The sequence below is a fragment of the Parabacteroides sp. PF5-9 genome (genome assembly GCF_029893105.1).
In the GTDB taxonomy this organism is placed as follows: Bacteria; Bacteroidota; Bacteroidia; order Bacteroidales; family Tannerellaceae; genus JARXWG01.
In genome coordinates, this window is the sequence record NZ_JARXWG010000002.1 from 115,344 (window position 1) to 230,686 (window position 115,343).

Annotated in this window: 95 protein-coding genes, 1 tRNA gene, 1 pseudogene and 2 riboswitches (2 of these 99 cut by a window edge); of the genes and pseudogenes, 32 read left to right on the plus strand and 65 right to left on the minus strand. The window is 39.8% G+C overall.

Translation table 11 applies throughout. The annotated features are described in order from the left end of the window. Positions 1 to 24 carry the 3' portion of a DUF4956 domain-containing protein gene (locus tag M2135_RS01815; RefSeq protein WP_348537097.1) on the plus strand. Its footprint begins 684 nt before the window's first position, so the window shows 24 of its 708 coding nt (coding positions 685-708); its start codon lies off the left edge, out of view; the stop codon is at positions 22 to 24. Next, positions 24 to 704 carry a DUF2490 domain-containing protein gene (locus M2135_RS01820; protein ID WP_280746865.1) on the plus strand — a complete coding sequence of 227 codons (681 nt, stop codon included), beginning with the start codon at positions 24 to 26 and terminating at the stop codon, positions 702 to 704. The genes M2135_RS01815 and M2135_RS01820 overlap by 1 nt, the downstream gene beginning before the upstream one ends. A 99-nt stretch (positions 705 to 803) precedes the next feature. Here M2135_RS01820 and clpB read toward each other — a convergent pair whose 3' ends face one another. Next, complete coding sequence (clpB, locus tag M2135_RS01825) at positions 804 to 3,392, minus strand: ATP-dependent chaperone ClpB (protein WP_280746866.1); 2,589 nt, start codon at positions 3,390 to 3,392, stop codon at positions 804 to 806. A gap of 198 nt (positions 3,393 to 3,590) precedes the next feature. Between clpB and M2135_RS01830 the strand changes: the two genes are divergently transcribed. Then, a complete protein-coding gene (locus M2135_RS01830; RefSeq protein WP_280746867.1) occupies positions 3,591 to 4,058 on the plus strand; it encodes a WbuC family cupin fold metalloprotein in 468 nt (155 codons plus the stop codon). Between the two features lie 51 nt (positions 4,059 to 4,109). On the opposite strand, the gene M2135_RS01835 is transcribed toward M2135_RS01830, so the two are convergent. After that, a complete protein-coding gene (locus M2135_RS01835; RefSeq protein WP_280746868.1) occupies positions 4,110 to 6,509 on the minus strand; it encodes a glycoside hydrolase family 9 protein in 2,400 nt (799 codons plus the stop codon). A 785-nt stretch (positions 6,510 to 7,294) separates the two neighbouring features. Beyond that, positions 7,295 to 8,026 (minus strand): lysophospholipid acyltransferase family protein, encoded by a 732-nt coding sequence (locus M2135_RS01840; protein ID WP_280746869.1) that lies wholly within the window; start codon positions 8,024 to 8,026, stop codon positions 7,295 to 7,297. A 115-nt stretch (positions 8,027 to 8,141) separates the two neighbouring features. Here M2135_RS01840 and M2135_RS01845 point away from each other — a divergent pair, with 115 nt between their 5' ends. The 6 genes from M2135_RS01845 to nrdG all read left to right on the plus strand — a co-directional run bounded on the left by M2135_RS01845 (position 8,142) and on the right by nrdG (position 16,064). Next, positions 8,142 to 8,819: a phosphatase PAP2 family protein gene (locus tag M2135_RS01845; RefSeq protein WP_280746870.1), complete on the plus strand. Its 678-nt coding sequence runs from the start codon at positions 8,142 to 8,144 to the stop codon at positions 8,817 to 8,819. Positions 8,820 to 8,895: 76 nt separating this feature from the next. After that, positions 8,896 to 9,840: a cation diffusion facilitator family transporter gene (locus tag M2135_RS01850; RefSeq protein WP_280746871.1), complete on the plus strand. Its 945-nt coding sequence runs from the start codon at positions 8,896 to 8,898 to the stop codon at positions 9,838 to 9,840. A gap of 165 nt (positions 9,841 to 10,005) precedes the next feature. Further along, positions 10,006 to 10,515 (plus strand): flavodoxin FldA, encoded by a 510-nt coding sequence (fldA, locus tag M2135_RS01855; protein ID WP_280746872.1) that lies wholly within the window; start codon positions 10,006 to 10,008, stop codon positions 10,513 to 10,515. Between the two features lie 235 nt (positions 10,516 to 10,750). Continuing rightward, entirely contained in the window at positions 10,751 to 12,724 is a 1,974-nt protein-coding gene (locus M2135_RS01860; RefSeq protein ID WP_280746873.1) for a glycoside hydrolase family 97 protein, read from the plus strand. Between the two features lie 447 nt (positions 12,725 to 13,171). After that, positions 13,172 to 13,382: riboswitch (cobalamin riboswitch) on the plus strand. A 122-nt stretch (positions 13,383 to 13,504) separates the two neighbouring features. Then, positions 13,505 to 15,598, plus strand: a complete 2,094-nt coding sequence (gene nrdD, locus M2135_RS01865; RefSeq protein ID WP_280746993.1) for an anaerobic ribonucleoside-triphosphate reductase — start codon at positions 13,505 to 13,507, stop codon at positions 15,596 to 15,598. Beyond that, the gene (nrdG, locus tag M2135_RS01870; protein WP_280746874.1) at positions 15,576 to 16,064 is read left to right on the plus strand and encodes an anaerobic ribonucleoside-triphosphate reductase activating protein; all 489 of its coding nucleotides are present in this window, start codon (positions 15,576 to 15,578) and stop codon (positions 16,062 to 16,064) included. The genes nrdD and nrdG overlap by 23 nt, the downstream gene beginning before the upstream one ends. Before the next feature lie 119 nt (positions 16,065 to 16,183). Here the strand turns inward: nrdG and M2135_RS01875 are convergent, their stop codons facing one another. From M2135_RS01875 to rarD, 3 genes are all read right to left on the minus strand, one after another. Next, the gene (locus M2135_RS01875) at positions 16,184 to 16,819 is read right to left on the minus strand and encodes a YiiX/YebB-like N1pC/P60 family cysteine hydrolase (protein ID WP_280746875.1); all 636 of its coding nucleotides are present in this window, start codon (positions 16,817 to 16,819) and stop codon (positions 16,184 to 16,186) included. An 8-nt stretch (positions 16,820 to 16,827) separates the two neighbouring features. Then, complete coding sequence (locus M2135_RS01880) at positions 16,828 to 18,861, minus strand: TonB-dependent receptor (RefSeq protein ID WP_280746876.1); 2,034 nt, start codon at positions 18,859 to 18,861, stop codon at positions 16,828 to 16,830. A 65-nt stretch (positions 18,862 to 18,926) separates the two neighbouring features. Next, complete coding sequence (gene rarD / locus M2135_RS01885; protein ID WP_280746877.1) at positions 18,927 to 19,835, minus strand: EamA family transporter RarD; 909 nt, start codon at positions 19,833 to 19,835, stop codon at positions 18,927 to 18,929. 367 nt (positions 19,836 to 20,202) lie between these two features. Between rarD and aldA the strand changes: the two genes are divergently transcribed. Genes aldA through M2135_RS01905 form a run of 4 tightly spaced genes read left to right on the plus strand, consistent with a single transcriptional unit; the run spans position 20,203 to position 24,354 of the window. Beyond that, positions 20,203 to 21,639, plus strand: a complete 1,437-nt coding sequence (gene aldA / locus M2135_RS01890; protein WP_280746878.1) for an aldehyde dehydrogenase — start codon at positions 20,203 to 20,205, stop codon at positions 21,637 to 21,639. Between the two features lie 23 nt (positions 21,640 to 21,662). After that, complete coding sequence (locus M2135_RS01895) at positions 21,663 to 22,403, plus strand: (Fe-S)-binding protein (protein WP_280746879.1); 741 nt, start codon at positions 21,663 to 21,665, stop codon at positions 22,401 to 22,403. After that, positions 22,400 to 23,782, plus strand: coding sequence for a lactate utilization protein B (locus tag M2135_RS01900; protein ID WP_280746880.1), 1,383 nt, complete (start codon positions 22,400 to 22,402; stop codon positions 23,780 to 23,782). Before M2135_RS01895 ends, M2135_RS01900 begins: the two co-directional genes overlap by 4 nt. Beyond that, positions 23,779 to 24,354, plus strand: a complete 576-nt coding sequence (locus tag M2135_RS01905) for an LUD domain-containing protein (RefSeq protein WP_280746881.1) — start codon at positions 23,779 to 23,781, stop codon at positions 24,352 to 24,354. The genes M2135_RS01900 and M2135_RS01905 overlap by 4 nt, the downstream gene beginning before the upstream one ends. Positions 24,355 to 24,782: 428 nt before the next feature. On the opposite strand, the gene M2135_RS01910 is transcribed toward M2135_RS01905, so the two are convergent. The 13 genes and pseudogenes from M2135_RS01910 to M2135_RS01970 all read right to left on the minus strand — a co-directional run bounded on the left by M2135_RS01910 (position 24,783) and on the right by M2135_RS01970 (position 34,095). Next, the gene (locus M2135_RS01910) at positions 24,783 to 25,079 is read right to left on the minus strand and encodes a helix-turn-helix domain-containing protein (RefSeq protein ID WP_280746882.1); all 297 of its coding nucleotides are present in this window, start codon (positions 25,077 to 25,079) and stop codon (positions 24,783 to 24,785) included. A gap of 12 nt (positions 25,080 to 25,091) precedes the next feature. Next, a pseudogene (locus M2135_RS01915) lies at positions 25,092 to 25,369 on the minus strand (DUF3876 domain-containing protein). Beyond that, positions 25,366 to 25,656 (minus strand): helix-turn-helix domain-containing protein, encoded by a 291-nt coding sequence (locus M2135_RS01920; protein WP_280746883.1) that lies wholly within the window; start codon positions 25,654 to 25,656, stop codon positions 25,366 to 25,368. The pseudogene M2135_RS01915 and the gene M2135_RS01920 overlap by 4 nt, the downstream one beginning before the upstream one ends. A 373-nt stretch (positions 25,657 to 26,029) precedes the next feature. Further along, complete coding sequence (locus M2135_RS01925) at positions 26,030 to 26,530, minus strand: hypothetical protein (protein ID WP_280746884.1); 501 nt, start codon at positions 26,528 to 26,530, stop codon at positions 26,030 to 26,032. Beyond that, complete coding sequence (locus M2135_RS01930; RefSeq protein WP_280746885.1) at positions 26,531 to 27,508, minus strand: hypothetical protein; 978 nt, start codon at positions 27,506 to 27,508, stop codon at positions 26,531 to 26,533. A gap of 80 nt (positions 27,509 to 27,588) precedes the next feature. Beyond that, positions 27,589 to 28,530 carry a DUF5712 family protein gene (locus M2135_RS01935; RefSeq protein WP_280746886.1) on the minus strand — a complete coding sequence of 314 codons (942 nt, stop codon included), beginning with the start codon at positions 28,528 to 28,530 and terminating at the stop codon, positions 27,589 to 27,591. Further along, positions 28,531 to 29,118 (minus strand): BfmA/BtgA family mobilization protein, encoded by a 588-nt coding sequence (locus M2135_RS01940; RefSeq protein WP_280746887.1) that lies wholly within the window; start codon positions 29,116 to 29,118, stop codon positions 28,531 to 28,533. A gap of 304 nt (positions 29,119 to 29,422) precedes the next feature. Next, the gene (locus M2135_RS01945) at positions 29,423 to 29,767 is read right to left on the minus strand and encodes a helix-turn-helix domain-containing protein (protein WP_280746888.1); all 345 of its coding nucleotides are present in this window, start codon (positions 29,765 to 29,767) and stop codon (positions 29,423 to 29,425) included. Positions 29,768 to 29,924: 157 nt separating this feature from the next. Next, a complete protein-coding gene (locus M2135_RS01950; protein ID WP_280746994.1) occupies positions 29,925 to 30,560 on the minus strand; it encodes an RteC domain-containing protein in 636 nt (211 codons plus the stop codon). 247 nt (positions 30,561 to 30,807) lie between these two features. Beyond that, on the minus strand, positions 30,808 to 32,139 hold the full coding sequence (locus M2135_RS01955; protein WP_280746889.1) for a serine hydrolase domain-containing protein: 1,332 nt from the start codon (positions 32,137 to 32,139) through the stop codon (positions 30,808 to 30,810). A 76-nt stretch (positions 32,140 to 32,215) separates the two neighbouring features. After that, the gene (locus tag M2135_RS01960; RefSeq protein ID WP_280746890.1) at positions 32,216 to 32,806 is read right to left on the minus strand and encodes a hypothetical protein; all 591 of its coding nucleotides are present in this window, start codon (positions 32,804 to 32,806) and stop codon (positions 32,216 to 32,218) included. Beyond that, complete coding sequence (locus M2135_RS01965) at positions 32,803 to 33,138, minus strand: PadR family transcriptional regulator (RefSeq protein ID WP_280746891.1); 336 nt, start codon at positions 33,136 to 33,138, stop codon at positions 32,803 to 32,805. Before M2135_RS01965 ends, M2135_RS01960 begins: the two co-directional genes overlap by 4 nt. A gap of 144 nt (positions 33,139 to 33,282) precedes the next feature. Continuing rightward, the gene (locus M2135_RS01970) at positions 33,283 to 34,095 is read right to left on the minus strand and encodes a hypothetical protein (protein ID WP_280746892.1); all 813 of its coding nucleotides are present in this window, start codon (positions 34,093 to 34,095) and stop codon (positions 33,283 to 33,285) included. A 166-nt stretch (positions 34,096 to 34,261) separates the two neighbouring features. Between M2135_RS01970 and M2135_RS01975 the strand changes: the two genes are divergently transcribed. Beyond that, positions 34,262 to 35,038, plus strand: coding sequence for a helix-turn-helix transcriptional regulator (locus tag M2135_RS01975; protein WP_280746893.1), 777 nt, complete (start codon positions 34,262 to 34,264; stop codon positions 35,036 to 35,038). Between the two features lie 217 nt (positions 35,039 to 35,255). Here the strand turns inward: M2135_RS01975 and M2135_RS01980 are convergent, their stop codons facing one another. The 4 genes from M2135_RS01980 to M2135_RS01995 form a co-directional block, all read right to left on the minus strand. Continuing rightward, positions 35,256 to 36,071, minus strand: coding sequence for a KilA-N domain-containing protein (locus M2135_RS01980; RefSeq protein ID WP_280746895.1), 816 nt, complete (start codon positions 36,069 to 36,071; stop codon positions 35,256 to 35,258). A gap of 53 nt (positions 36,072 to 36,124) precedes the next feature. After that, complete coding sequence (locus M2135_RS01985) at positions 36,125 to 36,496, minus strand: protein-tyrosine kinase (RefSeq protein WP_280746896.1); 372 nt, start codon at positions 36,494 to 36,496, stop codon at positions 36,125 to 36,127. Further along, positions 36,496 to 37,743, minus strand: a complete 1,248-nt coding sequence (locus tag M2135_RS01990) for a site-specific integrase (protein ID WP_280746897.1) — start codon at positions 37,741 to 37,743, stop codon at positions 36,496 to 36,498. The genes M2135_RS01985 and M2135_RS01990 overlap by 1 nt, the downstream gene beginning before the upstream one ends. Before the next feature lie 263 nt (positions 37,744 to 38,006). Next, positions 38,007 to 38,079 (minus strand) — tRNA-Lys (locus tag M2135_RS01995). Positions 38,080 to 38,249: 170 nt separating this feature from the next. On the opposite strand from M2135_RS01995, the gene ettA reads away from it, so the two are divergent. The 3 genes from ettA (at position 38,250) to M2135_RS02010 (ending at position 42,037) form a co-directional block, all read left to right on the plus strand. Further along, the gene (gene ettA, locus M2135_RS02000) at positions 38,250 to 39,938 is read left to right on the plus strand and encodes an energy-dependent translational throttle protein EttA (protein ID WP_280746898.1); all 1,689 of its coding nucleotides are present in this window, start codon (positions 38,250 to 38,252) and stop codon (positions 39,936 to 39,938) included. 17 nt (positions 39,939 to 39,955) lie between these two features. Then, positions 39,956 to 40,612 (plus strand): DUF1080 domain-containing protein, encoded by a 657-nt coding sequence (locus M2135_RS02005; RefSeq protein WP_280746900.1) that lies wholly within the window; start codon positions 39,956 to 39,958, stop codon positions 40,610 to 40,612. Positions 40,613 to 40,762: 150 nt separating this feature from the next. Beyond that, complete coding sequence (locus M2135_RS02010) at positions 40,763 to 42,037, plus strand: dicarboxylate/amino acid:cation symporter (protein ID WP_280746901.1); 1,275 nt, start codon at positions 40,763 to 40,765, stop codon at positions 42,035 to 42,037. Positions 42,038 to 42,073: 36 nt separating this feature from the next. On the opposite strand, the gene dapA is transcribed toward M2135_RS02010, so the two are convergent. The 17 genes from dapA to M2135_RS02095 form a co-directional block, all read right to left on the minus strand. After that, the gene (dapA, locus tag M2135_RS02015; protein WP_280746902.1) at positions 42,074 to 42,967 is read right to left on the minus strand and encodes a 4-hydroxy-tetrahydrodipicolinate synthase; all 894 of its coding nucleotides are present in this window, start codon (positions 42,965 to 42,967) and stop codon (positions 42,074 to 42,076) included. A 52-nt stretch (positions 42,968 to 43,019) separates the two neighbouring features. Then, complete coding sequence (locus M2135_RS02020; protein ID WP_280746903.1) at positions 43,020 to 43,541, minus strand: hypothetical protein; 522 nt, start codon at positions 43,539 to 43,541, stop codon at positions 43,020 to 43,022. Continuing rightward, complete coding sequence (ligA, locus tag M2135_RS02025; protein WP_280746904.1) at positions 43,538 to 45,541, minus strand: NAD-dependent DNA ligase LigA; 2,004 nt, start codon at positions 45,539 to 45,541, stop codon at positions 43,538 to 43,540. Before ligA ends, M2135_RS02020 begins: the two co-directional genes overlap by 4 nt. 66 nt (positions 45,542 to 45,607) lie before the next feature. Beyond that, complete coding sequence (locus M2135_RS02030) at positions 45,608 to 46,579, minus strand: PCMD domain-containing protein (RefSeq protein WP_280746906.1); 972 nt, start codon at positions 46,577 to 46,579, stop codon at positions 45,608 to 45,610. A gap of 38 nt (positions 46,580 to 46,617) precedes the next feature. Continuing rightward, entirely contained in the window at positions 46,618 to 47,712 is a 1,095-nt protein-coding gene (locus tag M2135_RS02035; protein WP_280746907.1) for a sulfotransferase, read from the minus strand. 46 nt (positions 47,713 to 47,758) lie between these two features. Beyond that, entirely contained in the window at positions 47,759 to 49,213 is a 1,455-nt protein-coding gene (gene cysN, locus M2135_RS02040) for a sulfate adenylyltransferase subunit CysN (protein WP_280746908.1), read from the minus strand. A 22-nt stretch (positions 49,214 to 49,235) separates the two neighbouring features. Next, complete coding sequence (gene cysD, locus M2135_RS02045; protein WP_280746909.1) at positions 49,236 to 50,144, minus strand: sulfate adenylyltransferase subunit CysD; 909 nt, start codon at positions 50,142 to 50,144, stop codon at positions 49,236 to 49,238. Positions 50,145 to 50,164: 20 nt separating this feature from the next. After that, on the minus strand, positions 50,165 to 50,773 hold the full coding sequence (gene cysC / locus M2135_RS02050) for an adenylyl-sulfate kinase (RefSeq protein WP_280746910.1): 609 nt from the start codon (positions 50,771 to 50,773) through the stop codon (positions 50,165 to 50,167). 18 nt (positions 50,774 to 50,791) lie between these two features. Next, positions 50,792 to 52,345, minus strand: a complete 1,554-nt coding sequence (locus M2135_RS02055; protein ID WP_280746911.1) for an SLC13 family permease — start codon at positions 52,343 to 52,345, stop codon at positions 50,792 to 50,794. A 131-nt stretch (positions 52,346 to 52,476) separates the two neighbouring features. Further along, a complete protein-coding gene (cysQ, locus tag M2135_RS02060) occupies positions 52,477 to 53,283 on the minus strand; it encodes a 3'(2'),5'-bisphosphate nucleotidase CysQ (RefSeq protein ID WP_280746912.1) in 807 nt (268 codons plus the stop codon). 297 nt (positions 53,284 to 53,580) lie between these two features. Then, entirely contained in the window at positions 53,581 to 53,967 is a 387-nt protein-coding gene (locus M2135_RS02065) for a hypothetical protein (protein WP_280746913.1), read from the minus strand. Positions 53,968 to 54,084: 117 nt separating this feature from the next. Continuing rightward, positions 54,085 to 54,828, minus strand: a complete 744-nt coding sequence (locus M2135_RS02070; RefSeq protein ID WP_280746914.1) for a LytTR family DNA-binding domain-containing protein — start codon at positions 54,826 to 54,828, stop codon at positions 54,085 to 54,087. A 1-nt stretch (position 54,829) separates the two neighbouring features. Continuing rightward, on the minus strand, positions 54,830 to 55,792 hold the full coding sequence (locus tag M2135_RS02075; protein WP_280746915.1) for a sensor histidine kinase: 963 nt from the start codon (positions 55,790 to 55,792) through the stop codon (positions 54,830 to 54,832). Positions 55,793 to 55,923: 131 nt separating this feature from the next. Continuing rightward, positions 55,924 to 58,341 (minus strand): outer membrane beta-barrel family protein, encoded by a 2,418-nt coding sequence (locus M2135_RS02080; protein WP_280746916.1) that lies wholly within the window; start codon positions 58,339 to 58,341, stop codon positions 55,924 to 55,926. A gap of 144 nt (positions 58,342 to 58,485) precedes the next feature. Then, positions 58,486 to 59,367 (minus strand): DUF3078 domain-containing protein, encoded by an 882-nt coding sequence (locus M2135_RS02085; protein ID WP_280746918.1) that lies wholly within the window; start codon positions 59,365 to 59,367, stop codon positions 58,486 to 58,488. 32 nt (positions 59,368 to 59,399) lie between these two features. After that, the gene (locus M2135_RS02090; RefSeq protein ID WP_280746919.1) at positions 59,400 to 61,673 is read right to left on the minus strand and encodes a GH92 family glycosyl hydrolase; all 2,274 of its coding nucleotides are present in this window, start codon (positions 61,671 to 61,673) and stop codon (positions 59,400 to 59,402) included. A 2-nt stretch (positions 61,674 to 61,675) separates the two neighbouring features. Further along, entirely contained in the window at positions 61,676 to 64,033 is a 2,358-nt protein-coding gene (locus M2135_RS02095; protein WP_280746920.1) for a GH92 family glycosyl hydrolase, read from the minus strand. 318 nt (positions 64,034 to 64,351) lie between these two features. On the opposite strand from M2135_RS02095, the gene M2135_RS02100 reads away from it, so the two are divergent. After that, positions 64,352 to 64,972: a hypothetical protein gene (locus M2135_RS02100; protein ID WP_280746921.1), complete on the plus strand. Its 621-nt coding sequence runs from the start codon at positions 64,352 to 64,354 to the stop codon at positions 64,970 to 64,972. On the opposite strand, the gene M2135_RS02105 is transcribed toward M2135_RS02100, so the two are convergent. Continuing rightward, positions 64,969 to 65,994: a hypothetical protein gene (locus M2135_RS02105; protein ID WP_280746922.1), complete on the minus strand. Its 1,026-nt coding sequence runs from the start codon at positions 65,992 to 65,994 to the stop codon at positions 64,969 to 64,971. The two genes, M2135_RS02100 and M2135_RS02105, sit on opposite strands and share 4 nt — an antisense overlap. Before the next feature lie 133 nt (positions 65,995 to 66,127). On the opposite strand from M2135_RS02105, the gene M2135_RS02110 reads away from it, so the two are divergent. Next, positions 66,128 to 66,544 carry a putative quinol monooxygenase gene (locus M2135_RS02110; RefSeq protein WP_280746923.1) on the plus strand — a complete coding sequence of 139 codons (417 nt, stop codon included), beginning with the start codon at positions 66,128 to 66,130 and terminating at the stop codon, positions 66,542 to 66,544. Here the strand turns inward: M2135_RS02110 and M2135_RS02115 are convergent. After that, the gene (locus tag M2135_RS02115) at positions 66,541 to 67,833 is read right to left on the minus strand and encodes an L-serine ammonia-lyase, iron-sulfur-dependent, subunit alpha (protein ID WP_280746995.1); all 1,293 of its coding nucleotides are present in this window, start codon (positions 67,831 to 67,833) and stop codon (positions 66,541 to 66,543) included. The genes M2135_RS02110 and M2135_RS02115 overlap by 4 nt on opposite strands. A 129-nt stretch (positions 67,834 to 67,962) precedes the next feature. Here M2135_RS02115 and M2135_RS02120 point away from each other — a divergent pair, with 129 nt between their 5' ends. Continuing rightward, on the plus strand, positions 67,963 to 69,021 hold the full coding sequence (locus M2135_RS02120) for a class I fructose-bisphosphate aldolase (RefSeq protein WP_280746924.1): 1,059 nt from the start codon (positions 67,963 to 67,965) through the stop codon (positions 69,019 to 69,021). Between the two features lie 16 nt (positions 69,022 to 69,037). On the opposite strand, the gene M2135_RS02125 is transcribed toward M2135_RS02120, so the two are convergent. From M2135_RS02125 to M2135_RS02135, 3 genes are all read right to left on the minus strand, one after another. Next, the gene (locus tag M2135_RS02125; protein ID WP_280746925.1) at positions 69,038 to 72,595 is read right to left on the minus strand and encodes a carboxypeptidase-like regulatory domain-containing protein; all 3,558 of its coding nucleotides are present in this window, start codon (positions 72,593 to 72,595) and stop codon (positions 69,038 to 69,040) included. A 559-nt stretch (positions 72,596 to 73,154) separates the two neighbouring features. After that, entirely contained in the window at positions 73,155 to 73,892 is a 738-nt protein-coding gene (locus M2135_RS02130; RefSeq protein WP_280746926.1) for a hypothetical protein, read from the minus strand. Positions 73,893 to 74,340: 448 nt separating this feature from the next. Beyond that, entirely contained in the window at positions 74,341 to 75,912 is a 1,572-nt protein-coding gene (locus M2135_RS02135) for a DUF362 domain-containing protein (protein WP_280746927.1), read from the minus strand. Positions 75,913 to 76,376: 464 nt separating this feature from the next. Here M2135_RS02135 and M2135_RS02140 point away from each other — a divergent pair, with 464 nt between their 5' ends. Further along, entirely contained in the window at positions 76,377 to 76,877 is a 501-nt protein-coding gene (locus tag M2135_RS02140) for a thioredoxin-like domain-containing protein (protein WP_280746928.1), read from the plus strand. Positions 76,878 to 77,002: 125 nt separating this feature from the next. Here M2135_RS02140 and M2135_RS02145 read toward each other — a convergent pair whose 3' ends face one another. Beyond that, on the minus strand, positions 77,003 to 77,509 hold the full coding sequence (locus M2135_RS02145; protein ID WP_280746929.1) for a hypothetical protein: 507 nt from the start codon (positions 77,507 to 77,509) through the stop codon (positions 77,003 to 77,005). Between the two features lie 61 nt (positions 77,510 to 77,570). On the opposite strand from M2135_RS02145, the gene M2135_RS02150 reads away from it, so the two are divergent. The 6 genes from M2135_RS02150 (at position 77,571) to M2135_RS02175 (ending at position 84,713) form a co-directional block, all read left to right on the plus strand. After that, complete coding sequence (locus tag M2135_RS02150; RefSeq protein ID WP_280746930.1) at positions 77,571 to 79,247, plus strand: hypothetical protein; 1,677 nt, start codon at positions 77,571 to 77,573, stop codon at positions 79,245 to 79,247. Between the two features lie 53 nt (positions 79,248 to 79,300). Then, positions 79,301 to 81,601 carry a TonB-dependent receptor gene (locus M2135_RS02155; protein ID WP_280746931.1) on the plus strand — a complete coding sequence of 767 codons (2,301 nt, stop codon included), beginning with the start codon at positions 79,301 to 79,303 and terminating at the stop codon, positions 81,599 to 81,601. Between the two features lie 5 nt (positions 81,602 to 81,606). After that, complete coding sequence (locus tag M2135_RS02160) at positions 81,607 to 82,464, plus strand: DUF4249 domain-containing protein (protein WP_280746932.1); 858 nt, start codon at positions 81,607 to 81,609, stop codon at positions 82,462 to 82,464. Between the two features lie 115 nt (positions 82,465 to 82,579). Beyond that, positions 82,580 to 83,812 (plus strand): phosphoserine phosphatase SerB, encoded by a 1,233-nt coding sequence (gene serB / locus M2135_RS02165; protein ID WP_280746933.1) that lies wholly within the window; start codon positions 82,580 to 82,582, stop codon positions 83,810 to 83,812. 88 nt (positions 83,813 to 83,900) lie between these two features. Then, a complete protein-coding gene (locus M2135_RS02170; protein WP_280746934.1) occupies positions 83,901 to 84,203 on the plus strand; it encodes a Dabb family protein in 303 nt (100 codons plus the stop codon). Between the two features lie 18 nt (positions 84,204 to 84,221). Continuing rightward, on the plus strand, positions 84,222 to 84,713 hold the full coding sequence (locus tag M2135_RS02175) for a C-GCAxxG-C-C family protein (protein ID WP_280746935.1): 492 nt from the start codon (positions 84,222 to 84,224) through the stop codon (positions 84,711 to 84,713). Here M2135_RS02175 and M2135_RS02180 read toward each other — a convergent pair. Then, a complete protein-coding gene (locus M2135_RS02180; protein WP_348537098.1) occupies positions 84,697 to 85,401 on the minus strand; it encodes an MgtC/SapB family protein in 705 nt (234 codons plus the stop codon). The genes M2135_RS02175 and M2135_RS02180 overlap by 17 nt on opposite strands. Positions 85,402 to 85,524: 123 nt before the next feature. Then, a riboswitch (TPP riboswitch) is annotated at positions 85,525 to 85,619 on the plus strand. Positions 85,620 to 85,666: 47 nt separating this feature from the next. Here M2135_RS02180 and M2135_RS02185 point away from each other — a divergent pair. Genes M2135_RS02185 through thiC form a run of 3 tightly spaced genes read left to right on the plus strand, consistent with a single transcriptional unit; the run spans position 85,667 to position 88,637 of the window. Continuing rightward, entirely contained in the window at positions 85,667 to 86,266 is a 600-nt protein-coding gene (locus M2135_RS02185; protein WP_280746937.1) for a thiamine phosphate synthase, read from the plus strand. Beyond that, complete coding sequence (locus tag M2135_RS02190) at positions 86,257 to 86,922, plus strand: thiamine phosphate synthase (protein WP_280746938.1); 666 nt, start codon at positions 86,257 to 86,259, stop codon at positions 86,920 to 86,922. The genes M2135_RS02185 and M2135_RS02190 overlap by 10 nt, the downstream gene beginning before the upstream one ends. Positions 86,923 to 86,927: 5 nt before the next feature. After that, entirely contained in the window at positions 86,928 to 88,637 is a 1,710-nt protein-coding gene (gene thiC / locus M2135_RS02195) for a phosphomethylpyrimidine synthase ThiC (RefSeq protein ID WP_280746939.1), read from the plus strand. 142 nt (positions 88,638 to 88,779) lie between these two features. Here thiC and M2135_RS02200 read toward each other — a convergent pair whose 3' ends face one another. From M2135_RS02200 to M2135_RS02280, 17 genes are all read right to left on the minus strand, one after another. Further along, complete coding sequence (locus tag M2135_RS02200; protein ID WP_280746940.1) at positions 88,780 to 89,631, minus strand: patatin family protein; 852 nt, start codon at positions 89,629 to 89,631, stop codon at positions 88,780 to 88,782. Between the two features lie 97 nt (positions 89,632 to 89,728). Further along, a complete protein-coding gene (locus tag M2135_RS02205) occupies positions 89,729 to 90,727 on the minus strand; it encodes a 2-hydroxyacid dehydrogenase (protein WP_280746941.1) in 999 nt (332 codons plus the stop codon). 609 nt (positions 90,728 to 91,336) lie between these two features. Further along, positions 91,337 to 92,809, minus strand: coding sequence for a hypothetical protein (locus tag M2135_RS02210; RefSeq protein WP_280746942.1), 1,473 nt, complete (start codon positions 92,807 to 92,809; stop codon positions 91,337 to 91,339). A 4-nt stretch (positions 92,810 to 92,813) separates the two neighbouring features. Further along, the gene (locus tag M2135_RS02215; RefSeq protein WP_280746943.1) at positions 92,814 to 94,595 is read right to left on the minus strand and encodes a DUF6057 family protein; all 1,782 of its coding nucleotides are present in this window, start codon (positions 94,593 to 94,595) and stop codon (positions 92,814 to 92,816) included. Between the two features lie 17 nt (positions 94,596 to 94,612). Next, positions 94,613 to 96,058 (minus strand): hypothetical protein, encoded by a 1,446-nt coding sequence (locus tag M2135_RS02220; RefSeq protein WP_280746944.1) that lies wholly within the window; start codon positions 96,056 to 96,058, stop codon positions 94,613 to 94,615. 22 nt (positions 96,059 to 96,080) lie between these two features. Beyond that, on the minus strand, positions 96,081 to 97,823 hold the full coding sequence (locus tag M2135_RS02225) for a DUF6057 family protein (protein WP_280746945.1): 1,743 nt from the start codon (positions 97,821 to 97,823) through the stop codon (positions 96,081 to 96,083). Further along, entirely contained in the window at positions 97,820 to 98,422 is a 603-nt protein-coding gene (locus tag M2135_RS02230) for a DUF4369 domain-containing protein (protein WP_280746946.1), read from the minus strand. Before M2135_RS02230 ends, M2135_RS02225 begins: the two co-directional genes overlap by 4 nt. A 92-nt stretch (positions 98,423 to 98,514) precedes the next feature. Beyond that, on the minus strand, positions 98,515 to 99,342 hold the full coding sequence (locus tag M2135_RS02235) for a hypothetical protein (protein ID WP_280746947.1): 828 nt from the start codon (positions 99,340 to 99,342) through the stop codon (positions 98,515 to 98,517). Between the two features lie 37 nt (positions 99,343 to 99,379). Continuing rightward, complete coding sequence (locus tag M2135_RS02240) at positions 99,380 to 101,095, minus strand: RagB/SusD family nutrient uptake outer membrane protein (RefSeq protein WP_280746949.1); 1,716 nt, start codon at positions 101,093 to 101,095, stop codon at positions 99,380 to 99,382. A 12-nt stretch (positions 101,096 to 101,107) separates the two neighbouring features. After that, positions 101,108 to 104,341 (minus strand): TonB-dependent receptor, encoded by a 3,234-nt coding sequence (locus tag M2135_RS02245; protein ID WP_280746951.1) that lies wholly within the window; start codon positions 104,339 to 104,341, stop codon positions 101,108 to 101,110. Positions 104,342 to 105,017: 676 nt separating this feature from the next. Beyond that, positions 105,018 to 105,629, minus strand: coding sequence for an HAD family phosphatase (locus M2135_RS02250; protein ID WP_280746952.1), 612 nt, complete (start codon positions 105,627 to 105,629; stop codon positions 105,018 to 105,020). Position 105,630: 1 nt separating this feature from the next. Then, a complete protein-coding gene (locus M2135_RS02255; RefSeq protein ID WP_280746954.1) occupies positions 105,631 to 106,974 on the minus strand; it encodes an ABC transporter substrate-binding protein in 1,344 nt (447 codons plus the stop codon). 2 nt (positions 106,975 to 106,976) lie between these two features. Further along, positions 106,977 to 107,774, minus strand: a complete 798-nt coding sequence (locus tag M2135_RS02260; protein ID WP_280746955.1) for an ABC transporter permease — start codon at positions 107,772 to 107,774, stop codon at positions 106,977 to 106,979. Continuing rightward, entirely contained in the window at positions 107,774 to 108,505 is a 732-nt protein-coding gene (locus M2135_RS02265; protein ID WP_280746956.1) for an ABC transporter permease, read from the minus strand. Before M2135_RS02265 ends, M2135_RS02260 begins: the two co-directional genes overlap by 1 nt. An 83-nt stretch (positions 108,506 to 108,588) precedes the next feature. Further along, the gene (potA, locus tag M2135_RS02270; protein ID WP_280746957.1) at positions 108,589 to 109,965 is read right to left on the minus strand and encodes a polyamine ABC transporter ATP-binding protein; all 1,377 of its coding nucleotides are present in this window, start codon (positions 109,963 to 109,965) and stop codon (positions 108,589 to 108,591) included. 117 nt (positions 109,966 to 110,082) lie between these two features. Continuing rightward, positions 110,083 to 110,751 carry a flavin reductase gene (locus tag M2135_RS02275; RefSeq protein ID WP_280746958.1) on the minus strand — a complete coding sequence of 223 codons (669 nt, stop codon included), beginning with the start codon at positions 110,749 to 110,751 and terminating at the stop codon, positions 110,083 to 110,085. Positions 110,752 to 110,901: 150 nt separating this feature from the next. Continuing rightward, the gene (locus M2135_RS02280) at positions 110,902 to 111,129 is read right to left on the minus strand and encodes a winged helix-turn-helix domain-containing protein (RefSeq protein WP_348537099.1); all 228 of its coding nucleotides are present in this window, start codon (positions 111,127 to 111,129) and stop codon (positions 110,902 to 110,904) included. 386 nt (positions 111,130 to 111,515) lie between these two features. Between M2135_RS02280 and M2135_RS02285 the strand changes: the two genes are divergently transcribed. Further along, positions 111,516 to 112,484, plus strand: a complete 969-nt coding sequence (locus M2135_RS02285) for a hypothetical protein (RefSeq protein WP_280746959.1) — start codon at positions 111,516 to 111,518, stop codon at positions 112,482 to 112,484. A gap of 283 nt (positions 112,485 to 112,767) precedes the next feature. Continuing rightward, complete coding sequence (locus tag M2135_RS02290) at positions 112,768 to 113,454, plus strand: energy transducer TonB (protein WP_280746960.1); 687 nt, start codon at positions 112,768 to 112,770, stop codon at positions 113,452 to 113,454. Positions 113,455 to 113,563: 109 nt separating this feature from the next. On the opposite strand, the gene M2135_RS02295 is transcribed toward M2135_RS02290, so the two are convergent. After that, on the minus strand, positions 113,564 to 115,343 hold the 3' portion of the coding sequence (locus M2135_RS02295; RefSeq protein ID WP_280746961.1) for a TonB-dependent receptor. The gene runs 677 nt beyond the window's last position; only the last 1,780 of its 2,457 coding nucleotides appear in the window; its start codon lies off the right edge, out of view — the gene reads right to left on this strand; the stop codon is at positions 113,564 to 113,566.

The window sequence follows — 115,343 nt, forward strand, 5'->3', positions numbered from 1 at the left end:
GATAACATCACCCGATTCCCTTAATGATGATGAAATATGTATTGACGATATATTTTCTGTTCATTGCTTTTTTTGCTTTTTCACAGGTGGAAAGAGATACCGACGTCGGCCTCTCATTCACGATGGAAGTTCAAAAAGAGTTTATTAAAAATTTAAGCTGGTCGCTGGAAGAAGAAGTGCGTTTACAAAACAATGAGAAAGGGTTCGACCGAAGTGTCTCCTCATTGGGTATGGATTATTCATTTTGGGATAAACGGATTAAAATAGGAGGATATTATGCGTTTCTCTATCTCTATAATGAGGATCGTCTGTTTGAAGCCAGACATCGTTATTACCTCAATCTGATCGTGAAAGAATCGATCAACCGGTTTACTTTATCATGGCGTGGCAGAATACAAGGAACTCACCGGAACGAAAACCGCGGTGAATATAAAACCAATCCAAAGTATGTCATGAAAAATAAATTCGAAATAGAATATTCGGTATGGGGAAAACCATGGAAACCTTTTATTTCCTGCGATCTATCCTCCGATCTGAATAATCCGTCCGGTAATGAACTGACCCGTATCCGCTCGCAGATCGGAACAAATTGGCGTTTGAACAGAACAGACTATATCGATTTCTTCCTTCGTTACGACCACTACCTGTCGATTAAAGAAACAGGTGTTCTTCTGTTAGGAGTCGCTTATAAGATTAAATTGTAGCAACTTCTACCCATAAAATGAAACTGTCCAAAAAGTAAAGACATACACGTCTTATACACTCTTCAGACAGTTTCTCTAATATGCAAATAAACTTCTTTATCAGTTCTTAAAAACCAACCCCTCTCCTTCCCGATCGATCGTGATCGGTCTACTGCGGTCGATCTTCATCCCCAGGATCTCTTTGGAGAGTTCGTTCAACACATATTTCTGGATCACACGTTTGACCGGCCGTGCGCCAAATTGCGGATCAAATCCTTCATCAGAAATGAAGCGGATTGCTGTATCCGTAAACTCTAATGCGATACCATTTTGAGCCAGCATCTTTTTTACACCGTCTAACTGAAGTGTGACAATCTGCCGTATCTCCTCTTCATTGAGCGGGGTAAACATGATGATCTCGTCAATACGATTCAGGAATTCAGGACGAATATTCTTTTTAAGCAGCTCCAGTACCTGAAGTTTCGTTTCATCTACGACCTGTTCATGATTTTCCGGAGTCATCTTTTCAAAGTTCTCACGGATAAGTATTGATCCCATGTTACTGGTCATAATGATAATCGTATTCTTGAAATTCACAACACGCCCTTTATTATCCGTCAGACGGCCATCATCCAGGATCTGTAACAGGATATTAAAGACATCCGGATGCGCCTTTTCGATCTCATCAAAAAGTACGACCGAGTAGGGTTTACGACGAATCGCTTCCGTCAGTTGTCCCCCTTCATCATAACCCACATATCCCGGAGGCGCTCCGATCAGACGAGTCGCACTGAACTTTTCCTGATACTCACTCATATCGATACGCGTCATCATATTTTCATCGTCAAACAGATATTCCGCCAGCGCTTTGGCCAATTCGGTCTTACCCACACCTGTTGTACCCAAAAAGATAAAAGAACCGATCGGACGTTTCGGATCCTGGAGTCCCGCACGACTACGACGTACTGCGTCGGATATTGCACGAATCGCATCCTCCTGCCCAATGACACGTGTGTGCAGTTCAGCCTCTAAACTTAAGAGTTTATCTTTTTCACTTTGCATCATTTTATTCACAGGTATACCGGTCCAACGAGACACCACATCGGCAATATCTTCACTATCGACCTCCTCCTTTATCATAGCAGAAGATCCTTGCATTTCATGCAATTTCGACTGTATCTCCTCTATCTCTTCTTCTTTTGCCTTGATTTTACCATAACGAAGTTCGGCCACCTTTCCGTAGTCCCCTTCCCGTTCAGCTTTGTCGGCTTCAAACTTCATATGTTCAATATCGATCTTGTTTTGCTGGATCTTATTGATCTGGTCTTTCTCATTCTGCCATTGTGCTTTCTGCTTCTTCTCCTCTTCTTTCAGATTGGCGATCTCTTTATTCAACGATTCCAGCTTCGGTGTATCATTTTCCCGTCTGATCGCTTCCCGCTCGATCTCCAATTGTTTGATACGGCGGGAGACTTCATCCAACGACTCCGGTACGGAATCTACCTGGATACGCAAGCGTGCTGCTGCTTCATCCATCAGGTCGATGGCTTTATCCGGCAAAAAACGATCGGTGATATAGCGCGACGATAATTGAACAGCCGCTATGATCGCATCATCTTTGATGCGTACCTTATGATGATTTTCATATTTTTCTTTCAAGCCCCGCAAAATAGATACGGTATCCACTTCGTCCGGTTCTTCTACCAATACCGTCTGGAAACGGCGTTCCAACGCTTTATCCTTTTCAAAATATTTCTGATACTCATCCAATGTCGTCGCACCGATAGAACGCAATTCACCACGTGCCAAAGCCGGTTTCAGTATATTGGCGGCATCCATTGCCCCCTCGCTTTTACCTGCTCCTACCAAGGTATGGATCTCATCAATAAACAGAATAATCTCTCCATCAGATTTAACCACCTCATTGACGACCGATTTCAACCGTTCTTCAAACTCCCCTTTATATTTTGCACCGGCTATTAACGCACCCATATCCAAGGAGAATATTTGCTTAGATTTCAGATTCTCCGGAACATCTCCACGGATAATCCGATGTGCTAATCCTTCTGCTATCGCCGTTTTACCCACTCCGGGTTCGCCGATTAAGATCGGATTATTCTTCGTGCGACGGCTCAGGATCTGCAATACCCGGCGAATTTCATCATCACGTCCGATGACCGGATCCAGCTTGCCACTGCGTGCCCGTTCATTCAGATTAATCGCATATTTCCCTAAGGCATCATAGGTCTCTTCTGCCGACTGGCTGGTCACTTTATTCCCTTTGCGCAACTCCTCTATGGCCTGCCGCAACTCTTTTTCAGTAACTCCAGCGTCTTTTAATATCTGCGAAGCAGTACTTTTCTCCGTCAATAATGCCAAGATGATCGGTTCCAACGAAACATACTGATCACCCATCTTCGAAGAATAATCAATCGCTTTTTGTAAAACCGCATTTGTTTCACCCGAAAGGTAAGGTTCACCACCCGACACTTTCGGGTAGGATTCGATCTGACGATCCAACACCATATTCAGATTCTGGATATTTACCCCCAGCTTCTGAAACAGAAAATTGACTACGCTCTCACCAGTCATAATGACAGCTTTCAACAAATGAACCGGTTCGATAAGTTGTTGGTTATTTGTCGAAACCAACTGAACGGATTGTTGAACAGCTTCTTGAGATTTAATTGTAAAGTTATTAAAATTCATTGTTATATATCTTTCTAATCGTTTATACTTATGTTACCTTATACACCTATAATAGTGCAAAAGGAGTGCCAGATAAGAATCGTGTCATTTTGACATATTTTCAAAACGTATGGATTTAAACAAAAACAAACTCTCCCCATAAAATGTTTTTCCGCACTTCTTTTGTATTTTCGCAATCGCATACCAAATAGAATCAATATGAAAATCATCGATACACAGCTTCTGGATGATACGACCCTAAAGGCAAAATCATCCCCACGTCACCGTATAAACCACAACTTTCATGGCGATTTGAATGATCCGGTGAACCGTTTCCTGAATGCGATGGAACCGGAAACATACGTTCGTCCGCATCGCCATTCAAACCCGGCCAAACAGGAAATCCTCCTTCTGTTGCGTGGAAAGATCGCCCTTTTCATTTTTGATGATAAAGGAGAGGTGACTGATCTGTTGGTGTTGAATCCGGAAGAAGGGATATACGGGGCAGAGTTACCCGCCGGTACATGGCACTCGATAGTTGTATTGGAAACAGGTTCGGTTATTTATGAAATCAAACATGGTCCTTTCGTTCCGCTGTCTCCCGACGATATGGCTCCATGGAGTCCGCCGGCTGAAGAGATAGAAAACGTAAAGGCATATATGGATAAACTCAAAGGATATGTATAAATCCAGTTTGTTGCACAACCATAAAGCGGTGCAACAAACTGAATAATATCTTTAATCTTTAAACAATTCAGCCACAGTCCAGATCATTCGCGCAGTCGTATGCGTCCAGATCTCCTTATAGGTACAGTTGTTCTGCATGGGGAAATAAGGCTTATCATCATTCTCGAACGTCTCGACACCAACAGGTACCGCCCCTACTACATCGCCGGCATACGCACCGTACAACGGATGATAGTCGTACCCGTCACCATAAACCGTACTGATCGCAAAAGGATTATAGCCAATCAGGTATTCCAGTTGGCGGGTCGCTATATGTTTCAGGTTTTCGTCGTTAAAGTACCGTGCAAGGATAAAAGCTATTTTTGCTTTTCCCATATGGATGGCATGAAATCCCCGGAACTGATAAGCTACCGGGAAACGACGCAGGTAATGCGTTTTCGATAAAGCGATACCATTCTTCACCTGAGCGTTATACTCTTCCAACGAAGGTAGTCCGACCCGCTCCCCTTCATGATAAAGACTGGAATAATCGGTGTTGTTCACTTCATAGACATAGCTGGGCAACAGATCATACGTCCCAGCATGCTTCGACAGGTCATACAGGTAATCGGAATAAGCTTGTAATGATTCTTTCCACAACGAAGCCTCCCGGTGGTTGGGCGCTTCCGTCACCAGCATCACCAAACCTTGTATCATCAGATGTTCCATGCAACGGTGCGAATACGCCAGGATACGTTTCTTTTCCTGTGATTCATAGAAAAAGCCACGTAATGGAGTCGACCAATCCTTGCGTCTTTCCAATTGTTGACAATTCATAACGATCCGGGCATAATGAGCGCCCCAGTCCAGATACTCCTGATTCTTTGTCAACTGATACATATCCATCGCCGTCACCATGGCACGAGCCGCTGTTTCCGCTTCATTATTTTTATTCTTATTCATGCCCATCAGCTCCATGGCAAACTGAAAATCCTCTATCGCACTATTCCGGCACCAACGGGCAAACACCGGGTCGAACTCCTCAAAATGAGGAACCGCCATTGCACAATACGAAGCAGCCACCAAATTCCCCGAAGGCGAATTGCTGGCTGTGGCTTGCATATCATCTTTATCTCCGCGAATATTCTTGGTCCAGATACTGACAATCAATCCTCCGTGACGATAGCCATCTCCAAAACGGGTACGCAACACCCAGTTCAACCCCCAGCGGGCTTCTTCCAATAGCCGTTCGTACAATACCTGGTCTTTCCCTTTAACAGCATTCGCCAGTTCCAGCATGGCGATACCTGCTTCTGCCGTATTACCGACCCCTTGCGTTAAGTCTGCCGCATCATGCCAACCGCCGGCCACACTCAGGCTTCGCCCGTCGGGATGAATACACCAAACATCTTGGTGACATTCCTGATGGATACCCGGCTGATCGTATCCGCAACGTTCGGCATAAAAGAAATTCAACGTGCGCCAGGCTGTTGCCAGATAAGCTTCATCGCCTATGGCAAAAGGTTTGGAGACGATATCATCTACAGCGATCGTATATCGTCCGGCCTTATTCAAATCACTAAAATCCAATAAAACAAACCCATCTTTCATGGATTTCCCTTGTCCTTCATAAGCGACATTGCCGCTTTTTTCATCATATATTTTAAAGGATGTATTTTTTACATGTTGCACCAACGCCTGTTTACGGGCACCCGATTTATATCCGCTATGACTGTATGCTATCGCATTCTTCCGTAGGTCGAAACCACGACTGTTTTCTGCTTCCACTTTCTCTATACGCATATCGTCGACATACATACTCATACGCTCGCTGGCTCCTGCCGGAGCACCCGACAGCATGATATTTACCGAGAAACCGGTCACGCAATCCCGATACAAATCGGGGATCTCCCAGACAATCCTCTGCCATTTGCCCGGATAAACCGTTTCAAAATGTTGTCCTTCAAAACGGCCGGGAGTAGGCATGATCTGCTCGCCTTCATTATAAAGGGTAAAACCGGCAAATACGGTATACAATCCCGGAGCATCGACATAGACCCATACCGAAAAACGGTTGTATTCACGAAGATCTTCCCGGTTTAACGGGCGGATCACTTCGGCCAACGCATAATTGCGGTTTGTCGGATTCTTTACGCCAAGGGATATCGGGGTATCCAAGCGGACGCTCCCTTCACCGGAAACAGTGACCTCCCGATCGACATGTAATGTTCCGGGGCCACTGATTCTTAACGATTCAAAATCCGAAGCCAACGGCAATGAACGGGTTTTTAATACCTCTTTCTGGTACCACCGGGTAAGACCGGCATCCTCCAGATCCGGCTTCATGGTGACTTTGAGATAACGACTCTCTTCTAACTGTTTAAGAAGTTTGGTGTCGGATGTATACACATTCTGTCCGACCATTGCTATAGAAAATAGCAAACACACGATGGAATAATAATACTTACACATAAGGTTAATGAATAATGAGTTTTTTTCAATGCCGCAAGATATTATATTTATTCTGAAGCCCCCGATAAACAGACTTTTCTTTGTGATTTTTTAAGATGCATTGAATATAAAGGAATACTAAATTTTTTATCCATTTGAATTGGCGGTATAAGACGAAGGGGAAAAATGAAGAATATGTGAAGATAGTGAAGGCGAACGCCACAGGCGTTAAATGTGCATAACCCCGGGTGAAGAGGAGCGTAGCGGATCGACTCGGGGGGGGCGGTGAATAGATACTACTCTCCAATCAACGCCGATAGGTGTTGAACCGCAGATGATTGAACACCTTCGGCGTTCGTTTGTTACACTCATTATATACCCCGGGTCGATCCGCTACGCTCCTCTTCACCCGGGGTTATGCACATTAAATCCCTGCGGGATTTGGCCTTCGGAAAATCTTCAAACATTACACTATTTGAAATAAGCACTGCCCCTCTATTAAAAGAATTCTTCAGATCCTCTATCCCATTCCTCTCAATCTACAATCATTTTTATCCTCATACTTTAATCGTCTACCAGTTGGAGCACTATCGTCCACCAATTGGATCACTTCCGTCTACCAACTGTGTCACTATCGTCTACCAATTGGTAGACGATTAATTCCCCCATAAAAAACCTTAGAATACCCAGATAAAAGGTATAAGCTATCCCAATAAAAGAGAGAAGCCTCTTCTATTTGTTCGGTCTTTCAATTGACCGCTTCTAAAATCAAGCAGAGAGATGCGTAATCGATCGGATCAGGCAGATTACAGGATGCCTTCCACAACGCTCTTTTCTGTCCGTTCGTAAATATCAGGGAAAGAGACTCCTTTTACCGGGAAAGGTTCATGAATGGTCAGAATCACTTTATTTCCTAACCCCAGCGGAAATGATCCCCAGCGGGTTATTTTCCAGGAGTTATTGATTGTTACGGGCACCATATAAGCGGATGGGGCGTATTTACACAACACTTTCAAGCCGTTTTCGGCAAACCGTTTGGGTTTACCGGTTCGGCTCCTTGTGCCTTCCGGAAATATCACCGCTGAACGTTTATTCACCTCGATATATTCCGCCAGGTTTCTGATGGCAGAAAGGGCTTGTTTCGAATCTTTCCGGTCGATAACCGCCGATCCACCATGATTCAGATTGTACGAAATACTCGGGATACCTTTGGCCAGTTCAATCTTACTGATAAACTTGGGATGTATCTTGCGCATAAACCAGATCATGGTCGTTATATCAAACATGCTCTGATGGTTGGAAGCGATAATTAATGGAACCCCTTCGGGCAAACGATCGAGATGTTCGATCCGATAAGTTGTCCCTAACAGATAGGTATTAGCCACCAGGAAAAAATTCAGTATATCCACACTTCTCTTATGGGCATGATACCCGAACAGGTTCAGGCAAACCCATTGAATCGGATGAAAAATAAGCAGAGTCAGGAAGAATAACAAATAAAAAACCAGGGATAAAGGGATCGATATTATTTTCTGCATAAGTTGTTTTTTGGGTACAAAAATAGAAAAATACTGATTTTTCTCCCTATAATAACACTGTTGATAGACCTATTTTTTTAGCTTTGAACTTTTAACAAAGAATATATAAAACAACATGCTCGAAAAATTACTACCTTACGAACTTGACCTTTTCTATCTTATCAACAGTTCACATACTCCCCTTATGGATCAGATTATGCGGGTTTATTCGGGGATATATATCTGGTTTCCGGTCATGATCGGTTTTCTTTTTGTTTTGACCTATCAAAAAAAACGATACGAATGGATACCCGTTTTTATAGCGTTTACAGGAGTCGTTGTTGCAGGATTAATCCTCTCGTCCCTTATCACCAAACCGTATTTTGCCCGGTTCCGTCCGATCTACCACCCTTCGGTGATGGATCAGGTCAGAAGTTTGTATGAAAGTATGCCGGATCTTTACGGATTTATTTCGGGACATTCCACGACAGCGTTTGGGATAGCGACCTTTACTGCTTGCCTGTTCGGTAAGCGCTTTTATACCTGGACTATTTTTATCTGGGCATTTATGATGGCCTATTCACGGATTTATCTGGGGGTGCATTTTATATCAGATATTGTTGCGGGAGCATTCGCCGGACTCCTTATCGGTTTTATCGGTTACCGATTATATCTTTCTTTTGCGAATAAGCGGGAAGTGAAAGCGGAATATTCGACGAAGATAATCACTGTTTTTTCCCTCTCCCTGATCGGATATATCTTGTTTTGCGCATTAATCAGTAATGAACTGGTTCGCTGGTTTGGGTATTTCTAAGATAGATGAGTCTATGTCGGAAAAAGAATAGAATATTTTGAATAGTATTATCTTTGTTCCTTTAAACGGGACAGATATGAATAAAAAAACGCTTCCTAAAGAGCAGATATTAATCAAAACTTCCTGGATCAGCACCATCGGTAACGCTGTATTGTCGGTCGCTAAGATCGTTATTGGAGTGATCTCCGGCAGTATGGCTGTTTTAGGTGACGGGATTGATTCGGCCACAGATGTCATTATCTCAATCGTCATGATCTTTACTGCCCGTATCATGAACCGCCCTCCAAGTCAAAAGTATGTTTTCGGCTATGAAAAGGCAGAAAGTATCGCCACAAAAGTGCTTTCGCTTGTTATCTTTTATGCCGGGATTCAGATGTTAATCTCTTCCGTTCAACGTATATTCTCTTCGGAAGCCAGAGAATTACCCGGCAAACTGGCAATATATGTCACCTTGTTCTCCATCGTTGGCAAATGGGGATTAGCCTATTACCAAATGCGACAAGGGAAAAAGATCAACAGTTCGATGCTGGTAGCCAATGCCAAAAATATGCAAAACGATGTGATTATATCGATCGGCGTATTGGCAGGGTTGTTCTTTACCTTTATTCTACACATGCCTATACTGGATACAATTACAGGATTAATTATCAGCTTTTTCATCCTGAAAACATCTATTGGAATCTTCATGGATTCCAATGTAGAATTAATGGATGGAGTAAAAGATGAAACAGTCTATAATAAAATATTCGAAGCAGTCGATCGTGTTCCCGGAGCACATAATCCGCATCGTGTCCGTTCACGTCAGATTGGGAATATGTATATGATCGACCTCGACATTGAAGCTAACGGAGAGATCTCACTCCATGAAGCCCACGCCATTGCCGATGAAGTAGAAAACAGTATCAAAAGGTCTATTGAAAATGTGTATGATATTGTCGTGCACGTCGAGCCGGAAGGGAAATGTCACGCTGAAGAAAAATTCGGTATTGATAAAGAGACCCTGAACAAAGCCTGTCGTTAAAGATGTTTATATCTCATCCTTTCTTACAGCCTATAAATTGATCGTAAGCGATAACCGAGCATACCTACTTATTGTTTTTCAAGCTGTTTTTTACTTAAAATTAGGTATTGCATCAAAAGTCTATTTCATGGAACTTTGCTCTTGTAATTAAATAAACAGATCATTATGAGAAAAACAGCTATTTTTTATGGTTCTTCTTCAGGGACAACAGAAGAGATTGCCGGCCGTATTGCCGGTAAATTAGGTGTAGATTCGTCCAATGTATATAATGTCGGTGAAGCAAGTGTAGATGATGTGGCGTCTTACGATGTTTTGATCCTCGGATCATCGACCTGGGGTGTTGGTGATTTACAAGATGACTGGGAGGGCTTCTTGCCTAAACTGAGAAAAGCGGATCTTTCAGGTAAAGCCGTGGCTATTTTTGGAACAGGAGACGGATCCTCATTCGGTGACTCCTTTTGTGATGCCATAGGTACAATCTATAAAGAATTACAAGGAAGCGGTGGCCGTTTTTGCGGAGCGGTTTCAAAGGATGGGTACTCTTTCGACGACTCAACAGCTTTGGTAAACGGAACATTTGTCGGTCTGCCACTCGACGAGGTCAACGAAGAGAGAGAAACCGACGGACGTATCGACCGTTGGATCGAACAACTGAAAAAAGAGTGTCTGGATTAAATCGTTGAATCTACCCGGGGATACCGAAAGATGCGTAACCCCGGGTTTTATCATTCTCTCTTTCTCTGAAAATAAACTAATCTCAGAATAATAGCTATCCTTTACTGAGCCCTCAATTGACTTAAAGCGAATCGTGTCTATCCGAAGAAATTCAAGTTATTGCACAAACGTAGTAATCACATCTTTTCCTAACTTTGCACTTTCTATGAATGTGATCTATAAACACGCTTTAAACATGAAACAATTCTTCTATTGTATTGCATTAACCCTATGCAGTCTCTCTTTGACAGCACAAAAGAGAGTCGATCTTCAATCTCCGGACAAAAAGGTACAATTCAGTCTTACTCTGGATAAAAAAGCACCGACATATACGGTCAGTTTCAAAAAGACACCATTGATCGATCAATCTCCTCTGGGGTTTGAATTTGAAGATGGGATATGGAGTACTGATCTGATCATGCATAAGCCGGTGTATACAACCGGGGATGAAACGTATGAATTGATTGTCGGAAAAACGAAAACGGTTCGGAGTCATTATAAAGAAGTCACTATCCCTCTGGAGGAAAGCGTTGAAAAAAAGCGGAAGATCAATCTGGTGGTAAGAGCATTTGATGATGGCCTTGCATTCAGATACGAATTCCCCCAACAAGCCGGTTGGTCTTCTTACATCATGTATCATGAAAACACCCAGTTCAATCCATCCGGTAATCCGGAGATGACAGTCTTACACCTCCCCTCCTACCTGACATCCCATGAAGGTTTGTATACCCAAACAACTTATCAAAAACTGAAAGAGAAAGAGTTGATGGATATGCCCGCCCTTTTTCAGTTTCCGAATAATATCTATATGGCGATCACCGAAGCGGCTCTCCGCGACTATGCCGGCATGTATTTAATGAAAGAAGGAAATAGTCTTAAAGGGAAATTATCCCCTTCGCTTACCGATGAAAAGGTAAAAGTCGTCGCCGATTTACCCCATCAGACCCCATGGAGAGTCTTTATGATCAGCGACAGGATCGGCGCATTGATCGAATCCAATATCCTGACCAACCTGAATGAACCGTGTCAGATAGAAGATACCTCCTGGATAAAACCTGGAAAAACCACCTTTACATGGTGGAACGGGAATGTCGTGCCGGATACGACATTTATGGCAGGCAATAATTTCGAAACCAATAAATATTATATTGATTTTGCAGCCCGGAACGGATTGGAGTATCATTCGATTTACGGATATGCCGAACAACCCTGGTATACAGACGATGGTTTCGATTTTGGATCTCCAGGCCAACATGTTGATATCACTCAGCCAATAGCTCCGCTTGATATGAAATACATCTGTGACTATGCAAAAAATAAAGGAGTAGGCATACACGTCTGGCTGAACTGGAAGGCACTGTACCCCAAGATAGATGAAGCATTTATTTTATTCGAAGAATGGGGCATCTCTGGTATGATGGTCGATTTTATGGATCGCGACGATCAGCAAATGATCCGTATACAGGAAGAGATTGTTGCTAAAGCAGCCAAACATCATCTATTTATTCAGTTTCACGGCTCCAGTAAACCCTCCGGATTACACCGAACCTATCCGAATGAGTTCACCCGTGAGGGGACATTGAATTATGAGGTCTATAAGTGGGACGACAGAATTAATGCCGATCATGATATCTCTATGCCTTTCACCCGTTTACTTGCCGGTCCGGCAGATTATCATCTGGGAGGATTCAGAGCGGTTACGCGTTCGCAATACAAACCCCGGTTTTCAAACCCTTTAGTGACCAGTACCCGGTGTCATATGTTAGCGATGTATGTGGTTCTGGAAAGTTATTTAGGAATGGTATGCGATACGCCACAAGCCTATGAAGGACAGCCCGGATTTGAATTTATCAAACAACTGCCGACTGTGTGGGATGAAACAGTAGTTCCGGATGCATCCGTGAATGAATTTGTTGTAGTTGCACGGCGAAAAGGCGATGAATGGTTTGTTGGTGCACTGAATAACAGCAAGGCCAGAGATTTATCTATTCCATTAAACTTCCTTGGAAAGGGAGAATACCATGCGGAGATCTATACAGATGCAAGCGACGCCCATGTGAATCCGAATCACTTGAATAAACAATTCCGAACATTCAGGAAAGGAGATCTGATTGAAATCCCATTAGCTATAGACGGAGGAGCGGTTGTACGCCTTGTTAAATCAGAATGACGGGAAGAAATTTCTGTTACAACGGGAAGAAATTTCTGTTACACCTACCTCTGTTTTCTGTTAGAGGTACCTCTAAATCGATTTAGAGGTAGGTGTAAATTAGTTTAGAGGTACCTCTAAATGATTTTAGACGTACCTCTAACAGAAAAGTGTTTATAACCGCTCATAAAAAGGAATGGATCATCTATAAAAAACATGCAGAGCTTACACATTATTGACTACTGTAAGTAATCGATCATTTTACATATAGTTACTCAAACTCTACACTGTATTACACAAAAGCATGACAATTTTTACTTATTTGAAAAACTTTCTCTCAAACATTTTTACAACAAAAAACCAAACAATAAATACAATAATCTGAATATCAATATACTAATTCTCATGTTGATAACTTTATATTGTTAAAAAGGAAAACTTATCATCCACATCGATTTTCTTTTTTATACTTTTGCTGGCGTATAAGGTTCCTATTTTTGGATAAAAGGGAACCGGGTGAGAATCCCGGACTATCCCCGTAGCTGTAAGTTTCTAAAAAAGGGAGAACAGATTGCCACTGGTCAGTATGAGGCGACAATAAAAGAATCGTTATTCATAAGCCGGGAAGGCGTTCTACCCGAAACAAGTCAGAAGACCTGCCTTATGCAAACAAAATCCGGGCTTTCGGGCGAAAAGCGACAGGATGAGTATTTGCAAACAGGTACTCCTCTCCGACTATCAACTATCCCCCGTTTAGTTTCCGACCATTTAAGCATATTATCAGCTAAACAGATTAATAAAATGATGGACTTAGTTATCGTTAAAAGGGATGGAAAAAGAGAACCGTTTTCTCTTGAGAAAATTCAGAATGCCATAGCCAAAGCATTTTTATCGGTGGGAAGTTTTGCCACGCAGGATGTGATTACGAACATCCTGAGCCGGGTAAGTATAAAGAACGAAACCACAGTGGAAGAGATTCAAAATCAGGTAGAAATCGCCCTGATGGCCGAACGGTATTATGCAGTTGCCAAAGCGTACATGATTTACCGTCAGAAACATACCGAAGACAGGGAGGTACGCGATAAATTAAACTTCTTGATGGAATACTGCGATGCAAAAAATGCTGCGACAGGAAGCAAGTACGACTCCAATGCGAATGTGGAGAATAAGAATATGGCCACACTGATCGGCGAACTACCCAAATCGAATTTTATACGCCTGAATCGGCGTATGCTGACCGATCGCCTGAAAGAAAAATATGGAAAAGAGGTTGCCGATAAATATATCGAAATGCTTAATGGTCACTATATTTATAAAAACGACGAGACCAGCCTGGCGAACTATTGTGCCAGTATTACCATGTATCCCTGGCTGATTAGTGGAACGGCTGCCATCGGAGGCAATTCGAAAGCGCCAACCAACCTGAAATCGTTCTCCGGTGGTTTTATCAATATGGTTTTTATGGTATCGAGTATGTTGAGTGGTGCCTGTGCAACTCCTGAGTTTCTGATGTATATGAACTATTTCATCGGACTGGAATATGGTTCGGATTATTATTTAGAAGCAGATAAGGTGGTTGACCTGTCGAAAAAACAACGAACCATTGATAAGGTAATTACCGACTATTTTGAACAGATCGTCTATTCGATCAACCAACCTACCGGAGCTCGTAATTTTCAGGCTGTTTTCTGGAATATATCGTATTACGACCGGTATTATTTCGAAAGCTTGTTCAACGAATTTCGTTTTCCTAACGGCGAAGCACCTCATTGGGAGTCACTCAGTTGGCTGCAAAAACGTTTTATGAAATGGTTCAATAAAGAACGAACCCGTTCTATTCTGACTTTTCCGGTTGAGACAATGGCGCTATTGACTGAAAACGGGGAGCCTAAAGACAAAGAGTATGGAGATTTCACCGCAGAGATGTATGCCGAAGGACACTCTTTTTTTACTTATATGAGCGACAACGCCGATTCGTTGAGTAGTTGTTGTCGTCTTCGTAATGAGATCCAAGATAATGGGTTTAGCTATACGCTGGGAGCCGGCGGAGTCTCTACCGGATCAAAAAGTGTACTTACGATCAACCTGAATCGCTGTATTCAAAGTGCAGTACGGAAAGGATACCCTTATCAGTTTTTCCTCGAAGAGATTGTCGAACTCGTTCATAAGGTTCAACTGGCCTACAACGACAATCTGAAGTATATGCATGAAAAAGGAATGCTCCCCTTGTTTGATGCCGGATATATCAATATGGGACGTCAATACCTGACAATCGGCGTGAATGGTTTGGTTGAAGCCGCAGAATTTCTTGGAATAGAGATCAGTGATAATCCGCGTTATCTAAGCTTCGTTCAAGAGATACTGGGGCTGATTGAAGATTACAACAAAAAATACCGGACAAAAGAGATCATGTTCAACTGCGAAATGATCCCGGCCGAGAATGTCGGAGTGAAACATGCCAAATGGGATAAACGGGACGGATACAAAGTCAACCGAGACTGTTACAACAGTTATTTCTATATCGTAGAAGATGAGTCGTTGAATATCATTGATAAATTCCGCATCCATGGCCGGAAATATATCGAACACCTGACCGGAGGATCAGCGCTTCACCTCAATCTCGACGAACATTTGAGTAAGGAACAATACCGTCAACTGCTGCGGGTAGCGACTCAGGAAGGGTGCAACTACTTTACATTCAACATACCCAATACCGTATGCAACGATTGCGGACATATCGACAAACGTCATTTACACGAATGTCCTTCCTGTCAAAGCAAGAATATCGACTATCTGACCCGCATTATCGGTTATATGAAACGTATCAGCAACTTCTCTCAACCGCGGCAAAAGGAGGCCGCTCAGCGCCATTATGCTACGGTTCACCAGCTATGATATCGTTTTTCAGGAAATCCCGAACGAGGTAACATTGGCGATCAACCTTTCCAACTGCCCGAACCGTTGTAAAGGATGTCATAGCGCCCATCTGATGAGAGATACCGGTGAAATTCTCAATAGAGATTCGCTTGATGAGTTGTTTGGGAAATATAAAAATGCAATTACCTGTATCTGTTTCATGGGGGGCGATGCCGCTCCTCATGAAGTTGAATCCCTCTCCGTTTATTTACGGAAACAGAGTGAAGGAAAAATAAAAACCGGTTGGTATTCCGGAAAAAAAGAGTTACCCGAAGGTTGTTCGCTTAACAACTTCAACTACATCAAACTAGGGCCTTATATCGAACGTCTCGGAGGTTTGGATTCACCCCATACCAATCAACGTTTCTATCGTATCGAAGAGAACAGAATGATTGATATGACCAGTTGTTTTCAGAAACCGAAGAATTTAAGGATTCAAAATTAGGACTGAATTGTCAGAAAAGAACAACAGAGTTCAAGTATACCACCTGAACCCTGTTGTTTTTACATTTACATCCTATGAAAGCACATTCTCTTTCTATTTTTCAATTCACAATTCATAACTCATAATTCATATACCCCCTCTATTACATCCGCCCGTGACATTGCACCCGGATTGATTCCGGCTTCACCTTCCGGAATAGGGAGATTATGTTTATGAAAATAGTCGATCCAACCTACAGTCGTTTCTTCTGTGTCTGGAGATTTAAAAGTCATTTCGTTTAGGCGAAAAACCTCTTTCCCCTTATTGGCTTGTTTGAGTATCTCATAGACCAACTCTGAACAATAAAATGCATCATTATTCAAAATAAAACCATAATCATACTCCTTTCCAATGAAAGAGAGTCCAATTGCTAATGCGTGTGGTATAAGCGGCTGATACTCCTCCTTCAACCGGCCTACCACCGACTTAGGGAAACATCCTTCGTCGTCAGGATAGAGGTATTCGGAAATTGGAGTCAGAGTAACTTTGGGAGTAGTTGCTTCGAGCACAAAAACAGCCCCCGCGCTATCTATATATACAATCCCGACATGCGTAAACTGATACGTTCCGATACTGCTTGTGACCTGTTTAATGGTATTTTCCGTATCTCCCGTACAAGCTTCCTGAAAGATAAGATCACCATTCTTTAATTGAAACACCTCTGCCCGACTATCCACAAAAAGAGATAATAGAATTATTGCCATATAATATTTCATACCGGTGATTATTTAAAGGTATAACTGACTCCCCCTGTCAACCAGAAACCCGGTTGCGGAATATTCCCCATATCATTATGCCGAGTATCATACAGGTTGTTTAAATTGAGATGTAATGCGATATCCTGATAATGGTAGTTCAGTCTTAAATCTAATGTGGAGAAGGCTCGGTAAGGAGTTCGACCGATATCCAACCCATCCTCATAGGCATCATACATTCCCATTCGTTTTTGATACCTGAAGTACCACCCTGCAGAAAACGCCTTATAGATCCGGTGATTGAATGTCGCAGTAAATTTATCACGAAGATAATTCAGTTTGTACAAGGAGTTTTGTCCGTTGGTATCACAATCTTGATTCATACGCGCATAATCAAGAGAGAGAGCTGTCTGTTCTCCTAAAACAGGCCATATTTCCGCCAACCTGAAACGTAGACCCAGTTCAACACCTTGTGTGTTCAATTTGGTATGGTTCCATGAAGCACTCACGGTTCGTCCATCTTCTTTCTCCACCCTGACCCAGTCGATAATATTGCGCCCCCACATCAAAAAGCCTGTCAGGTAAGCGCTTACAAATGCATCTTTGTATTTAAACCCCAGATCAACAGATTGTGAACGTTCCGGTAGGAGATTATCGTTACTGTCGTGTGTCTCTGTTGTATAATACAATTCCGTAAACGACGGCATTCGGGTAGAATTCCCCCAGGTGGTGTAGATATTTATCTTGTAATTGGGCCGGTAAGCCACACTGGCAGAAGGGTAAAATTTATATTTCCCTTTTTCCAGTGTATTATGATTCATCAATGCGCCTAGGGATAAAACAAAGTGTTCGAGTTTGGCCGTATGTTCTAAAGTGACGCTGGTATTCAGGCGATCATCGTAATTCTTAAAATGACCGTGTGGTTCAGCCATTGGTTTTCCTAAAACATTACTTATAATATCTTCCCGTCGTATTTCAGTTCCTATACTGGTATGACCAAGTTTCGATTCATACTGCATGATTAGATTGGTACCGTAAGTATCACCCCGGTGGTAATTTTTTCCATTTTCAGTCCCCCTATTGAGTTCAAAGGTATCATAATGTCTGAACCAGTAAATGATCGGTATAAATTTCAGCTTGGAACCAAACTCTCCTTTCAATGTACCCAAATACCGGCTGGTATGATCGTATTGATGGGGAAACTTTGCGGTATAAAAACTATTGGCTCCATATTTCTTGTCATTATAACCAAGATTAATATCTACTTTCGAATTCTCTTTAAACTGAAGACGGGTTTGTCCAAGAAGGTTATACAGGTTATAATCGGTATTATCCGTATATCCGTCGGAGGAGTTATGTCCTGCCGAGAGAGAGGTCGTGGCTATCCCCCATTTAGCCGCTCCACGTACTTCCAGTGCCCGAAGATTATGCATACCGCCTTCAACACGGGCATATCCTTTTGAATTGACGTTCTTTTTGGTGATGATATTGATTCCTCCGGCAAATGCACTTGCCCCATAAATCAAAGCGGATGGGCCATGAATAATTTCGATACGTTCGATGTCGGAAAGGTTGAAAGGAATGTCTAAACTATAAACTCCGGTGTGTGAGTTGGAGAGGTTGACTCCATTAAGTAGTATGGCGGTTTGGTCTTTTGATCCTCCTCGGATAGAAATGTCTGATTGTACGCCGTGTCCTGCTCGTTGGACAACATCTATATTGGCGGTATAGATTAATAGGTCTTGAAGGCTTTGGACGGGCGCCTGCTCAATTTGTTCTTGGGTGACTACTGTGACCAATTTTGCCGTTTGATTGATCGGCATGGCCACCCGTGAGGCTGTAACCATAACTTCTTCAATCTCCTGCTCCACCATCTCCGGTGTTTTCTGTTGCTCTTCTGAGGTTTGTGCCCAAACACCCATTGTTGGAACGATGGTAAGCACACATCCTGTGATCACCCCGATATTCACCACCTTGTGCATACTGTTAAATGCACTGTATGCTTTCCGGGCAAATCGTTTAAACCGGAAAACATCTTTTCCATAAAATCGTTTTTTCTTCATTTTTTAATGATATTATTAAATTAAGAAATTATTAAAAAGAGGTTATCAAAAGCCTCTATGTTGTTTTACGATGTCGCAATTGTCACCTTTTTCCCTTTCAGAATACTGATCGTATAACACGCCAACCCTGCCCAAACAAAAGCAAAACAGATCAGATACTCTATCCCGAAAGTCTCATTATAAACAAATACGCCAAGAAGTAGCTGAAGAGTCGGACTTAGATACTGAATAAACCCCATCGTGGAGAGTGGTATGACCTGTGCCGACTTGCCGAACCAAAAAAGCGGAAGGGCTGTCACAAGGCCACTTGCCACCAACAGCAAACTCGTTAGGGTCGACGCAGGGAAAAAAGAGACCTCTCCACCACTTCTCCCTGTATACAATAAAAACGCCAGAGCAAACGGAAAAACAACCATTGTTTCTACCGTAAGCGCAGGCATAGACTCCAGTTGAGCTTTCTTTTTCAACAACCCATATAAGCCAAAAGTGACCGCCAAAACAAGTGATATCCAGGGAAACTGACCATAACTGATTGTAAAATAGGTAACACCGACAAGCGCCAGTACAACAGCTATCTTTTGCATGGTTGCCAAACGCTCCTTTAGAAAAACATAACCCAAAAATACATTCACCAAAGGATTAATATAGTAACCTAACCCCGCCTCTACAATATGATTACTTGCTACGGCATAGATATACATGCCCCAATTTGCCGTAATAACCAATCCGGCTAAGCCGAGCCGGAACAAAATACGAGGCTGTTTGACATAGCTGATAAATGTTTGCCGGTTAGTCAAAAATACCCAGACCAAGAGCAAAACAAACGACCATACAATCCGATGAGCCAACACATTAGCGGCCGGTATTCCTGTAATTGCTTTCCAGAAAATAGGAAAAAGCCCCCAGGCAATATAACAGACCACAGCATAAATAATCCCTTGATTATAAGTCAATTTATTCTGATCAGATGACATCGTCTTTTCTATAATTAAGCGGACAAAGGTAAAGAATTAATCTAAATGTATTTCATACGATTGGTCGATTGTTTCTTCTGAATATAAATGTGGAAAGATTATAAAGAAAAAATCGTTTGACAACTGTCAAATGATCGTTTCACAATTGTGTAATAATCGTTTGATAATTATAGAATGATCGTTTGACAATTGTCAAACGAATCTGTGTTCAGCATAAAATGACAATTTTCCTATCTAAAATCCATTCTGGCAAAACGTTAATGTATCATTTTTGACAGAAGTAAAATCAGAATTAGAAACCCGTTGTATAACAGAATAAATACTTTAGCAACGCAAAAGCTGCTATTCATACTTAATATAATATACCATGAAAGAATTAAAAAGCTTTATTAACGGTAAGTTTGTCGAAAATACCAGTGGAAAATGGATTCATGTACTGAATCCTTCAACAGAAGAGGTGATCTCCTTAATGCCTGACGGCACCAGAGAAGAAGCTATCGCAGCCATCGAAGCTGCTGAAAAAGCGCAGGAGAAATGGGAAAGTACCCCATCATCAGTAAGGGCTTCATATCTTATTAAAATGGCAGCAGGTATTCGTAAGCGTGAAAAAGAACTTACTGATATTATTGTACGCGAAGGCGGTAAAACACAAGGGTTGGCAAATGTAGAGGTATTGTTTACGGCTGATTATCTGGAATACATGGCAGGATGGGCACGTCGTTACGAAGGTGAGATCATCCCAAGCGATCGTCCGAAAGAAACGATTATGCTTTTCAAAAAAGCGATCGGTGTAACTACCGGTATACTTCCATGGAACTTTCCGTTCTTCCTGATAGCACGTAAAGCAGCACCTGCTTTGATTACTGGTAATACAATAGTCGTAAAACCAAGTCAGCAAACCCCCGAAAATGCGTATGTGTTTGCACAGATTGTAGAAGAGACAGGTCTTCCGGCAGGCGTATTCAACCTGGTAAACGGGCGTGGATCGGTCATCGGCAACGAGTTGGCAGCGAATCCGAAAGTTGGTATGGTGAGTCTGACAGGTAGTGTTGCTGCCGGCGTTCAGACAATGGCTGCAGCAGCAGCAAACGTGACCAAAGTGTCACTGGAGTTAGGCGGAAAGGCTCCCGCTATTGTTATGGCAGACGCAGATATCGACTTAGCCGTAAAATCAATCATTGCATCACGCGTGATCAATACCGGTCAGGTTTGTAACTGTGCTGAGCGTGTCTATGTTGATAAAAAGATAAAAGATGTATTCATGGAGAAACTGATAGCCGGCATGAAAGCTGTCAAAGTCGGTAATCCGAGCGAAACAGCCGATCTGGATATGGGTCCCCTTATTGATGCGGCATCGCTGAAATCAATTGAAGATAAAGTTGAGAATGCAATCAAACAAGGAGCAAAACTGTTATGCGGAGGTAAACGCATCGGCAACAAAGGATACTTCTTTGAAGCTACCGTCCTTGACAATGTTACACAGAAAATGGACATTATTCAGGAAGAAACCTTCGGACCAGTATTACCGGTCGTTGAGTATACCGATATGAATGATGCTATTGCATGGGCTAATGATTGCGAATACGGCTTAACATCATCCGTATATACTCAGAACCTTGACAATGCTTTTAAACTCATGCGTTCACTGAAGTTTGGTGAAACATACATCAACCGCGAGAACTTCGAAGCAATGCAGGGATTCCACGCGGGCTGGCGTAAGTCGGGTATCGGTGGTGCAGATGGCAAACATGGTTTGGAAGAATATCTGCAAACACACGTGGTTTATTTAGAAACTCAGATTTAACAACCGAACATTAGATTATCTTTATGAAAATCGGATTATTCATACCTTGTTACGTAAACGCGATCTATCCCGATGTGGGTGTCGCCGCCTACAAACTGTTGACGTATTTGCAACAGGATGTGGATTTTCCAATGGATCAGACCTGCTGTGGCCAGCCAATGGCCAACGCAGGTTTTGAAAAAGAAGCCATACCGCTGGCGAAAGCTTTCGAACAGCAGTTCGAAAAGTATGACTATGTAGTGGCTCCCTCGGCAAGCTGTGCGTCGTTCGTTAAGTTCAACTATCCGCGATTGTTGAAAGACGAAGGGCATCTGTATCAAACCAACACCAAGATATACGATATCTGCGAATTTATCCACGATATACTAAAGCCAGATGCGCTACCGGGATACTTCCCGCATAAAGTAAGCGTTCATAATAGTTGTCATGGTGTACGTGAGTTGAAGTTATCATCGGCAAGCGAACTGAATATTCCTCGTTACAATAAGCTGATCAATCTATTGCGATTGGTTGACGGCATAGAGGTGGTTGAACCTGAGAAACCAGACGAATGTTGCGGCTTTGGTGGTATGTTCGCCATTGAAGAACCTGAAGTTTCTACTTGCATGGGCGAAGATAAAGTCAAGGCACACATAGCAACCGGAGCACGGTATATTACCGGAGCAGACAGTTCCTGCCTGATGCATATGCAAGGTGTCGTGGAAAGGCAGAAACTTCCTATTGAGTTTATTCACATTGTTCAAATTCTATCTACTGGCTTATGAGCACTATTCATGGTAAAAAGGCCGCAACCTTTATAGCTAACCGTCCACAGGAACAATGGCATAATGAGACACTGTGGATGGTGCGAAGCAAACGCGACCGGCTGGCGATGCAAATACCCGAATGGGAACAACTACGTGATCTATCCGACCAGATCAAACGGCATGTTGTCAGTCATCTGGATACGTATCTCCTTCAGTTCGCAGAGAAAGCAGAAGCAAACGGGATTATTGTACATTGGGCAAACAACGGCGAAGCACATAACCAAATTGTGTATGACATTCTTCGGAAAAGGAATGTCAAGAAGTTGGTGAAGAGTAAGTCGATGCTAACCGAAGAATGCGAGTTAAACCCATTTTTAGAGAGCAAGGACATCGATGTGGTGGAGAGTGATTTGGGTGAACGCATCCTTCAGCTGATGGATGAGAAGCCCAGTCATATTGTAATGCCTGCTATCCATCTGAAACGTCAGGAAGTAGGAAAACTATTCGAAAAAGAGATGCAAACCGAGAAGGACAACAGCGATCCTACCTACCTGACACATACGGCAAGAAGATTTCTTCGAAATGAATTCCTGACAGCCGATGCATCCATGACCGGAGCAAACTTCGGAGTAGCCAATACGGGTGAGATAGTCGTTTGTACCAACGAAGGAAATGCCGATATGGGAACAGCTCTGGCTCCTGTTCAGATTATTTCGATGGGTATAGAAAAACTGGTTCCCGACAAGAAAGCATTGAGCGTATTCACCCGATTGCTGGCTCGTTCGGCTACCGGTCAGCCTATCACAACCTACACCTCGCATTACCGTAAACCGAGCGAAGGAAAAGAAATTCATCTTATTATTGTAGACAATGGTAGAAGTAAACTATCAGGAAATGCAGAACATTATCAATCACTGAAATGTATTCGTTGTGGGGCTTGTATGAATACTTGTCCGGTTTATCGCCGTAGTGGCGGATACGCATACACCTATTTCATACCGGGACCTATCGGTATCAATCTGGGAATGGCTAAGGATCCGGTGAAGTATCACGATAATGTGTCTGCTTGTTCGCTTTGCTATTCGTGCAATAATGTCTGTCCGGCAAAGATCGATCTGGCGGATCAAATCTATCGTTGGAGACAGAATCTGGATAGTTACGGCAAGGCAGACCGACTGAAAAAAACAGCATCGTATGGTATGAAGTATATGTTCGGCAGTCCTCCCCTATTCCGCACGGCACTCAAACTGGCACCTGTCGTAAATGTAATGCCACGCTTCATACTCTACAACGGATTGAACAATTGGGGAAAAGGCAGAGAACTGCCTAAGTTTGCGAAAGAATCGTTCGTTAGTATGTGGAAAAAGGGTAAAGTACAACAAAGCAAACAAGTATGAACACGAAACAAGAAATAATAGACTCTATTCGCAAACAACCTATTGAGAAAATTGATATGCCTGATTTGAGTAGTCTTCACTTTCCTATCGAAGACAAAGAAACGACATTTATCTCCTCTTGTGAATTCGTGGGTGGCAAAGTTGTTTCATTGAACGAGCAATCATTAGACTCTATCATCAAGAAATTATATCCGGAAGCCAAGAGCATTGTGACCAACTTATCTATCGAAGGTATGAATACCATCCATCCTGACGAATTCGACACTCCACATCAACTGGCAAATACCGACGTAGCCATCATAGAAGGAACATTTGGAGTTGCCGAGAACGGTGCAGTCTGGATCCCCAAGAACACTAAACACCGTGCCCTCTACTTCATAGCGGAGAATCTCATCATCCTATTGGATAGAAACAAACTGGTATCGAATATGCACGATGCATACGACGAGATCAGCGACCTGGAATATGAGTTTGGTGTATTCATCTCCGGCCCATCTAAAACAGCCGATATCGAGCAAGCCCTCGTCATCGGTGCCCATGGTGCCAAAGAGGTCACTATTGTGTTAAGATAGCCGAATTGATATACAGCGAAATAATGTCTAAATCGTGGGACTTTTTGAAAAACTAAAAAGTCCCACAATTTGAACATGAAAGATTTACTTTTTCTGTATTTTCCTGCCGGTTGGCACAAAAATAAGATCCCTAATTCCGTATGGGAATCAGGGATCTTACATTGAATGGTCTTTTATTTTGGTGATTTGCCTGGGGTTCTGAACCTGTCAAAACCGACCAGTATATCAATAAGTTATAAATTCAACTTTTTGTAAGTCCCATGATTTACCCATGAGCAACCTTCGCTGTTTTACATCGACATGCGCACATGTTTGAAGGATGTAATACAAAGGTAGTGATTATTTGGAATTCAGGGGCTTTTCCTATAATAAATATTTTCTCTAACAATAAAAGCGAGCCTTGAAAACTCGCTTTTATCGTCTTTAGATTATTTTTCCTGCCATGATTCTTGATAATGGCTCTCTAACAGTTTCAGTACATCCGACTGTCGATAAAGAACTTTACCCGATATTTGTATATAACTGATTACTCCGTTATCCCGCCAATCCTGCAAAGTGCGTGTACTTAGATTCAGCAACTTACTTACATCATTGTTTGTCAAATACTTCTCTCCGTTTAGGTGGGGTGTTCTTCTTTTCAGAGCTTCCCTAATTGCTTCCTGCACTTCATCCAACGTTTGGAATAAAGATACTATTGCTTCCGATCTCTTATCTAACATATCCATATCAAGTTATTTTTAGTTTCGCAAATAATCTCCTAACGGAGTAAGGTTAATACATCCTGTTTGCTATCATAACTGATAGATGCTCTTTTCAGGTTGTAGTTGATAAAGAAACCGTCTTCATCTTCCATAATTTCATAGGTCGCCGGGCTTGCCTGATGGGTAGTCTCGTTTATGTGGATTATGCTTAACATATAAAGCCTTCTGTCCCGATAGACAATAATTGTCGGATTCAGATTTACACTTTCCCAATTTCCTGTCAGAGTCTTTAAGTCAAAGACCTTCTCTTTCATTTTCCATTCTGTTTAGAGATTAGGGAATCCTTGAGTAACGCTTCCACATCGGATGCCTTATAGTAGCATTTGTTGTTGACCTGTGAGAAGGAAATCTTACCGCTATTCCGGTAATACTGTAATGTACGCTTGGAAATGTTCAAGAGAGTACAAACATCCTGATTGTCGAGCCACTTACTGTCGCTGGCTTGGTCAACCTCACACCATTGTTTAATCTGTTTGGCAAATACTTCGAACCGTTCCTTTATATGCTCGAAGGCCTTGCCTTCTATCGCTATTACTTCCATATTAATACTTTTTAATGTTATTACTTAAATCGGTCTCATTGCAATGATTTACCGACAAAGAAAAGTGAAATATGGACTGATTTACAGAAGTTTGATGAAGTGGCAGAAAGTGGAAGCGGTTGGCATAATCAAGCAACTCTCCACACATATTTTTTCTTTTTTAATTGATATACATTCTATTCATGAAGGGAATAGATAAGACAATACTTTTTATAAATTTACTCTTTTCGCAAGCGAAAAGGAAGAAATTTATAAAAACCGCTTGCGGCTTGGTATTGGTGTTCTATTGCCGGAGTGTATCTTTGTAAATCAAATAAATAATAAACATTATAGCCCTATTTATCACAGCTTATCAAAAGTTTAATTCTAAGCCTTATATTGTGTTGTCGTAAAGAGCAAATATTCTCTTTAATATCATTAGTAATGAAAGAAAAGTATGGATTGAAAGAAAAAATATGAAAAAAGATAAAATGTTTGATATATACTCTACTTCTTTCACGTAGGTAAATATTAGTAATAAAAATAATTCTGCTATACAAACGAGTATAATATATGAAACATTATAAAAGCTCTCTTTCTTTGTTGCGACAAGTATTTTTTTCTTTTCTTCATCTATGCCATCTGGCGGAGAGTACGAAATAAGCAACATTAACAAGTTTAAAAACAAGCCAATAAATATAGATAAAATGACTCCAAGCAAACTTTCTAAGCTATTAGTTATTTCTATCTTTAAACCTAAAAATATCGAAATAATGCAAGGAATAATATAAAATGTCCAAGCATCCGCCTTGTTCAACTTATTAATGCTTTTTAAAGTTGAAATATGGCTTTTTATAATTCTTGCTATATTTATTTTGCTTGATATAAATTTCATTTACACATAATCTACAATATCCTTAAATAAACTAACGCATTCATTCTCCATAGATATAAAATCCGCATATCCTTCATCTGTTTTTAAAACTGTTATTATTTGAGATATATTTGGTGTTTTTAACTTTGAAATTGAAATAGGTCTTTTATTTCCATTTAAAGTCGAATCAATAACAATTTCTGAGTCTTCACTTAAGCCCAATGGTTCTAATTCTTCCATTGTTTTAAAAGAAGAATATCCATCAGTTCCAATTGCTTTTATTTTCTCAACCAATAACCCTGCTATTTTTTTCTTTTTTGTGCTTATTTTAACTTCAATTGTGCATTCTTCGTCCTCTTCAATTTTTATATTATATATCCGATCTGCAATATCTGCAGGAACATTTTTTCTCTTAATTTTAATTTGAGAATATTCCCCTTCTTTGATATAATCAACTAATTTTTCATGCCCCAAAACTATTTCACTCTTCATCGTGATTTTATCAGTTCCCAAGTGAGCAATGAGACATGATCTAATTGCAGATGTTATATCAGAAAAGATATTCTCTGATGCATCATTTTCTGTAATCATGAATAAAGAATTCAATTTCGATGAAAAAAATAGTATAAAAAAGACTGGAGACAATACGGCTTCAGAAGGTTTAACTTCTCCTACTAGCTTGTTCTCATTGCTATCTAATATGAATTTACGTTTTCCTGTTATCCCTTTTTCTACTACTCCACATATACATTGATTTACTTCTGAACCTTTATATAGTGACTCTATTTCACCTGTATCTTCTTTTGTTTTAATCCTAAGTTGAACTTTCTCTTCTTTATCGGCGTTTGTATATTTGTGTACATCCAATAAATATTGAGGTAAATTCGTTAAAAAATGATTATATAAATCTCTTGTTATATTGATTGGTTCTGTTTTTCTTCCATTTTTCACTTTGCCTACCAGATTTACAATCTTAACTTTCTTCTCTAAATCCGCCATAAAACATTGATTTTGTGATGATACTATTTGCAAAAGTATAAAAATAACATAAAAGAAAGAAAAAAAGAGCAACAATTATGCTACTTTCTAAAGCCTCGTTTGGGCTTCTTCTTTTCTCTTTTCATCGGAATTTGTTCTTCCTCTTTATTGTTCACATCAGGAGTAAGCAAGCCTAATACAGAGGATAGAGCAAAATCGGGGAGATTAAAACTTTGCTTATTTTCAGTATTATCTGAAATACTATTGTTTTGTTTATATGCAACCTTGTTTTCAGTCACTTCCGCCTGCTTATCCGCATACAAGCCTGTTTGCATATCTGTATCTTTTCTTTCATCGGAAATTTGCCGTTCCTGCATATCGAGTTGTTTGGAAATACTGCCGTTCTTCATCGTGTTATAGTATTCAAAAGATTCGGTTAGTTGCCGTTGATAGCCGAATAACCTGTCAAATCCTTGTTCTGCCTGTTGGAACAGGTTCTTCCTGTCAAAACCGCCCTTGACTGTCCCTTTTTGGGTATTCTTGTGGTTAGTAAGCGGAGATAGTTTCTTTTTGTTGGATTGGTCTTTCCGGCTAACAATCAAATGACAGTGCATATTCAGTTCGTTGTTAGACCTGTCCCGGCTGAAATGTATCTTACCGTAGAATTTTATATCTTCTGCTGATAATCCTTTGTTAAAGTTTTTGGCATATTCAGGAATAACCACTTCCCGGATATACTGTTTCATGGCTTCGGCTTGCTCCTGTTCGGTATTGCCCATTGACCGGAGTTCCTTTTCTGATGGGCTGACGTGGATAGCGTAAAATTTGGCATCCGTTTTCAGGAGTTGACCGATATTGCTGTCTATATCTTTTATAACCTGTGATTTGTAGATATTATCGTCTGTCAGATTGAAAAAGCCTTCGGTATAGATTACCTGCTCCATGCGTTCCATATCCTCATGTTCCAGATAACGACATAGTCTCCGACTACTACCTGCATTGTTATACGTTCCTTTGGATGGTGGTGGGAAATCTATATTCATCTACTTCTCATCTATTAGGTTAATTATTTCAGCCTTTAGGTTTTCTTTCCGTTTGCCGTCCATTACTCCGCAAGTGGCCAGTTCCGAATAAAGGGAAATCAGTTGCAAAAATTTCTTATTCTCTTTTTGTTGCGTTTGAGAAAGATTATTTATTTGCTTGGCTTGGTTGTTAATCACTCCGGCGTGTTGCCCAAATACTTCGTTTACTTTTTTCAGAACATTATCCTGTAATTCCCGTGAACTACTAATCTCCGAAGATATCAATTCGCATAGTTCTGTTACCACCTTTTCAAACCGGGTAGTTATAGAATGGCTTGCCCGGATCATCGGATTGAGTTGTTCTTCTTCGTAGTGGCGAATGAAGCGTATAATATCATCCTGTCGTTTATTTATCTTGGATAGTTCCGATTTAACAGACTCGGGAGCATCGGCAGGATTGATATGGGCTTTCTCTAGATACAGAAAAGCCAGTTTTACTATTTCTCCCTTTTTCAGCGAATAGCGTTTACAGAGCTTTTTTATTAGCTTATCTGTTTCCTGCTCTATGCCTATTGTAGTAAATATGATATTTCTATTCTGTTTGGTCATAGTTATAACTATTTTATAGCTATTCATATATCTAACTTGCTCTGATAGAATTGTATATCAATTCGAGTTATAGCAAGTGTTATAACTGTGCTTTATGCTAAAGCACTAAAGCCGAAGGCTTTGCCCCGCAGGGCAAGAGGAAGAACAGGACGAAGTCCAGTTCCCTCTTGCTTAATTTAGCGAAACGAACAGAGCCGGGAGGCGAGGTTATTTCTGCTAAATGCGGAGCCATTACTTGAAGGCGTTAAACAAAACAAGCCTTCACTCATTTGCTCTATTCTGCTTAAAGCGTAAAAAAGCAGAATCATTCAAAGTCTTTGTCCTTTTCCTCCTCCGGGTGGTTCTTTTCAAAATTGCGATAGGTCTGAAAATCCATATGCTCACGAACGAAAGCCCGGACATCTTTCACTCGGTAATATGTCTTATGAGCTATCATAAAGAAAGGTAATTTCTTACTGCTTCGGTATCGCTGTAAAGTCCGGTATGATACTTTCAAGAGAAAAGCTAAATCCTGATTGTCGAGCAGTTTCTCGTCTGGCTCAAATACTTCCTTAGTGTTAATGAGCGATTTCAGATCTTGACCTATATCATTCAATTTCTTGGATAGCTTATCCATCCATTTTTCAAAATCTTCGTTGTTTATATACATGATTTGCTTCGTTTTTCAAATTAATACTACTTATGTCCAATGCATTGACGAAGCAAAGAACGGAAGAACGAAGCAAAAAAATAGGGGTAGTAGTACACCTACTCCCCTATAAATAATTTACATCTCACTGATATTCAGTATGAAATTTTTCTATTTTTCAGGCTTGCCAATAACCCTCATCCTTACTTTTCTGGATAATGGCAGCTTTCAACCTGTCCAAAAATTCCGTAATTTTAGTTGGTTTGCGCTTAATAACGGCTTCTTCTTTCTTGTATATGTCGCCCAGATTGGTATTCAACATTTTTTCGAATAGGCGTGTAACATCGATTAAGTGTAATTCTTTGTTGTCAATGCGTTGAAATCCATCTATGAGATAGAAAAAGCCACAAGCCAATTCCATTATATCAATTAGTTTAATCTCTTCGGGGTTCACACAGATTGGAGATTTCCATTCTGACTCAATATTAATAAAGAACTTTGGATATTCCATCTGCCGGTAAAGCAGTTCAAGTTCCTTGTCTATTAGAGTTGTCAGCTTGTCTAAGAAGACAATTTTTAATTTGTTGTTTTCAGTAGGAATAGATTGCTCAAATGCTTTCATTGTCGCAAACTCTATTTGAGCCGTATTTAGTTTACGGATGATTATCTTATTATCTTTTCCTTCATTCAGATAAACAAATAATTCTTCTACAAAATCCAAATATGCAGAAGTCATCTCTTCAACTATCGATTTATCAATCTGATAAGGATGTTTTAGAAGTTGGTATATTCGTTTGTCTGTTAGTTCCAAAATTGAATTCAATTGACAATGATTACTTTTTGATATATGATTTAACAGAAAATCTGTTCGATAAAGTTTCCATAGGCACTTCGCATTTCTTTGTTTATTACTCGCAATGAAGGTTCAAACAACAAACTGATCAGCCTCGTTTTAAATAACTCATTCATAGACATATAATTTAATGTGATATTAAGAATCAGACCGAAGCCCTGTTTTATACAGAATGATTTACGTTAATTGGAATAAATTATTTATTATTTTATTGTAGCTCTTTTGACATTTCAAAAGTCATTCCTAGCTGTTCCAAAACCACTTTGTTGTCTTCAGGGACAAATTTCAAAACTAAATCAACTCCCTCACATTGAAATACATTATTACTAATGCATTCCAAGGGTAATTCCTGCTGCCCAGTTCCTTGGACAATAAGAGTATTCTCCTTCTTTGTTATTGCAAATTTAATAGGTAACGCTGGAGATGAATAAACACCAAGGTATTTATCTAGTTCTTCCGTATTTATCTCTATAGGATTAGAGAATTGTGGAAGACTGTAATCTCTTCCAAAATAGATGTTCAAACAACCTATAACAATATTATTAAGCATATAAACAACACCATTCTCAACTAAAGAAATAGACATATTTTCTTGTGGAAAATAAAAAGCATTTGCCTGAAATCCGTCAATCCCACCCGTATGTCCATAGCCAATATTATTATGAAAAGGAACTTGAAATAAACCTAAACCAAAATTATCTTTCAATGAAATCATACGATTAAGACTTTCTTGGTTTACTATTTTTTTCAAAAACAGACAATATAGAAATTTGTTTAAATCATAAGCGTTTGATACTATAAAACCAGAACCCAAAGGAACACTCATATCCGTTTCCTTTGCCATTACCCAATTGGCAGATAACTTCATGTATGAATAAGCTTCTTCTTTATTTGAATTGATTTTTCCACCTACATAAGTATTATTTAAATTGCATGGGATAATAATGATTTCATTAAGTAAATCAGAAAAGTTTTTAGAAGAAACATCCTCTGCAATATGTGTTAGTAATACATAGTTTGAGTTTGAATACTCAAACTTATCATTTGGTTCAAAGGATGCTTTGCCAGATGTAATACGATTCAGTAATTCTTCTTTTGTTTGCGTTTCTAAACTCCATACCATATAATCCTCCATATCAATGAAGTTTGGGATACCACTTCTATGTTGCAATAAGTGTTCTATAGTTATTTTATTCGAATTGTTCACCTGTGGGTAATAGTCAGATAGCTTAGAAGCTAATGTAAGTTTACCTTCTTCTATCAGTTTCATGATAATAGTAGCCGTGAAAGCTTTACTTATCGAACCAATACGAAATTTTGTGTTAGCATTATTTTTTATTTGATTATCAACATTGGCGTATCCATAACTCCTTTGATATATTTCTTCGCCATTATGAAAAATTGATATACTTCCCATCCCTTTGTTGTAATTTTCGATAGCAGTAAATAAGCTATCTAATTTAAGTATGTTTGAATTTTGGGCTTTCAAACAAGATGTCCAAAGCAATAGTACAAATACTAAAAAAAACAGTCTTTTCATGATTCCTTTGTGTTAATTTATTATTAATTACCTTAACTCAAAATACATAGCAAACCTATGTATACGAATAAATTTTTTATTTTTTATGACTAAATTTATATTTCAATTTCAATAAAAGCGTTACAATCAGGTAGATAGATACCATTGCAAAAAATACTATTGGAATAAACCAATTACCTAATACTTCAGTTAAAGAGGAGTCTGTTATATTAGCAATGAAACCAAAATGCGTTTCATTTTCTCCAATAAACAACCCTGTATTATGTGGATATACTATCTCTGCGAAAATCAAAAAAATAAAACAAAATAGGAATAAGTATAAAATACTGAATAATATATATATAAATCCATTAGACAAATTTAACGATAAGCCTTTTATTACATGTAATGGATTAAAAGTCCTTGTTGCTTGTAACAGTTTGCGATCAGCTACTAATGTAGCAAAAGATTTATAAGGGTCACCCAGTTTATCTAACGTTTCTCTTATTTTATCTATTTCAGAATCAGAAGTTTTCCGTTGCATGGACTCATATATATGGCTATTAATCTCCATAAGTATATCGTCTTGATCTTTTTTCGAGAGTATATTAATTATTCGCTTAACATCTTCTATATATTTATCATATAATAGAGCTGCATTTTTATCTGACAATTCTATATTTTTCATTTTGATATGCTTTTTATTGATTCTTCCAATTGATTCCAAGAATCTGCCATTTCTGACAAGGTTGATATGCCTATACTAGTTAGTGTGTAGTATTTACGGGGGATTCCAGAAGATTGTTCTACCCATTTAGAGGAAACAAGTTCTTCAGCTTTCAACTTATTTAACAATGGGTAAAGAGTCCCTTCAGCAATGTCTATCGAGATAGTCTTTGAAATATGTTCGATGATTTCATACCCATACATTTCTTTGTGTTTAAGCAAGTTAAGAACGATGAAAGATAGTGTACCTTTCTTCACTTGTGACTTCCATTTTTCTATAAATTCCTTATCCATGCGGCAAATATAATAAAATTATCAATACATCGCAATGCTATGTATTAAATATTTGGACACAGGTCGTTTTTAACATTCTGAATTACTGCTAATTGACTGAAGTTCAGTCAAAAGTGCTGATTCTCAGCATAAATTTCTCATGAGTTATTCTTCAATTATATAAGTTTCGTAATTTGTTATTCCACCTATATAATACTCTTCACCAGGTGTTTGTGTATGTAATAAGTTTAATGTGTAAATAGGTACTTCTTCATCTTGCAATATCACTTTCCAAAGATAGTCACCTTCTATATTGTATGGGGTTTCAGCAATCAATTCAATAATATAATCACCTGTGGTTTCTTGTTTATAAATACGGTCAAAATGCCCCCACCCAATATTTACACAGCTACTTACATAGCGGATACCTTTCAGACTATAAGGTTCTTCAAATGCCAGATTACTATTAAGATAAGTTAGTCGTTTGCTTCTTATTGGGATATTGTATAATCCTCCTTCGGCTGGTATTGTGTATGAATCTGTTACTTCTGATTCTATTTTATACTCATAGCGTATGTCTGAACCCGCTTGTTTAAGGTCGTCACTTACTTCAAGAGAGAAATAACTGTTTGAAATTGTAATACGGAGTTTGTCATTAATAATGTTTTCCGTCAGGTTCTCCGTACACAAAACTTTGAAATTTATGCTATTTCCAATCACAGTATAATCTGAAAACTTAAAAATTCCATTGTCGGCCCTGAAATCTATACGGGAAGATTTCAAAAGTACCTCCGCATCCTTTTCACTCAGAGCAGGTTTAGCTGCAAATAGGACAAAATATTCTTTCTCTTCACCTAGTTTTGAAAAGTTATCTCTGGTATTACCGAATATTGTTAATACATATTCATTTGCTTCTTCATTTTTATCGTCGCAGCTCATAAAAATGGCAAACGATATTATAATTAACAAGACTCTCATTTTAATACACTTGATTTAATGAATAAATTAATGTTTAACCAATATAAACTTAACACTCCCCTATTTTGTGCAAAACTACGGAGAATTAAAATCTTAACAAGGAAAACTACACTTATGTGTAGGCTTTTTGTATCTTTGTGGCTTTAACAATATGATAAGCAGAACTATGGAGGGACTTCATTTTATGCAGGAGCATCCCTGCGCAATTTTCACAAACGATGACAAAGGGGATTATTTCATTAGAAATCAATGCTTTATCCAAAGCTTGAAAACAATGGAGAATTTGATGGATATTAATGCATTTATCATCGACTGTCAAAACAAACAGATACTATATGCAACTCAGGAATGTTTTACCTTCTTTGGTCTAAAAGCAGCGAAAAACAATCACTTGAAGTTCGACTTCTTGGATAATTATATATGTCCCAAAGAGTTTCATAGGGTTGCAAAAGTAAATTTCATGATACTAGACTTTTTTTATTCTCTCCCTGAAGAGAGGCGGAAACACTGCTATAGTACTCATGATTTCAAATTAAAAAAAGAAAATTATACTACCGTAATGAATCTCAAATTAAGCGTTCTGGATATGACTGAATGCGGAAATTTACGTTTGTCGTTATGTGTTTTAAACCACTACTCAATTCAGAATAAACCGTGCAATACTTATATAAAGATGCTTGATACTGGAACTGTTTATGAGTTAATTCCTTCATCATTGAAATTTGTTGAAGTGAAAACTCAAAAACTAACATCAAAGGCAAACATGATTATAAAATTAGCAAGTAATGGGAAAACAGAAGCGGAGATTGCAGATAAGCTTAGAATTTCCGTTAATACAGTCAAATATCATAAGAAACAAATTTTTTATCGAATTGGAGTAAAGAATATGGCAGAAGCCATTCAATGGGCAAATAACCAGAAAAAAATGATCAAAATGACGTAAGATAACAGGGTTGTCCCAAAAGTCGAAAATAAAAAAACACCCTCACAGCATACTGTACCGGGTGTTTTTTTATTTTACTAAATCGGTATTTTTTTGGGACAGCCACATTCTTTTGTAAATGAAAGCTATTACCCTGTAATCTTTAGAGATTGCAATTTTTCAACCTCTTCCATATCCTTCATTATAGAGCTATCCTATACTCGCATATAGTACTGTGTCATTTTAAGAACTTACGACTATCCACTTCATGCAATACTCGCATCTGTTGGATGGCTATCTGATTGAGTTTTAGTAAGCGGTCGGATTGCGGGACTTGCTCGTTTATCAAAACGGCATTTATGTTCTCCATGTTTGATAAGCAAATAAGTTCATTTATGGTAGTATAGTCACGGATATTACCTTTTTTATCCGGATTTGCGTCACGCCACTGCTTGGCTGTAACACCGAAAAGAGCCATATTAAGCACATCCGCTTCACTGGCATACACAATGGATATTTGTTGAGCAGTGAGTTCCTCTGGTATAAGATTGCGCTTTACCGCATCAGTATGGATATGGTAGTTGATTTTCGACAACTCTCTTTTGGCTGACCAGCCAAGTTGCTGCTGCTCATGCTCTTTGAGGCGTTGAAACTCGGTAATCAGATATAACTTAAATTCAGTATTAACCCATGAAGCAAACTCGAAAGCTATGTCTCTATGTGCATAAGTTCCACCGTTCGCACCATTTTTGGTGATAATTCCAACTGCATTCGTCAACTCGACCCAACGTGTTGGACTCATTGTAAAAGCGTTTGTACCGGCTTCGTACATAAGGGGGTCGAATTCGACCCCCTTAAAGCTTGGATTGTTTAATTTTTCCCATAAGCCCAAGAACATCAGCGTATTTTTACTTCGCATCCAGTTCTTTACTACATCTTTTGGCTCTATTGGATTGCGTATTTTTGCAATGTCGGTAATTGATATGTAATCTGCATTATTGATATGCAGCATCTTAACCTGATTACCTTGCACATCTAAATTATTTTTAGCCATTTTTATTTCTGTTTTTTGTTGTGCCAAAATCTCCACAACTTAGTTCTACAAATTTAGTTTAATTTATTGATATCCTTTATATGAAGTGGAAGTATAAGGCTTATTGTATCCTCATTTCCTAGAGATTTTTGAACCAAATACTTCCTAAACACTTCCGCATTCCTTGACTTAATCTGGAACGAAAGAGCAATAATCATTTCCAGATTGTACTGCTCCACGAAATTACTATTCTTATAATGGTAGGTTCGGCAAACGTCCGATTCCCGTAGTACTCCGCTTTTGAGTATTGAACGGATATTACTATTTACTTTGGATACAAAACATCCGAAGAGATCAGCTATTTGATGTTGGGTTAGCCATACTGCACCATCCACAGGAGTAATCTCTACCCCTGTGGAATCTATTTTTATACTTCCCATTTCCATTACCCTGTAGTTTTGAATGTTAATGCGCTGTGGGCAGATAATAGTTTCTCCACTCCCTCCATATCTTTCATAATGGAACTATCCAATACCCGCGCATAATGCATTGTCATTTTAGTATCAGAATGTCCAAGCATTTTAGCCACATTTTCCATGCTCACACCATTAGCCAAGCACACCGAAGTAGCATAGGAATGTCTCGCTACATGCGACGAGACGTGCTTCGTAATTCCACATATATCAGCCACTTCCTTTAAGTATGAATTATACTTCTGATTGCTCGGTACAGGGAATAATAACCCGCTTTCAACACATTCAGAATAAGTGCTGTATTTCTCTATTAGCTGCAATGCTATCGGGAGCAATGGAATGTTACACATATTATTAGTCTTTTGCCGTGTTTTCCGTATCCAAGTCTTTCCCTCACGATCTTTGACTAAATGCTCTTTGGATAGTTGCTGTACATCGCTGAACGATAACCCGCTGAAACAACAAAAAAGAAAGACATCTCGCACCTGTTCAACCCTTTTGATTGTGATTTCTTTTGCGGCAATTGTTTGTATTTCATCCATAGTTAGGAACTCTGGGTGAGTTGCTTCCCGTTTGAACTTAACTGAAACAAAAGGGTTCTTCTTTACCCAATCATTCTCCATTGCAATGCGGAACATTTTCTTTATGTTTTTCAACCGGGTAGTAGCTGCATTCTGTGCGCATCCTTTTTCGACTTTCAGGAACACTTCAAAATCCTGAATAAAAGAAGGGGTAACTTCGCTAAGGTAAATATCTGCTATATTATACCGTTTTTGCATAAACTCGCCCAGATACTTGGCTGTCGTTTCGTATCGCTGGACAGTTTTAGCGACAAAGTCTTTACCTATCAACTGGCGGCATTGAGCATTGTGTTCCGAGAAAATCTGTAATAGGGTCTTCTTGGTATCGTCATTCCCCATGTAGATATTCTTTATTCTGTCAGCAGTGATTGCCTTTCCGTTCTCTTCCAGTTCACGGTGTATCTGGAATAGCCTTATCCGAATGGACGTAATGTAGTTATTCAATTCATCTGCCATCTTTCCTTTGCCAATGACATGCTCTTTGGCTTGATTCCATAGTTCAATAGGCACACTTCGTTTGATTTGGATGTCAGACATTCTACCTTCTACCGTAATACGTAGGCAGATAGGGGCTTCTCCGTTCTTCATTAGTTTGTTCTTTCTGATAAAAAACAACACATTGAATGTTTTTCTTTTCATTTTTACATCGTTTTTAGTGATACAAAGTTATTTTATATCCTCCAAAAATACGCTGTGCAAAAATCTGTAATTCAGCGAAATAGATACTAAATCGTGGGACTTTTTGCAAATCTCAAAAGTCCCACGATTTGGACATGAAAGACTTGCTTTTTTCTGCATTTTTCTGCCAGTTGGCACAAAAAGAAAATCCCTGACTTCGCATGGAAATCAGGGATTTACGTTGAATTTCTTTTTTTCTTGGTGTTTCTTGTGATCCACCTCGGTGATTTGCCTGGGGTTCGAACCCAGGACCCCATCCTTAAAAGGGATGTGCTCTACCTGCTGAGCTAGCAAATCTGCCGGTGTATTTTTAAATACGGGTGCAAAGATAGACGTTATATTTTTACCATGCAAGTATTGGTCTCTTTTTTATTTTCGTATCTTTGTACGCAAACATCTAATCAATCACGATCAATTTATTCGTACTCACTACAAAACGACAAACTACCAACTACTATTAAAATATTATGGCTGACGATAAAAAAGTTATTTTCTCGATGGTAGGCGTAAGTAAAATCTATCCGCCCCAGAAACAAGTTTTAAAAAATATATATCTCTCATTTTTTTACGGTGCTAAAATCGGTATTATCGGTTTAAATGGTTCCGGAAAATCGACGCTGCTCAAGATCATTGCAGGAATTGAAAAAGAATATCAAGGCGAAGTGGTCTTCTCTCCCGGTTATTCCGTAGGCTATCTCGAACAGGATCCGCAGTTGGAATCCGGAAAGACAGTTAAAGAGATTGTACAAGAAGGTGTTCAGGATATCGTTGACACCCTAAAAGAGTACGAAGAGGTCAATGAAAAGTTTGGTGACCCGGAAGTACTGGATGATCCGGATAAAATGGATGCATTAATCAATCGTCAAGCGGAGTTGCAGGATAAGATAGACGCAACGGATGCCTGGAACCTGGACAGCCGCTTGGAACGGGCGATGGACGCATTGCGTTGCCCACCTGAAGAACAGCTTGTTGAAACATTATCAGGAGGAGAACGTCGCCGTGTAGCACTCTGCCGTTTGTTGTTACAACAACCGGATGTATTACTACTCGATGAGCCGACCAACCACCTGGATGCCGAATCGATCGATTGGTTGGAACAACATCTACAACAATACGCCGGTACAGTGATCTGTATCACCCACGACCGCTACTTCCTCGATCATGTTGCCGGTTGGATTTTGGAACTCGATCGTGGAGAAGGTATCCCCTGGAAAGGGAACTATACTTCCTGGTTAGATCAGAAAACCAAACGTATGGCGCAGGAAGAGAAACAAGCCAGCAAACGCCGGAAAACTCTCGAACGTGAGTTGGAATGGATCAGTATGGCTCCCAAAGCACGTCATGCCAAAGGGAAAGCTCGTCTGAATTCATACGAGAAACTGTTAAATGAAGATCAGAAAGAACGGGAAGAAAAACTGGAAATATTCATTCCGAATGGACCGCGTTTGGGCAACAAAGTAATCGAAGCGCAACAAGTGGCAAAAGCATTCGGAGACAAATTATTGTTTGACGACCTGAGTTTTATGTTGCCGCCCAATGGTATTGTCGGGGTGATCGGACCAAACGGTGCCGGTAAAACGACCTTGTTTAAAATGATCATGGGCATGGAAAGTATCGATAAAGGGAACTTTGAAGTTGGTGAAACAGCAGTGATCGGTTATGCTGATCAGACCCATAAAGATATCGACCCGAACAAAACGGTTTATCAAGTCATCTCCGGCGGTCAGGAACTCATCAAAGTGGGTAACAAAGAAGTAAATGCACGTGCTTACCTCTCTAAATTCAATTTTAACGGTGCTGATCAGGAAAAACTTTGTAGTGTTCTTTCCGGAGGAGAAAAAAATAGATTACATTTGGCGCTCACATTGAAAGCCGGAGGAAATGTGCTCTTATTAGATGAGCCGACCAACGATATCGATGTGAACACGTTACGCGCATTGGAAGAAGGTTTGGAAAGTTTTGCCGGTTGTGCCGTGGTTATTTCCCACGACCGCTGGTTCCTAGACCGTATCTGTACACATATCCTCTCCTTTGAAGGTGATTCGAATGTGGTCTATTACGAAGGAACCTACTCGGAATATGAAGAGTATAAACGCAAACAACTGGGAGATGTAGCGCCCAAACGGGTTCGTTATCGTAAATTAATAGTTGATTAACCTCATAAAATTCAATCATGAAACGAAGAATGTTATTATTTGTGGCAGTTATCACTGCATTATGCAGTTTCAACAGCGAAACACAAGCACAAAAAACTGTCAAACTTTTCAATGGAAAAGATCTGTCGAACTGGAATTTTATTGTTGACAAAAACTCCAAACCAGCCGATCAGGTGTTTTCAATAAAAGATGGAGTGATCCATATTGCCGGAAATCCTTTCGGTTATATGTACACGAAAGAAAAATACGGTGACTATAAACTCCATGTCGAATGGCGCTATCCGACGGAAGCGACTAACAGTGGAATATTCGTTCTGATAGCTGAAGCGCATGATGGAAATCCATTCCCGAATGGTATAGAAGTACAGTTGGCAGCAGGAAAGGCCGGTGACTTCGTTTGCCTAGGCGGATCAGACCTTTTTGAGTTCCACCAACGTCCGGGAACTGCACGTCCAGCTTTCCCCGTTGTCGAAAGAGCTAACGGCTCGGTCGAAAAACCGGTAGGCGAATGGAATGAAGCCAACATCTGGGTCAAAGACGGTACTATTTCCGTATATGTCAATGGTATCTATCAAAACACCGGAACAAATAAAGTTAAAAGTGGCTATATCGGTCTTCAAAGCGAAGGGAAAGATATTCAGTTCCGTAATGTAACAGTCACTGAGTGGAAATAACAAACGCTACTTTTTCATTTATAAAACACCGGTTGAACTCTTTTGACCGGTGTTTTTTTTATCTCAGCACGTCTAAGAAGAGACGTTATTACAAGCTATTTCTCTTCATTAGAAAAACTAAAAATGTATATTTGCATAAAGTAAAAATCTATGCGTATTATAAAAAAACGATTTGCCCTACCACTCTATTTGCAAATATTATTGGGGATGATTTTGGGTATCTTTATAGGTATCATCGCATTACAATTAAACGGAGTACAGTTTATCCAAGATTGGGTTCGCCCCTGGGGGCAGTTGTTTATACGGTTATTGCAACTGATAGCCATTCCCCTAGTCTTTATCTCATTAGTAAAGGGGGTAACTGGACTGAAAGATATCAGTCGATTTTCACGGTTAGGCGGCCAAACGATTTTAATTTATATCGCTACTACTATTTTTGCCGTCGTTCTTGGACTCTCTTTAGGACTGATTGTCAAACCAGGAAATCTGGTCGACAAATCACAGATTGTCCATATCCAGGAAAGTTATGAAATGATTGCTGCTGAAAAGAAATTAGAAGCAGAACAGACACATAATCAAGGGCCTTTAAATTTTTTGAATGATATTGTTCCAAACAATATCACCAGTGCCATGGCCAATAATTCCAATATGCTACAAATTATCTTCTTTGCTATTTTCTTCGGAATTGCTGCCTTAACAATTGATCAGGAAAAAGTAAAACCGGTTTACAAGTTGTTTGATGGGTTAAATGATATCATTCTGCGGATGGTTGACTACATTATACGCCTGGCACCATTGGGAGTAGCTGCTTTAATGGCCGGACTTATCGCAGATTTCGGAGGCGATCTCAGCATATTCGGTGCACTTGCCGTATACGCCATTACGGTTGCCGGAGGACTGTTTTTCCTTATGTTGATCTTCTATCCTTCAATCATACACTTCTTCAGTAAACTTCCTGCTAAAAGGTTTATACGATCCATGTACCCTGTTCAGCTTTTTGCTTTCTCTACCAGTAGTAGTGCAGTTACGCTACCATTGAATATGGAAACTGTTGAAAAGAAACTACATGTATCGCAGGAAACCAGTTCTTTTGTTCTTCCGGTAGGTACTACCATTAATATGGATGGAACCAGTTGTTATCAGGCTATTTCCATCTTATTTATTGCGCAGGTTTTAGGGATCGATCTCGGATTACAACAACTACTTACCGTGTTATTGATGACTATCCTTTCCTCTATCGGGACACCGGCTATACCGGGAGGAAGTTATGTGATACTCACCATGGTATTGACTTCGGTTGGAATCCCCGCTGAAGGTCTGGCTTTAATTCTGGGTATCGACCGACCTTTGGATATGCTTCGAACAGCCGTGAATGTAACCGGAGATGCAACGGTCGCCGTTATCGTTGATAAAAATATTTCGTAAGGAACAGTTATATTATACTGATCGTAAAATAGCAGGTCAACATTTAATGTTTAGTTGGCGCAACACTTCGCGAATCTTTTCAAATGTACCGATCCGCGTAGGAACTAAAGGTAAACGTAGTTTATTCTCAATGAATCCCATCATGTGCAGCATACATTTCACTCCGGCCGGATTACCATCAACAAACAAAAGATTAAACAACTCCGTAAAGCTGTGATGAATTGTTCGTGCATTCGTGTAGTCACCGGCTAAGGCCAAACGCACCATACGGCTGAATTCGCGGGGGAAAGCATTTCCTATAACAGAAATAACGCCAACAGCTCCCAATGTCATCAAAGGAAAAGTAAATCCATCATCCCCTGAAATAACATCAAAATTGGCCGGTTTATTTTTAATAATATCATCCATCTGGGTCATATTGCCTGATGCTTCTTTTATTGCGACCACATTATCGCATTCGCTAGCAATACGTAAAGTCGTTTCAGCAGACATATTGACTCCGGTACGTCCTGGAACATTATATAAAACAATAGGTAGTTTGGTCGCTTTGGCGACTGCTTTATAATGTTGATAGATCCCCTCTTGAGACGGTTTATTATAATAAGGAACAACAGATAAGATGGCATCGATACCATCAAAATTATCCTGTTTCAGTTTTTCTACCAACGCTTGCGTACAATTCCCTCCTACTCCCAGGACAATAGGTATTTGTCCACGTACACGAGTAACAACCAAGTCGATGATTTTTTTCTTCTCGTCCTCTGTTAAGGTCGGTGTCTCGGCTGTAGTACCTAATACCACCAAATAATCAGTTCCATTCTGCACCTGGTAATCCACCAATTTTCCTAATGCATCATAGTCAACACTATCATCTTCTTTAAAAGGGGTTATCAACGCAACCCCCATTCCCTTTAAATTAATATCTGCCATGGGGAAATAAGTCCTTGTTGTTTTTTCGCTTCGCAAAAATAAACAAATAATATCATTTAGAATGGAAAGACTGTAAATAAAATAGTATTTGTCCAAACAAATACTTGACATCCGTTCGGTCTGTCACTGTAATTGAGAAATCATGCAAATTTTGATCATCCCATTTAAGTCCTACTTTAAACTTACTTGGATGCTGCAACATGAGATATTGTATAATAAAGTTATTCTGACTGGTTAAATCGATCAGAATATCTGCTCTGGCTTTATTTATCTTTTTTGCAATTTCATCTTTCGGTAATCCCCATCGATTCAAATCTGTTTTTGCAAAAACAGGGATATATCCCTCATAAAAAACAGAAGATGTCGTATCGGGAATATAGACACAAGCTGTAACATGCTTATGCATCATACGAAACGATTCCAGAAAAGCCTCTACCATCTTCTGATCTTTTATATTATAAAACACCAATATGTGACGTGCCTCTTTAAGAGGTACAAAAAGAGGTTTACGTTCAACAAGCTTCTTCTTTTGTTGATGTATACTACGTTTTAAAAAGAAATCCGAAACTTTCATTCGCTAAGCATATTTAAAAACTCCTCCTCACCGATAATCTTCACTCCCAATTTGGCCGCCTTTTCTAATTTGGCTGGTCCCATATTATCACCGGCAAGAATATAATCAGTCTTGCCAGATACCGAACCACTATTTTTACCACCGTGTTGTTCGATCATGTTTTTATACTCATCCCGTGAGTATTTAGAAAAAGTACCACTAATCACAATCGTCACTCCTTTTAGCTTTTCCGAACGATTCGCCAGCAATTCTTCTGAAACAGCCATTTGTAAACCATATTCTTTCAAACGGCTAACCATTTCACGATTCAGGTCATTCGAAAAATAGTTAATCACACTCTCTGCGATACGATCACCTATTTCGTCCACTTCTGTCAATGCCTCAAAAGAAGCTTCGGCCAGCAGATCAATCGAATGAAAAGCCGAAGCAAGACGTTTAGCGATCGTTTCACCAACATACCGGATACCCAATGCATATAATACCCGTTCATAAGGAACAGTTAGTGATTCACGTAAACTATCCATTAAATTCTGAGCACTCTTCTCTGCCCAACGTTCCATGGTTAATAAATCCTGTACCTTCAACGTATAGAGATCGGCGACATTTTTTACAAATCCTGCTTCATACAAATCCTCTACAGTTTCAGGTCCTATATTGATATTCATCGCACGGCGTGTAACAAAATGCTCTATACGTCCTTTAATCTGCGGAGGACATCCCGATTCATTCGGACAATAATAAGCGGCTTCTCCTTCGAGACGAACAAGTGGTGTCTCACATTCCGGACAATTCTGTATGAAGCAGACTTTCTCATTAGCTGCCGCAGGACGTGATTCAACCTCTACCCCCACAATTTTAGGGATAATTTCCCCTCCTTTCTCCACATAGACCATATCGCCATAATGCAGATCCAATCCTGCTATAATATCCGCATTATGTAATGAGGCTCGTTTAACAACCGTTCCGGCTAATAAAACAGGTTCGAGATTGGCCACCGGAGTTACAGTTCCTGTCCTTCCAACCTGAAAAGAGACGGTATTCAACCGTGTAACTGCTTGTTCTGCCTGAAATTTATAGGCTATAGCCCATCGTGGACTCTTTGCTGTAAAGCCTAAATTCCGCTGTTGGCGTAAATCATTTACTTTTAAAACGATACCATCTGTTGCTACCGGTAAATTCTTACGTTCAACATTCCAGTAATCGATATAATTAAAAACACCCTCAAGTGTATCAAACTTCTGTACCACATCAGGCACCTTAAATCCCCAGTCACGCGCTAAGGATAAATTTCCATAATGCGTCTCTTCCGGTAATTCCTCACCCAGCAAATAATAAAAATAAGCATCCAATTTACGGGAAGCAACGATAGCCGGATTCTGCTGTTTCAATGTTCCGGAAGCAGCATTTCGAGGGTTTGCAAAAAGCGGTTCTTCTTGCTCCTCACGTTCTTTATTTATACGATCAAACTCTGCCCAGGGAAGCAGTACTTCACCACGTATTTCAAACAATTGGGGATAACCGTTACCTCTCAATTTCAAAGGTATCGAATGGATTGTCCGGATATTAGCTGTCACATCATCTCCACGGGTTCCATCTCCACGGGTAATTGCACGTTGTAATTTTCCATCCTCATAAATCAAAGAGATGGAAGTACCGTCGTATTTTAACTCCGCCACAATCTCAAACGGTTCGTTCAATAAACGAACTGTCCGTTCATAAAAATCCCGAATCTCTCCTTCCGAATACGTATTACTTAATGATAACATCGGATAGCGATGAGCTACCTGAACAAATTCTTTCGACAAGTCGCTACCTACCCGTTGGGTGGGTGAATGAGGATCAGCGTATTCAGGATATTGTTCTTCAAGTATTTGCAGTGCTTTCATCTTTTCGTCAAACTCACGATCAGATATAACAGGAGCCGAAAGCACATAATAGTTATAATTATGTAATTCCAACTCATCCCGCAATTTTTTAATCCGAACTTTTATTTCACCCATGATCTTTTATGCACACTACGACTATTTCAGATAGCAAATCTACATAAAAAACATCACTTTGAAAAATTAATATATAAGTTTGACATTATCAATCCAAAGAGTATTTCCAGGGGATCCGATATATGCCCCACCATGGCTTGAGGCAAATTGAATAAATAGATGGGTAGGCGTTTCATCAGGTGAGCCCCATCCTATTTCCTGAATCAATACACTTTCTCCCTTACTATTCAGGGTATAACGGTCTTCTTCCTGAATACGCATATAGGATTTATATTCCGGTAATGAGGTGATATCACCGTACAGAATGGGGTATGTAGCCTCATTGATCCAATCGGCAGTAGACTCCGCATAACGCTGAAAAACCGTTCCGATTCGTTTGGCATACACATTGCCGTCTTTATCTTCCCACCGTTTTTGCAGAAGAAGCATCACCGAGAGTGAGTCTTTACCTTCCACAGTTGTTTCCCGGCTAAAACCGGTACTGCGAACCCGATCTTTTTCCGGTGCAGCCTTTATTTTATAATCAAAACATATAGCTTTAGGCTTTTGTGTAAACGGAATACCGCTTTGCAACATACGCTGTGCATTTTTTGTCCCTCTGATCGGTTCATGCATAGCGCCTAAGAAAGTCGAACCGGCCGCAATAACTTCAATATTGACTAATCCCAACACTTTTACACTCTCATAACGTGTCTCTAAACGGGCACACCATCCCTCTCCTCTTTTCTCCGGAAATACAGAGTTATTTGTTTTGACAACACCAGATACTTTAGCCATCACATTGGAAGTAGCCCATGGTGACCCACCCTGATTTCGATATTCTATATGACCAACGATCGTATCTGTTGGGCCAATGGCATACACATATTTGGTATTGCCACCAATAATTCCAGACTCTTTTATTTCACGAACAATCCACTGATCCATGTCGCCATAGGGCAAAAGCTTTGCCTCCTGGCAATTGACTATTGACAATTGACAATTGACAATTAAAAGAAATATACACAAAAACAGCCGGATAATATCTTTTCGATTCATCTTCACACCATTGATTGATCAGACAAATTAATTGTCAGTTAAATACTATATCCCCATTTTTCCAAGGCCATAGCCCATTGATCTTCTACCACCTGAATGGTATGAGCATCATATTTATAGGCATTCTTTTTATACCCTTTTTTCTTACTCAGGTATTTTTGGATATGATCCTGTGATTCAGTGAAACCAGGTATATCTAATTGCTGATAAATATCCCGGGTAATACCAAATGAATCTGCCTCAAAATCTTCAAACTTTAGTTCAAACAGATTTCCTTCAGGTATCAGATGCTTTTGTCCCTCATACGCATCATACATTTTACGATAAACCGCTACAAAATTTGCTTCGATTTGTTCATTTGTAATATCCTGCACACGAAGCGGCTGGATCGTATTGGTATAAAAACTATAGGTGCTTTCAAAAACCGTATAGGGATTACGCATCAAATAAATAAACTTGGCATTGGGGAACATCTCCAACAACATCTTAATACGCGCAGTATGAGGCGGATTTTTACTTAAAAATTGTTGTCCTTTTGTATTCCAGAGTGAAATCTTGATCAATTTCAAAAACGTTTCCTTAAATATCCGATATTCCTCTTCTGTCGCTTTCTCAAATGTAAGGAAACGATCACAATATTCCATCGTATATGCCGGGAAAAACCAAAAATTATAATAGCTGTAAGGCATCATATTGGCTAATGCAAATTCTTCCTCTTGCGGCAGATCGACATCCAGTTCCAGATTGTCTGTCGGACGTTTATGCGGCATACAAAGATGTATACATTGCTTAAAAAAAGGTTGGGCGAAAAGCATTATATTGGGGAAGACAGTCTGATAAGTCGTATTATATCCAAAATGCTTATCACAGGCAAAGACATTATGCACAAAGGTTGTTCCGCTTCGCCAATGTCCTATAATAAATACCGGATCCATTTCCAATGGTTTATTCTCCAGTTTACGGTATCTGCGGTCTTCTATCGGCTTGGAGATCTGAAGCAGCCAACTGACAAACTTGGTCAGGTTAAACTTATTCCGGAAAGCGGCATCCACTCTTCTACCCGCTGTTATGGCCTTAAATGTGTTCCAGTCTGCTCCACAAAAAGTATTGACCGGCAATTTTTGAAAATCCATTTTCTGATATTTAATACTTAAAACAAGAAGAAACCTTTCTCTTCGTTTATTTAATCAAATGAATCGAAACACCTTGACGTTTCAGTTCCTCACACGCTTTTTCTATTGCCCCATAATATATTTTTTCAATACCTAATGAAGGCAAATTCAATATCGCATCAAAATGATCACTCTGCATATCTTTTACATCTACACGATCAACAATCATCCCTACTGCAGAAGTATTATTGGTAATCGGATCAATCAGAATAAAAGCGCCGGTCTGTTTATTTTTTATATAAGGGTCAAAAAACAATTCTTTACCGGTTGTAAATACAACACTTGCAATCTCATTCAATTGCAAAACAACACCCTCATTTGCCTTTTGATCTTCACTCAAAAAGGAACGTTCCATCGTATTTACGTTCACTTTATACCGGATATGATCGATACGTGCACGTGTGGTATTTGTGGTATGTTTAATATAGAATTGTTTCGTTTTATCCATTGGTTCTTCATCCATCCAGACCAACATCGCCTCAAAATTTCGTTCTGCGATCGGCAAATGACCGGGATGAACAAGCATTTCACCCCGTGAGATATCAATCTCATCTTCCAATGTAATTGTGATACACTGAGGAGGATAAGCCAACTCCAAATCGCCATCATAGGTCACAATCCGCTGAACCTTCGATGTTTTTCCGGAAGGAAGCGCCTGAACGATATCTCCTTTACGTATAATTCCACTAGCCACTTTACCACTAAAACCCCGAAAATCCTGATTGGGTCTTAACACATATTGCACAGGGAAACGAAAATCTTCAAAATTGCGGTCTTTATCTATCGGCACCGACTCCAGTAAATCAAGCAAACACGGCCCATCATACCAAGGAGTCCGGTCACTTTTTTCAACCACATTATCTCCATCCAATGCCGATAACGGAATACAAGTAATATCCGGTATAGCCAATGATTCAACAAAACTATGATAATCGGCTGTTATACGGTCAAATACAGCTTGGTCAAAGTCGACCAGATCCATTTTGTTTACCGCCAGAACAACATGTTTTATACCCAATAAGGTAACCAGATAAGTATGTCGACGCGTCTGGGTAATCACTCCAGTACGGGCATCCACCAAAATAATTGCCAGATTAGCCGTAGATCCACCGGTAATCATATTGCGCGTATACTGCTCATGCCCGGGAGTATCGGCTATAATAAATTTTCGTTTGTTGGTACTGAAATAACGATAAGCCACGTCAATTGTAATTCCCTGCTCCCGTTCCGCCTTTAAACCGTCCAATAACAACGCATAATCGATATGCTCACCCGCATTTCCCATCCGCTTACTGTCGCGTTCCAAAGCCTCCAGTTGATCTTCATAGATCTTTTTACTATCAAACAGTAGACGACCAATCAATGTCGATTTACCATCATCCACAGAACCTGCCGTTAAAAAACGCAACAGGTCTTTCTGCTCATCCTTATCCAGGTATTCTTTTATATTCAACGCTCCCATATCCTACTACTTTAATTCTTAATTAAAAATACCCTTCCCGTTTTTTCTGCTCCATACTCCCTTCCTGATCAAAGTCGATCACCCGGGTTGTACGCTCACTTTTCGTTGTCGTCATCATCTCTTCAACAATCTCTTCGATCGTTTCAGCCTCACTCTGTACAGCACCCGTTAAAGGATAACATCCCAATGTCCGGAAACGCACCTTCATCATCGTCGCTTTTTCGGCCAACTCCTTTGGCATACGTTCATCATCCACCATAATCAGATTGCCATCGAGGTTGACTATCGGACGTTCTTTCGCAAAATAAAGCGGTACAATAGGTATATTCTCCAGTCGGATATATTGCCACACATCCAACTCTGTCCAGTTAGACAATGGAAAAACACGAATACTTTCTCCTTTATGAATACGGGCATTATAAATATCCCATAACTCCGGACGTTGGTTTTTAGGATCCCATTGATGAAACTTATCCCTGAAAGAAAAAATACGTTCCTTGGCCCGGCTTTTCTCTTCATCCCGTCGGGCACCACCAAACGCTGCATCAAATCGATGTTTATCCAACGCTTGCAATAAAGCCTGCGTCTTCATCAAATCCGTATGCACCTTACTCCCATGCGTAAAAGGCCCTACACCTGCATGATAGGCATCCATATTAGATTCAACAATCAGGTTCCAGCCGAATTGCTTCGTATAGGTATCCCTGAATTCTACCATTTCCTTGAATTTCCATTTCGAATCAATATGCATCAAAGGAAAAGGCACTTTCCCGGGAGCAAAAGCTTTTTCAGCCAGACGCACCATAACAGACGAATCTTTCCCAATGGAATAAAGCATCACCGGATTTTCAAATTCTGCAGCTACTTCACGAATAATATGAATCGCTTCGGCCTCCAGTTCCTGCAAATGGCTTAATTTATACTCAGACATATATTTATTGCTTGTTTATTTTATTCCCACAATATTTTCGGCAGTATGATTTCTAATAAGCGTTGTACCGATTCCTCCACACTTAAAACCGAAGTATCCAGTGATAGATCCGGCTTGGCAGGTGCTTCAAATGGGGCGGAAACACCTGTAAAATTTTTAATTTCCCCTTTTCTTGCTTTGGCATACAACCCTTTCACATCTCGTCGCTCACACTCCATTATCGGCGTATTCACATACACTTCCAGAAAATCAGCTTTACCGATGATTGAAGCCGCCATTTTCCGCAATTCATTATTGGGACTGATAAAGGCGGCTATAGTGATAATACCACTGTCGATAAACAACCTGCCGACCTCCGCTATCCGACGAATATTCTCAATCCGGTCTTCCTCCGAAAATCCCAGGTTATTATTAATTCCGGTCCGGATATTATCCCCATCCAGTATCCGGCATAACAATCCGCGTCGATGCAATTCACGCTCCAAAGCGACAGCAATTGTGCTTTTACCCGAGCCACTCAACCCAGTAAACCAGACCATGACACTTCGTTGCTTCAACAGCCGCTCCTTATCTTCTCGCTGGAGCATTTGATCAAAAATCGGAGTGATATTTAATTGTTCTTTATCCATACTTATAGTGTCAATGCATTAAAAAGGCCAGATGATCGGCGCCAAAAAGATCGCCATCAGAAAAACAATGATGGTAAGTGGTGTTCCTATCTTTACAAAATCCATAAAGGAATACCCTCCTATTCCCTGAACGATCATATTGGTCTGATAACATATCGGCGTACAAAAGCTTGTCGAAGCAGCCACACAAATAACCATAAAAAACGGCATCGGATTGACCCCCAATTGAGTCGCCACAGAAAGAGCCACAGGAAAACCTAATGCCGCCGCCGCATTATTGGTAATGAGTTGTGAGAAAAAGGCCGTAATAAGAAATGTCATTGCCAAAAGAATATATGGCCCGAACGTCTCGGATAAACTAATAATATAACGTGCAGCCATAGCTGCTACACCCGAATTCTCAATGGCCTTACTGATAGCAAAGGCACAAGCAATCGTAATCAATATATCCCAGGAGATATATTTCGTATATTTTCTGGCCGGAAAAATCCTTGCCCAAGCCATGATAATCGTCGTAATACACACAAAGAAAAACATATCCAACTGAATATCCGGAAAAGCTTCTTTCGTTGCCGGCAATTCACCAATAGTCGCCCCTGCAATCATAAAAAGAAACAACCCCAAAGCAAACCATCTCTTTTTAGTCGAAATAGGCTTTGTCTCTTCCTTGCCATTGGCCAAAATAAGGAATACACTCGACTCTCCCCAAGTGGGAATAAACGAATCATCGCCCCAAAGAATCAGTGTATCCTTTTCATGCAACCGTATATCATCCAGATTCCCAGTCAAACGTTGTCCTCCTCTTTTCACCTCCTTGACAATCGCACCGTAATGGCGGGTAAAATTAAATTCGCCCAAAGTCTTATTAATACCCGGGAAACGAGGACCCAGTACCGCCTCAATCTTATGCCATCCCTCTTTTTCTTCCGCTTCCGACATCTCTTCAGAATGATTAGCAGACGATTCAGGCAATAATTTATTCGAAAACAGTATCAGAAAAAGAATACCGACTATCGCAATAGGAACACCTATTTTACCAATTTCAAACATCGACAACCCCTTATAACCAGCCTCCATGATCATACCATTCACCACAAGATTGGTCGATGTACCGATCAAGGTACAAATCCCTCCTAAACTAACCGCATACGTTAAAGGAATCAGAAATTTTGTCGGAGGTAATTTGACACCTTCAGCCCATCGTTTGATGATAGGCGCAAAAATAACCACCATAGGCGTATTATTCAAAAAGGCCGACATCCCTGTCAGAATAGGAAGTAAACGGGCTTGCGAACGTCTAACCGTCGTCTCTCCTTTCGGTAAGAATTTCGTAAAAATCTGACTAAGCGTGCCACTCTGACGAATCCCTTCACTCACCAGAAAAAGCATAGCCACAGTGATCATCCCTTTATTACTGAAACCTTCCAGCATCTCCCTGGGCGTAAGTATCCCTACACAAAGAAACAAAACCACAACAGAGAAAAGAATCATGCCCGGACGCATCAAATCTTTAATCAAAGCGATGACCATACCAGCCAGAGCCAGTAACACAAAAAATACCTCAAAATTCATGTATACCTATCCTTATGAAATTCGAATGAAACGCAAAAGTAATAAGATTCTCATGACTTGTGAACCCCCGATTCGGTATTTTGCACATTAGGAAGCATACGAACCAAAAAAAACAGAAAATAGCCCAATTCTTATTTGACAATGAACCAAGGATTATGTAAATCTTCTTTATTATAACTCAACGGAGTCTTTTCATCCAGATGATACATATTGCATCCGGCCGCCCGTGCTATCGCATGTCCTGCGGCCGTATCCCACTCCATCGTCGGAGCAAAACGCGGATAAATATCGGCAGAACCTTCTGCAACAAGACAGATCTTCAAACTACTCCCGCTATTGATCAAAGTCAATGGCTTTCCTTGTTTCTTCAGACTCTCAATAAACCGGAGAGTCTCTTCCGACTGATGCGAACGGGAAGCCACCACCACAATGCCCTGATGACCGATTTTCATAGGTAGCCTGATAGCACTCGCTTTTATCTCCTCGATAGATGGTTGATGATTATAATCTACTTTGACTACTTTAAACGCACCTGTCGCCTCCGATGCAAAATACAACTCTTTACGTGCCGGAATGTATATCACGCCCAATACCGGCACACCCTGTTCGATCAACGCTATGTTTACCGTAAACTCACCGTTTCTTTTGATAAACTCTTTCGTCCCGTCCAAAGGATCCACCAGCCAAAAAGTGTGCCATTTCGCACGCTCTTTATACGGGATCTCTCTCCCCTCCTCGCTTAATATCGGAAAAGGAGTCGTAGACAAAATAGTGGTGATTAATTGATGCGCATCTTTATCTGCCTGTGTCAATGGAGATTGATCTGTTTTCTGTTCAATGCCAAAATCGGCAGCCGGATCATTGTAGATGGTCATAATCGATTTCCCTGCATCTACAGCAGCACGAATGGCAATATAGAGGTAATTAGAACGATTCATAAGGCTACTTTATTTTACTTGTGACAAGCAAATATACTGTTAATCTCCGACTATAACCAACACAAAAGCATCTTTTACCCAAAGCATTGCACCAAGGTTGTCACTTCATGGCTAATATAAATTCGTTTGATAATTATAGAACGATCGTTCTATAATTATCAAACGATCATTCCACAATTGTGAAACGATCATTCGACAGTTGTCAAACGAATTCTTCTTTTCGATCATTTCGCAAAAAAACGCGGAACAGTTTCTTATACCGTCCGCGTTTCTCTACACACTTTGTTTGTTATTTTTTTACTTGACCTTTTTCATTTCAAGCGGTATCTCCATGACTCCGGCATCTATGGCGCAATGAATCACATCCCCTTCCAGTTCAAAATAGACATAAAGTTCAAAACCTTCCGCTTCCATTGATGCATAAAATAGCCCTTGACTATTTTTAGACAATTCGGATGTTTTCATTTCTCTCCCGTCGCCCATCTTAAAAGAAGCAACTGCTCCATCACCTTGTTGGCTTATTTCACAAAGACCTTTGACCTCTGCCATTGACACAGGATCAGCCATAACATACTCCCAATTTCCCAATAAATCAGTGACTACAATTTCTTTTTGTTGTGCAAACAGATTAACACTCATAAACACACACACCAAAATACTTAAAACCCGTTCTTTTATTTTCATACGATTACGAATTAAATTAATGTGACAAAACTAAATCTTATAAATCTAATATAGGCATATTTTAGACAAATAGTTCAAATACTTCGACCACTTACTGGCTTTTTTCGACAAAACTGTTTATTTCTTCCCCAAAAGTCGGGATGAAAGCATAAGATTAAACTTCTCACGATAAGCATCCGACACAGGAATATACTCTTTTCCGATAATAACACGGTTGTTTTCTATGGAGTTGATCTTATCTATGGCTACAATATACGAGCGGTGTACACGCACAAAACGATCGGTTGGGAGTAATTCTTCTGCCGATTTCAGCGTCATAAGTGATATGATCGAACGCGTTGAACCCACTGTATATATTTTTACATAGTCTCTTAACCCACTGATATAAAGTATATTTTTTAGATCGATCTGGATCAATCGATGGTCAGAGCGAACAAAAATAGTTCCATTTTCTTTATTTGTAACCTCTGCTGTCGTTAAAGAGGATGTTTGCTTTCGGTTCAATTCAAACCATTGAAGGGCTTTGTTGGACGCTCGTAAAAAAACTTGAAATCCAATTGGTTTCAATAAATAATCAATCGCATTAATCGCATAGCTTTCAAAAGCATATTGTTTGAATGCCGTAGTAAATACGATACGCGTAGCCGGTGTTATGATTTTCGATAGTTCGAGACCGTTTAATTCAGGCATTTGAATATCAAGAAATATCAGATTCACAGGCATGGCCGTATAGGCTTCTAAGGCTTCCAAAGGATTATCATACGAACCGACAAGTCGCAAGAATGGAATTTTTGCCACATACCCTTCTAATAAGGCTATCGCTAATGGTTCATCGTCTATAATCATACAAGTTATTTCCATGTCATGATGTTTTAATGGTTAACAGACTCCGATATTGTTCATCGATTAAACCCGATTCAAACGAATACATTCCGGGATAGCTTAACTCCAAACGCTTTCTGACATTCACCAGTCCAATCCCGGAACCTCCTTTATCCATTTCATTTTTAGGAAAATAACTATTTACCGTACAAAAAGAGATTTCATCCGGAGTTTGTCGAAAAGCGATCTGAATATAAGAGGGTTTACTTGCACTTATTCCATGTTTAAATGCATTTTCTACCAATGAGATAAAAAGCAGGGGGATTATCGTCGTATTTGGAGCGGCTTCAGGCAAATCGATCTCCAATGTTGTTCGTTTTGATACACGAATACGCATCAGTTCGATATAGTTGCGTATAAACTCCAACTCATTTTCCAGGGGGACAAATTTTTCACTGCTTTCGTAAAGCATATAACGAAGCATTTCACTCAGTTGTTGAATAGACTCTTTCGCCTGTTCGGCATCAATAGAAACCTGGCTGTATATATTATTCAAGGTATTAAACAAAAAGTGGGGATTAAGCTGGCTCTTCAACCATTTCAACTCCGACTCGGTGTTTTGTTGCACCAGTTCTAACCGTTCGGCATCAGCCCGATACCAACGAGCAGTCATCTTCAATGCTACAGCTATGCCAATCACCAGAAAAACCACAAAATAAAAGCCCAAAAATGCCGAGAAACGTGTGCCTCGTTCTAATACTAATGAAGAAACTCCTAAACTTCTATAGTACAATCCAACGAGCATCTGTACACCGGTAAGCAAGAGCAGATTGGCCAATAGAAAAAAGATATGTTGTTTGCGGAACAACATACGATCGATAAAAATAAAATAGTTCACATAGTAGACAATCACCAAAACAGAAGGCAGAAGCCATATATACTTAAACAACTCCAGCGCTTCCTCTAATGGACTATCGTTTAGGAATACAACAATAAACGGCATGGAAAAGACCATTAACCAGATAGAAAAATGCAAAAGGATCGTTACAATCTTATTTCTGCGTGAATGCTTCATTCCACAAAAATAGAAATTATAACGATCCTTTATGAGAAATAAATAAAAATGTCTGATATTTAATGATTTGTTCCTTCGAACAGATCGTGAGTCGTTTTACTTTGTGTACTGCGAACTCTGTAATTATTGAATGTATAACTCAGTGTTAATGTGATTAATGGATACTTGGGTTTGATCTTCGTCACCGATTGAAGGTTAGAAGTCGACAGTGTACTGACATATCTGGCCGAATTGAACACATCTCTGAACGCCAGTGTTGCCGAGAGTTTACGGTTGAACATTTGCTGGCGAACAGCCAGATTGACATACCAGAAAGCATCCGTGCGTCCCTGCGTCATGACAGATGGACCAATGAAGTTACCGTCGAACTGAATACGGCTATATTTACCGAGATCAAATCCATTGTTCAATGTGATTTCATAATTCGTACTGCTCTGATTCGATCCTAACTCCTGCAATTTGTTTTTTACCTTATAATGGTAAAGACTACCGTTCAGGTTTATATTCCACCAACGGGTGGCCTGTATTTGTGCATTCAGTTCCAATCCTGTGGAATAATCATTCCCCACATTGGCCATAGAGTCGAGCGTGACTCCCGCTTCATAAGGTACACGAAGCCGTTCGATCTTATCCCGGCGATACCGGTGAAAAACAGAAGCGGAAACCGAATGTTCGCCTATATTTTTCTTATAATTGACTTCATACGAATTGATGTATTCGGCACGGATATCCGGATTCCCGATCTCTGCCGTATAATAGTCGCGATACGTAATGTATGGTTCCATATAAAACAGTTGCGGCCTTGTGATACGACGCGAATACGACGCTAACAGATGGTGGTCGTTCGGAAAGGTATAACCCAGATGGGCTGAAGGGAAAAATTCAAACTTATTGTATTCGCGATCTGCCCCGGGCACCGAACTACGTAAAACACGATGTGTATGTTCTCCGCGTAATCCTACCTGAAAATCAAAAGATTTGTACGTATCAGCCAGAATAGCATATACCGAATTAATACCATGCATAAAATAAAACGTATTATAGATATCATCACGCCAATAGAATTCATGCTTCGCCGGGTTCCAGAATTCCATATTGTAATCACCATCTTCCAGATAGGAGAAATATTGATAACCGGCTTCTATACGTCCTGTCTCACGGTAAGGAAAAACATAATCCAGATTGCCACGGGTTGTCCACCGGTGTTCATCTTCATAGGCTCTGTGTCCTTGTTGACGTACATTGTTTTTATCGAATAAATCACTTTGGAAATATTCCATGGCATCTCCACCATATTTCACGTAAAAACTGGCAGATATTTTATGTCCCTTATCATTGAATTTGTGATCAACCCCTACTGTTCCTTGATAATAGGTTTCATGTAAATCATAATAGTCACGGCTGTAAAACTCATTCCCTTCGACGATATTCCCTGCTACAAGTCGTTTTTCCGAATAATCCAGATCGCCCTCACGTTCTGTTCCCCCATAACCTCCTTCAATATCAACGTTGAAGGTCGTATTGGGTAAGGTATACAACCAACCGGCTTTCAGAGAGTAATTAAATCCTTTACTTTCACGTGGACCATCCGAATGTGAGGTGGTTGCCGTATCACCGACAATCGTTGTTTTTTCCTGATTAAAATCGCTCTTTCGCAAACGATCATTCCATGCTCCACCGAAATACCAACGTGATTTCTTTTGTTGCTGAGTCAATAAAAAATCGACCCCACGGGATAAAACCGTACTTCCTGTCAGATTAACCATACCACTCAATCCATGTTGAGCATCTTTTTTCGTGATAATATTAATAATACCCACATCACCTTCCGCATCATGTCGCGCAGAAGGGGTAGTTATGATTTCTATATTATCGATATGCCCGGACGGAATCTGTTCTAAAGCTTGCGTTCCTGAGAAAACACTTGGTTTACCGTCTACGTATACCGTAAACCCGCTACTTCCCCGAAAAGAAACATTTCCTTCAGCATCCACTCGTATGGAAGGTGTATTTTCTAATATATCGATCGCCGAACCTCCGCTCGCTAACATATTTGTGGAAGCTTCGATCACTTTTTTATCCAGTTTATAGATAATCTGTCTTTTTTGTGCAAGAACTTCGACCTCGGCCAAACCAATTTCCAGTGGCATCATGCGAATCGTACCCAAGTCTATACTGGTATTGGACGTTGATAAAACAATATTTGCCCGATTAAAGACATCGTAACCGACCAACTTAACCAACAGATTATATTCGCCATCTTTGAGATCAGCAAAGGAAAAAGAACCGTCTACTCCCGGTAGCGTCTGCATAACCGGCTGGTCTTTGCCTTGTTGAAACAGAAGTACATCTGCAAAATCAATGGGTGCATTACTATTGGCATCTACAATTTTACCTTTTATACGAGTAGAAGATGCTGCATTGGCAGTCAGAACAAAACACAATACGGTCAGCGCGAGAATAAAACACTTTTTCATTACTATTAGATATAAGAGCTTGTTAACAATTTCGCGAAAGTACAACTTTATATGTAACTATACAAATCAGCCTTTGTAATAGCACGATTCGATTCACCGATCAACCGATTACCCCGTAATAGGGGTAATCAGTTATGACTTGAATCAGAAATTATATGCCAATCCGACTCCTAATACTTCTTTGAACTGTACCTTGGCTCCTCTTATGGTACCGTCAGCATCAGCTGTTTTGATATCATTGTCATATTTGAGTGTCGTATTCAGCGTAGCCGAGAGATACTTATTAATCTTCATACTGATCAATACATCCCAATTGACATCGATATTACCAAACGATTTATCATAAGGGGTAAAGAAATCGACTGTTGATACCAGATGTACATTCTCCATAAGATCCTGTTCGGCACGTGCTTTTAGAAATGCTCCGACTTCCGCTTTAATGCGATCTCCGGGATCAACACCAAACGCACCTAACTCTGACAAATAATCATCGGCAACAATTGTCAGCTTAGCCGAAACCGGAGAGAGATAAAATGAATAACGGGCATTCGGCCGATACTCCATCCCTAAAGAGATATTCGAATAAGCCGGAGCGAGAAGGTTAGAGATATAGTTTGTCTTATCCGGATATTTATACCCTTTATAAAATTGTGTCTTAAAATCGGCCATCGCCGTATAAAACCAACTGTTGTTGACGGTATACCCTAATTGAGTCGCAAAATTGATATTATCATTGGTTTTCTGAACACCATTCGTTTTGGTTTTAGACAAACCATAATCTAAAACAAGCGTGTTTTGCCATAACCAATTTCCACTTTTGCGTGTAAGAGATCCATTTAAATAGGCATTCCCAGCAAATGAATTTTCGCCCCCGGCCGACCAGTTGCTCAATGCTGTCTGTGAAAGATTTATACCGGTAACTCCTTTGACTACCCAAGCACCATCTACATAACCTTTATCATCCTCTTGGGCATATATCGCCACTGTCATCAATAACATAATCACTGAAAAAAATAGTCGTTTCATACTTTTCTATATTTTAATTAAAAACTCTATTCTCAATACACCATCGGATCTGCGGATGGCGGAGGAGTAGAAATACCCCAAATTTTATTTGCTTTCGGACCCATTTCAAATTCCAATAAACCACCGGCTGCAATATCGTGATGATTAAACCAGGCTTGATCTAATATTTCTCCGTTTAATTGGGCCGACTGGATATATTTATTCTCCGGTGAGACATTCCGGGCTTTTATCTCTAACGTGTGACCATTGCCTAAATCCATTTTAACCGAATCGAAAACCGGACTACCTATGTTATAGGAAGGAGATCCGGGCGTCACCGGATAGAAACCCATTTGACTAAACACCACAAAAGCTGACATGCCTCCACCGTCTTCATCTCCGGGTACTCCCATTAAGTCATCACGAAACCATTGATCCAGAAGTGTACGAATCCGTTTCTGTGTTTTCCATGGAGCACCCGCATAATTATATAGATACGGGATATGCAAACTCGGTTCGTTGGCCATGGAAAACTGTCCGACATTTCCAGTATGATCGGGTAGCTGGGCATAAAATTCCCATTTGGATTTGCCCAGTGGCGTATTAAACATATCATCCAAGGCCTTGACAAAAGCGTCATTCCCTCCGATCAGTGCTACCAGATCGCCTATATTATGTTGTACATCCCACCGGTAGACATAGCCATTATTTTCATCATAATAATCACGGGCACCTAAACCTCCGGAATAACGATAATCAACCCCTTCTATAAATTTCCCATCACGATCTTTGGGATGAAAGAATCCGGTTTCCGGATTAAATACATTTCGATAGTTATAAGCGCATTTCAAATAGAAATCTGCCTCTTCTTTTTTTCCTAACTCTTTCGCTATTTCAGAAAGACACCATTGATCATAGGCTGTGCCTAAAGTAACAGCAATGGGTTGTCGTTTTTCCCAGCTCGAGACATCCTGAACAGTCTCTTTCTCCCCAGGTTTTAATGCCGGAAAATAACCATATTTCTTATAGAAATCATCTAATTCTCCAGCAGCAGTTCCAGTCCAAGGTATCAATGTCTTCTCTTCAATACCCTGTTTACAAGCCTGATACGCTTTCGCCAGATCAAAGGTCGTCACCCCTTTTCGATAGGAGTCGATCACGGCGGCAACTCCATGATTCGAATTCATTCCTCTAGAATCTCCTGTTACTCCAGGAAATGTAGGCATCCAATTCGTACCCATTTGCTCTGCCGACAACAAAAACGAATGGATAATATCGCCTTCAACCTCCTTGTCGATCATGGCGCGTAGCGGATGAGTGGCACGATAAGTATCCCAAAGCCAGTCATCTGTATAAAAAGAACGGCCTTCATCCGAATGTACTTTCCCATCAAAACCGCTGTAATAACGTCCATCTTCACTCATATTGACAGGACGTTCATAACAACGATAAAGCGAAGTGTAAAAAACTGTTCGATCCTCTTCACTTCCCCCTATCACACGAATTTTATTTAACACATTATTCCATTCAGAACGTCCGGCTTTGGCTACAACATCAACCTCATAACCGGAAATCTCCCGTTGCAGATTCTTTTTTGCTTGTTCTATATCAATGAAAGATATCCCATAACGGATGTTAATTGTTTGTGTCCCTTCCGGATAAGCCAGTACCAATGCGGCATTGTTCCGATCAACAGAAGTAGTGAAATAATCAATCGTAGAATCACTGACCAGTCCTGCTTTTTCAGGTTTCACATCGGTTTCTGCATAAAAAAATACCCGGGTTTGCTGATCGATATATTGCGAACCGCAGATCGTATGACCCTCGCTTCTCAATGCGCCCCGCCGACTGCGAAATATCAGATAAGGAGGAGTCTTTTTTTCAAAGGTCAGATTATATATTGCACTCTGATGAGAAGGTGCAAAATCAACTTGTATATTGGCTTCATCCAAATAGACCTGATACCGATAAGGTTTAATCTTTTCCTGATCATAGCTGTATAGAAGTACCGGCTTCACTGCACTTTCATCCCCTTGATAGGGACTAAGGCTGAATGCTGAATTTCCCCGATGACTGGTAACGACCAATGGTAATCCATTCAACCGGTCACCGGTATAATCTCCACGTTCGGGATATACCCGAAGCATACTATTGGGCAGATGAACAGTCGGATAGGTGGGTACCAATAAATGACTGATATTTCCCATATAAGGATTCACATAGTCGACAGGATCTAAAGTCTCATGACTACTCGTGGAGGTACATGCGGTCAATATCCCCCACAATATTCCCAAAAACAAGGTTGAAATTTTACCAGATACTTTCATCTTTATTTTCTTTTTTCATTGACAGAAAACGAATAAGGGAGATCGGCAGCTTGAATACCACGGCTTGTATTCGGACGATCACTCATTTTTAACTGAATAGTTGCTCCTTTCATCAGATCGCCATGTTTCAGATAGTTTCTCGTCCAGTTCTGACCATTTAAAGTCATTGCTTCGATATATTTATTCCTACTATCATTTTCCGGCGCATCGATTTCCAGCTTATTGCCATTTTCAAGATGAAGTGTCGCTTTCTTAAAGAGTGGAGCGCCCATAATATATTCATCCGTTCCGGGACAAACAGGGTAAAAACCCAATGCAGAAAAGACATACCATGCTGATGTTTGTCCATTATCCTCATCTCCACAATAGCCATCCGGTCCCGATGTATACATCCGATTCATGACTTCTCTTAGCCAATACTGTGCTTTCCAAGGTGCTCCGGCATAATTATACATATAGATCATATGTTGTATCGGTTGATTTCCATGTGCATAATTCCCCATATTCATCACTGTCATTTCCCGGATCTCATGAATCGGAAAACCATAGTAACTGTCATCAAACAGTGGCGGTACAGCAAATACCGAATCCAACATAGTCACAAAATTATTTTTTCCACCCATCAAATCAATCAGTCCTTGCGGATCATGGAATACAGACCATGAATAATGCCAGCTATTTCCTTCAGTAAATGCATCACCCCACTTCAACGGAGAAAAAGGAGACTGAAATGTGCCATCTTCATTTTTCCCACGCATCAAACTACTTTCTTTATCATATAGGTTTTTATAATTCATGGCTCGTTGAGCATACAAATCCAGTTCCTTTTTTGGACGTTTTAACTCTTTTGCTAACTGATAAATACACCAGTCGTTATAGGCATATTCCAGTGTGCGTGCTGCATTCTCTTTGATCTTTACATCATAAGGCACATATCCCAGTTTGTTATAATATTCATGTCCTAAACGTCCTGTAGATCTTACTTTGGGATGAACATTTTCGGTTCCATGAATTAATCCTTTATATAACACCTCTGCATCTTCCACACGTACTCCTTTCAAATAGGCATCCACCAATACCGACGCGGAATTGTTGCCAACCATACAGTTACGATGTCCCGGACTCGCCCATTCAGGGAAAAAGCCACTTTCTTTATAGGTATTGATCAACCCCTCCTGCATCTCTTTATTCATGGAAGGATACATCAGATTAAGAAATGGAAAAAGGCAACGAAATGTATCCCAAAAACCAGTATCTGTATACATATAACCCGGTAGAATTTCTCCATTATACGGACTATAGTGTACCACTTTTCCCAACGCATCAATTTCATACAATTTCCGGGGGAATAAGACAGAGCGGTACAAACAGGAATAGAATGTACGATATTGATCCAGGTCACCCCCTTCGACTTCTATCTTCCCTAACACCTCATTCCAAACATCTTTACCTTTAGTCACAAGCGTATCAAAACTATCTGACCCTAATTCTTTCATGTTAATTTCTGCCTGTTCAAAACTGATAAAAGAAGAAGCGATTTTTGCATGAACGACTTCCCCTTTCTGTGTACTGAATCCGATAACTGCTCCAACGTGTTCATCAGTCCGGGTCAGTTCGTCTTCCATCAAATTTGTGTGATAGACTTTTTTCGTATCAGGCTTTGAATCGGGCAAAGTCCCCACTCGATTGAATATGGCATTATAAGTAAACGGTTTATCAAAAACGACCACAAAATAATTTTTGAAATTATCCGGAACTCCTCCACTATTTTTAGTGGTATACCCTATAATCTTACGCTCTTCCGGAATAATCCGGATATAGGATCCTTTATCAAATGCATCCACCACCACAAAAGAACTGTCATTTTCAGGAAATGTAAAACGAAAAGCCACAGCCCGATCTGTTGGAGTAAACTCAGTAACAACATCATGTTCTGCCAGATATACACTATAATAATAAGGTTTGGCCACTTCCGATTTATGAGAAAACCAGCTGGCTCGTTCTTCCTCATCAACCAGCGGTTTACCTGTTACCGGCATGATAGCAAATTGTCCGTAATCATTAATCCATGGACTGGGTTGGTGTGTCTGTTTAAATCCTCTGATTTTATTGGCTGTATATACATACTGCCAGCCATTCCCCATGACTCCGGTCTGAGGAGTCCAGAAATTCATACCCCATGGGCGGGCAATAGCCGGATAGGTATTCCCGGTTGAAAGTTCAAAGGTCGACTGCGTGCCCATCAAAGGGTTTACATATTCTACTGGATCAAAAGATTCGGTAGCAGCTGTAGCAGAGAAAAGGCTGAGTATTGTGAAAAGAATAAAGAAGCCAGTCTGCTTAAATAGGTTCGTTTTCATAAAAGAGTTCGTTTTAATTATTTGTTTTCCGTCTGCAAAGAAAACAAAACAATTCTTCAATAAGATCAGACAAGCTTAGTTTTTTCGAATGACAGATCGTATTTTTAGATAAAGTATTGATCCGGAAATTTTATTTTTTAAGTTCTATCTTGGCACTATTTTCAAAAGCATTATGTAACTTGCACCAAAATTAGAGATCATATACGTTCTATAATCCACCATAAAGCCCTGATAGTAAAGATGTATAATGCACTTCCCCGTAGATTTAATATTCATTCTTTTTTATATTTCATACCATTATTCACTTTCCTATGGTTAATGTATGGTTGCAAAAACGATGAGGATCCAGAAACAGTTATAAGCATCCCCAATACGTGTCTTATAGAGAATGAAATTATAATTTCAGAAATTGCAGGTATACCCGAAAATGTAAGCTTTAACAAAGTCAAAATAGAAATAACGGGATCTTGTTGGGAGGTTATAGACCTTATCGAAGCAAACTACAGCGAAGGAGTAGCGATCGTCTCGCTTCCGGCTCACCTTCCGGAGGAAAAACTTCAACTGGTCGTTCGCCTCAATAACAACATGTGCGGTTTTTGGGATGCTACATCTGATAATACAGATGCACGTGTAGCCGCACTTGGAGACATTATTGCATACAATAACAATGAACAGGTAGGCAGAATATACCTTTCCGACTGGTCCGGAGAAGGATCGGCTGCACACAAATCATTTGTTTATTACCATTATGCCGACCGTCCTTTTACATTATCCGGTAAAAATGCGACTTACAACTATTCTGCTTCGTTCAAGGAAGGATGGAATGCCTATGCCAATATTAACCCGGCAGAATCGCATGGACCCGGAGGTGTTTTTTGTACGACTACCATTACCGAAAAGACACCTCTTAGCTGGCATTTTGAATCGTGGGTCTATTAATTTTTTTGAAAAACCAACCCGACATCGAGTTTTTCCGCGGTTGGCAGTAAACCCAATAACGACTCTACAAGCGGAGTCAAATTTTCCGGTAAAGAAGAAACAAGAAACGGAATGAGTAAATCAATCACAGGAATCACCACCTCTTTTGAAAGATAAAAGGTCATATGTCCCCCGTCTTCTTTGAGATTGAAAGGAATTGCATAATAACCTCCCAGGTAACTTAAGGAGGTTATAACATCCTCGACACGAATACCCAAATCCAACAGCGGAACAACAAACTCAGCCAATGTGATCAGATTCCGATCGACAGCCAACATCAACTGATCATCAACCATTGTATATTGAATATTAAGCATCTGCATTATATATTCAGGCAGATAGGTATCCTCATTTTCACCCTGTTTTCGCCAAGAAACATTGAAAAAACCATCTTCACCCAGCGAGATATTGACCATCGAAACCTTACCGGCTATAAGTTGTCCTACAGCAGGACCCGCGACCATGTTTATCACATCATCAAGAGCCGGATTGGCGGTTTGAACTGCAACATAGACATCCGCAGAAGACCCACTGTCCCCTGTATGAAAATTTAAACGCCAGTTGCCCGTGACAGGTAAGTTCATCTTACGGGTTAAATCGATATTCAGTATACCATATTTATCAAAAAAACCATTCACAATAAGTGTGACACCATTTTCAATAAACTCTCCTGAAATGGTATATTGTCCATCTGTTAATTTCAAATCAACATCAAAAGCGACAGTCGTAAAATCTGGAATAAAATGAAACAACGTCAATGTTGCTTTATCCGCAGAAGTAACCTGAACATCAACCGATTTTCCTTCAACAATCAGTATCCGGTTATTCAACTTGGGATTAAGCATCTTCTCCTGATAAGTTCCGGATAATTCATTCCAACTATTCGTCGGATCTTTATCGTCGTCGCTACAAGCCACAAAGAGGAATATATTTAAAGTAAAAACTATTCCCCATAAGAGAGATATACCTGTTCTTTTCATCATTTATTTTTATTATGAATCACAATCTCCATTCACATACAAATAGCTAAGGTAAAGATTCTCTTTGAAAAAGAAAACATATCGGATTAGTTTCTATATTTGCAAACGAACATTCTAACAATATATCCAAACTATTATGAAACATCTATTCTTTTCTGCAGCATGCTGTCTGATGCTTTTATCCGGTTGTAACTCATCGTCCAACCAAACAACATCGCAAACTTGTGAAGCCGACAAGGCATCCATGAAATATGTGATGAATATGCACCGCAAAATATTGCCTGAACATATAGAGGCATACAAAGCATCATTTGAAAAATGTAGAGTGGAAACGCTCAAAGAACCGGGTTGTATATCGTATGCCATGTATCAATCCTATACGGATAATACCGAATTCTTCATTTTTGAAGTATGGGTTAACAAAGGAGCGCATAACGAACATGGACAAACAGCGCATCTCAAACAACATATTGAAGAGATCAAGGGTATGTCAGATCCTTCATTTAAAGCAGATAATGTATTAGTGTATGTGTGTCCGAATGTAAATGATTAACACGTTTTACCCGTCATTATATCCAATACCAGCCTGTCGGTAGCTTCCATCCCTTTGGAACCGATCGTCGTCAGGTTGGTAATGGTTTTATCAACATCTTCGTCTATAATTCCTTCAACCCCTGTTACCACTTTATCTTCCATGGCCATTAATGCTGAAAGCATGGCTGTCGAAACACCACTGGAAACTTTCATCGCACAACTTGGTTTTGCTCCGTCACAAATCATACCGGTCAGATTGCCAATCATATTTTTTACGGCATAAGAGACCTGTTTCTTATCTCCCCCCATCAGATAAGTAATTCCACAACTGGCTCCGGTTGCTGCGACTACACAACCGCATAAGGCCGATAATCGCCCAAGACTTTGTTTGATATAAATCACCATCAAATGACTTAACATCAGGGCACGAATCAACTCCTCTTCCGAACTCTGCTGATCCCTGGCAAAAGAGACAACTGGTAATGTAGCTGCTATCCCCTGATTTCCACTGCCCGAATTACTGAATACAGGAATCATCGCCCCGTCCATACGGGCATCACACGCTGCTGCCGTCATGGCCAACATATGCGTATAGGGTGATTCACCCATATATTTTTTCCCGATCGGTCCGGCTACCGTTTTGGCTACCGTATGACCATAATGGCCACAGAGCGATTCCTCTGCCGCCTTTACATTGGTTTCGGCTGTCTCTAAAATAAAACGGATTTCATCGGCCTCCATCTGCATCGCAAAATCATGTACAAGCGAGAAAGACAAACAACATTCCGTTTCAGACTCTTCCCCTTTACAATTCTTCCCGATTGATAGACGATCTTCTACAACAACTCCATTTTTTTCAATATAACTGATATCGGTATGGCAACAGGCTATTATCACACGTGCCGATTCTTCACCCGCCGTACTATAGACTTCAACGTAAAGTTTGTCGACATTTTCTTTTAACGTAATACTGATCATTTTCAGATCAATCATCTTTTTCCCCTCTGATAAGGCTTCCGGGGTCAGATCACGCAAAACCTCCAGCCCATAAGCCGATTTACCAATCAAAACACCTAGTGCAATTGCAATCGGTAAACCAACCATCCCTGTTCCAGGAATCCCGACCCCCATCGCATTTTTCAATACATTGGCGCTGAGAGATACCTCTATCTTTTCAGGACGTTTACCCAATACCTCTGCCGACTTTGCTGCTGCAAGCGCTACAGCCATTGGCTCTGTGCATCCGATAGCCGGTACAATTTCTTTATGGATTAACTGTAATATCTCTGTTTTTGTCGTCACATCAATAGCCATGCCAGCAAGATTTAGTATAAAATAATGTCGCAAATATACAGATTTCAAAGCAGTGTTGATCTACTTTATTCCAATCAAAACAAAACAGTTCTGAACTTGTTCTATTAAAAAACATATACAGTTATGGATACGAATAAAATAATTGATTTATTAGGTGACAAAAGTGATTATTATTTGAATCACCATTGCAAAACAGTCGACAAATCGCTGATACACCTCCCCTCACCCACTTTTGTGGATGATATATGGATGCAGTCCGACCGGAATATCCAAACATTAAATAATTTACAACGAATTCTGGGACACGGACGATTAGCGAATACAGGATATGTCTCTATTCTTCCTGTCGACCAGGGGATAGAACATACGGCAGGAGCCTCTTTTGCTCCGAATCCACTCTATTTTGATCCGGAAAACATTGTCAAATTGGCTATCGAAGGAGGTTGTAATGCCGTTGCGTCAACCTTTGGTGTATTAGGAACCGTTGCCCGTAAATATGCGCACAAAATACCATTCCTGGTAAAGATCAATCACAATGAATTATTAAGTTACCCCAATTCTTATGATCAGATTCTTTTCGGAACGATCAAAGAAGCCTGGAATATGGGTGCTGTAGCTGTGGGCGCAACGATCTATTTCGGTTCTGCCGAAAGCCGTCGCCAGCTTGTAGAGATCGCTGAAGCATTCGAATATGCGCACGAATTGGGAATGGCTACTGTTTTATGGTGTTACCTCAGAAACAACGATTTCAAAAAAGACGGAGTCGATTATCATGCTGCCGCCGACCTGACAGGTCAGGCGAATCATTTGGGGGCAACCATTCAGGCAGATATTGTCAAGCAAAAACTGCCAACCAATAACGGTGGCTTTCCGGCTATCAATTTCGGAAAAATAGATAAAAAGATGTATACCGAATTAACAACCGAACACCCGATCGACCTCTGTCGCTATCAGGTAGCCAACAGCTATATGGGCCGTATCGGCCTGATTAACTCAGGGGGTGAATCTCATGGTGCATCCGATTTACAGGAAGCTGTTATTACAGCAGTTGTCAACAAACGTGCCGGAGGAATGGGACTGATCAGCGGTCGTAAAGCTTTCCAAAAACCGATGAAAGACGGAGTCGAATTATTGCACACGATTCAGGAGGTATATCTGAATCAGGAGGTTACTATAGCATAATATACATACCTTTAAGTTATTTTACAACGATCTGTTTTACTTCATGCACGATTTGCCCATTAGCAGTAATTCCTTCAATAACAACCGAATAATGCGTACTAAAATCAGAAGTATAAAAATCAAATGAAGTTTTACCATTTACGTCTGTCACAATATCTGGTTTCCAGAAAATAGTCGTTCGTAAATCCGGTTTAATATTAAACTTCTGTTCCTGTGTTTCATAACGAGGCGAATAGAACTCTACAGGTTGTTGATATCCTAAAGGAGTTATTGTTTTTTGATTAAAAGCATTCTTCTTATTTTGGGGTATACCAGTTCCTGTTTTTGTTGTGATATTCACTACTCCATAGACTCCCAACAAACCATACACACCACTTTCTGAGCCAGGTCTGAATACATCTACACGTTCAATATCCTGACTACTAATCATCTCCAAAGGAGATCCCATATCCGGATCCATAAAAACGTCGTTAATGAAAATCGCTGGTTGCGTATTTTGCTGACTATTTTCACTCATATACATATTATTGATTCCACTAAATTGCAAGGATATATCATTAGGGCCTTCCCTTGCAATAACCGTAAGACCCGGAATAGAATTGAACACATCCAGCAATGTTGCTGGTTTTTTCTCTTCTAATTCAGTTTGTCCTATTGAAAAATTAGCTATTTTCGAATATACAGAAAACGGTTCTGGATCCTTATTCTGTTTACGAGCGATAATTTCTACATCCTGTAAATGCACAATGCGCATCTCATCATCAAATTTAGAACGTTCAGATGCTTTTTCTATAAAAGTGCCATTGGTTATACCTGATGTATCAGTCGCTTGTTGAATAATCCTTATTGGCTGTTTGTCTGCTAAAAATTTCGGTGTCGGAAAATAGACCTCATCAACATGTAGTTCAACCAAAGAATGATCTTTTTCTTTTTTAGACTGAAGAAAAAATTTGGTATCATTTGGGAATTCAAACTCCGTAAATATAAAACGCCCATCTTTGGCCGTCTCTGTACTAAAGGCCTCTCCTGTACTCATTACCATCATATTAACTGGTCTGTTTTTTAGAGGCCTGCCTGTTAATTGATTGACAACTTTTCCTGTAACAGCCAGACTTCTTTCAACTTGTTTTTGGGGTTGTTCAATCTTTCCTTTTATAACCTCTGGTATATGATAGCGTCTCCAACCATGTGTCAGCATCAGACAATCTAAAGCCTGTTGTGATTCTTCCGACTGATTCATCAGATAATAGGCCGGAGATTCAATATATCCTTTCAACTCTGATGTCAACAATAATGTAGAAAGTATAGATACCGTATGATCAACCGCTTGATCTTTATCATCTGTCACAGATACAGAAAAATCTCCGACTAAAGGCAATCCGTCAAGGTCTGTAAGTTCCATATCAGCTATGACACGATCTCTAATCTCATAATGTTTTTTATCTGTCGTAAATTCCAATTCGGTCTTTTTTTCATTACGGCAAAAGACTAACCGTTCACTCAGCGGATTCATTTGCCTATCAAACAAGACTATTTGTACAATACCGGAAGGAAATTCTTCTTTTGGGAATGTCATAAAAGTACTCGAATTATCCCATTGATTAAAATAAAGAACTTGTCCGCGACATTGGAGCAGAATATAGGCCGGAGAATAAACAGAAATATCTGCAGATTTTAAACGTTCTATGACCAATTGATCATCCTTATCATAAGTTACCGCAATAGAATAAGTTCCTCCCACTGCCAAAGGAAGGGCAAACCGTTTTTTATTCCCGTTTGCATCTATACAGTCGGCATAATAAATCTTTCCTTTTTCCGGTATAAAATCAAAAACTCCCATACCAGCATGATGTGTTTTCAGTGATGCCTGTATATTTCCATCAGTATCAACAATCACTCCGGAAATAGCCGTAGATATTCCCGTTTCATTTAGTGCTTTAAATGCTATTTTACAAGACACACCACAAAGTAAATGTCCACCCTCGGGGAAAAAAGAGACATCGTAATCCACCTTTTCTGACAACTCATTTTCATTAGCTGTTTGCTGTTGTTTTATGGAGATATCTCCAATGCGGATATGCTTTTTAAAAAAATAATCAGCATCAGGATTATCCATATAACGTGTATAGGCACGTAAAGTATAATAACCTTCAGACATCATTTCTGAAAGAAATATAGAGCCTTGATATAACCCGTTTTCCGGACGTATCAAAGAGCGATTTACTAACGTTCCTGATGAGTTGATTAATTCAACATATACATATCTGCTAAGAGATGAAGGCTGGTGAGTGGTAGCATCTGTTAGGTATGCTTTAAACCAAATACGTTCGCCTGATACATAATAGTCTCGATCTGTATGTAAATGTATTTTTTCCTGCGGATATGCTTGTAATTGATCGCTAAAATGGGTGAGCACTTTCTTTTCGAGTCGTGAATTAATCTGTGTAAACTCTGCTGTGTGGTTGGAATTATAGTCTATCGGTAATAGATAGTCAACCGGTAACATATTCCCGACCCGTTGTCCTCCCATGCTTCCTGCAAAAGCGACCTTATCTATCGGACTAATAATATGATAATGATCAACAAAAAAAGAGTCCGTATAAAAAAAGACTTGCGAATAATCATTACCATAAGTAATATCTAGAAAAGGAACCATCGGATTATCCTCATTGTTTTGTCTAACAGTTAACATCTCCTTCACACTTTTAAAATTAAGTGTAGTGTTATATTCTTTCGGATAAAGTTTTTGGTTTAAATGTATTAAAGCAGTATCTGTATTGTGATCAATCATAAAACAGTCATTCAAAAGCAACCGTTGTCCATTCATTTCCACTGTAAAACCAGATTCATCCAATGTACCCTCATAAAGATGTCTGATAAAATTATTAACAGATGATTCGTATGTTTTTATCCGATTTTGAATTATTCGGGGGGTATTCTCTCCCGTGTCTTTAAAAAAAGAAGTACCTAAATAATAGGAACGTCTCATTTTGGAATTTCCCAAGCTATTATCAGAATACCAAACTGAAAACTCTTTTAGGTCATAAGTCAGTTCATATCCTAAATAATTGTTTTTTATCACAATAGGCACATTAGATGTTGCTGTCAATTGTCTTGATTCTGAGTCATAAATAATACGGATATCATCCTCATTGAGGATCTGGCAATTTTTGCCACTCACATTAGTTCCTAAAAACTGATTACGGAAGGCTTTAAGCTTTTTCTCTCTACTATATTTTTCTGCTTTTCCTCTTATTACTATTTCATCTATTCTCTCTATCCGTTCTTGCAAATAAATAGTATCAGGTAATTGTTGAAAAGGCGACTCAATCACTATTTTTTCATACTTGAGGTAGCTAACGACTAAAGATGTATTGATCTCTTGTCCAATATGTAATTCAAATCGACCATCTATATCAGTAATGGTATTGTAGGAAGTCCCATTCAAATAAACTGTAGCATTCCATACTGGTTCTTTCAATACTTTATCAAAGACATAGCCCGTTAGAGTCTGCGCTTTTAATAATGTATTACAAAAGAAAAAAAAGAGAATAAAAAAAATACATTTTTTCATATTATTTTTTCATATTACTTTTTCATGTTACTTATTTGTAGGACTGACTTTTCAGCCAGTCCTATATTTATCCAACTATCAAACTAGATCATAGTCACAACTCCCATCATAGCAATTATTTGCACAATCTTGTGAAGAATAATAATATGACCAATTCTAAAGACATTCTGTTCTTTTATATCTAAAATGTCAATAATTTATTTTCTAGGATAATGTTATAAAAAATAAAAGTAACAACCAAATTTTTTTGGTCACAATTTGGTCACAAGTTACAAACACTCACGATTCCACGATGAAATCGTTATTATTCCTTCAAAAAAAAATAGATTAGTTCTATTTTTTGTCATTTCCGTGACACAAATTAACAAAAATACACATACTATTTATCAAAATCAGCTTTGATACATACTTTATTTGATCATCACAATGTAGTATTTGAATCCAGATATTACGATAATATAAAAGGAATATAACTTTTCATCCTCATAAAAAAGCGCTGAAACCAGGAACTTTTGCAACCTGTTCTTTCAGCGCTTCTTTATAAATAACTTCTTATGAATCAGAAAGCACGGAAGTTCAATTGCAAATTCAAGACCGGATAAATATTGAAATCCTTCAGGAACTTATTGAAATCACTAATTTTTTCATTGATTTCCAACTCTTTGATAGATGTAATATCCTGCCCTTCAACAACTCTAACCTTAGGACTTCCATGAAACATAGCACCCAGTTCGACTTTGAACCCAAACCGTTTTGTTTGAGTGACCGAACGGCCATAACCGAATCCCACATACGGTTTAAACCCATTGGTTTTAAGGTGAGCCGCCACACGACCATTTATACTCGGAGCAATAATCACATCCCCGATCTCAACCGGACGGACAGCATAGTCTGCTCGTACTTTAATGATATCCGATGTACCTATATACATACCCCCCGTAACATGGAACCGTTTATTACGTAAAGGAAAGAAATCGGCCAATAAAAGTCCGTTCACCATATTGGCTTTTGCCTTCATAGGAATGACCGCTTCATAATCAAGACTCACTCCTTCCTCCACCTCATAATAGATCACATCTTTGTAATCGTAGTCATACGTATATTGAAACATCATTACACCGGTTCGAAGCGAAAGCCAAGAAGTTACAGGGGAGGCTAACTGTATACCTACACCTAAAGTTCCGGCATTTACAGAGACAGACATATGTTTAAATGGCTTCACTTCATCCTGAGCATAAGACGTTACCACCGAACACCATAAGGCAAAAAGAAGAATCAGAAATGTGTTGTTTTTCATAAAAATATGTTTTTAGTTAGAAGTAATACAAGCCGAAATTTAGGTCTGCAAATATAGTGAAAATCCATAAGGAATAACTTATATAAAATTGTATCTCCAAATACAAGAATACTGAACACTTTCTGTAGAAACCAAAACAAAAAACCAAAACATCCAATCGATTTATTTGCAACTCTTATAACACTTTTTTGTTAGAGGTACGTCTAAATCAGTTTAGAGGTACGTGTAAAATCATTTAGAGGTACCTCTAACAGAAAATAGAGGTAGGTGTAACAAAAAAGTGTTGCAATTGCTATAAAAAAGCAGTCCATATGATATTTCAATATCTATTGTATGCAACAAAAAAACATCAGGCGATCTCCTTCCAGAGACAACCTGATGTTTTATAATCAATGTGAATCAGTGGCTAAAAAAGTATACTCCTACTCGAATAAGAGTTGATCCGAGTTCAATTCACTTTTTTATAAACCAATTCTATTCCGTCTTTTTTTCCAAGATTCCGATTATACTGTTTATCGGTCGCATTATTCCAGTGTTCGACCACACCGAGACTTTTCAACGGATTTCCGTTTCTTTCGGGATCATAACTGGTTCCGGAAGGAGGATTGGAGGCTAATGCAGCTTCCACCATATACATATCGGCGTAATTGATATCCACCATACCCGGCCATTCGGAAGAAAGAAAATCGAGACCTACAGCATCGATCGCCACCGGATCTTGTGATGCGAAGAGTGAGTTCGGCCAGTTGCCGTTGAATGGGGCTAATTTCCATTTCCCGGAAGGTTTGCCGTCGACTTTCTCTGAGCCATACAAGCCGTCTATCAGATAAAGCATTGTTTTGTCACCCAGGTATTCGTGACCCATAAAATCGACAAAGGTCATATATTGTGCTTTGCCTTCGCGGTTCTGATTGAAATTGTTATGTGCATTTTTCCGCCAATTGGAATGGATACTGGTGGCGCCATACCAGTTTTTCCCACAAAGCGTGACTCCCTGTCCACCATGCCCCTTGAGAATAGCGAAATTGATCACATAATCGGCATCCCGGAAGGAGGTTTCCAGTCCGGTAGCCAGTTGGCCGTTATCAACGGTATAAGGAATTGCATCCGCAACATAGATCGACTTGATACGTCCTTCTTCTCCACTGTTATCTACATAACGGACGTTCGGGAATTCGGCAGCACATTTGGTATAGATCGTGTGTGTCATGTACCGACTGGGATCTAATACCGTTATCGCATCCTGAGGTATACCGCCCTCGTTCACCAAGCTTCGAAGCAGTGAAAGGGTCAGGTGGGGTGATGCATTCAACTCCTCTGAGTCGTCATGCGAATAAGTGTTGTTCTGATTGATCTTGATAGCAATCTTCTCCCCTGTTTTATAACCGGAATTGCCTCTCTTCTTCGTTTGATTGAAATAAGAGAAAAGTGCATTCCAGGCCTCTTTTTCACTGTTTTTTCCGGTTAGAGATAAAATCGACTGTTGCATAAGAAGGTCACTGTTTGCCTGATTGTTCCAACGATCTTCAAACCAGTAGCCGGTTTGTTCGTCCCAGGTCGCTGTTCCCGGCGCATACGACCAGGCTACCCGCCCGGGAAAAATACCACGTGCCATACCTTGCGGAGTATTGGCCGGAAGCATAAATTTCAATTCAACATCTGCTGCACGAGCATACACCTCCTTCGCATTGTTGACTGTAAATAGAGCCGCACAAGCCAAACCTATCATGATAGATAGCGCAACCCAACCAAATTTTCGCTGTATAAACAGCCGCTTAGTTCCTTTAAAGGCTGCGATACTACCTCCTAACGACAACAGGTAGATCACAAACGTCGACATTAATGGAGCGGCAGTCTGCATACAGGGATAAGTCGCACGGGATGGTTTTGGAATGACACGAATCAGAAACCAAAGAGTCGCCGACAGTCCGAGACCAATAAAAACGAAGTGTCTGAGCCATTTGTTGACTGTCGTTTCTTCGTATTTTTTTTCAAAATAAAGATAAATACGCTTGATCATAAAAAATGTTTATTTTAATGTATATGGATTATTCAACTATATACGCTATGTGTTCGCGCACAAATATACATAAATATTATATCTGAAACAGGCATGAAAGAAGTTATCACCACAATGTTCGCCGGAAATTAAGAGATAAGACGCGGAAGAAAATTTTGCAACTCTATTTTCTTAACTCTTAAAACGATTGTTTTTTTACGGTGTGTGCGCTAAAACATATAAAATTACTTGTTTTTATCATAAAAAATATGTATAAAAACACTTTTGATCTATATTTCATGTATATTTGCACCCTCCAAAACAATCGAAGGAATGCTTTAGCGAAAGTATTTTTATGTTTTGTGTCCTGAAAATCAGGAGTCGGGAAAACACAATAAGGCAATAATCAAAACCGTTTACGTACAACGTAAACAATTTATATGATTTAGTGGTTTTCCGATTAAGTATAACTTAAATATGATTTTATGAGAGGAAAAGCTTATGTTCTCGTGATCATGGTTGTATTGATTACAATGGCTTCCGGATCAAAAGATGCAAATCCGACAGAAGGTTTAAACCCTGGAGATATTGCTCCGAGAATAGAGTCTTTAGAAAACCAGATTAATCTGGATTTTCAAAATCATTCGTCCCGTTACACCCTATTGAATTTCTGGGCGGCTTACGATGCCGAATCGAGAGCCTGTAACGTTCGACTAGCGAATGAGGTCAACAAATTCAACCCCGAACAAATTGCGATGTACTCCATTTCTTTGGATGAAAACGAATCGGTTTTTCACGAAACAGTCAAAATCGACAGACTGAATGGAGCAAAACAACTACACGAAGGGTTGGGTAAAATGTCAGTAGTGTATAAAAAATTCGACCTTGAAAAAGGGTTTCGCAATTTTTTGATTAACAACGAAGGAATGATTGTAGCAGTAAATGTCACTCCGGATAAACTGACAGAAGTATTGAATGCAAATTAATCAATTATGATTTATTAAATCGAGTAAGACTGTCCCCTATTCCGGGAGACAGTCTTATTTTTTATTTATCGCCCCATACCAGCATTTTCTTACTTCTATCTTCTTACTTCCAACTCCTACCCTCTTCATTTTTTCGGTGGAGGCAACGGAACGCCAATTTTTATAAATTCATCATAGACGACCTTCGGATGATCAGCTGATGAATGGGCTTTATTTTCTGTTTTTCGTTGGTTTCTGGATTTTAAATTTTCATCACTATACACACGTAAAGTCTCTGTCCTGTCGCCTAATAAAGAACTTTGAGAAACCTCCGAATTTAAGATATTCTCTTTCGGAGTGATTGTGGGAAGCAGATTCTGCTCCAATAAACCACGATAAGCACCGATATACTCACACCAAACAGATTTGCCCTGTTTGTAGATGCGGTAGGTATAATTTGACCAGGCCGTCGATACATGCACCTCATGATTCCAGATATCGACAGTAGCCTCCGAGTTAAAATAAGGATCTCTGATGACAACACGTTTCAGATTTGCAGTTTCTTCTTTGATAAGCGTCAGCCATTTATCAGAATGTAAGATTTCTGCAATAATATCAGCCAATTCTTCTTTGATCTCAAATTGTATGCGCATTGTTATTGCCTGCCGGTCAGGACTTTTTAAGGTTCCAGGTTCTAATTAAACACGTTCTGACATGATAAGTAATACAGATAGAAAACCGAGGGCAATCGTGGAAGCTTGCTCACAAAAATTGCCGAGAAGTCTCCTATTCTACAAATATAACGAAAATCCAGTAAAGGGTGAAAAAAACAACCTAAAAAAACAAGTCGAACAGAAAGACTTTATCCACATATTTTCAATTTGTGGCTCTCGCTTATATTTTATCAAATTTTTATTTTATACTTTTGTCACTTACAGACTACTTATACTAATATTTTTAATAAACCCGACTATCATGAAAGTAAACAGTTATTTATTAATTATTGCATTATTCGCGGCAATGTTTCTTACGGCTTGTAGTGACGACGATAAAAAGGAACAGGGTCCAGATCCAGATCCAACGCCAAACTTAAGTCTTGAGGATATTCTGGAACTTCCTTATTCTGAACTAACTCCAGAACAACAAAAAATAAAATTAGAAAACCAGTCAATCGCTTTGCTTGACATGGCTAATGATACAAAAAATTCAGCAGCGATTAAAACTTTTCAAAATCTAACCCATTTAATAGATATTTCAAACCCGGAATTAGTAAAGGGTGAAAAAACGAAAACAATAGAAGATGCTTTCGAATATGCCGATGTTTATGGCATTCACACTTGGAATAATGGGAAGTGGGTTAAAACCAACTCTCAATCTGAATTGAAATTTGTTTTCCCTTCAAAAAAAGGCAGTAGTTCGAATGATGCCGAATTAGTAATCAAAGCTGAAAGCTCAGGTATTCCCGTTGATATAAGAAACACAGACGAATATTGGGATTCTGAGAAAAACACTTGGATTGAAGAAGTAACAGAAACCAGATATTATTTACCAAAATCAGCTGAAGGTTTCATAAAAATTAACGGCAGCGAAATTGGGACAGTCGCTTTAAAAGCCGACTACAAAAACGAAAAAGAAGTTCCTGAAAAAATGGAGGTTGTTGCTAATCTAGAAAAATATACATTCGAAACCATTTTCAACAAAGCAGCAGAAAATGAAGTAGCATCAGTTTTAAAGAAAGGAAATGATACGATGTTCTATGCTTATGCTGCTGCAACGATCAAAATAGACGAAGTTTTTGATAAGGTCATAGATGTCGTTAAAGTACCTGACCACCTTTTCGGAAAAGTAAAATCATACATAAAAATATTAGACGACCTTATCATTGTTGCAACCGGTGATGCTGCCAACATGATAAAAGAATTAAATGCTTTGGATGATGAGTTCGATGCTAAATGGGATGCACTTTATGAATACGAGCATTGGAAAATGAAGGATTATTATACTATACGCAATCAATATGACAAAGAATATTGTGAAAAAAGTATCGCTATCAGAAAAAAATATATGACAGTTACTTTGGCTTCCACTGATGATGCGACTAAAATAGCTACTCTTGAGGAAAAAGCAGAGGCTGATTATTCATGGAGTGCTGAGGTATATTGGGATGAGAATGAACAAGAATGGAAAGATATTTACGAATACAATCCAGAAACATCCGATTATGAAAAAATGCATGAAGCAGACCCAAATGCAAAATATGACTATTATGAAGCAATACCATATTTGAGATTTAATGATAACACTTTGGTATCAGCAGATAATTATTTCTCTACAGGATTTAATGTTTTTATCAAAAAATGGGAAGATTTTGTCGCTGCTTTTAATGAATAATTATTACTGTAAATTTTTCTAAGCATTTTTTGTCAATGAACACAAACAAGAAAATGCTTAGAAAAGTTTTACTGGCTGTTTTTCCTATCTTTTTTGCTTTAGCTTCCTTTGGGCAAAACAAAGTTGACATTATAGGTAAAGTAATTGATGATAACGACTCTTTTACTTTACCTCAGGTGACTATACAGTTAGTTGTAGACAACGATACTTTATTGAGTTATACCAACAATGAAGGTATTTTTAAATTTAGCCTCCCTCCTACTAAAAATGTAAAAATTGCAGCTAGCCATGTAGGATATAAAACGTATTACACCACTATTGATGCAGATGCCAACGTCGACTTGGAGATCATTTTGCTTACCGATAGCGAAATGTTGGGTGAAATAGTCGTAACAGGTAAAACAAGGGCTATTGTGAGTACATCGGCAATGGGTCAAATACATATAAATACCGAAAAATTAACTCAGGTGCCATCGGTATTGGGCGTACCCGATGTTATAAGAGTGTTGCAATTAACGCCGGGAGTTCAAAATTCAGGCGAAGCAAACGGGTATCTATATGTGCGCGGAGCTGATCCAGGCCATAATTTAATGATGTATGATGATGCTCCGGTTTATGGCATGTCACACCTATTGGGTATATTCCCGTTTTATAACACCGACCATATCAATAATATTCATTTTGATAAAACAGGCACCGATATTAAATACGGCAACCGCTTGGGTGCTGCTTTACAATCTCATTCTCCTAATTTAATACCTGAGCGTTTTTCGGTGAAAGGGAATCTCGGGTTGGTGGCTTCGCAATTAACACTTCAGGCTCCTATAAACGACAAATTAGGATTTTATATCTCAGGGCGTAAAACTTATATCGATGAAATAATAACCCCACTCATTAATTCGGCTGCTGAAAATGAGGAAAATGCAATAGATGACCTCAGTTATACTTTTGGCGATATTAATTTTACGTTCCTTGCCAAGCCTTCAGTGAATCATCAGTTAAGTACAAACGTTTTTATCAGCGGAGATAAATTCGGTATCAAAGAACGTAAAATGATGCTTGACGGGAAATTGAAGTGGAGTAATAATACCGCATCAATAAATTGGCTATGGAGTATTAAGGATGATATATCTTTCAAACAATCGGTTTATTATTCGCAGTATAATAATAAGCTTGGTGTTCGCCAGGCATCAATAGACCTTGATGTACAATCAAAAGTCATTGATTGGGGAGCAAATAGCACATTGCAGTTTAAGCTGTTTAAAACCGCTTTTGAAGCAGGTTTGCAGTTGTCGGCCTATCATGTACGCCCTCAGGAAATAGTAAATAGCCAGTTGGAAATTGATAATATAAAAAACACAAACAATAAAACAGAGGCATGGCAAACAGCTGTTTATTTACAGGCTAAGCCGAAAATAAACCATTCGTTATATCTCGATTTAGGCTTACGAATGAACAGGTATGCGAGTATGGGCAGTAATAAAAAAACTTTTTTAAATGTTGAGCCAAGAATAAGTTTACAATATTCACCAAATGCTATATTCAACGGATATATTGCTTACTCGCGTAAAAATCAGTATCTAAACCTTATAACGACATCGAGCGTTGGCTTTCCTACCGATTTCTGGCTTATATCGAATGTTGATGTTCCGTCTCAATCGGCTGATAATTTTTCGGTTGGTTCTATTTATAAACCTGTTTTGAATGTTGAGTTTAGCCTGGGGTTATTTTATAATAAACTGAACAAGTTAATTGAGTATCCGTTCAGTATCTTACAATTTAATGAGATAACGAATTTCGGTGATGATATATATGTAGGAAAGGGTAAAGCGTATGGCGTTGAATTGATGCTTCGTAAAACAGGACGTTTATCCGGTTGGATCAGTTATACCTTGAGTAAATCGGACAGGCAGTTTGATGATATTTACCCAGATGAAACTTTCCCTGCAAAATTCGACCGCAGACATAACCTTTCTGTTGTAGCCAATTACCAGTTGTCAAAAAAATGGAGCATCGGTTTGACTCAAGTATATGCATCTGGTAGTAGGTTTACTGTGCCTACTTCGTGGTATTTTATAAATAATAACCCTATAAAGGAGTACGACAAACTTAATAATGCCAAAATGCCCGATTATATCCGTACCGATTTATCCGTCGATTTTTTTCTTAAAAAAACGGATAAGCAAGAAAGTGCCTTGAACCTGTCCATATATAATATGTTTGCAGTAAACAATCCGATTTATGTCATTTTGGATATTACGCCAAACAACAACGAAACAGAAGTCGTTGTGTACTCGCGATATAAAAGTCTATATTCGATACTACCATCTGTCGGGTGGCGATTTAAATTTTGAATGATATGAAGACATGCAATGTTTTATTTATAATTATCATATCGGTTTTTATACTGTCGTGCCAGCATCGTAAAGCATATGATGATATCCCTTTTGAAAGTAAATTGGTCGTAGAGGGGTGGATTGAAGATGGGGATGTTGCACGGGTTATATTAACACAAAGTATCCCTATAAAAGAAACGGTTGATTCTACCAACTTTTTTAATTATGTAATACGTTCGGCAATGGTGATTGTATCCGATGGAGAGAGAAATGATACACTGCGACTAAAAACGGATTCGCACTATTTACCGCCGTTTGTATATGTAGGTGAGAAAATAATAGGGAAACAAGACGGAACATATACGCTTACAATAAAATACTCAGGAAAGGAACTCACTGCCGAAACAAAAATTCCGGCTTCTGTTCCTATTGATAAAGTGAATTATACACATAAAAATCCTTCGGATACAATCGGAAATTTATCGGTAGAATTCACCGACCCTGTTGATCAACAGAATTATTATCAACTGGCAACTTTATTGATCGGTTATGATGAGATTTTTATTCCTGCATTGTACGGAAACATCAGTGACAGGAATTTCACATCACCTCATATAAATTTCCAGATCACCCGAGGTATTACGATATTCCCGCATACCAACTTTGAATCGCATTTTACCGATGGTGACCATATTTGGGTCAAATTACGAACAATGACAAAAGAAAGTTTCGATTTTTGGAATTTGTGGCAAAACGAAATTGTAAACGCACAAAACCCTATATTTCCGGCCAACAGCAACTTAAAGAGTAATATTAAAGGTGATGGGATAGGCATTTGGGGCGGGTATGGACAAAGTAAAATACAAATCGTAGCCAAATAATCAAGTACATAGAGGAGTAAAGTAGGCAAGTACACAGGCATAGCAGAAAGAATACAATAAAATTGTGGATTAAAATTTTGCATTTTATATACCTTTGCCGGATAATTTTAGTTTTATGAAGCAAAAAGATGAAATTATTCTGATAAACATTAACGGAATAGACCGTCCTGGTGTGACGGCTGCTTTAACCGAGATCTTAGCAAAGAAAAATGCGGTTATCCTCGATATCGGTCAAGCTGATATCCATAATCACCTCTCATTGGGGATCATGTTCCAAAGTACAGAAGGTAATTCGGGAGATATTCTGAAAGAATTACTTTTTAAGAGTTATGAATTGGATGTCAATATCCGTTTTAACCCTATTTCAGAAAAAGAATACAATGAATGGGTCGGAATGCAAGGTAAAAACCGGTATATCATCACCATTCTCGGACGTAAGCTGACGGCTAAACAAATTGCAGGAGTTTCCGGAATTGTAGCCGAACAAGGGATGAATATTGATGATATCAAACGACTGACTGGTCGTATTCCCCTGGATGAGAGTGAACGTACTCCCAAAGCAAGTGTTGAATTCTCCGTTCGGGGTACACCTAAAAATAAGGAGCAGATGCAAGCTGATTTCATGCGTTTGTCGTCCGAACAGGAGATGGATATCTCTTTCCAGGAAGAAAGTATGTTCCGCCGGGCACGCCGACTGATCTGTTTTGATATGGACTCTACACTGATTAAAACAGAAGTCATCGATGAACTGGCCATGCGAAATGGTGTTGGAGAGGAGGTCAAAGCAATCACCGAAGCGGCCATGCGCGGGGAGATTGATTTTTCCGAAAGTTTCCGTAAACGTTGTGCGTTATTAAAAGGGCTGGATGAATCAGTATTGCAGGAAGTTGCGGAAAACCTGCCTATCACCGAAGGGGTCGACCGACTGATGAAAGTATTGAAAAAGGTTGGTTTTAAAATAGCAATATTATCGGGTGGCTTTACCTATTTCGGACACTTCCTCAAACAAAAATACAATATCGATTATGTTTATGCCAATGAACTCGAAATTGTAGATGGCAAATTGACAGGAAACTATGTCGGAGATATTGTCGACGGCAAACGTAAAGCAGAGTTACTCCGATTAATCGCACAAGTTGAGAATGTCGATATCCGTCAAACGATTGCTGTCGGCGATGGAGCAAACGACCTACCTATGATCAGTATCGCTGGCTTAGGCATCGCATTTCACGCCAAACCCAAAGTAAAAGAAAATGCCAAACAGTCAATCTCGACCATAGGGCTGGACGGGATACTCTATTTTCTGGGTTATAAGGATTCGTTTTTGGAGAAAGAGTTCAATATATAAATGATTAATTATAAGATTTAAGCGTGAACAGAGTGAACTCACACGACTTGAACTATAAATTCGTATAAACAAACTAATAATAAAAGAGATGGTAAAACACGTAGTCATGTTTAAATTGATTCCATTTGAGCGGGCAGAAGAAAAATTGGCTAAAATGGAAGAGATAAAAGTCAAACTTGAAGGTTTAATGGGCAGAATAGAGGTTTTAAAGGCGATCCGGGTAGACTTCAACATCAATCCCGAAGAGACATGGGATCTTATCCTGACAACAGAACTGCCGACACTGGCCGACGTTAAAACCTATGCCATACATCCTGAACATGCAGCGATATCCAAGGAGGTTATCGCTCCGGTAAAAGCCGACAGAGCATGTGTGGATTATGAGTTTTAAATTATAGAACATACGGGTATGAAAGATTTCGTCATTGAAGACCGGGTTCAAAAAGCTATCGATTATTTTGAATCCGGATATAACTGTGCACAATCGGTTTTTCTGGCTTATCACGACCTGTTTGACCTCGATATGGAGACTGCTAAAAAGATGACCGTCTCTTTTGGTGGAGGGATAGGCCGTTTACGTGAAACATGTGGAACGACCAGTGGTATGGCGATGTTGGCAGGGTTCAGATATCCGGTTATTGACACAACAGATAAAAATGCCCGAACGCTTAATTACGCCATTGTTCAAAAAATGGTCGGACTTTTCAAAGAAAAATATGGAACGATCAACTGCAAGAGTTTGCTTCAATCATTGAAAACCGATACGAACCCTGAGCCTTCTCCCCGCACGCCCGAATATTACACCCGCCGTCCTTGTGGCAAATTTATAGTCGATGCAACAGAGATCGCCGGTCGTATGTTGAAAGGAGAATTCGAAGCGGAGATCAGGCAAGCAATTTAATATTCGCAATATAACCCAATTGCCGAATTTCCGTAAATAATGCCGTATAAGACGAAAGCGAATTGACATTCACCTTATAAGTAGCTATCGATGTATTATTCTCATAGTTATGTTCATACGAAAAGCTGACAATAAAGACATTCTTTTCTTCCAATATCTTCCGGATACCTTTTAAATCCGGAGTCGATGTCGAAAAACCGATCGTCAGTATTTTATTTACACCATCCAGATACATCCGCTTCTCCAGTTTTTCCAAAGAGATCAAGACAAAAAGAGCCGCAAAAGTGGTAATAATGGCCGCCATAAACATACCGGCACCGGCAGCCAATCCTATTACAGCGATTACCCATATACAAGCTGCCGTAGTTAATCCATGCACACTTCCGTGACTCTGAATAATCGCTCCTGCACCCAAAAAACCGATCCCGGTCAGTACTTGCGCTGCAATTCGTCCCGGATCACCATTCAGAAAATCGGGATAGGTCTGCGGAATCCAGATAGAGATCAACATCGCTGCTGCCGACCCCATACAGATCAGTGTAAAAGTTCGCATACCGGCGTCACGTCGACGTATCTGCCGCTCCACACCAATGATAGCACCCAATATGAAACTTATGGCCAACCTGACAGATGCAGTATACACATCGACTTGCGTGCTCTCTAAAATTTGTTTCAACTCTTCAATCATTTCCCTGATGATTAATTACTCACGGAATGCCCGAAACGCATCCTATGTTCGACAAATATAACCAATAATTTCATTTAATTGCATCGTCCGATTATTGGTATCCGAATCTTTCTGTTTATCTTTGATCCCGAAAAGGGGTGCCGTACTGTAAGGCTGAGATTATACCCTATGAACCTGATGCGGGTAATGCCGACGTAGGAAATAAGTAATAGCTTCCCTCCTATTTATGTATTACCATTAGACTTCAGTGAACAGTTAAAGACACATGAAGCAATTAATTGTTATTACAACACCCGATCTGTTTGCGGGAGAAGAGGAAATCGTCCGACACCTTTTCGATGAAGGATTAGAGATACTTCACCTTCGTAAACCCGAAGCAGGCAAAAACGAATTGATCAAATGGCTGGATCGAATTCCTGCGGATTATCATTCCCGTATTGTCCTTCATGAACATTTTGATCTGACAACTGAATATTCCCTAAAAGGGATCCATTTAAACCGTAGATATCCAACAGTACCAGATGATTATAACGGTTCGACATCTCGTTCTATTCATAGTTTTAATGAGATAACCGATTACGCCCCATACCAATATGTCTTTCTCAGTCCGATATTCTCCAGTATTTCAAAAAAGGGATATGAAAGTAAATTTTCCATATCCGAACTAAAAGAAGCATTTGAAAAAGGGATACTCCATGAAAAAGTAGTTGCACTGGGAGGAATAACAGTTTCTACTATTCCTTTCATCCATGATCTTCCGTTTGGCGGATATGGGGTATTAGGCAGTTTATGGGGGAATAAACCGACTGTGTTAGAAACAGATACTATTATTCAACAATTCCATCGATTACAAATATGTCTATAAATCCAGATCCGATATCCAGCCATCGACTGATGTTTATCACACATCCGACTCCGAGATATACCGAAACAGAAGAAGTTGATATGGTTTTGGAAGGTGGTTGTTCATGGATTCAGTTACGCATGAAAGAAGCGATAAGTCTGCAAACCGCAACAGCCGTTTCACTACGTTGTCAGACACACGCTCCGAAAGCCATTCTTTGCATCAATGATCATGTAGATATCGCATTGGCCTGTGGTGCATCGGCAGTGCATGTTGGGAAAAAGGATCTGTCACCGGATGAGATCAGGATGCATATTCAAAAAGCAAAGAGACCGGTTCCTTTCTGGATCGGGGCAACAGCCAATACCTTTGAAGATATACAGCTGGCAGTCCGAAAAGGGGCATCCTACATCGGACTGGGACCTTATCGTTTCACCGAGACCAAAAAACAACTCAGCCCGGTATTGGGACTAAATGGGTATCGCAAAATAATCAACCAATGCAGAGACGAAGGTATCGAAATACCTATCTTTGCAATCGGTGGAATCGAACTACCTGATGTAAAGTTATTAATGAACACCGGTATTACCGGCATAGCCGTCTCCGGTGCTATTCTTCGATCAACTGATCCGATAATAGAGACCCAACGGTTCTTAAATGAAATAATGATAAATTAATTGATATGGCAAATAAAAAAAATATGCGCATCTCCTACCCTTCTTCAGAAAAGATTTACATCTCGGGAGATATAAACAAAGTCCGTGTAGGAATGCGAAAGATTAAATTGACTGATACGGTAGTCGTAGACCCAAACGGGGAAAAAAATGTCCGGAAAAACAATCCGGTGATCGTTTATGATACCAGCGGCCCCTATTCCGATCCGAAAACACCGATTGATATTACTGCCGGTATTCCACGGATTCGTGAAGAGTGGTATGGAAAACGGAAAGATTTGATCCGGCTGGACGAATTAAGTTCAGCATACGGTCGTAAAAGAGCAGCCGACAAATCGTTGGATAATATACGATTTCCCAAACAACATCTGCCTTATAAGGCCAAAGAAGGTAAACACATTACCCAGATGTATTACGCCAAAAAGCGAATCATCACGCCCGAAATGGAGTATGTAGCGATCCGTGAAAATCAACAGATCGAAGCCTTAGGATTAAAATCCTACATCACCCCCGAATTTGTACGGAAAGAAATTGCAGCCGGTAGAGCAATTATTCCGGCCAATATCAATCACCCGGAAGCAGAACCGATGATCATCGGCCGGAAATTCCTGGTTAAAATCAATACCAATATCGGAAATTCGGCACTCTCCTCCAGTATTGATGAAGAAGTCGAAAAAGCAATCTGGAGTTGTAAGTGGGGAGGCGATACCTTAATGGATCTGTCGACAGGGCCGAATATCCATGAAACCCGTGAATGGATCATTCGTAATTGTCCCGTTCCTATGGGAACTGTTCCTATCTATCAGGCGTTGGAAAAAGTAGATGGCAATATCGCTGAGTTAAGCTGGGAGATCTACCGGGACACACTGATTGAACAAGCCGAACAGGGGGTTGATTATTTCACCATCCATGCCGGTCTATTAAGAAGTTATATCGAAATGACCTTAACACGCCTGACCGGTATCGTCTCACGTGGAGGTTCGATCATGGCAACCTGGATGCAGATTCATAACAAAGAGAATTTCCTTTATACCCATTTTGAAGAAATCTGCGAAATTCTGAAAACATATGATATTGCTGTATCAATCGGTGACGGACTCCGACCGGGGTCTATCTACGACGCAAACGACAGGGCCCAATTTGCCGAACTATATACCATGGGGCAGCTGACAAAAGTAGCCTGGGAACATTTTGTACAGGTGATTATCGAAGGACCGGGACATGTGCCGCTCAACAAAATCCATGAGAATATGAAAGAGCAACAATATGCCTGTCATGGCGCTCCTTTCTATACCTTAGGACCATTAACTACCGATATTGCTCCTGGATATGATCATATCACCTCGGCCATCGGTGCGGCTCAGATTGCTTGGCAAGGTACAGCGATGATCTGTTATGTGACTCCCAAAGAGCATTTGGGATTACCGGATAAAGAAGATGTGCGCAATGGAGTTATAGCCTATAAGATTGCAGCACATGCTGCCGATCTGGCTAAAGGACACCCCGGAGCACAGGTGCGCGACAATGCATTAAGCAAAGCCCGTGCCGACTTCCGCTGGAAAGATCAGTTTAATCTCTCTTTAGATCCGGAAAGGGCATTACAATATTACAAAGAAAGTGCCGTCACGGATGGCGAGTATTGTACGATGTGCGGTCCTAATTTCTGTGCCATGCGCCTAAGTAAAGAGGCTCAGGACAAATGCAGGGAAAATAAATAAGTAGATCATTCCCTTAAAGACTTTAAGGTTTTTTAAAGTCTTTAAGGATCTTTCAATAACCTATAGAAAACAAACAAAGGAACTAAGATAAATCAGGATTTACGCTTAACTGCTTAGAGTCGGTTTAATTTTTTGTGGAAAATTAAACTGATTCTAAAAAATAATTTTTAATTATTTTACCACATTCATATCCTTCATCATATAAAGTACTCAGTTTCTGAGTATCTTTTTCGGTACGTCCTACTTCAATGGGGCTCTCAGGCCTGATCACAATAATATGTCCATCAGCCTCTAACTGCTCTATATAATCGAGTACTCGATTATAATTACGGTAACGCAACCGCAGTTTGTCTCTCAATGCAGGATATTTACGGTAAATAAAACCTGGCAGATAAAAATCTTTTTCCGGCTTTCTATAGCCTTTATTACGGGTAAGAATAACAACATTTTTCGTATAGCCGTCATCAATAGATCGTTGGATCGGTATCGCATCACATACGCCTCCATCAACCATTGGGATTCCGTCGACATACGTAACGGGACACATAACAGGCAAAGAGCATGATGCTTTGCAAATATCAACTAATCGTTTCGGATCTTTTTTCTCTTCGAAATACTCCGCCTCGCCGGTCAGACAGTTACTGGTGACCATCACAAAACGATCCGCTGAGTTGAAATAAGTCTCATAATCAAGCGGATAATGTTTATCGGGATACTCATAAAACAGAAAATCCATATCAATATACCCTTTTCCCCGCAGAAAATGTTTGAGACCGATATAATTGCGTTTTTCCAATAAATCGATATTGCTGTATTTTGATCGTCCACGCTGACGCGAAGCATACGAAATGCCATTACTCACTCCGGCAGAAACGCCTATAACATAAGGGAACCAGATGTTATGATCCATAAAGTAGTCGAGTACGCCCACCGTAAAAATGGCACGCATCCCACCACCTTCTAATACCAATCCTGTTTGATTATCTATTTTCATACGCATTAAAAAAGAAGAAAGCCATTGCCCGATTCACACCGGACAATGGCCACAAAAATATAATAAATCAGCGATATATAATGGTCTCTTTATCGAATTACATCGTTATTTCATTCACTAACGGACGTCCTTCAAAAAAATCTTTCAGATTTTGTAATGTCGTCTGAGCGATGTTATGCATCGCTTCTTTCGTAAAAAAAGCCTGATGGGATGTGACAATGACATTGTTGAAAGAAAGCAACCTGGCCAAGACATCATCATCTATAAAATGGTCGGATATATCTTCATAAAAATAGTCTCCTTCTTCTTCATACACATCCAGACCGGCGGCCGATATTTTTTTGACCTTTAATCCTTCAATCAATGCATTCGTCTGTATCAACTGACCGCGCCCGGTATTGATAATCATTACTCCATCCTTCATCTTCGATATAGAATCTTCATTAATCATATAACGTGTTTCATCCGTCAACGGACAATGAAGTGATATGATATCAGACTTCCGATACAGTTCTTCCAATGAAGTATATGTATAACCTTCCTCCTTTGCAAATTGTTCATCGGGAAAGAGATCATATGCTAAAATAGTCATTCCTAATCCCCGTAGTATATGAATCAATATCTTCGCAATCTTTCCGGTACCAATGATACCTACTGTTTTGCCTGACATATCAAATCCCATTAAACCGTTTAATGAAAAATTGCCATCACGTGTACGCCAGTAAGCCCGATGAATCTTACGGTTTAACGACAACATTAAAGAAAGGGTATATTCCGCCACCGCATACGGCGAATAGGCCGGAACCCGAACGACCGGTAAACGATTCTTGGCAGCCTGTAAATCGACATTGTTGTAACCGGCACAACGAAGCGCCAGTATCTTCACATCATTACCGATCAATGCATCGATAACCGATGCATTGGCCGTATCATTCACAAAGATACAGACGCCATCCATACCGTGCGTCAGTACCACATTATGAATATTCAAATGACCCTTAAAATAACGGATGTCAAATTCAAAAGCCTCGTTTACCTGGTCAAATGAGGCTATATCGTAAGGTTTAGCCCCAAAAAAAGCAATTTTATAATCCATAGCCTTTTTTATTTATAACTATAAAAAGAGGTGTTTTGTTTAAAGTTGAAACACGTCTGACTTTCATTTTGTCAATTTGAGCATTTTGTCAATTTATCCCCTTTGAGATTGGTCTGTATGGAGGTTGTTACAGGTTTGTGTGGAAATAACGCCTGGATTTGGAGTTTATTTTCGCGTGAGAAGTTGAAAATCATCCTATAATGCCTATTTTACTGATCATAAAAAATCGTTGTTTTAGAGAAAAAACATGTTTTTTCGACCGTTTTTTCGACTGTTTTCAACCCTCTAAAAAAATGATCTGCATGATTCTTCAAAGGTATTTAGATGCTTCCCCAAAGTCTTCTGCATCCTTTTAAAAATCTCTTGCATAAATCTGACGAAAGATGCAGAACAAATAAGTAAAAATAGTCCGTTTTTTGTCTAAAACTGTTAAATCGACCTTCTATTTGACTAAAAACAGGGATAGTAGGTGTTAGCCAAAAATGTATTATTATTAACTTATGTCGTAAATAATCGGTTCTTAATAACAAAATAATAGTAATCGGAACACATATAATCTGGCTTGCAAATTACAAACAGTTACCTCGCGAGGGGTAAAATAGGCATAACTTATTGCGCCTGTTTCCGCTCGCCGGATAAAATCTTCTGCTCAATATCCCGAACATTCAGTTTTACCGGAGCAGTGATAAATTCAGGGATATTGTATGAATAGAATAAAGGATCATAATTTTCGACAGAGGCTTGTGGCAATAGAAACGGTTTAGTCGCAACACCGTCTTCGCCCAATGAGGCCAGATAAAGCCTTGTATATAATCCGTCACCACGTCGACTGCTGAAAACAAACCAACGGCTGTTACTGCTCCAGCTATGGTAGCTTTCCGTATGATCACTATTAACTTCGGTTAACGGACGTGTTTCACCCGTATTCAGATCAAGTAACCATAAATCAGCTTCTTTATGCCAGATTGAAAAAGTACCATAATCCGACAACGTATACATCAGGTATTTTCCATCATAGGAAGGACGAGGGAAAGAGACGCTTTTTTGCATCGCCGCAGCATAGACTAAAGTGTCTATCTTATTCCCGAAACGCCCGTTCTCCGGATCAAAACCGATACGGCAAAGATTATAACGGTTCATTTTATAATCTTGCGGCATTGGTCGCTGATCGGCTACACAAAAATAGAGCCAGTTGCCATCAGGAGAGAAAGCGGGGAAAGTTTCAAAATCATTTGTCTTTAATAGTGGTGTAGTCAACACCCGGTTATTTACGATATCATACACTGTCAAATCGGACGAATGATCAAAAACTTCGATCCGTTCATCTGCAACAGCATGAAAAACCTGGCGGGTATCGTTTACCGAATAAGCGATATAGTTTCCCGACAGATGCCAGTAAGGATAAACACCCCTACCCTCGGATTCGGTCGTTTTCAAGTCGATGATTGTTGTTTCTCCTTGTGTCTGTAAAATCGTCCCTCCTTGTTCTCCACGCATATGCAGACTCATATCTCCGGAATCTGTTTGTCTGAACGAGTGGCAATTCACACAACTACCCGGCACAAGCGTGTTTTCGATCAACGTTGTTTGGGTAAAATCGTTCAATGTTCGTTGATAAATTCCCATATGACTATACAGTTCATAACCTGGAGCCACTAAACGATAAACCAGGCCATAATCGATCGGATATTCGCTGATATAGATCGGAAAAGATTTATAGGCAATCCATTGGCCTTGCTGTTTGACCGTTACAGTCACATGAATCTCTTCCCCTTTATGTTGCTCCAGCAATTGTCGCCATTTTTTTATCGGGAGCGTAATGGATCCTTTACTTTGGACTTCGATCGGATTACCCTGACGACCGGTAATGACCACATGTATCTTTTCTACCGGTTGATCCATGGTGAAATGAAGTGGTGCGATTTCGACCGGCACAGTAACACCTGTATAATCCGGGACAATCGGAGGATATGCATCAACCGTTTGATTTATACGCATATTCTCCTGGCAAGAGAATAAAAGAAAGAGTACCGCCCAACTAACCATTCCCAAAATAAGTTGATTCCTATTTATCCTTTTCATCGTGTTATTTTCTGTAATAAAGATAATACCAGTATGTATCCCCAAACTGACTGTTTATCAATGGTTCTGCATATTGCACACTTCGCTGCATATTCCGAAAAGATTCGAAGCGTTGCATCATTGTCCGATCAATCTGTGGAGGAAGTGTTGCTTGCGTCTGCTGACCGGAAGCTTGCCAGACACAGGTCATAGCTTCCTGATAACCTCTCGGGGTGACAGGATAGGCCATCACTTGCTCTCCCATCCAATAATAATCCATAAAACGTTGTAAGTCTTTTACCAACAAGGTGTAGGCTAATAGATACTCATAAGCCATACGATTTTCGTGGTTGTGTTCATATAACATACCTAATATCATATCCTTCTCTCCTTCGCTGAAGAAAAAATCCTCCTGTGGACGAATACGCCTGAGTCTGCCATATTCCGGATGCGTATCGATGATACGTTCATCCGTTAACAGACGCAATGTTTCATCAGCCCAAGTACGATAAATGATCGTATGTTGCAGGGTGTGCAGGTATTTTGCTGCCACCTCATACGCTCCATTTATCAGGTTGGTTTCGGCCAGTCGCTTGATCACCCTGACACTCTTCTGGTAATCCGGAATAGCCTCCATCGCTTCAAAAGCAAATCGTTGTGCCGTATTAATCAATCCAAGGTGATAATAGATCTCTCCGGTCATCATATCGGCTATATATTCTTTGTTGAAAGATGGTAAAAGACCTTCTATACCATTCTGATAATAGGTGAACATATATTCCGGCAAATATCCTTTTTTACTTAATGCCAGATTAAGGGTAGCTACTGTTAACGGACCATCAGGAGATTTTTTATCCGCCAGACGAATAATCTGATCCCATTTTTGTGTACGCGAATAGAAATCATAGGCCATTATTTCTTCTTTATTCCAATCGGCGACTTGGGTTAAACCATACCCCCCCAGGAGAATGCATAAAAGAGACTGTCCGCCAAGGTGTACAAAACCAACTTTCCCGGAGTTTTTATCCGGTAACCAACGGTATAAGAGCGGTATAATCACAGCAAGAAGAAAAACAGATAGTGGTAATAACGGATATTGCATCACATACCGGTAATAATCACCTGCCAGCCAAAAACGGATCAAGGGATATTGAGGTACAATCATCTTGGCGATAAAAGGAGATACCAGATATATAAATAAAGCGACCAGTGTTGTTGCCCACAAACGCGAACGTTTCATCTGTTTTTTGCCAACCCATTCATACCACAAACAGAACAACACGACGGTAATAACCGCCCAGCCAACGAACCAATAAAGTAGCGGAATCATGATCAAAAGAGAAACCATCCGAACACTATCGCTCTTCAGACGTATATAGCCTACAAGAACTGCCATCGATAAGATCAAGGCGACCAGTCCTGAAAATAAATAGTTCTCATCCAATAACAAAATAATATAACCCAATGATGGCAGACAACTTAAAAGCGCATATATAGGCTTCCGGGCTATAAAATAAGAAATAGCTAAAATGATTCTCTGCAATAAGACCAATAAACCGGCTATTAATGCTCCTCCCAGAATAGAATCATAAAAGAATTGAGTCACAAAACGTCCGATATAGATGGCCAGCCCACCGGGTCGAACGATTAACGTTTCAAAATAGTCGGGCGTCGTAAGAAATAATTGCATCTGCTCCTGATAATGTAAATGGTGGCGATAACATATCCCGAAAAAAAACCAGGTCGCCAGCCCCAATATTAGAGAGATGCCCCAGTCAATTAAACGCCATGTTGTATGTTTGCTCATATGTGTACCTGAATAAATTATTCGGAAATAAGTGTCAATGTTTCAGCTTCGATGGTATGATAAATCTTTTCAATAGCCATCGCATCAAAGGGTAATTTGCCGGAAGATAATTCCGGGATATTGAACGACTTTAAGGTATAATCATACCAGGCCGGATCTTTTTGAGGCAATAAAAACGGTTTATGCGCTTTCCCATTACTATCCATATAGCTGAAATAGGGTTTTCCATACAAACCGTCATCGCGTTTGCTGGCAAAAACAAACCAACGACTGTTCGACGACCAGCTGTGATAAGTATCCGAACATTCGGCATTGACTTCCTCCAACAGATCGACTTCTCCCGTTCTCAAATCCAGTAGTTGCAGATCGGTCTCACGATGCCAGATTGGAAACGTTCCGTAATCAGCAACCGTATACAATAGATATTTCCCATCCGGAGACACTTTAGGATGACAAACCGACTGTCCTGTCTCATCAGCCGAAAAAAGCGTATCTACCCGATTACCGAATGTCTGAGTATCCGGATTGAAATCTATCCGAAGTAAACTATACTTCAACTGCCGTATACTATCAGGTAGTTCAACAGAGGGCGCTTCACAATAATAAATCGAACGACCATCGGCCGAAAATACCGGAAAAGTCCGGTATTTTCGAATGGACAATTGCTTTATCTCTGGCACTTTGATTATTTTATTATGATCAAAGTCTAATAGATAAAGTTCCGATTCGGTGTCATACACCTCAAGCCGTTCACTTCGATAAATATGAAATGCCGGAATGATAATATTGGTAGAGAATATGCCCCATCTGCCTGTCGGATGAAAACTACCATATACCACAGAAGAAACCATATCTCCATCTTTTGTATTCAATTTACGTAGTTCGCCGTTCCTGTTCAATATCGTTCCACCTTTTTCCCCTCTTAAATGAAAAAAGGATAAATTCGGATCCTGGTTTCCGTAGGTATGACAATTCATACAAGATCCTTCTGTAAGCGCATTGTCGGCAATCACCCGTTCTTTAAAACTTTCTATATGTCGCTCTCTCAATTGTATACCATTCCAGACTTCATAGCCGGGTTCGATTAAGCGATAACTCAGGTACGGATCGATTTTATCTGCAACGACAAACCATCGAAATGTTTTATAAGCCAGCCATTTACCTTTTATCTTAGCCTTGACTTCTACGGATATGGTTTTCCCTTTTTCCGCTTGCAAGAAGTTCCGCCATTTTCTCTCAGCAAAACTGACCTTCTCACCGGTACGGATCAGTATATTTGAATGTTCACCTTTAAGAACAACCTCTGTTGCTTCCGGATTATTGCGCATCAGAAAATTAAGCGGAGCGATATTGTAAGGGATCGTTATGTCTGTATAATCCGGATAAACCGGAGGATACTCATCGATGTACGTCACATTTTCAGGCCGATTACATCCGATAAATAACAGACAGTATATCAACACAATATTTATATATCTTACTCTACTATTCATTTTTCATCTGTGCAAAATGATAATAAAAACAATACGTCTTTCCATACTTTTCCCGTAAAGGTTCCATTTGTGCGCCGTATTGTTCGTATGCTCGCGTGTATGCCATAAAATCAGTGACAAAGTTAGCCGGAATTTTATACGATTCCAGCTCTTCCTGAGAGGCTTTTGATACAGCCAGATGGATCAATAACGCTTCGCCATATAAAGCCGGCATCCGCAATTGTTGCCCCTTACAATACTGATCAAAAATATCGACAAACGAACGGATATCCTTATTTACCAAACAATAACACAACAGATAATCTAAAGCCTCTTTATTTTCCGAATTACTCTCTATCAACAACTTAAGAGAAGTCATGTCATCTCCTGCCAATCTTAACGTATCATGCACAGCGATCTGTTTACGTTTATCTTGCAACCAGGTATTTGTCGAATCGGTCAACATCTCCTTACGTCGTATTGCCCAGTCACGATGAAAGAGTGTCTGATCCAACATACGCAAATATTTCAAAGTAGCAGTGCTGTCGCCATTCACCAGATTAACCTCAGCCAGACGTTTGACCATTCTCGAACTCCTGTGGTTTGGTGAAAATATTTGTCCCAACATGGCAGCATGTTGCGCCATATTCATATCCCCAATATGAAAAAACACATCACTTCCCGAAAAAATCCATATCCAGGGAGTCGCAGTATGAAGTGGCAAAAACAGTGCCTGGGAAGCCGGTTGGTAAAAATTCAATAATTCATCCGGAAGTCTGCCGGATTTCGATAAGGCGATATTGGTATAATAAGATGCCAAGGTATTGGAAAGTTCATTTTCGGTGGCCAGCTGATAGACTTTATCCCAACGATTAAAATAGCCTTCGACAGACAAAGAGAGTATCTTTTCCTGTCTGAAATCAGCCTTCTGCCATAATCCGGCTCCTAATAAAAGAAACAGACCTATTATCAGCGGCCATAACGCTTTTCTGCGAAAGGTATGTGTATGCGTAAATTTAAAAAACACAGTCCAACTGATGAACAGAAGAGCAAGTCCGCTATAATAAACAGTCCGGGACATCCCCGGCAAGAGATAAGCCTGTCGAACCGTTATCACGTAATACGAACGAACGATATAGGGATAAACTGCAAACAATACAATCAGTAGTATATCGGCAAAAACAATTCCCTTTTGTTTGCTAAGATCATTTAATAACAGGTAGACAGGCAGAAAGAGCATATATCCACCGATCAGTGCATAAAATAATGGAATGGTACATACGATTAAAACATAACTCCACCATTTGCCCACAACATTTCCCAACAACAAACAGGTGGCTAAAACAAATATAAATCCAACACTCGATGTCAAAGAATATCCGAGTGTCGTATGCAATACCCACTCTATGACTATCGGGAAAAGCGCAAATAAAGAGGTGTGCGAATAGAGACCTAACGATCTCAACCAGCGAACAATCAGTCGCCATTCAAGTAACAAAATCAATGAAATAAGTACTGCACCACCTCCACGCAGATAAAAGAACTGTGTCAGAAAATCACCAAGATAAGCGGCCAACCAGCCTGGTTTTTTCAAATAAGAAAGAAAATAGTCGGTCGTAAACAGAAATAATTGTATCTCTTCCTTAAAGAATAAATGGTATTTAAAAAAGAACTGAAAGAACGAAAAACAGCTTACTGCCAATATTATAGCAATAAAAAGATCTTGATTATATCTATCTGGCTGCTCTCTTTTCATCGACGAATATCCAAGGCTTCCTTTTGTTGGTCTGTCAAACTCCCTTCTATCATCCCATAGATAAATGAACCCAGTTCGTTATTCCGGTTATCCTTGACAAACTCATAATTATAAGTGATGTATTCTTCAGCTAATTTCTCCATCCGCCTCTGGAGTTCTACTTGAGAGGAGTCGTCGGCTGTTTTCAACATCTTCCTTAATAAATTCTCTGTATCATCCATCTGTTCTTTTCGTTCTTTCCATTGTTGAAGCCGACCGTTTAGCGGTGTGCCGGAAGCAAAACTCTCCTCATTCAAGACAACATTTAATTTCCCGGGTTCTATGACCACCAATAACTCCTGAAGTCTTAAACGCAGAACAGGACGTGTCCGTAAAATAGCGATCTCTTCTTTGACAATACTCTTCTCAAAATGAAATTGCCCATCTGTTATACGCACTGAATCTATTGTTTCATTGGTCGCTCCACTGAATGGAACCAGATAAATCCATTCTCCGTCATACTCATTCCCTGGAACATAGCCATTTATCAACAGTTTCTGTTCTTCTTTACAGGAAATTAAAACAAAAACAACAATAAGTGAATACAGATATTTATACATCAGTCGGTTTGTTTCTTGTAACTACAAAGATATGAAAAAGAAAGCGGAACAAAAGGTGCTCCGCTTTCTACTTACAGAATTATAATTAACTTTTATTCAACTTTAAACATCCAGAACCAAGCTTCACTTCCCGAACCTGCACCTGCTGCGGCATAAGATACGACCATATGCGTATCTGTCAGCTTCAGAATATCATACTCATAAACCGGAATCTTGCCTTCATTGGTCGATATACCATGTAAAACTGTAACATTCTTAGTATACAATTTACCTTCAGCCCAGACATCTCCACTATCTCCTTTCGTTTTCTTGCTCATATCAAAAGAGAATGTACCCGGAATAGTCGTTCCATTCGACAATACTTTTGTTAATGTTGAACCTGCTGTCGAGAAGATCATTTTCGCACCAGCTCCTTCTGTTGCCGTCTCTTCACTGATGTCATTGATCGATCTTCCCCACCAACCGGCAGAGGTATTATTCAAATAAGAACCATTCCCCCAGATCTTCTCCTCATCAGCGTCCCAAGTCCAAGTTTTAGAACCGTCACCACAGAACAATCCCCATTCTTTAGGAACCTCAAAAGAGAGTTCATCCACATTCACTGTTAATTCTTTAGTGATTTTAGAACCATCAGCATTCAAACCGGTAAAGGAAATTTTATTTTCACCTGTCAACACTAAAAGAACTTCGTCATACGCTTTATTGGTTGTACCCAATCCATAATCCCATAAAGAAAGTACAGGACTGTTGTTTTCCAATATGATCTTGTTGGAATTCTTACCATCCACAACTACCGGAGTAGCCGAAATATTGAGTTGATCTGCTGTTATTGCACCGCCCATCGACTGACGATCTTCAATCGGGTCACAAGCTACTAATGCTGCAACAAACAACAACGAACATATAATTGATTTATTCATACATTTTTCGTTTATCTATTATACAATACGATCTTTATTACCATCCGGAGAAAAGGGCATTAGGAGCTGACGATCCCCAACCCGGATTCTGTGTCAATACACCACCCGACAAAGTGATCTGCGATTCAGGTATCGGGAAGAAGCCTTTTGTTTCTTCATAACGCGCGCTATAACCGTTGCCAAACGATTTCATCTGCGTATCCGCTCCCAGATTCTTGATACTTACATTCAGCTGTTTATCCAACAAAGCCGGAGCATCTCCCCAACGACGGATATCCGCCCAACGACGACCTTCGAAAGCCAATTCGAAACGACGTTCTTTCTTCAACACATCTAAGGTATAACCTGTGATCGGATCCAGACCGGCACGCTGACGTACACGGTTAATACCCATCACATCCTGTTTCAACTCCGAGTGCATCAACAATACATCGGCGAAACGAATCAGCGCCAGGTCGGTCGGATTCCCCAAAGCGATATCATTATCCGCATTCCATTCCAGATGACCAAATGTATCATAACGTGTACCCTCTTCGTCATATGCCTGGTAGTTCATGTATTTTTTAGCCCAGAAACCGGTTTCTTCCACCTGTGCATCTTGGCCCCATTGATAACCGGTCACTTCATTTTCCATATCGGCGATAGAAGCTTCACGACGCATATCTGTCGGTTCGGCTGTTTTCCACTCGTTCCAGATAGTGGTGTTTACAGGACCTGCACCCCAACCACGTCCGAACGGGAATGTTCCTTCCGCACCGTTATTCGCACGTAAGCTGAAAAACAACGAGTATTTGTTGGAATAAGCATGCTGAGTCGCCCATTTAGCCATGGAAGAATGCTTGATAGAAAACATTTTTTCTTTGTTCGCTTGTCCATCTCCAGCCCAACGAACGTTTTCTACGTAAGGATAATCAGGAGCAGTCCAGTTATTCGAATAAGACCATAAAGCACGAAAGTCAGACAACAGATCATGTCCACTGTTATTGATACAATCTTCCAACCAGGCGATTACCTGATCTTTAGTGATGCTTCCGCTCAAATTACCCTCTGTATCACGAATAGGCATAGATTCTTTACCATAAAAGCCGGTATAGAACAAGAATGCACGCGCCATCATTGCCTGAGCATCCCATTTAGTGGCATGACCCGACTCCACAGAAGTATAGGATTTTGAAGGCATCAATTCGATAGCCGTCTTCAAATCGTAAGCGATCTGTCCATAGATCTCATCCGCTTCCGCTTTAGGCAGGTTCTGCGTTTCGGTAGTCAATACCAAAGGCACGTTACCGAACAACTCAGCCATGTCGTTATAGAAAAGAGCACGCAGGAAATAGACTTCACCTTTCATCTGGTTCTTTTGTTCTTCCGATGTAAAGCCGACACAGTTATCGATAGTTTCAACAGCCATATTGGCACGGAAGATCCCTTTATAGCGTTCTGTCCAGAAAGAGGTAAGCATATTGACTTCATTCGTCATCAATTTATCGGCAGCTTGCATCTTTTTATCATTTTCTCCACCGCCACCGAAACGATCGTCGGAAGCCAATTCGCCAACGACATAGCTTGTCTGGTCAGCACTCGCACTTGCCGAGATCTGTGTCACGTAAATACCTGCAATCATTTGTTGAGCATCTTCTAATGTCTCAGGAAAATTGCTGGTATTCTTTTTAGTATAATTCTCCGTATCCAAAAAGTCTTCACAACTTGTAAAGACAAGAAGACCCGATACAGCATATAATAATAACTTCTTCATATTTGTATCTAATTAAAATTTAAGATTTACACCAACCAAATAAGTTCTTGCGCTTGGATAGAATCCAAGGTCGATACCTCTTGCCCAACGGCCATGATTAGCACTTGTCGCACTATCGGTATCACCACCATAACCCACTTCAGGATCCATACCGCTATAACCGGTAATTGTAAACAAGTTCTGTGCAGAGACGTATAAACGAGCTTGTCCTAATACCATTTTGGGGAATAACTTCTTGAAGTCGTAGCCCAATGTGATATTCTGAAGTCTGAAGAAGTCTGCATCTTCAATCCATATATCCGAAACATTCTGATAGTTGGAATGGCTACCACTGGTCAGACGCGGCATCTTGTTGGAAGTACCTTCACCATGCCAACGGTCGAACACGTCTGTAGTATAGTTTTGAAGCGGACTATCGGCAAACGAACGATATGATTTCGCAATCTGATGTCCGAATACGCCACGGCCTGTCACAGACAAATCAAATCCTTTATAACCGAAGTTCAGGCTTAAACCGACTGTAAGATCTGGGTTGGGGTTACCAATCATGGTCTTATCATCTTCATCAATCACGTTATCTCCGTTGATGTCTGCAAAGATCAAGTCACCCGGTTGCGCATTGGCTAAAGTCCCTTTATTACCTGCGGCACGACGTTCGTCGATCTGCGCCTGGTTTTGGTATACACCTTCCGTTTTATATCCGTAGAAATAACCGATCGGATAACCTACCTGAGCACGATACATCTCCGAAGTACCCTGGCTCAACACATTAGGTTCACCTTGGATAATTTTTTCCGAATTGGCAATACGGGTCACTTCATTCTTTGTATAATCAAAGTTCAGGTTCACCCCATAAGTAAATTCGCCAATATAATCATTCCAGTTCAAACCAAGTTCGACCCCTTTATTTTCGATATCACCACCATTAATATAAGGAGCGCCTGTTCCGTAAGAAGCCAGAGTAGGAGCTTTTACCAACCAGTCTTTTGTCGTTTTCTTATACCAGTCGAAAGCAACACCTAAGCGAGAGTCCAAGAAGCGTGCATCGAAACCGATGTTCAACTGCTCGGAAGTTTCCCAAGTCACATCCTTATTCGGCAGGATATCGGCATATCCACCCGTTGTCTGAGATGTTTTGTTCTCACCGAAATAATACGCATTAGATTCGTCAAATGCCACTGTCGCTAAATATTGGAAATTGTCGATATTCGAGTTACCGTTCTGTCCCCAGCTACCACGCAGTTTAAAGAAGTCCATCCAGTTATGAACCGATTCCATAAAAGGTTCGTTCGTCATCACCCAACCGGCAGATACTGCAGGGAAATATCCCCAACGGTTACCACGTGCAAAGTTAGATGAACCGTCGGAACGTAGTGAGAAAGAAGCCATATAGGTCTCTTTGTAGTTGTAGTTGGCACGACCGAAGAAAGAAGCCAAAGCGCCTTCACCCCATGGACGACCGTAATTAATATTAAAATCGGTCATTTCCGTCGGTTTGGTGTTGCTCAACCATGCATAGTCGAAATTGCCTGTAAAGATCGGTTTTTTAGCATACCCTTCCAGTTCTTCACCCATCCCCCATTTCAGGATAGACTGTCCGATCATCACGTCAAACGCATGATCGTTATTGAGTTTAAAAGAATAAGCCAGGGTATTTTCCCAAGAGATATCATAACCTGAACCGGCATTCTGAGTCACTTCGTCTTCCGTCCGCTGAACGGTGGTCGACAATTTGTGAGCCTGTGCATACGATCTGTATGAAGAAGAACTCATATTGTAACCAAATACCGATTTGAACTTCAAATTAAGGATCGGTTGGATTTCAATATAAGCATTTGCTCTTAAGCTATAGCTTTTAGAGAGGTTCTGGCCGCGTGAAGAATACATCATATCCCCTATCGGGTTTGCCGTACCTCCATCATAAAGCCATCCTTCTCTTTCCTTGTCGTTCTGGTCGTAATAGTTACCATCAGAATCGTATACCGGCAACAACGGATTGGCCACAATCATATTATGTACGTCGTTCCAGTAAATATTACCTACAGCGATACCTTCTTTTTCCCGGTAGTTATAAAGCAGGTTTTGTCCGATAGTCACCACGTTAAAGCCGTTCGCTTTATGTAATATATGCTCCGAGTTTACACGAGCGGTATAACGATCCCATTGCGACTGAGCCGGTCCTCCCAAGATACCTTCTTGTCCGGTATACGAAAATCCCATAGAGAACTTAGATGTTTCGCTACCTCCGATAAGGTTGATCGCATGGTTTTGTGTCATGGCGTTCTCATTACGAATCTCTTCCATCCAATTGGTACCGTTCCATGTGCCGTTCTGAATACCTTCATAAATAGAAGCAGGTAACAAATTAGCCCAATCGTAACCGGCATTTCCTTCATTGAAACGTCTCTCGTCCATGATGGTCATATACTCTTTTGCGTTAAGTAAGGAAGGCATTTTGTAAACATTTTGTACTCCTACATAACCATCATAAGAAAGTGTCATTTTACCCGCTTTACCCTGTTTGGTCGTCACAAGGATTACACCATTGGCGGCACGCGCACCGTAAATCGCCGCCGAAGCAGCATCCTTCAACACGTCGATCGACTCGATATCAGAAGGGTTCAAATGGTTGATATCACCCCCCGACACACCGTCGATAACATAAAGAGGACTTGAATTACCGGCAGTACCCAGACCACGGATCGTCACTTTAAAGCCTTCACCCGGCTGTCCGGATGATTGCATAATGTTTACCCCCGGAGTTTGGCCTTGTAAAGCTGTAAAGGCACTTGTTGTACTCATCTTCTGAATATTATCACCACTCACCTGAACAGTAGCACCGGTAATCAGTTTCTTCTTCTGAACACCATAACCGACAACTACTACTTCGTCCAATGATTGAGAATCTTCCCGTAACATCACGCTATAAATGGTATTCCCACTTACAACATTCACGGCTTGCGATAAGAAACCGATGTACGAAAATTCTAACTGCGCACCTACCGGTACGGTTATCTCATACTTACCGTCAATATCGGTAATCGAACCATTGGTCGTTCCTTTCTGAACCACGTTTACCCCGATTAACGGATATCCGTCGGTTTCAGACGAAACCACACCACTCACCTTCACACTTGACTGCGCCATTACCGGCAGACAGTTTATGAGCAAGAAGGTTGCAACAAGCATCATTTGCGCAAGCCTTATCGGTTTGCACAAAGAAAATGTTTTGCATTTTTCTCTCATAAAAAGAATTGATTTAAGTTGATAAAAATTTCTTTTTCCACAATTAATTATTAGACCTACAGACTGGTCAACGGTTTTTTACGAAATGGTTAACATACCGGTAAAGACTAATAACTGCAACAAATGTATTAGTTAACCAAAAAGAAGTAGGATAAGTTTTGTTAAGCAAAAGGGGTTCATTTGTTTTCAGGAGTGTTAAAATCAACCTTTTTTAGAGATTGAGGGGGATTTTTTGATACATCAGCAGTATCTGCATTTTAAGAAAACACTTATTATCAACACATTACACCAAACACACAATCTCTAAAAAATGTTTTTGATAGACAACAAATGAAAAAACAGATACTTGTATTCTTTTCAACCTGTTTTTAGGATCTTTTTAGTTCTTTCTTCGCGTTCTCTAAAGCAAATTGCTTATTGATGTAAAACCGACGTTTTAGTTTGTATGCTTTTTCTATATCATCCTATGGAAATAAAAACATGATTCAGACTGTTTTTCTGTAATACGTAAGTCTGTTTTTTGTTAGAGGTACGTCTAAATGAATTTAGAGGTACCTCTAAATCTGTTTAGAGGTAGGTGTAAAATATTTTAGACGTACCTCTAACAGAAAAGTGTATATAATGTTTCAAATAAACCGACAGGATATCTCCGTTTTTTTGTTTGGAATAAGAAAATTTATAAAAACAGAAAAGACCAGTCTTCACGCGGAGACGGCATATAACTCCGTATACCTAATGATTCTGCGGCATTACAGTTCACAAGTGCATCGTCGATAAAAAGTGTCTCTTGCGGATTTAGAGCGGAATCTTTTAAGACATATTCAAAAATCTCGATATGGGGTTTTTCCATGTGAAGTTCATAAGAGAGGTAGGTTTTAACAAAAAAGTCTTCTAGGGTATGGTTTTTATACGAAAAGATATGTTGTCGCGCCCAGTCCCAATGAATCACATTGGTATTACTTAAAAGCACTGTTTGGTAATGACTACGTATATGTAACAGCAAATCAAGTTTCCAACCGGCTACATCATCCAGCATCGCAATCCAGGCACCGTCAATCGCTTCATCCGTTATTGATTGATCCGTGAATTGGCGAATACCATCCCGAAAGCTTTCCGCAGAAAGATGGCCTAATTCCAACTGCCTGAACAGGTCTTTATGTTGATAGTTGTTGGTCAATTTATCCCGGACATCGACCCCCAGTGCTTCAAACGCCTCAATACATCTATTCCGTGTCAGATTAACAATAACGCCACCAAAATCAATAATCAGGTTTTTTATCCCCTCCATTTTATCTCCTTTTTTTCAGCGCTTTCCGACGTCGGCGACGATATCGCTGTTGTTGTTTATACTTATTTATCCTGCGAAAAACGACCCATACCAAAAGCAAACCGAACACCGTGAATATTAAAATCAAAATACCGGTATTCAGATTATCTCCTTTCACCCGACTCCACATCTCCAACACTTGCTCCGTTTCATCACCAAAATCACGGATCATCGCACAACGCGTTACCACCTGACGATCGGGATACTGAACCGGATCAATCGGTATCTGTTCGGCCTCCGGTCCGAAAAAATAGCTTAAATCAGAGAGTTCTTCTATTTCAGGATCAATCTTTTCGGCTAATATTTCCGGTGTTGCCACAGCGCTCACATAACCGATCGCATCCATATTACGTAGTGCGATATCAGAACGGCAAAGGTAATTTATAAAGTAACTGGCAGCTTTTAGATTACGGGCATATTTGGGTATGACCCACCCGTCGTACCAAATGTTACTCCCTTCGATCGGCACCTCATAATCCAACGCTACTCCTACCGCTTCAGCTTCTTCGATAGCCCAAACGGCATCTCCGCTCCAGGTGAGATTCAGCCACGCTTTATTTTTTGTCATCATCTCCTTCCCGAAATCAGCCTCCCACCCTGCAATATTGGGCTTCATACGTTTCAGATAATCTTCTGCCAAAGTGATGGTCTCCGGAGAGTTGTCATTCATGAGTTGCTCAACCGTAACCGTTCCAACTTCCAGTTCTTGGGTATGGGCATAGATAATGGCTGTCCCATAAGCATCGCGATAGCTGTCTTTCATCAGGATTTTGCCTTTATACTTAGGGTTCCACAGGCAGTCCCATGTTAAAGCCTCCTCCTTGGTGACATATTTTTTGTTGTAAAGTATACCGGCAGTCCCCCACATATACGCAACGGCATAATCTGTTGCTTTACGACCGGGTTGACTCACTTTATTCAATTGTTCATGAATGTATGGAGAAAGGTTATTGATATAATCAGGGGTATGACCGAAATCACGATTAATCGGCAAAAGCAGATCTTTTTTTAACATCCGTTCAATGATGTATTCAGAGGGGCAGACCAGGTCAAAGTCCTCATGCCCACGTTCTATTTTTGTGAGCATGATTTCATTGATATCAAATATCTGATAAATAATCCGGATCTCTTCCCCTGTCTGTTCCTTATACCATTCCGGAAATTCAGCCAGTACATCTTCATCAATATAGTCGCCCCAGTTATAGACTTTGAGGATTTTCATGCGTTGTTCGTCTGAACGGCCGCAGGATGTCAACAAGCCTACAAACAACACAAAAACAATGACTATTGGTATGAATCGATTCATCGCTATTTGTTTTTTATTTTTGCTTTTTCTGCCCGTATATTGATAATAATCAACAACACCAACACGGTAACAAAAATAATGGTCGATAAAGGACGCAGTTCCGGAGTAAGGCCACCTTTACGGGCATCGGCATAGATATAGGTAGAGAGGGTTTCCAACCCTTCATTACCAATGGTAAATATCGTCACAGCAAAATCATCGATCGAAAGTGTAAAAGCCAGAATAAAACCACTGATCATTCCCGGTCTTATCTCAGGCATAATCACTTTCCGTAACGCCTGAAAAGGGGTTGCACCCAGGTCTAGAGCCGCTTCATAGAGATTTTGATTCATCTGCTTCAACCGAGGCATAACACTTAACACCACATAGGGCGTACAGAATGTAATATGAGCCAACACGACCGTTGTATACCCCTGTGAAACTCCTAAACTGACAAATAAAAGAAAAAGTGAAACACCCGTAATAATATCCGGATTCAGCATCGGAATACTGTTGACAAAACTCACCGCTTGCCGGGAACGCAAACGCAAGTTATTGATACCTATGGCAGCCATGCTCCCTAATAACGTCGATACGGTCGCAGCAATAATAGCAATCGTGAATGTATTCCATAAAGCACTGATCAACGAATGTCTGACACCCCCCGAAAACAGCGAAGTATACAGTTTCGTTGAGAAGCCGGTCCAATTCCCCAATACCTTTGCTTCGGTAAATGAGAAGATCATGATAATCAATATGGGTGAGTACAATAACAGAAGTAGTAACCACAAATAACCTTTAGCCAGATATTTTGATATCATCAGATTAACCCTCCCTCATTGGATGAATCATTTTCATCAGTATTAAACAAACCGGTAATACCGATAAGAATCAACATAATCAGAGAAAGAGCCGCTCCGTAATTCCACATGCCGTTATTGATATTTTCCTGAATGGTGGTACCAAACAACTTGATGTTATTCATGGTCAGCAGTTCGGCTATGGCAAAGGTTGAAATTGTCGGCATAAAGACCATCATGACTCCACTGATCACGCCTGGCATCGATAAAGGAAAAACCGTGCGAATAAACACCTCAAAAGGATTTGCTCCTAAGTCTTGTGCGGCCTCAATCAGGTTATGATCCATCTTCTGTAAAGTATTATATATCGGATAGATCATAAAGGGCAAAAAATTATAGATCATCCCAAAAATCAAGGCACCTTCTCCCAATGGGAAATTCAGAAAATCAAACAAAGCGACTGTTGCCAACGTGCGGATCAGAATATTGACCCACATCGGCAGAATAAATAGAACCACCATCGTCCGTGACGTATTGAAACGAGCCTGACTTAAAATCCAGGCAGCCGGGTATCCCAATAAGATACAAACCAAAGTGGTTATTATCGCAATGCCAACAGAATAAATAAAGGTATTAATCGCTTCCGGATGAACCATAAATTTCCGGAAATTAGCCAATGATATGGCTCCATCGGCATCAGTAAAAGCATATAAGACAATAAGTAACAAAGGGGTGACAACAAAAACTGCCATAAATACGACATACGGAATGGTCCAATTCCTACGCCTACCCCAAATTGCCTGAAAACTTTTAAACACTTCCTTCCCTTTTATGATTAAATAATCCGGATATGTTCCGGTGCAATCACTATACCGACACGATCTCCATCATCCCAAACATCATTTGTATCCACAAAAATATCTTCATCCCAATCACTCGAGACAGTCAGGTGATAATGATTTCCTTTATATAGTATAAATTTGACATCTCCAGTCAGTAATCCGTCTTCTTCATTATCCTCCAGAACAACATTTTTAAAATCAACTTTAACCTTAACCGATGCCCCCGGTTCAATACCGGCAACCTCTTTACATTCAAAGGTCGTTCCTAAAAACTCGACATGTGTGGAATCAACCAGTTTTCCATCAAAGGTATTGGTGATCCGCTCTTTTTGCATAACATGAATATCGGCAGGTTTAATAATTAAACCCACCTGTTGTCCGACATCAAACGTATGATAATCTTGTACTATAAATTCATATCCCTCAGGGGTTAGTACCATCATTTCATAATGCACTCCTTTAAAAACGGAGGAAGTAACCGTTGCTGTCAACATCCCCTTTTCGGATTGTTCAAAAATAGAAATATCCTCCGGCCGAACAACCACATCTACCGGTGTCTGCTCTCCAAAACCTTCGTCTACACATTCGAATGCATAGCCGGCAAAATGAACCAATCGATCCTTGATCATCACCCCATTGAGAATATTACTCTCACCGATAAAATCAGCGACAAAGGCATTGGCCGGTTCATTATAAATATCTATTGGAGTACCGATTTGTTGAATACGCCCTTCACTCATAACTGCGATCGTATCACTCAAAGTCAAGGCTTCCTCTTGATCATGCGTCACATAGACAAAGGTGATACCTAAAGATTTGTGCATCTCCTTGAGTTCGATCTGCATATCTTTACGCATCTTCAGGTCTAATGCGGCTAAAGGTTCATCCAACAGTAACACCTCAGGTTCATTGACGATGGCTCGTGCTATAGCTACCCGTTGCTGCTGTCCGCCGGATAGTGAATCGACATCCCGGTATTCATAGTCTGTCATGCCTACCATCTTCAATGCCTGTTTAACTTTTTTGGCAATCACATTGGATGGTAGTTTTTTGAGTTTCAACCCAAAGGCAATATTATTATAGACATTTAAATGTGGAAACAAGGCATACCGTTGAAATACGGTATTAACCGGCCGTTTATGCGGAGGAGTCGAAGTAATCTCTTCACCATTCATCTTAATAACCCCTTCGGATGCCGATTGAAATCCGGCGATCAGACGCAATAAGGTGGTTTTTCCGCATCCGGAGGGACCCAGTAAAGTAACAAACTCACCTTTTCGTACATGTAGAGTGACATCATCCAATGCAGCTTTTTCACCATAATACTTAAAAACGTGCTCTACATCAATAATGTGTTCAGACTTCGGCATAGGCAATTCTTTTAGCGATGCAAAGGTAGACAATTTATGATGAGTAGATATAAATTGCTTCCATTTTGATCACGTTTTTACGTATGCCACAACATTTTGAGGGAGATATAAAATCATTTATCTCTTCACCCAAACATTTGTGATTTCACCAAACACGAGTTTATGATAATCTTTGACTTCTTCATAAGCTTCTGTTACGAAATCTTTTCCCTCCTGTGTGTAGAAGTCGTCTGGTTTAACGGTGGTTAATTCCGTTAGCTTACATTCAATGATCAATCGGGCTTGTTTATAAGAGATATTTCCTGACGGAGTCTGTACCATAGTCAATGTAGTCTCTTTCATCTTATCCGTATCTTTACCTGTTTTACTACCAAAGAATAAGACCTGATCTTTATACTCATCGGCAAAATAAGACATGGTATAGCTATTTTCTTCCCGTATCACTTCCAATGTATATCTATTGGCACGTAAAAAGCACCATGTAGTGGGTTTACTAAACAGTTGTCCCCAACCGCCGAAACTCGCTGTCATCGAATTATACCGTTCAGCATTTCCAGCTGTTATTACAGTGTAATCTTTCCCTACCAACTTAAATACATTATCGGTCAGATCCTCCGCTGAAATTTGTTTAAATAACTCATCAAATCCCATACCCGTAACATCTTTATTTGAAACGGATGTCTCTTGAGTAGATATAGTCTGTTCAATACTCTCCGACTTTTGTATAGAGCCACCGCAAGAAACCAGGAACAAACCAGCAACTATTACTAACAGATTCTTCTTCATACCTTTATTTATTTACATTATTTTCTTCAACAAAGATATCTTTAATTGTGAATCAGACCAAGTACGAAAAAAAAAAGAAGAGTGTTTTTTTCACTCTTCTTCATGGCACAAACGTATTACTAAAATGATATTCGTTTTTCAACGAACTGATTAATAGTAAATTTCACTCATAACAGACTTGACTTCAAAAAGCCATTCACCGTTCTGTTCTATGGCATTAATCTTATTTTCTCTCAACAACCATCCTAAAGAGAGAAAAATATGGGACTCTCTCTTATGAGTTAGTTCCCCGATCTTTCTTAATGATAAGCGTCCACGCTGAGATAACAAAAAATAGACGTTGCCAGCATCTAAGCCTATATCGTTCTTAATCATCATATAAAAAAAGTGTTAGTTAACAGATGAATTACCATAAACCTCAGTCTCATTCTGGTTTCATCGTAATGAGGAGGCTGACAATAGAGTTTAAACAATCACATTCCATTGGTTTAGTGTTAAATCGAATAAGTTATGCATACATAATGTCACAACGATCACTTTCGGGTTCTATCGTTTCTCATTTTGATTTTACTATGCCCAAATATATTTATATATATCATGATAAATATGACTCGATTCCTATTTTTTTCCAATTTTTGTGTCTATTTTCGTCCTGTTTTTCCATTTAAAGGAAAATTGTTCCGAAAAGGAGATCCAGGTATATAAAAAAGAACCAAAAACAGGTTTAATTCAACGCGTTTAACTATAAATAAAAAAGGACAACTATGAATAATACGACCATCCACCATGCCTTTGTGCGGGAGTTGGAACAAAAAATAGCCAAAAAATCAAAATTAGCCGAGTTCATTGCCGATACGCTCTGCATCGAAAAGGAAACCGCATACAGGAGAATCAGAGGAGATGTGCAATTTTCACTCAGGGAAGCTGTTCTCATCGCGGAAAAACTGAATATTTCCATTGATGATCTTATACTGAATACAAATGCCAAGCCACAGAAAAATATGATCATGTTGTTACCTGAACACTCGCCTTCTCAAGTGGCAAGCGGATACCACATAGAAAAAGCGATTCATTTTCTGGAAAATATAACGGCTCAACCTCATTCTGAACTTGGAGTCGCTCTATCAGGGATTCCTTTTTCTCTCTTTTTACCTTATAAAGTTTTATCCCGCTTTTTTTTACTCAAGCATACTCATCACGCAGAAAACGCATCAACCACGACCTCTTTCGAAAAAATCGAAGAACCACAAAAAATGGTTGAGTTTCGCCATTCCTTTAACACCTTATTTCATAATATTTCCAGCACTTTTTATATTTGGGATCGACAGATAATCACTACATTAGTTCGTGATATTCAATTTGCGAAAAGCATCAGATTAATTGCTGATGAAGAAATTGATTCGCTTAAAAAAGAACTTTATCAATTTTTGAACGATCTTGAACAGCTGGCAGCAAAAGGGACTTACGATGATACAGGTCATAAATTTGAACTCTATATATCAGATGCACATATTGATGTGACTTATGCCTATATCCTATCGGAAAGCAAACAGGTCAGTATGTTATCTTCTTTCATTTTTTATATGTCTGCTTCCGAAGACAAATTAAGCCTTGAAAAAATCAAAAACTGGATCAAATCACTAAAAAGATATTCTACGCTGATCTCCGGTACCGGAGAGAAAGAGCGAATTCTGTTTTTTGAAGAGCAACGTATGATTCTCAATACATTATAAAGGAGAAGAATCCACCATATCATTCGACCACTAACTATATGCGCTTCAATTACGTAACAACACATGAGTAGAAACATGTTATTAAAACTCACAAATTGTAATCAAATACCGACACACACCTTTGCATACATTTTGGATGAACAAAAAAAACAAAAAAAACGTTTAATAATTATTTTTTTATGGAATTCCGTTTTTTGCCGACATCATACTAATAAAGCAAGGATATCCGAACTGCTGAGAATTTTCTTAAAGTTGATTTATAAACTGAGTAAAAGAAATTATTATGGAAGCAAAAAAATCGGCAAAAGCCAATTTAGAAAAAAGCAGAACGTTGAATCTATTAATCGGAGTTGTCGTAGCTGTTGCACTTATGTTCGTTGGCTTTGAATGGGGTACCCCAGAAGTCCAGGCATTTGTAACAGATCGTAACGGAGGAATCGAATGGGTTGATGAAATTCCATACACCAAGCCCGAACCACCTCAACCACCCCCTCCTCCACTGCAAGTGGCTGTTGTGACGGATGTGATTAATGTCGTAAAAGATGATGTCGAAGTGCCCGAAGGCCCTATTGTAACGACAGAAGATTATCCGAATAATCCTGTCGAGCCCTATATTCCTTCTGTGCCAACAGATGTGGAAGTGGAAGATCCATCTACTGTTTTTATACTGGTTGAAGAGATGCCTGAATTTCCCGGAGGGGATGGCCAGCTATTAAGCTTCATCAGCAAATCAATTAAATATCCGGTAGTTGCACAGGAAAACGGTATTCAGGGACGAGTCACCTGCTCCTTTGTGGTCAATACCGATGGGAGTATTGTCGATGCAGAAATCGCACGTAGTATAGATCCTGCCTTAGATAAAGAAGCGCTCCGAGTGATCAGTATGATGCCCAAGTGGAAACCGGGCAAACAAAGAGGAAAGCCTGTACGGGTGAAATATACGGTACCGATCACTTTCAGATTGCAATAGATTATCAAAATCTATAGAAATAGACATTAATTAGTAAAATCTTACGCCGACTGAGATTAAATATCACATCAGTTGGCGTAAGATAATTCAAAACAGCTTCTAAGATCTATCAGAAAGTTTCAACTCCACTTCTTTCCTGAATAATATCTCCACCATTTGATACTTTCTTTCCTTTGTTCAGATTTCCAAAAGAATAAGTTAGTGTAAATCCAAATATCTGACCGGTTTTCGATCGCATTGTAGCTTGTCGGAAACCGTTCCCTATTGTTGCTCCGGCCCATTTCCGCGTATTAAAGATATCATGGGCTGTGACAGTCAAACTCAATTTTTTATCCAGAAACGACTTGCGGATACCCAAATCAAGTGTGCCCATAGCATCCATTTTTCCTTGAGCAACTATACGGCCTGAATTATAACGACCTGTAGCTTGTATAGACATATCATATGGTAATATCGCATTAGCTACAATTCGTCCATCCCATGAAAAATCACTATCAGATTCTCCATAGACAGGTTGCGACACACCCGAAGGCACATAAGAAAAACCTCCCAATTTATTATAATACAGATTGACACTCGTTGTTAAATCCAATATACGGAATAAATTATTCTTCATTATAAGCTCAAAACCTGTAGCTTCGGTTTTAGCCACATTTTCATATGTCCCTTTCATAATATTATCTTCACGGTAATTTATTCGTTGGATAACATCATTTGTATTGCGATAATAAAGAGATACCGACAATGTGTGATCTGCCCAATTTTTGATATAATTCAATTCGACGGCATTTGAATATTGAGGAGTCAGATAAGGATTTCCATACGAAATATTCATCGAATCGGTAATATCTATAAACGGATTCAACTGTCCGCCATGAGGCCGTGATACACGACGAGTATAATTCAACTGCAATTCATTATTTTGGGGTAATGTATACGAGATAAAAGCACTTGGATAAAGGCTAAAATAATCATCCTTAAAAGGTTGAACATCTGCCGGATTCTGATTATACCCTAAACTTTTTATACGTGTATTGGTATATTCTCCACGCAAACCGACCTGAAAACCAAAGTTATTAATCCGCTTACTGTATGTCGTATAAAATGCATGAACATCCTGATCATAACGAAAATTGTTATATAATAATTCATTAAATATCGATGTTTCCTGAGACGCACCTGAAAAAGCTTTATCAGAACTTTTTTCCGAAGTTAAATCGCCTTTATATCCAACTTCCAGTTTATTATTATCTCCGAATTTATTGACATAATCAACCTGTAATTCCCACGATTTCTCTGGTTCTTTACTTTGTTGAAACTGATACGAGCCTGTTTGCTTGTTTTCAAGAAAAATATAAGATTGATTAAAACTATTATCTAAAGTTCCTCTCTCTATCTGACGTGCAATGACAACTTCAAGATTACTGTTTTCATTAAATTCATGTTGATAATTCAGTTCAATATTTCCCATTTTCATCTTCTCTTCTGCTTCGGAAGTACGAAGACTGGATATAAATGAATTTGGCATGTTACTTAAATATCTCATTTCTGTATGCTCTGTTTCTTTATCAATTGCTCCGAAAAAATTAAGACTTAAGCTATTTTGAGGAGTAAAATTGTATGTCACCCCTGCACGTCCTGTATATGAAGATTCCCTGTCTTTATCTTCATTATCCTGATTTATAAAAGAGACCACGTTTCCATTTTCATCAAGGTTATCTCTGTATGTATAACCTTTACCTTTATCTCTTTCCTCTCTATAACTCAAATTCAGATAAGTGTCCCAATTTCCTGAACTATAATTGAGATTTCCACTAACATGATAGCCTCCACGAGTATCGACACCTGTTTGAACACTTCCATAGTAACCAATTGATTTATTTTGTTTC

Coding starts and splice junctions, on each gene's coding strand:
- M2135_RS02020 (WP_280746903.1), bottom strand. CDS start 43,541: ATGAAAGTTTCGGATTTCTTTTTAAAACGTAGTATACATCAACAAAAG.
- M2135_RS01970 (WP_280746892.1), bottom strand. CDS start 34,095: ATGAGAGTCTTGTTAATTATAATATCGTTTGCCATTTTTATGAGCTGC.
- M2135_RS02030 (WP_280746906.1), bottom strand. CDS start 46,579: ATGAATCGAAAAGATATTATCCGGCTGTTTTTGTGTATATTTCTTTTA.
- M2135_RS01905 (WP_280746881.1), top strand. CDS start 23,779: ATGAACACGAAACAAGAAATAATAGACTCTATTCGCAAACAACCTATT.
- M2135_RS02005 (WP_280746900.1), top strand. CDS start 39,956: ATGAAACGAAGAATGTTATTATTTGTGGCAGTTATCACTGCATTATGC.
- M2135_RS02170 (WP_280746934.1), top strand. CDS start 83,901: ATGGTAAAACACGTAGTCATGTTTAAATTGATTCCATTTGAGCGGGCA.
- cysQ (WP_280746912.1), bottom strand. CDS start 53,283: ATGAATCGTTCTAATTACCTCTATATTGCCATTCGTGCTGCTGTAGAT.
- potA (WP_280746957.1), bottom strand. CDS start 109,965: ATGCCGAAGTCTGAACACATTATTGATGTAGAGCACGTTTTTAAGTAT.
- nrdG (WP_280746874.1), top strand. CDS start 15,576: ATGCTACGGTTCACCAGCTATGATATCGTTTTTCAGGAAATCCCGAAC.
- cysC (WP_280746910.1), bottom strand. CDS start 50,773: ATGGATAAAGAACAATTAAATATCACTCCGATTTTTGATCAAATGCTC.
- M2135_RS01930 (WP_280746885.1), bottom strand. CDS start 27,508: ATGGCGGATTTAGAGAAGAAAGTTAAGATTGTAAATCTGGTAGGCAAA.
- cysN (WP_280746908.1), bottom strand. CDS start 49,213: ATGGGAGCGTTGAATATAAAAGAATACCTGGATAAGGATGAGCAGAAA.
- M2135_RS02250 (WP_280746952.1), bottom strand. CDS start 105,629: ATGGAGGGGATAAAAAACCTGATTATTGATTTTGGTGGCGTTATTGTT.
- M2135_RS02140 (WP_280746928.1), top strand. CDS start 76,377: ATGAGAGGAAAAGCTTATGTTCTCGTGATCATGGTTGTATTGATTACA.
- clpB (WP_280746866.1), bottom strand. CDS start 3,392: ATGAATTTTAATAACTTTACAATTAAATCTCAAGAAGCTGTTCAACAA.
- M2135_RS01835 (WP_280746868.1), bottom strand. CDS start 6,509: ATGTGTAAGTATTATTATTCCATCGTGTGTTTGCTATTTTCTATAGCA.
- serB (WP_280746933.1), top strand. CDS start 82,580: ATGAAGCAAAAAGATGAAATTATTCTGATAAACATTAACGGAATAGAC.
- M2135_RS01875 (WP_280746875.1), bottom strand. CDS start 16,819: ATGAAATATTATATGGCAATAATTCTATTATCTCTTTTTGTGGATAGT.
- M2135_RS02285 (WP_280746959.1), top strand. CDS start 111,516: ATGAATAATACGACCATCCACCATGCCTTTGTGCGGGAGTTGGAACAA.
- ettA (WP_280746898.1), top strand. CDS start 38,250: ATGGCTGACGATAAAAAAGTTATTTTCTCGATGGTAGGCGTAAGTAAA.
- M2135_RS01880 (WP_280746876.1), bottom strand. CDS start 18,861: ATGAAGAAAAAACGATTTTATGGAAAAGATGTTTTCCGGTTTAAACGA.
- M2135_RS01900 (WP_280746880.1), top strand. CDS start 22,400: ATGAGCACTATTCATGGTAAAAAGGCCGCAACCTTTATAGCTAACCGT.
- M2135_RS02095 (WP_280746920.1), bottom strand. CDS start 64,033: ATGAAAACGAACCTATTTAAGCAGACTGGCTTCTTTATTCTTTTCACA.
- M2135_RS01935 (WP_280746886.1), bottom strand. CDS start 28,530: ATGAATATAGATTTCCCACCACCATCCAAAGGAACGTATAACAATGCA.
- M2135_RS02260 (WP_280746955.1), bottom strand. CDS start 107,774: ATGATATCAAAATATCTGGCTAAAGGTTATTTGTGGTTACTACTTCTG.
- nrdD (WP_280746993.1), top strand. CDS start 13,505: ATGATGGACTTAGTTATCGTTAAAAGGGATGGAAAAAGAGAACCGTTT.
- M2135_RS01860 (WP_280746873.1), top strand. CDS start 10,751: ATGAAACAATTCTTCTATTGTATTGCATTAACCCTATGCAGTCTCTCT.
- M2135_RS02240 (WP_280746949.1), bottom strand. CDS start 101,095: ATGAAGAAGTTATTATTATATGCTGTATCGGGTCTTCTTGTCTTTACA.
- M2135_RS01820 (WP_280746865.1), top strand. CDS start 24: ATGATGATGAAATATGTATTGACGATATATTTTCTGTTCATTGCTTTT.
- M2135_RS02230 (WP_280746946.1), bottom strand. CDS start 98,422: ATGTATAAATATCTGTATTCACTTATTGTTGTTTTTGTTTTAATTTCC.
- aldA (WP_280746878.1), top strand. CDS start 20,203: ATGAAAGAATTAAAAAGCTTTATTAACGGTAAGTTTGTCGAAAATACC.
- M2135_RS01830 (WP_280746867.1), top strand. CDS start 3,591: ATGAAAATCATCGATACACAGCTTCTGGATGATACGACCCTAAAGGCA.
- M2135_RS01965 (WP_280746891.1), bottom strand. CDS start 33,138: ATGGATAAGGAATTTATAGAAAAATGGAAGTCACAAGTGAAGAAAGGT.
- M2135_RS02160 (WP_280746932.1), top strand. CDS start 81,607: ATGAAGACATGCAATGTTTTATTTATAATTATCATATCGGTTTTTATA.
- M2135_RS02065 (WP_280746913.1), bottom strand. CDS start 53,967: ATGAAAATAAAAGAACGGGTTTTAAGTATTTTGGTGTGTGTGTTTATG.
- M2135_RS02090 (WP_280746919.1), bottom strand. CDS start 61,673: ATGAAAGTATCTGGTAAAATTTCAACCTTGTTTTTGGGAATATTGTGG.
- M2135_RS01960 (WP_280746890.1), bottom strand. CDS start 32,806: ATGAAAAATATAGAATTGTCAGATAAAAATGCAGCTCTATTATATGAT.
- M2135_RS01840 (WP_280746869.1), bottom strand. CDS start 8,026: ATGCAGAAAATAATATCGATCCCTTTATCCCTGGTTTTTTATTTGTTA.
- M2135_RS02245 (WP_280746951.1), bottom strand. CDS start 104,341: ATGAGAGAAAAATGCAAAACATTTTCTTTGTGCAAACCGATAAGGCTT.
- M2135_RS02100 (WP_280746921.1), top strand. CDS start 64,352: ATGTATGGTTGCAAAAACGATGAGGATCCAGAAACAGTTATAAGCATC.
- M2135_RS02075 (WP_280746915.1), bottom strand. CDS start 55,792: ATGCCGTTTATTGTTGTATTCCTAAACGATAGTCCATTAGAGGAAGCG.
- M2135_RS02255 (WP_280746954.1), bottom strand. CDS start 106,974: ATGAATCGATTCATACCAATAGTCATTGTTTTTGTGTTGTTTGTAGGC.
- M2135_RS02225 (WP_280746945.1), bottom strand. CDS start 97,823: ATGAAAAGAGAGCAGCCAGATAGATATAATCAAGATCTTTTTATTGCT.
- rarD (WP_280746877.1), bottom strand. CDS start 19,835: ATGTCATCTGATCAGAATAAATTGACTTATAATCAAGGGATTATTTAT.
- M2135_RS02200 (WP_280746940.1), bottom strand. CDS start 89,631: ATGAAAATAGATAATCAAACAGGATTGGTATTAGAAGGTGGTGGGATG.
- M2135_RS02155 (WP_280746931.1), top strand. CDS start 79,301: ATGCTTAGAAAAGTTTTACTGGCTGTTTTTCCTATCTTTTTTGCTTTA.
- ligA (WP_280746904.1), bottom strand. CDS start 45,541: ATGGGTGAAATAAAAGTTCGGATTAAAAAATTGCGGGATGAGTTGGAA.
- M2135_RS02110 (WP_280746923.1), top strand. CDS start 66,128: ATGAAACATCTATTCTTTTCTGCAGCATGCTGTCTGATGCTTTTATCC.
- M2135_RS02215 (WP_280746943.1), bottom strand. CDS start 94,595: ATGAGCAAACATACAACATGGCGTTTAATTGACTGGGGCATCTCTCTA.
- M2135_RS02280 (WP_348537099.1), bottom strand. CDS start 111,129: ATGATGATTAAGAACGATATAGGCTTAGATGCTGGCAACGTCTATTTT.
- M2135_RS01980 (WP_280746895.1), bottom strand. CDS start 36,071: ATGGCTAAAAATAATTTAGATGTGCAAGGTAATCAGGTTAAGATGCTG.
- M2135_RS02055 (WP_280746911.1), bottom strand. CDS start 52,345: ATGAATTTTGAGGTATTTTTTGTGTTACTGGCTCTGGCTGGTATGGTC.
- M2135_RS01990 (WP_280746897.1), bottom strand. CDS start 37,743: ATGAAAAGAAAAACATTCAATGTGTTGTTTTTTATCAGAAAGAACAAA.
- M2135_RS02070 (WP_280746914.1), bottom strand. CDS start 54,828: ATGGAAATAACTTGTATGATTATAGACGATGAACCATTAGCGATAGCC.
- M2135_RS01845 (WP_280746870.1), top strand. CDS start 8,142: ATGCTCGAAAAATTACTACCTTACGAACTTGACCTTTTCTATCTTATC.
- M2135_RS02210 (WP_280746942.1), bottom strand. CDS start 92,809: ATGAAAAGGATAAATAGGAATCAACTTATTTTGGGAATGGTTAGTTGG.
- M2135_RS02080 (WP_280746916.1), bottom strand. CDS start 58,341: ATGAAAAAGTGTTTTATTCTCGCGCTGACCGTATTGTGTTTTGTTCTG.
- cysD (WP_280746909.1), bottom strand. CDS start 50,144: ATGTCTGAGTATAAATTAAGCCATTTGCAGGAACTGGAGGCCGAAGCG.
- M2135_RS01945 (WP_280746888.1), bottom strand. CDS start 29,767: ATGTATATAAACAACGAAGATTTTGAAAAATGGATGGATAAGCTATCC.
- M2135_RS02265 (WP_280746956.1), bottom strand. CDS start 108,505: ATGGCAGTTTTTGTTGTCACCCCTTTGTTACTTATTGTCTTATATGCT.
- M2135_RS01920 (WP_280746883.1), bottom strand. CDS start 25,656: ATGGAAGTAATAGCGATAGAAGGCAAGGCCTTCGAGCATATAAAGGAA.
- M2135_RS01955 (WP_280746889.1), bottom strand. CDS start 32,139: ATGAAAAGACTGTTTTTTTTAGTATTTGTACTATTGCTTTGGACATCT.
- M2135_RS02120 (WP_280746924.1), top strand. CDS start 67,963: ATGGATACGAATAAAATAATTGATTTATTAGGTGACAAAAGTGATTAT.
- M2135_RS02235 (WP_280746947.1), bottom strand. CDS start 99,342: ATGAATAAATCAATTATATGTTCGTTGTTGTTTGTTGCAGCATTAGTA.
- M2135_RS02180 (WP_348537098.1), bottom strand. CDS start 85,401: ATGATTGAAGAGTTGAAACAAATTTTAGAGAGCACGCAAGTCGATGTG.
- M2135_RS02150 (WP_280746930.1), top strand. CDS start 77,571: ATGATAAGTAATACAGATAGAAAACCGAGGGCAATCGTGGAAGCTTGC.
- fldA (WP_280746872.1), top strand. CDS start 10,006: ATGAGAAAAACAGCTATTTTTTATGGTTCTTCTTCAGGGACAACAGAA.
- M2135_RS02010 (WP_280746901.1), top strand. CDS start 40,763: ATGCGTATTATAAAAAAACGATTTGCCCTACCACTCTATTTGCAAATA.
- thiC (WP_280746939.1), top strand. CDS start 86,928: ATGGCAAATAAAAAAAATATGCGCATCTCCTACCCTTCTTCAGAAAAG.
- M2135_RS02290 (WP_280746960.1), top strand. CDS start 112,768: ATGGAAGCAAAAAAATCGGCAAAAGCCAATTTAGAAAAAAGCAGAACG.
- M2135_RS02035 (WP_280746907.1), bottom strand. CDS start 47,712: ATGGATTTTCAAAAATTGCCGGTCAATACTTTTTGTGGAGCAGACTGG.
- dapA (WP_280746902.1), bottom strand. CDS start 42,967: ATGGCAGATATTAATTTAAAGGGAATGGGGGTTGCGTTGATAACCCCT.
- M2135_RS02145 (WP_280746929.1), bottom strand. CDS start 77,509: ATGCGCATACAATTTGAGATCAAAGAAGAATTGGCTGATATTATTGCA.
- M2135_RS01850 (WP_280746871.1), top strand. CDS start 8,896: ATGAATAAAAAAACGCTTCCTAAAGAGCAGATATTAATCAAAACTTCC.
- M2135_RS02275 (WP_280746958.1), bottom strand. CDS start 110,751: ATGAAGAAGAATCTGTTAGTAATAGTTGCTGGTTTGTTCCTGGTTTCT.
- M2135_RS01895 (WP_280746879.1), top strand. CDS start 21,663: ATGAAAATCGGATTATTCATACCTTGTTACGTAAACGCGATCTATCCC.
- M2135_RS02175 (WP_280746935.1), top strand. CDS start 84,222: ATGAAAGATTTCGTCATTGAAGACCGGGTTCAAAAAGCTATCGATTAT.
- M2135_RS01975 (WP_280746893.1), top strand. CDS start 34,262: ATGGAGGGACTTCATTTTATGCAGGAGCATCCCTGCGCAATTTTCACA.
- M2135_RS01940 (WP_280746887.1), bottom strand. CDS start 29,118: ATGACCAAACAGAATAGAAATATCATATTTACTACAATAGGCATAGAG.
- M2135_RS01985 (WP_280746896.1), bottom strand. CDS start 36,496: ATGGAAATGGGAAGTATAAAAATAGATTCCACAGGGGTAGAGATTACT.
- M2135_RS01910 (WP_280746882.1), bottom strand. CDS start 25,079: ATGGATATGTTAGATAAGAGATCGGAAGCAATAGTATCTTTATTCCAA.
- M2135_RS02190 (WP_280746938.1), top strand. CDS start 86,257: ATGTCTATAAATCCAGATCCGATATCCAGCCATCGACTGATGTTTATC.
- M2135_RS02205 (WP_280746941.1), bottom strand. CDS start 90,727: ATGGATTATAAAATTGCTTTTTTTGGGGCTAAACCTTACGATATAGCC.
- M2135_RS02085 (WP_280746918.1), bottom strand. CDS start 59,367: ATGAAACGACTATTTTTTTCAGTGATTATGTTATTGATGACAGTGGCG.
- M2135_RS02185 (WP_280746937.1), top strand. CDS start 85,667: ATGAAGCAATTAATTGTTATTACAACACCCGATCTGTTTGCGGGAGAA.
- M2135_RS02135 (WP_280746927.1), bottom strand. CDS start 75,912: ATGATCAAGCGTATTTATCTTTATTTTGAAAAAAAATACGAAGAAACG.
- M2135_RS02125 (WP_280746925.1), bottom strand. CDS start 72,595: ATGAAAAAATGTATTTTTTTTATTCTCTTTTTTTTCTTTTGTAATACA.
- M2135_RS01925 (WP_280746884.1), bottom strand. CDS start 26,530: ATGAAATTTATATCAAGCAAAATAAATATAGCAAGAATTATAAAAAGC.
- M2135_RS02105 (WP_280746922.1), bottom strand. CDS start 65,994: ATGATGAAAAGAACAGGTATATCTCTCTTATGGGGAATAGTTTTTACT.
- M2135_RS02130 (WP_280746926.1), bottom strand. CDS start 73,892: ATGAAAAACAACACATTTCTGATTCTTCTTTTTGCCTTATGGTGTTCG.